Annotated in this window: 85 protein-coding genes and 2 pseudogenes (1 of these 87 cut by a window edge); 43 read left to right on the plus strand and 44 right to left on the minus strand. The window is 65.9% G+C overall.

The genetic code is table 11. The features are described 5' to 3' along the window. A protein-coding gene (locus AC24R4_RS10020; protein ID WP_487522881.1) for a cation:proton antiporter domain-containing protein crosses the window boundary here: on the plus strand, positions 1–1506 show its 3' portion. 222 nt of this gene lie to the left of the window's left edge; the window shows 1506 of its 1728 coding nt (coding positions 223–1728); its start codon lies off the left edge, out of view; the stop codon is at positions 1504–1506. Between the two features lie 19 nt (positions 1507–1525). Here AC24R4_RS10020 and AC24R4_RS10025 read toward each other — a convergent pair whose 3' ends face one another. Continuing rightward, positions 1526–2545, minus strand: a complete 1020-nt coding sequence (locus AC24R4_RS10025) for a hypothetical protein (protein ID WP_487522882.1) — start codon at positions 2543–2545, stop codon at positions 1526–1528. A gap of 98 nt (positions 2546–2643) precedes the next feature. Beyond that, the gene (gene pdxR / locus AC24R4_RS10030; RefSeq protein WP_487522883.1) at positions 2644–4167 is read right to left on the minus strand and encodes a MocR-like pyridoxine biosynthesis transcription factor PdxR; all 1524 of its coding nucleotides are present in this window, start codon (positions 4165–4167) and stop codon (positions 2644–2646) included. 140 nt (positions 4168–4307) lie between these two features. Here pdxR and AC24R4_RS10035 point away from each other — a divergent pair, with 140 nt between their 5' ends. The 13 genes from AC24R4_RS10035 to AC24R4_RS10095 all read left to right on the plus strand — a co-directional run bounded on the left by AC24R4_RS10035 (position 4308) and on the right by AC24R4_RS10095 (position 17983). Then, positions 4308–5573 carry a 4-aminobutyrate--2-oxoglutarate transaminase gene (locus tag AC24R4_RS10035; RefSeq protein ID WP_487522884.1) on the plus strand — a complete coding sequence of 422 codons (1266 nt, stop codon included), beginning with the start codon at positions 4308–4310 and terminating at the stop codon, positions 5571–5573. Positions 5574–5874: 301 nt separating this feature from the next. After that, positions 5875–6852, plus strand: a complete 978-nt coding sequence (locus tag AC24R4_RS10040) for a Bug family tripartite tricarboxylate transporter substrate binding protein (RefSeq protein WP_487522885.1) — start codon at positions 5875–5877, stop codon at positions 6850–6852. Between the two features lie 71 nt (positions 6853–6923). Continuing rightward, entirely contained in the window at positions 6924–8513 is a 1590-nt protein-coding gene (locus AC24R4_RS10045) for a gamma-glutamyltransferase family protein (protein WP_487522886.1), read from the plus strand. A gap of 200 nt (positions 8514–8713) precedes the next feature. Further along, positions 8714–10153: an FAD-dependent tricarballylate dehydrogenase TcuA gene (gene tcuA, locus AC24R4_RS10050; protein ID WP_400395728.1), complete on the plus strand. Its 1440-nt coding sequence runs from the start codon at positions 8714–8716 to the stop codon at positions 10151–10153. After that, positions 10140–11312: a tricarballylate utilization 4Fe-4S protein TcuB gene (tcuB, locus tag AC24R4_RS10055; RefSeq protein ID WP_400395730.1), complete on the plus strand. Its 1173-nt coding sequence runs from the start codon at positions 10140–10142 to the stop codon at positions 11310–11312. The genes tcuA and tcuB overlap by 14 nt, the downstream gene beginning before the upstream one ends. A 47-nt stretch (positions 11313–11359) precedes the next feature. Continuing rightward, the gene (locus AC24R4_RS10060; protein WP_400395732.1) at positions 11360–12148 is read left to right on the plus strand and encodes a class II aldolase/adducin family protein; all 789 of its coding nucleotides are present in this window, start codon (positions 11360–11362) and stop codon (positions 12146–12148) included. A gap of 200 nt (positions 12149–12348) precedes the next feature. Then, positions 12349–13347, plus strand: a complete 999-nt coding sequence (locus AC24R4_RS10065) for a Bug family tripartite tricarboxylate transporter substrate binding protein (protein ID WP_487522887.1) — start codon at positions 12349–12351, stop codon at positions 13345–13347. A gap of 8 nt (positions 13348–13355) precedes the next feature. Then, the gene (locus tag AC24R4_RS10070; RefSeq protein ID WP_487522888.1) at positions 13356–14360 is read left to right on the plus strand and encodes a D-2-hydroxyacid dehydrogenase; all 1005 of its coding nucleotides are present in this window, start codon (positions 13356–13358) and stop codon (positions 14358–14360) included. 102 nt (positions 14361–14462) lie between these two features. Continuing rightward, a complete protein-coding gene (locus AC24R4_RS10075; protein WP_487522889.1) occupies positions 14463–14912 on the plus strand; it encodes a response regulator in 450 nt (149 codons plus the stop codon). Positions 14913–15050: 138 nt separating this feature from the next. Next, entirely contained in the window at positions 15051–15659 is a 609-nt protein-coding gene (locus tag AC24R4_RS10080; protein WP_487522890.1) for a PAAR domain-containing protein, read from the plus strand. 1 nt (position 15660) lies between these two features. Next, positions 15661–16539, plus strand: a complete 879-nt coding sequence (locus AC24R4_RS10085; protein ID WP_487522891.1) for a glycine zipper family protein — start codon at positions 15661–15663, stop codon at positions 16537–16539. Then, on the plus strand, positions 16536–17258 hold the full coding sequence (locus tag AC24R4_RS10090) for a hypothetical protein (protein ID WP_487522892.1): 723 nt from the start codon (positions 16536–16538) through the stop codon (positions 17256–17258). Before AC24R4_RS10085 ends, AC24R4_RS10090 begins: the two co-directional genes overlap by 4 nt. 14 nt (positions 17259–17272) lie before the next feature. Further along, positions 17273–17983 carry a hypothetical protein gene (locus AC24R4_RS10095; protein ID WP_487522893.1) on the plus strand — a complete coding sequence of 237 codons (711 nt, stop codon included), beginning with the start codon at positions 17273–17275 and terminating at the stop codon, positions 17981–17983. Between the two features lie 76 nt (positions 17984–18059). Here AC24R4_RS10095 and lpdA read toward each other — a convergent pair whose 3' ends face one another. The 6 genes and pseudogenes from lpdA to AC24R4_RS10125 form a co-directional block, all read right to left on the minus strand. After that, on the minus strand, positions 18060–19475 hold the full coding sequence (lpdA, locus tag AC24R4_RS10100; protein WP_400396258.1) for a dihydrolipoyl dehydrogenase: 1416 nt from the start codon (positions 19473–19475) through the stop codon (positions 18060–18062). Positions 19476–19667: 192 nt separating this feature from the next. Next, a pseudogene (locus tag AC24R4_RS10105) lies at positions 19668–19883 on the minus strand (biotin/lipoyl-containing protein); the annotation flags it as partial. Positions 19884–20060: 177 nt separating this feature from the next. Continuing rightward, the gene (locus AC24R4_RS10110) at positions 20061–20789 is read right to left on the minus strand and encodes an SDR family NAD(P)-dependent oxidoreductase (protein WP_487522894.1); all 729 of its coding nucleotides are present in this window, start codon (positions 20787–20789) and stop codon (positions 20061–20063) included. Between the two features lie 286 nt (positions 20790–21075). Continuing rightward, on the minus strand, positions 21076–22248 hold the full coding sequence (locus tag AC24R4_RS10115) for a YbfB/YjiJ family MFS transporter (RefSeq protein WP_487522895.1): 1173 nt from the start codon (positions 22246–22248) through the stop codon (positions 21076–21078). Between the two features lie 148 nt (positions 22249–22396). Beyond that, positions 22397–23308 carry a substrate binding domain-containing protein gene (locus AC24R4_RS10120; protein WP_487522896.1) on the minus strand — a complete coding sequence of 304 codons (912 nt, stop codon included), beginning with the start codon at positions 23306–23308 and terminating at the stop codon, positions 22397–22399. 146 nt (positions 23309–23454) lie between these two features. After that, a complete protein-coding gene (locus tag AC24R4_RS10125; protein WP_487522897.1) occupies positions 23455–24063 on the minus strand; it encodes a Fur family transcriptional regulator in 609 nt (202 codons plus the stop codon). Between the two features lie 207 nt (positions 24064–24270). Between AC24R4_RS10125 and AC24R4_RS10130 the strand changes: the two genes are divergently transcribed. The 5 genes from AC24R4_RS10130 (at position 24271) to AC24R4_RS10150 (ending at position 30314) form a co-directional block, all read left to right on the plus strand. After that, the gene (locus AC24R4_RS10130; RefSeq protein WP_400397660.1) at positions 24271–25008 is read left to right on the plus strand and encodes a response regulator; all 738 of its coding nucleotides are present in this window, start codon (positions 24271–24273) and stop codon (positions 25006–25008) included. Then, on the plus strand, positions 25005–26384 hold the full coding sequence (locus AC24R4_RS10135) for an ATP-binding protein (protein ID WP_487522898.1): 1380 nt from the start codon (positions 25005–25007) through the stop codon (positions 26382–26384). The genes AC24R4_RS10130 and AC24R4_RS10135 overlap by 4 nt, the downstream gene beginning before the upstream one ends. Positions 26385–26620: 236 nt before the next feature. Further along, the gene (locus tag AC24R4_RS10140; RefSeq protein ID WP_400395579.1) at positions 26621–28870 is read left to right on the plus strand and encodes a TonB-dependent receptor; all 2250 of its coding nucleotides are present in this window, start codon (positions 26621–26623) and stop codon (positions 28868–28870) included. An 84-nt stretch (positions 28871–28954) separates the two neighbouring features. After that, positions 28955–29641: a Fe2+-dependent dioxygenase gene (locus AC24R4_RS10145; protein WP_400395577.1), complete on the plus strand. Its 687-nt coding sequence runs from the start codon at positions 28955–28957 to the stop codon at positions 29639–29641. A 193-nt stretch (positions 29642–29834) separates the two neighbouring features. Continuing rightward, on the plus strand, positions 29835–30314 hold the full coding sequence (locus AC24R4_RS10150; protein WP_487522899.1) for a RidA family protein: 480 nt from the start codon (positions 29835–29837) through the stop codon (positions 30312–30314). Between the two features lie 106 nt (positions 30315–30420). On the opposite strand, the gene AC24R4_RS10155 is transcribed toward AC24R4_RS10150, so the two are convergent. Continuing rightward, the gene (locus AC24R4_RS10155) at positions 30421–31053 is read right to left on the minus strand and encodes a LysE family translocator (RefSeq protein WP_487522900.1); all 633 of its coding nucleotides are present in this window, start codon (positions 31051–31053) and stop codon (positions 30421–30423) included. 117 nt (positions 31054–31170) lie between these two features. On the opposite strand from AC24R4_RS10155, the gene AC24R4_RS10160 reads away from it, so the two are divergent. Next, positions 31171–32022 (plus strand): LysR substrate-binding domain-containing protein, encoded by an 852-nt coding sequence (locus AC24R4_RS10160; protein WP_487522901.1) that lies wholly within the window; start codon positions 31171–31173, stop codon positions 32020–32022. A gap of 31 nt (positions 32023–32053) precedes the next feature. On the opposite strand, the gene AC24R4_RS10165 is transcribed toward AC24R4_RS10160, so the two are convergent. From AC24R4_RS10165 to AC24R4_RS10180, 4 genes are all read right to left on the minus strand, one after another. After that, entirely contained in the window at positions 32054–32821 is a 768-nt protein-coding gene (locus AC24R4_RS10165; RefSeq protein ID WP_487522902.1) for an SDR family oxidoreductase, read from the minus strand. Positions 32822–32896: 75 nt separating this feature from the next. Further along, complete coding sequence (locus AC24R4_RS10170; protein ID WP_487523006.1) at positions 32897–34435, minus strand: DHA2 family efflux MFS transporter permease subunit; 1539 nt, start codon at positions 34433–34435, stop codon at positions 32897–32899. Between the two features lie 98 nt (positions 34436–34533). After that, entirely contained in the window at positions 34534–35688 is a 1155-nt protein-coding gene (locus AC24R4_RS10175; protein WP_487522903.1) for an HlyD family secretion protein, read from the minus strand. Beyond that, positions 35685–36257 (minus strand): winged helix-turn-helix transcriptional regulator, encoded by a 573-nt coding sequence (locus AC24R4_RS10180; protein ID WP_487522904.1) that lies wholly within the window; start codon positions 36255–36257, stop codon positions 35685–35687. Before AC24R4_RS10180 ends, AC24R4_RS10175 begins: the two co-directional genes overlap by 4 nt. A 110-nt stretch (positions 36258–36367) precedes the next feature. Here AC24R4_RS10180 and AC24R4_RS10185 point away from each other — a divergent pair, with 110 nt between their 5' ends. Next, entirely contained in the window at positions 36368–37843 is a 1476-nt protein-coding gene (locus tag AC24R4_RS10185; protein ID WP_487522905.1) for an efflux transporter outer membrane subunit, read from the plus strand. 61 nt (positions 37844–37904) lie between these two features. Here AC24R4_RS10185 and AC24R4_RS10190 read toward each other — a convergent pair whose 3' ends face one another. From AC24R4_RS10190 to AC24R4_RS10255, 14 genes and pseudogenes are all read right to left on the minus strand, one after another. Beyond that, entirely contained in the window at positions 37905–39719 is a 1815-nt protein-coding gene (locus AC24R4_RS10190; RefSeq protein WP_487522906.1) for a thiamine pyrophosphate-requiring protein, read from the minus strand. Between the two features lie 154 nt (positions 39720–39873). After that, entirely contained in the window at positions 39874–40188 is a 315-nt protein-coding gene (locus AC24R4_RS10195) for a cytochrome C oxidase subunit IV family protein (RefSeq protein WP_487522907.1), read from the minus strand. Next, positions 40185–40814 carry a cytochrome c oxidase subunit 3 family protein gene (locus AC24R4_RS10200; protein WP_487523007.1) on the minus strand — a complete coding sequence of 210 codons (630 nt, stop codon included), beginning with the start codon at positions 40812–40814 and terminating at the stop codon, positions 40185–40187. The genes AC24R4_RS10195 and AC24R4_RS10200 overlap by 4 nt, the downstream gene beginning before the upstream one ends. Continuing rightward, positions 40811–41569, minus strand: coding sequence for a cytochrome c oxidase subunit I (locus tag AC24R4_RS10205; protein WP_487523008.1), 759 nt, complete (start codon positions 41567–41569; stop codon positions 40811–40813). Before AC24R4_RS10205 ends, AC24R4_RS10200 begins: the two co-directional genes overlap by 4 nt. 37 nt (positions 41570–41606) lie before the next feature. Then, positions 41607–42458: pseudogene (locus AC24R4_RS10210) on the minus strand (cytochrome c oxidase subunit I); the annotation flags it as partial. Next, a complete protein-coding gene (gene coxB, locus AC24R4_RS10215; RefSeq protein ID WP_487522908.1) occupies positions 42439–43401 on the minus strand; it encodes a cytochrome c oxidase subunit II in 963 nt (320 codons plus the stop codon). The gene coxB and the pseudogene AC24R4_RS10210, both read right to left, overlap by 20 nt. Next, positions 43398–44183, minus strand: a complete 786-nt coding sequence (locus tag AC24R4_RS10220) for an SCO family protein (RefSeq protein WP_487522909.1) — start codon at positions 44181–44183, stop codon at positions 43398–43400. The genes coxB and AC24R4_RS10220 overlap by 4 nt, the downstream gene beginning before the upstream one ends. Next, positions 44180–44530: a hypothetical protein gene (locus AC24R4_RS10225; RefSeq protein ID WP_487522910.1), complete on the minus strand. Its 351-nt coding sequence runs from the start codon at positions 44528–44530 to the stop codon at positions 44180–44182. The genes AC24R4_RS10220 and AC24R4_RS10225 overlap by 4 nt, the downstream gene beginning before the upstream one ends. Then, positions 44527–45435: a hypothetical protein gene (locus AC24R4_RS10230; protein ID WP_487522911.1), complete on the minus strand. Its 909-nt coding sequence runs from the start codon at positions 45433–45435 to the stop codon at positions 44527–44529. The genes AC24R4_RS10225 and AC24R4_RS10230 overlap by 4 nt, the downstream gene beginning before the upstream one ends. Next, positions 45432–46043 carry a c-type cytochrome gene (locus tag AC24R4_RS10235; RefSeq protein ID WP_487522912.1) on the minus strand — a complete coding sequence of 204 codons (612 nt, stop codon included), beginning with the start codon at positions 46041–46043 and terminating at the stop codon, positions 45432–45434. The genes AC24R4_RS10230 and AC24R4_RS10235 overlap by 4 nt, the downstream gene beginning before the upstream one ends. Beyond that, entirely contained in the window at positions 46040–46579 is a 540-nt protein-coding gene (locus AC24R4_RS10240; RefSeq protein ID WP_487522913.1) for a DUF3341 domain-containing protein, read from the minus strand. The genes AC24R4_RS10235 and AC24R4_RS10240 overlap by 4 nt, the downstream gene beginning before the upstream one ends. Continuing rightward, positions 46576–47961 (minus strand): NrfD/PsrC family molybdoenzyme membrane anchor subunit, encoded by a 1386-nt coding sequence (gene nrfD / locus AC24R4_RS10245; RefSeq protein ID WP_487522914.1) that lies wholly within the window; start codon positions 47959–47961, stop codon positions 46576–46578. Before nrfD ends, AC24R4_RS10240 begins: the two co-directional genes overlap by 4 nt. A 2-nt stretch (positions 47962–47963) precedes the next feature. Beyond that, the gene (locus tag AC24R4_RS10250; RefSeq protein WP_487522915.1) at positions 47964–50840 is read right to left on the minus strand and encodes a 4Fe-4S dicluster domain-containing protein; all 2877 of its coding nucleotides are present in this window, start codon (positions 50838–50840) and stop codon (positions 47964–47966) included. Beyond that, positions 50837–51487: a cytochrome c3 family protein gene (locus AC24R4_RS10255; RefSeq protein ID WP_487522916.1), complete on the minus strand. Its 651-nt coding sequence runs from the start codon at positions 51485–51487 to the stop codon at positions 50837–50839. The genes AC24R4_RS10250 and AC24R4_RS10255 overlap by 4 nt, the downstream gene beginning before the upstream one ends. 259 nt (positions 51488–51746) lie before the next feature. Here AC24R4_RS10255 and AC24R4_RS10260 point away from each other — a divergent pair, with 259 nt between their 5' ends. Together AC24R4_RS10260 and AC24R4_RS10265 are read left to right on the plus strand one after the other, a co-directional pair. Beyond that, positions 51747–52226 (plus strand): VOC family protein, encoded by a 480-nt coding sequence (locus tag AC24R4_RS10260; protein ID WP_487522917.1) that lies wholly within the window; start codon positions 51747–51749, stop codon positions 52224–52226. Between the two features lie 51 nt (positions 52227–52277). After that, positions 52278–52847, plus strand: coding sequence for a cysteine hydrolase family protein (locus AC24R4_RS10265; RefSeq protein ID WP_487522918.1), 570 nt, complete (start codon positions 52278–52280; stop codon positions 52845–52847). 5 nt (positions 52848–52852) lie between these two features. Here AC24R4_RS10265 and AC24R4_RS10270 read toward each other — a convergent pair whose 3' ends face one another. The 3 genes from AC24R4_RS10270 to AC24R4_RS10280 all read right to left on the minus strand — a co-directional run bounded on the left by AC24R4_RS10270 (position 52853) and on the right by AC24R4_RS10280 (position 57089). Next, positions 52853–53572: a hypothetical protein gene (locus AC24R4_RS10270; protein WP_487522919.1), complete on the minus strand. Its 720-nt coding sequence runs from the start codon at positions 53570–53572 to the stop codon at positions 52853–52855. Between the two features lie 2 nt (positions 53573–53574). Next, entirely contained in the window at positions 53575–56049 is a 2475-nt protein-coding gene (locus tag AC24R4_RS10275; RefSeq protein ID WP_487522920.1) for a TonB-dependent siderophore receptor, read from the minus strand. A 134-nt stretch (positions 56050–56183) separates the two neighbouring features. Then, positions 56184–57089, minus strand: coding sequence for a LysR substrate-binding domain-containing protein (locus AC24R4_RS10280; RefSeq protein ID WP_487522921.1), 906 nt, complete (start codon positions 57087–57089; stop codon positions 56184–56186). Between the two features lie 152 nt (positions 57090–57241). Between AC24R4_RS10280 and AC24R4_RS10285 the strand changes: the two genes are divergently transcribed. From AC24R4_RS10285 to AC24R4_RS10310, 6 genes are all read left to right on the plus strand, one after another. Next, positions 57242–58084, plus strand: coding sequence for an EamA family transporter (locus AC24R4_RS10285; RefSeq protein WP_400396877.1), 843 nt, complete (start codon positions 57242–57244; stop codon positions 58082–58084). Positions 58085–58105: 21 nt separating this feature from the next. After that, entirely contained in the window at positions 58106–58549 is a 444-nt protein-coding gene (locus AC24R4_RS10290) for a GFA family protein (RefSeq protein ID WP_400396874.1), read from the plus strand. Between the two features lie 268 nt (positions 58550–58817). Then, positions 58818–59774, plus strand: coding sequence for a Dyp-type peroxidase (locus tag AC24R4_RS10295; RefSeq protein ID WP_487522922.1), 957 nt, complete (start codon positions 58818–58820; stop codon positions 59772–59774). Between the two features lie 226 nt (positions 59775–60000). Continuing rightward, the gene (locus tag AC24R4_RS10300; protein WP_487522923.1) at positions 60001–61386 is read left to right on the plus strand and encodes a carbohydrate porin; all 1386 of its coding nucleotides are present in this window, start codon (positions 60001–60003) and stop codon (positions 61384–61386) included. A gap of 107 nt (positions 61387–61493) precedes the next feature. Further along, positions 61494–61724: a hypothetical protein gene (locus AC24R4_RS10305; RefSeq protein WP_487522924.1), complete on the plus strand. Its 231-nt coding sequence runs from the start codon at positions 61494–61496 to the stop codon at positions 61722–61724. After that, the gene (locus tag AC24R4_RS10310; RefSeq protein ID WP_487522925.1) at positions 61721–61855 is read left to right on the plus strand and encodes a hypothetical protein; all 135 of its coding nucleotides are present in this window, start codon (positions 61721–61723) and stop codon (positions 61853–61855) included. The genes AC24R4_RS10305 and AC24R4_RS10310 overlap by 4 nt, the downstream gene beginning before the upstream one ends. Positions 61856–62258: 403 nt before the next feature. Here AC24R4_RS10310 and AC24R4_RS10315 read toward each other — a convergent pair whose 3' ends face one another. Further along, positions 62259–62483, minus strand: a complete 225-nt coding sequence (locus AC24R4_RS10315) for a hypothetical protein (protein ID WP_487522926.1) — start codon at positions 62481–62483, stop codon at positions 62259–62261. Positions 62484–62684: 201 nt separating this feature from the next. Here AC24R4_RS10315 and AC24R4_RS10320 point away from each other — a divergent pair, with 201 nt between their 5' ends. The 3 genes from AC24R4_RS10320 to AC24R4_RS10330 all read left to right on the plus strand — a co-directional run bounded on the left by AC24R4_RS10320 (position 62685) and on the right by AC24R4_RS10330 (position 66859). Further along, positions 62685–65108 (plus strand): glucose/quinate/shikimate family membrane-bound PQQ-dependent dehydrogenase, encoded by a 2424-nt coding sequence (locus AC24R4_RS10320; RefSeq protein WP_487522927.1) that lies wholly within the window; start codon positions 62685–62687, stop codon positions 65106–65108. 69 nt (positions 65109–65177) lie between these two features. Beyond that, on the plus strand, positions 65178–66470 hold the full coding sequence (locus AC24R4_RS10325; protein ID WP_487522928.1) for a carbohydrate porin: 1293 nt from the start codon (positions 65178–65180) through the stop codon (positions 66468–66470). A gap of 203 nt (positions 66471–66673) precedes the next feature. Next, positions 66674–66859 (plus strand): hypothetical protein, encoded by a 186-nt coding sequence (locus AC24R4_RS10330; protein ID WP_153948563.1) that lies wholly within the window; start codon positions 66674–66676, stop codon positions 66857–66859. Between the two features lie 204 nt (positions 66860–67063). On the opposite strand, the gene AC24R4_RS10335 is transcribed toward AC24R4_RS10330, so the two are convergent. Together AC24R4_RS10335 and AC24R4_RS10340 are read right to left on the minus strand one after the other, a co-directional pair. Then, the gene (locus AC24R4_RS10335) at positions 67064–68728 is read right to left on the minus strand and encodes an ABC-F family ATP-binding cassette domain-containing protein (RefSeq protein ID WP_487523009.1); all 1665 of its coding nucleotides are present in this window, start codon (positions 68726–68728) and stop codon (positions 67064–67066) included. A 112-nt stretch (positions 68729–68840) separates the two neighbouring features. Then, positions 68841–69185, minus strand: a complete 345-nt coding sequence (locus AC24R4_RS10340) for a hypothetical protein (protein WP_487522929.1) — start codon at positions 69183–69185, stop codon at positions 68841–68843. 297 nt (positions 69186–69482) lie between these two features. On the opposite strand from AC24R4_RS10340, the gene AC24R4_RS10345 reads away from it, so the two are divergent. The 4 genes from AC24R4_RS10345 (at position 69483) to AC24R4_RS10360 (ending at position 71154) form a co-directional block, all read left to right on the plus strand. Beyond that, positions 69483–69923 (plus strand): Hsp20/alpha crystallin family protein, encoded by a 441-nt coding sequence (locus tag AC24R4_RS10345; protein ID WP_487522930.1) that lies wholly within the window; start codon positions 69483–69485, stop codon positions 69921–69923. Positions 69924–69939: 16 nt separating this feature from the next. Continuing rightward, entirely contained in the window at positions 69940–70347 is a 408-nt protein-coding gene (locus AC24R4_RS10350; RefSeq protein WP_487522931.1) for an Hsp20/alpha crystallin family protein, read from the plus strand. 130 nt (positions 70348–70477) lie between these two features. Beyond that, the gene (locus AC24R4_RS10355; protein ID WP_487522932.1) at positions 70478–70861 is read left to right on the plus strand and encodes a hypothetical protein; all 384 of its coding nucleotides are present in this window, start codon (positions 70478–70480) and stop codon (positions 70859–70861) included. Positions 70862–70968: 107 nt separating this feature from the next. Then, positions 70969–71154 carry a hypothetical protein gene (locus AC24R4_RS10360; RefSeq protein WP_153948557.1) on the plus strand — a complete coding sequence of 62 codons (186 nt, stop codon included), beginning with the start codon at positions 70969–70971 and terminating at the stop codon, positions 71152–71154. Between the two features lie 117 nt (positions 71155–71271). Here AC24R4_RS10360 and AC24R4_RS10365 read toward each other — a convergent pair whose 3' ends face one another. The 3 genes from AC24R4_RS10365 to AC24R4_RS10375 form a co-directional block, all read right to left on the minus strand. Further along, positions 71272–71649: a DUF427 domain-containing protein gene (locus AC24R4_RS10365; RefSeq protein ID WP_400396369.1), complete on the minus strand. Its 378-nt coding sequence runs from the start codon at positions 71647–71649 to the stop codon at positions 71272–71274. A gap of 299 nt (positions 71650–71948) precedes the next feature. Continuing rightward, positions 71949–72638, minus strand: coding sequence for a GntR family transcriptional regulator (locus AC24R4_RS10370; RefSeq protein WP_029051113.1), 690 nt, complete (start codon positions 72636–72638; stop codon positions 71949–71951). A gap of 62 nt (positions 72639–72700) precedes the next feature. Then, positions 72701–73213 carry an Lrp/AsnC family transcriptional regulator gene (locus AC24R4_RS10375; RefSeq protein WP_400396371.1) on the minus strand — a complete coding sequence of 171 codons (513 nt, stop codon included), beginning with the start codon at positions 73211–73213 and terminating at the stop codon, positions 72701–72703. Between the two features lie 171 nt (positions 73214–73384). On the opposite strand from AC24R4_RS10375, the gene AC24R4_RS10380 reads away from it, so the two are divergent. Beyond that, complete coding sequence (locus AC24R4_RS10380) at positions 73385–74401, plus strand: 1-aminocyclopropane-1-carboxylate deaminase (RefSeq protein ID WP_487522933.1); 1017 nt, start codon at positions 73385–73387, stop codon at positions 74399–74401. Positions 74402–74411: 10 nt separating this feature from the next. On the opposite strand, the gene AC24R4_RS10385 is transcribed toward AC24R4_RS10380, so the two are convergent. Continuing rightward, positions 74412–75344 (minus strand): LysR family transcriptional regulator, encoded by a 933-nt coding sequence (locus tag AC24R4_RS10385; protein ID WP_487522934.1) that lies wholly within the window; start codon positions 75342–75344, stop codon positions 74412–74414. Between the two features lie 101 nt (positions 75345–75445). On the opposite strand from AC24R4_RS10385, the gene AC24R4_RS10390 reads away from it, so the two are divergent. Together AC24R4_RS10390 and AC24R4_RS10395 are read left to right on the plus strand one after the other, a co-directional pair. Beyond that, positions 75446–76633: a pyridoxal-phosphate dependent enzyme gene (locus tag AC24R4_RS10390; protein WP_487522935.1), complete on the plus strand. Its 1188-nt coding sequence runs from the start codon at positions 75446–75448 to the stop codon at positions 76631–76633. A 16-nt stretch (positions 76634–76649) separates the two neighbouring features. Beyond that, positions 76650–77624 carry a tripartite tricarboxylate transporter substrate binding protein gene (locus AC24R4_RS10395; RefSeq protein ID WP_487522936.1) on the plus strand — a complete coding sequence of 325 codons (975 nt, stop codon included), beginning with the start codon at positions 76650–76652 and terminating at the stop codon, positions 77622–77624. 9 nt (positions 77625–77633) lie between these two features. Here the strand turns inward: AC24R4_RS10395 and AC24R4_RS10400 are convergent, their stop codons facing one another. From AC24R4_RS10400 to AC24R4_RS10425, 6 genes are all read right to left on the minus strand, one after another. Further along, the gene (locus tag AC24R4_RS10400) at positions 77634–78323 is read right to left on the minus strand and encodes a GntR family transcriptional regulator (protein ID WP_487522937.1); all 690 of its coding nucleotides are present in this window, start codon (positions 78321–78323) and stop codon (positions 77634–77636) included. Between the two features lie 104 nt (positions 78324–78427). Continuing rightward, the gene (locus tag AC24R4_RS10405) at positions 78428–80212 is read right to left on the minus strand and encodes an IlvD/Edd family dehydratase (protein WP_487522938.1); all 1785 of its coding nucleotides are present in this window, start codon (positions 80210–80212) and stop codon (positions 78428–78430) included. Between the two features lie 154 nt (positions 80213–80366). Beyond that, a complete protein-coding gene (locus AC24R4_RS10410) occupies positions 80367–81182 on the minus strand; it encodes a sulfite exporter TauE/SafE family protein (RefSeq protein ID WP_487522939.1) in 816 nt (271 codons plus the stop codon). Positions 81183–82621: 1439 nt separating this feature from the next. After that, positions 82622–82951 carry a hypothetical protein gene (locus tag AC24R4_RS10415; RefSeq protein ID WP_487522940.1) on the minus strand — a complete coding sequence of 110 codons (330 nt, stop codon included), beginning with the start codon at positions 82949–82951 and terminating at the stop codon, positions 82622–82624. Then, a complete protein-coding gene (locus AC24R4_RS10420) occupies positions 82938–83282 on the minus strand; it encodes a helix-turn-helix domain-containing protein (RefSeq protein ID WP_487522941.1) in 345 nt (114 codons plus the stop codon). The genes AC24R4_RS10415 and AC24R4_RS10420 overlap by 14 nt, the downstream gene beginning before the upstream one ends. Positions 83283–83424: 142 nt before the next feature. Continuing rightward, a complete protein-coding gene (locus AC24R4_RS10425; protein WP_487522942.1) occupies positions 83425–83859 on the minus strand; it encodes a hypothetical protein in 435 nt (144 codons plus the stop codon). Positions 83860–84016: 157 nt separating this feature from the next. Between AC24R4_RS10425 and AC24R4_RS10430 the strand changes: the two genes are divergently transcribed. The 4 genes from AC24R4_RS10430 (at position 84017) to AC24R4_RS10445 (ending at position 87170) form a co-directional block, all read left to right on the plus strand. Continuing rightward, positions 84017–84331, plus strand: a complete 315-nt coding sequence (locus AC24R4_RS10430; protein ID WP_487522943.1) for a helix-turn-helix domain-containing protein — start codon at positions 84017–84019, stop codon at positions 84329–84331. A gap of 277 nt (positions 84332–84608) precedes the next feature. After that, entirely contained in the window at positions 84609–85130 is a 522-nt protein-coding gene (locus AC24R4_RS10435) for a hypothetical protein (RefSeq protein ID WP_487522944.1), read from the plus strand. A gap of 158 nt (positions 85131–85288) precedes the next feature. Beyond that, on the plus strand, positions 85289–85867 hold the full coding sequence (locus AC24R4_RS10440; protein WP_487522945.1) for a hypothetical protein: 579 nt from the start codon (positions 85289–85291) through the stop codon (positions 85865–85867). 664 nt (positions 85868–86531) lie between these two features. Beyond that, entirely contained in the window at positions 86532–87170 is a 639-nt protein-coding gene (locus tag AC24R4_RS10445) for a hypothetical protein (RefSeq protein ID WP_487522946.1), read from the plus strand. A 173-nt stretch (positions 87171–87343) separates the two neighbouring features. Here AC24R4_RS10445 and AC24R4_RS10450 read toward each other — a convergent pair. Continuing rightward, on the minus strand, positions 87344–87742 hold a 399-nt coding region (locus tag AC24R4_RS10450; RefSeq protein ID WP_487522947.1), incomplete at its 5' end, for a hypothetical protein.

Below are 87742 nucleotides of genomic sequence, written 5' to 3' on the forward strand. Positions count from 1 at the left end.
CATTTTTCGTTGAGCGACCTGCTGGCCGTCAAGCGGATCGCCATACCGGGCGCCGTGGTTCAGATGGGGATTGCCACGCTGCTGGGCATGGCCATCGGATGGGGCTGGGGCTGGCATTGGGGCACCGGGCTGATCTTCGGGCTGTCGCTGTCGTGCGCCAGTACGGTGGTGCTGCTCAAGGCGCTGGAAAGCCGGGGGGTGCTGGAAACCATGAATGGCCGCATCGCGGTCGGCTGGCTGGTGGTCGAGGATCTGGCAACGGTGCTGGTGCTGGTGTTGCTGCCGCCGCTGGCGGGGCTGCTGGGCGGGACGGTGAACGCCGACGCGCAGGCCTCGCAGTCGATTGGCATGACGGTGTTCCAGACGCTGCTGCAGGTGGTGGCCTTTATCGCGCTGATGCTGATCGCGGGGCGTCGGGTGTTGCCATGGCTGCTGTGGCAGGTGGCCAAGACCGGCTCGCGCGAGCTGTTCACGCTGGCGGTGGTGGCCGTGGCGATCGGCATCGCGTTCGGCGCGGCCGAGATCTTCAGCGTGTCGTTCGCGCTTGGCGCGTTCTTTGCCGGCATGGTGATGCGCGAATCGCAGTTCAGTCACCGCGCGGCCGAAGAATCGCTGCCGCTGCGCGATGCGTTCTCGGTGCTGTTCTTCGTTTCGGTCGGCATGCTGTTCAAGCCCGAGATCCTGGTGGAGCAGCCGCTGCACGTGCTGGCCGTGGTGGCCGTCATCGTGGTGGGCAAGTCGCTGGCCGCGTTCGCGCTGGTGCTGGCGTTCCGCTACCCGCTCAATACGGCGCTGACGGTGTCCGCCAGCCTGGCCCAGATTGGCGAATTCTCGTTCATCCTGGCGGGGCTTGGTGTGACGCTCGGCCTGCTGCCGGAAGAAGGCATGAGCCTGATCCTGGCGGGCGCGCTGATCTCCATCGCCCTGAATCCGCTGCTGTTTGCGGCGCTGGAGCCCGTGCGGCGCTGGATTCTGGCGCGTTCGGCGATGGCCCGCAACCTGGAGCAGCGCGGCGACCCGTATGCCGAACTGCCGGTCACGACCGAACGCAAGTATCTGCAGGGCCAGGTGGTGCTGGTCGGCTATGGCCGCGTGGGTCGCCGGATTGCCAGGGCGATGCAGGAGCGCGGCATCCCGTTCGTGATTGCCGACGAGAACCGCGAGCTGGTGGAGAGCCTGCGCAAGGCCGGCCTTGCGGCGGTGTCGGGCAATGCGGCCGACCCGGCCGTGCTGATCCAGGCGCATATCGCCCATGCAGCCATGCTGGTGGTTGCCGTGCCGGAACCGTTGTACGTACGGCAGATGGTGGAGACCGCCCGCACGCTCAATCCGCATGTCGAGGTGGTGCTGCGCACCCACAGCGAGGACGAGTCGAAGCTGCTGCGCAAGGAAGGGCTGGGCACCGTGTTCTACGGCGAGGAAGAGCTGGCCAAGGGCATGTCCGGCCATGTGCTCGGGCGTTTCGTACCCGAGCGCGTGAATGGCGCCAGCGCCGTGGCCCTGTAGCGGGCAGGCGCCTGTACCCTCAAAGGTAGCGTTCCGCCTCGTCGAGCAGTGCGCGGGGCGACACCATGTCGCCACGTGCGAAGCTGACCAGCGTGAATGCGCGCACCAGCGGCGGATCGCCCGGCACGTGGGCGGTCAGCAGGTCGAGGTCGCTGGCCGGCGTCGTGCTGTCCGGCGCCAGCAGCACATTCGTCGCGCTCAGGCGCAGCGGCCGATGCGCGATGGAAAACCGGGCTGGCGCGTCGGCAAGCGTTTCGTTCAGGCATTCGAGCTGCCGTTCCAGCGTGCCCGGTGTCGCGCTCAGCTGGGAGAGTGCCTGTTCGTTGCTGGCGATCTGTTCGCGCAGCGACGCGGCCTCGGCGGCGCTGACCGGCGCATCGCCGCCCACCACCGACCGCATGCCTGTGCCCTGGCGCTCGAACAGGTGCAGGCGCGCCAGCAGCAAGGTCTGCTCGCGATCGAGTTCGTCGCGCCGCGACTTGCCCGCGGTGAATCGGGCCACTGACTCCAGAGCCAACTGGTCGAACATCCGGCGCACGATCTCGTCGCGCAAGGCCGCGTCCGAATCGGCGATGATCGTGATCCGGTGCTCGCTGAAGCTGATGTTGGTTTGCGGCACGTCGGATCGCATCACATCGCCTTCCAGCGCCACCCCCAGCGTGCGTCGCTCGGTCATGGTCATGCCAAGCACGGCGGTGGCCGTCTGCGTTGCTGGCGATGTGCCGAAAAATTCCCGCAGTTCGGGCGAGCGGCTGAACGTCAGCGCCACATCGTGCGGCGTGCCGAAGAAGGCGTGGATATAGGGATCGATGCCCCATGCATGGTCGCTGGCTTCGCGCGGTGCGGGAACGTCGTGCACCAGCGTGCGTACGTGCATCAGCGCCTGGGCCAGGGCCGGCCGCAACTGCCGCTCATAGTGCGATATCAGCCGCAGGCGGGGATTGAGCCGGGTGACGCGCTCCGCGAGTTCGGCAATCGCGTGCTTGTCGTGTTCGTCCGCGTGCGTGGTTCGCTCGCGCATCCATCCGATCAGACCCATCGTTCCGCTCCCGGCCAGTGTCCGCGTTGTCCAGAGGGCGGAGGGCATCCGCCACGGTCGCTGCTACTGGATTGTAGGCAATCGCCGTGGCGGGCGACTTACTGCCCGGCTTGCGTCGCCGTCAGCCGGTGCCGGGCCGGCAGGCAGCCCAGCAGCACGTCGAACGCCGGGCCGATATGTTCCTCGGGCACGCAGGCGTAGCCGAGCAGCAGGCCCTTCTGGACCGTCTGCCCCAGGTAGTAGCGCGACAACGGACGGACGATGATGCCGCGCTCGCGCGCCGTGGCGGCGATGGCCACGTCGTCGGCGTCGTCGGGCAGCCGCAGTACCAGGTGCAACCCCGCGTTGCTGCCCTGGCGGTTCAGCGCGGCGGGGCCCAGGTGACGCTCGATCAGGTCGGCCAGCATCGCACGGCGCCGGGCGTAGAGCGGGCGCATGCGGCGGATGTGGGCGGCATAGTCGCCAGCCTGCATGAATTCCGCCACCGTGGCCTGCGTCATGAGGTGGCCGGCGCGGTACAGATCGGCGTGCGCGGTCTGGAACGACGCGGCCAGGGCGCGCGGCAATACCAGATAGCCCATGCGCAGCCCCGGATACAAGGTCTTGCTGAAGGTGCCGATGTAGATCACCGGGGCATCTGGCTCCATCCCCTGCAGTGACGGGATGGGCTGCCCCGAGAAGCGGAATTCGCTGTCGTAGTCGTCCTCGACGATCCAGCTGCCGTGCTGGCGCGCGAATTCCAGCAGCGCGCGACGGCGCTTCAGGCTCATGACCGCGCCCATCGGGTACTGGTGGGACGGTGTCACGAAGACAAAGCGGGGCGGGGGCGCGCCGGCCGTCGTATCGGCGTCGGGCAGCGTCAGCCCGTCGTCGTCCACGGGCATTGGCACCATGCCGATGTCGCACACCTGCAGCACGCTGCGAATGCCCCAGTAGCCGGGTTCTTCCACCCACGCCTGGTCGCCGGGCGACCCGAGCAGGCGCACGACGAGATCGATGGCCTGGTGGATGCCCTCGGTAATCAGCACCTGCCCGGCGTCGCAGCGCACCGAGCGCGCCACGCGCAGGTGCGTTGCCACCGCTTCGCGCAAGGCCGGCAATCCGCCGCCGTGGCTGTAGCTGAGCCATTCCGGCTGGGGATTGCGCCACAGCCGCGCCGAAATCTGGGCATAGCGCCGGTGCGGAAACCTGCGCAGATCCGGCACGCCGGGCATGAACGCCCCCCACTGCGTGGGCGATGCCGAGGCGTTGTCGATCAGCCGCCGGCCCCGGGAGGAGAGCCCCGGCATCTCGCGCGGTCCCGCTTCCGGCACCGTGGCGGCCGTGGCGTTCAGGTAGGTCTCGGGCGCCGTATCGGCCACAAACGTGCCGCTGCCCGTGCGGGCCCGCAAATAGCCTTCGGCCAGCAGCTGCTCGTACGCATACATCACCGTGTTGCGCGACAGGCCCAGCTCTGCCGCCAGGTCGCGCTGCGGCGGCAACCGGGTGGCCGGCGCCAGGCTGCCATCGAGGATGGCGCCGCGGATGCACGCATACAGGCCCCGGTTCAGGGGCTTGCCAAAGGCCGCCAGGCCATCGGGCCCCAGGCGCTGGAGCAGCAGGTCACCGCAGATCGATTTCAATTGGCACCATTGAATTTATGAAAATGGCGCTGGATTGTAGGGCCAAATGTGATTGAAATGTGCGGAATCGCTGCGCAGTGCTGGACGGATATCCGGCGCGGCCGCTGCCGGCGCCGACCTGCCCCCTTCGCATTCCGACCATGAAAAACATCGAACTGAATCAACGCCGCAGCCTTGCCACGCCCCGCGGCGTGGGCGTGATGTGCGACTTCTATGCCGAGCGCGCCGAGAATGCGACGCTGTGGGACGTGGAAGGCCGCGCCTATACGGACTTCGCCGCCGGCATTGCCGTGCTGAACACGGGGCACCGGCATCCGCGCGTGATGCAGGCCGTGGCCGCCCAGCTGGAGCGTTTCACCCATACCGCATACCAGGTCGTGCCGTACCAGAGCTACGTGTCGCTGGCCGAACGCATCAACGCGCTGGTGCCGATCGCCGGCCTCAACAAGACCGCGCTGTTCACGACCGGCGCGGAAGCGGTGGAAAACGCGATCAAGATCGCGCGTGCCCATACGGGCCGTCCGGGCGTCATCGCATTCGCTGGCGGCTTCCACGGCCGCACGCTGCTGGGCATGGCGCTGACCGGCAAGGTGGTGCCGTACAAGGTGGGCTTCGGACCGTTCCCCTCGGACATCTATCACGCGCCGTTTCCCGGCGCGCTGAACGGCGTGAGCACGGAACAGGCGCTGCAGGCGCTGGACATGCTGTTCAAGACCGATATCGATCCGCAACGCGTGGCCGCCATCATCGTGGAGCCGGTGCAGGGCGAAGGCGGCTTCCAGCCGGCGCCTGCCGATTTCATGCGAGGCCTGCGCGCCGTCTGCGATCGCCACGGCATCGTGATGATCGCCGACGAGGTACAGACCGGCTTCGGGCGTACCGGCAAGCTGTTTGCCATGTCGCACCACGACGTGCAGCCGGACCTGATCACGATGGCCAAGAGCCTGGCCGGCGGCATGCCGCTGTCGGCCGTATGTGGCCGCGCGCAGATCATGGACGCGCCGCTGCCTGGCGGGCTCGGTGGCACGTATGCGGGCAATCCGCTGGCCGTGGCCGCCGCCCACGCCGTGATCGACACCATCGCCGACGAGCAGCTGTGCGAGCGCGCCGCGCAACTGGGCGCGCAACTGCAGGTCCATCTCGAAGCCTTGCGTGCGCAGTGCCCGGCGATGGCCGAAGTGCGCGGCCTGGGTTCGATGATCGCTGCCGAGTTCGTCGATCCGGCCACCGGCGCGCCCAGCGCGGAGCATGCGAAGCGTGTGCAGACGCGTGCGATGGAAGCGGGCCTGATCCTGCTGACCTGCGGCACCTACGGCAACGTCATCCGCTTCCTGTATCCGCTGACGATTCCGCAGGCGCAGTTCGACGCGGCGCTGGCCGTGCTGGCCAGGGCGCTGGTCGACTGAAGCCACTGGCGCAGGCCACAGGGCGTGGGCCTGCGGCAAGACGCGGCAAGCACCATCCAGAGAGAGCGCCGGGCACACCAATAGTGCCTTGGCACCAGGGAGACAACACCAGCCTGCGGGCGCACCGGCAAGACTGACCAAACCGGTGCGCCAGATACGCAAACTTCATCGATCTGAAGGGGGCGGACGGGGCTCGTGTCAACGACGCGGCGATGCCAGTGGCACGCAAATTGCGGACGGAATGGTGGCATCCGGCGTGTTCGCGCGGATGACCATCGTTCGATTCAATGAGGGTACAGACATGCGTTTCTCTTCTTTCCGAGCATTACTTTCCTTCGGCCTGATCGCCGCGTCGTCGTTGGCGCTGGCGCAAGGCGCGCGCGACTGGCCCACGCAGCCGGTGCGCATCGTGGTGCCGTTCCAGGCCGGCTCGGCCACCGACCTGATCACGCGGCAACTGGGCGCCGGCCTGGCCAGGGAGTACGGCCAGAGCTTCGTGGTGGAAAACCGGCCGGGCGCGGCGGCCATGATCGGCAGCGAAGTCGCGGCGCGTGCGTCGGGCGACGGCTATACGCTGCTGATGTCGGGGCCGGCGTCGATGGTGACCAACCGCTTCCTGTACAAGAAGCTGAGCTACGACCCGGACGCGTTCGAGAAGGTTGCCGTGGTGGCGATCACCCCGAACATCCTGCTGTCGAATCCGTCGCTGCCGTTCAAGACGCTGCCCGAGATGGTCGCCTATGCGAAGGCCAATCCGGGCAAGCTCTCGTACGCATCGTTCGGCACCGGCACGACGTCGCATATTGCCGGTGAAATGCTCAAGGCCGTTGCCGGCATCGACATCGTCCACGTGCCGTACAAGGGGGCGGGCGAGGCGATTCCGGCGCTGTTGTCGGGCCAAGTGTCGATGTACTTCGACACCATCATGACCGGCTTGCCCTACGTGAAGGCGGGCAAGCTGCGCGCGCTGGGCATGTCCACGGCAAAGCGTTCGCCGCAGGCGCCCGAAATCCCGACCATTGCCGAGCAGGGCTACGCAGGCTTCGATATCGCGCCCTGGTATGGCATCGTGGCCCCCAAGGGCACGCCGGCCGATGTGGTGGTCAAGCTCAACACGTCGATCAACAAGCTGCTGGCCACGCCCGACTTCCGCGAAAAGCTGGCCGCGACCGGCGCCGAGCCGCGTGGCGGCAGTGTCAACGACTTCACGGCGATGATCAACGCGGAGATCCCGCGCACGGAGAAGCTCGTGAAGCAGTCCGGCGTCGCCCTGCAGTAACGCTGCCGCAGCAACCGTCGTGGCGCCGCCTGCCGGCGCGCCATGTCCTGACTTTCTTACCTGTTCCGCCCATGTTGCCTTTCGATTGGTCTTTCCCGTATCCGTCCCAGAAGATGCCGCTGCTGGCCGCCAACGCCGTCAGCACCAGCCAGCCGCTGGCCGCGCAGGCTGGCTTGCGCATGCTCTACGAAGGTGGCAACGCCATCGACAGCGCGATTGCCACGGCCATTGCGCTGACCGTGGTGGAGCCTGTCATGAACGGCATCGGCGGCGACATGTTCACGCTGGTCTGGCATGAAGGGCAGCTTTACGGCCTGAATTCCAGCGGCCGCGCGCCGGCGGCCTGGACACCCGATTACTTCGCCGGGCGCGACCGCATGCCGTCGGTCGGCTGGGACACGGTGACGGTGCCGGGCCAGGTGGCGGGCTGGAAGGCGCTGTCGGCGCGCTTCGGCAAGCTGCCGTTCGCGCGGCTGTTCGTGCCGGCCATCGAGTACGCGGAGCAGGGCTTCATGGTGTCGCCGCAGATCGCGCGCCAGTGGGCCGCGCAGGTGCCGGTGCTGCGCGACCAGCCCGGCTTTGCCAAGGCCTTCATGCCCAATGGCCGGGCGCCGCAGGCCGGCGAGCGGTGGCGTTTTCCGGAGCAGGCCGCCACGCTGCGCAAGATCGCCGAGAGCGATGGCGAGAGCTTCTATCGGGGCGAACTGGCCGAGCGCATCGTGGCGTTTGCCCAGCAAACGGGCGGCGCGCTGCGTGCCGGCGATCTGGCCGCGCATCAGCCCGCCTGGGTCCAGCCGATGAAGCAGGACTTCCGTGGCTACACGCTGCACGAGATTCCGCCGAACGGGCAGGGCATTGCCGCGCTGATCGGCCTGGGCATTCTGGATCGCTTCGACCTGGAAGGCATGGGCGTGGACAGCGCCGATTTCTACCACGTCGGCATCGAAGCCATGAAGCTGGCCTTTGCCGACCTGCACCGGCATGTGTCGGACCCGGCGACGATGCAGCACGCGCCGGCGTCGTTCCTGGACCCGGCGTACCTGGCCGAACGCGCAGCGCTGATCGACCTGAAGCGCGCGGGCACGCCGTCGGCGGGCATGCCGAAGATCGGCGGCACCGTGTACCTGACGGCGGCCGACGCGGCGGGCTCGATGGTGTCGTTCATCCAGTCGAACTATCGCGGGTTTGGCTCGGGCGTCGTGGTGCCGGGCACGGGCATTTCTCTGCACAACCGTGGCGAAGGCTTCAACCTGAAGCCGGGCCATGCCAATTGCGTGGCGCCCGGCAAACAGCCGATGCACACGATCATCCCGGGCTTTGTCACCCGCAACGGGGCGCCGGTGATGTCGTTCGGCGTGATGGGCGGGTCGATGCAGGCGCAGGGCCACGTCCAGATGATGGCCCGGCTGGCCGCGTTCGGACAGAACCCCCAGGCGATGAGCGATGCGCCGCGCTTCCGGGTGGAGCACGGGCCGGTCGTCAATGTCGAACACCACCTGCCGGCCGATGTGGTGGCCGTGCTGCGCGAGCGTGGCCACCGGGTGGAGGTGGCGCCGCGCGACAGCCTGGAATTCGGCTCCGCCCAGCTGATCTACAAGGCGGAACATGGCTATATCGCCGCATCGGACTCGCGGCGCGACGGACAGGCGGTGGGATTCTGACCGGCGGGCGATGACCGGGGAGGGGCCCGGCATCGCGGCGGGGGTATCGCGGGACACCCATCACGAATCGTGATACCCCCATGCCGCTCAAGGGCTTAGCAGCGTTTCGCCCTGCGGATAGAGTCGCGGAACAGACTCACGAAGGCATAGATCGCCGTGTCCATCCCCACTCACAATCCCCGCAGGCAGGGCGTCCGCGCATGATCGACGTCCTGGTAATCGGGGGCGGCAACGCCGCCCTCTGCGCCGCACTGATGGCCCGCGAGGCCGGCGCCAGCGTCATGCTGCTGGAAGCCGCGCCACGCGAATGGCGCGGCGGCAATTCATCCCACACGCGCAACCTGCGCTGCATGCACGACGCGCCGCAGGACGTGCTGGTCGACGCCTATCCCGAAGAGGAATACTGGCAGGACCTGCTCAAGGTCACTGGTGGCCTGACTGACGAGACGCTGGCCCGGCTGGCCATCCGTGCGTCGTCGACCTGCCGCGACTGGATGCGCAGCCACGGCGTGCACTTCCAGCCGCCGCTGTCGGGCGCCCTGCACGTGGCGCGCACCAACGCGTTTTTCATGGGCGGCGGCAAGGCGCTGGTCAATGCGTACTACCGCAGCGCCGAACGGCTGGGCGTGCAGATCCGCTACAACGCGCCGGTCGATGCGATCGAACTCGACGGTAGCCGCTTTGTGGCCGCGCGTATCGGCAGCGAGCGTATCGAGGCCCGCGCCTGCGTGCTGGCGGCCGGCGGCTTCGAATCGAACCGCGAATGGCTGCGCGAGGCCTGGGGCCAGAACGAGCGCGGCGAATGGCCCGCGGACAACTTCCTGATACGCGGCACCCGCTTCAACATGGGCGTGTTGCTCAAGCACATGATCGCCCAGGGCGCAGACGCCATCGGCGATCCGTCGCAGTCGCACTGCGTGGCCATCGACGCCCGCGCGCCGCTTTATGACGGCGGCATCTGCACGCGGATCGACTGCGTGTCGCTGGGCGTGGTGCTGAATGCCAATGCCGAGCGCTTCTATGACGAGGGCGAGGACTTCTGGCCCAAGCGTTACGCGATCTGGGGCCGACTGGTGGCGCAACAGCCGCAGCAGATCGGCTACTCGATCATCGACGCCAAGGCCGTGGGGCGCTTCATGCCGCCGGTATTCCCGGGCGTGAAGGCCGATACGCTGCCCGAACTGGCGCGCAAGCTGGGGCTGGACGAAGCCACCTTCATGCGCACCATCAACGACTACAACGCCGCTTGCCGCGTAGGCAAGTTCGACCATACGACGCTGGACGATTGCCACACCGAAGGCGTGACCCCGGCCAAGACGCACTGGGCCCGGCCCATCGACACCGCGCCATTCTTCGGCTATGCGCTGCGTCCCGGCATCACCTTCACCTATCTGGGGCTCAAGGTGAACCAGGAAGCGGCCGTGCATTTTGGCGGCAAGCCCAGCCAGAACCTGTTCGTGGCGGGCGAGATGATGGCCGGCAACGTGCTGGGCAAGGGCTATACGGCCGGCGTAGGCATGGCCATCGGCACGGCATTCGGCCGTATCGCCGGCACCCAGGCCGCCAGGGCGGCGAACACGGCCCGCCACGCAGGCGCGGCAACTCAGGCATCACGGGAAGAGGAACATGCAACATCTTGAAGCGCTGACGCGCGAGGCGGCGGCGCTGGCCAACGGTGCGCTGCCCCTGACCGGCGACGAGGCCGAAGTGGCCCGTACCCTGCAGATCTGCAATGCCTGCCGCTACTGCGAAGGGTTCTGCGCGGTCTTCCCGGCGATGACGCGCCGGCTGGAATTTCCCAAGGCGGATATCCACTACCTGGCCAACCTGTGCCACAACTGCGGCGCCTGCTATCACGCGTGCCAGTACGCGCCGCCGCATGAGTTTGCCGTCAACATTCCGCAGGCGATGGCCAAGGTCCGCGTGCAGACCTATGGCGACTACGCGTTTCCGGCCGCGCTGGGCGGCCTGTACCGGCGCGCCGGCGTGACGATGGCGCTGGCACTGGCCGGCGGCCTGGCGCTGTTCCTGCTGATGGTGCTGGCGATGCGCGGCACGCTCTGGCATGCACCGCTGGCCGGCAACTTCTACGCGATCTTCCCGCACAACCTGCTGGCGGCCATGTTCGGCGTGGTGTTCCTGTTTGCCTGCGGGGCGCTGGGTATCGGCGTGACGCGGTTCTGGCGCAAGGTCACGCCGGGCACGCGCAGCGGCGACGCGCGTGGGGCCGCCACGGGCGGCGCGGTACACGATGCGCTGAAGCTGAAGTACCTGGATGGCGGGCACGGGCAGGGCTGCAACAATGACGACGACGCATTCACGCTGCTGCGCCGCCGCTTCCATCACTTCACGTTCTACGGCTTCATGCTGTGCTTTGCGGCGACTGCCGTGGCCACGCTGTACCACTATCTGCTGGACCTGCACGCGCCGTATCCGGTCACGAGCCTGCCGGTGCTGCTGGGCATCGCTGGCGGCATCGGCCTGCTGGTCGGGCCGGCCGGCCTGCTGTGGCTGAACCTGAAGCGCGACGAGCGCACGATGGACACGAAGCAGAAGCCGATGGACCGTGGCTTCATCGCGCTGCTGTTCCTGACCAGCGCAAGCGGTCTGGCGCTGCTGGCGTTCCGCGACACCGGTGCCATGGCCGCCTTGCTGGCCGTCCACCTGGGCATTGTGATGGCGCTGTTCCTGACCTTGCCCTATGGCAAGTTCGCGCACGGCATCTTCCGCAGCGCGGCGCTGCTCAAGTTCCATATCGAAAGACGCCGGCCCAGCGATCTTGCGCTGGGATCGGACTGAACCGCATCCACTGCATACAGATACCGAAACCACCAAGGAGACACGTCATGACGAAACCCGGTGTGCTGAGCATCCCGTCGATGCGAGGCCAGTGCAGCGAGGCCGAATGGCAGGCACGCGTGGACCTGGCCGCCTGCTACCGGCTGGTGGAGCTGTATGGCATGGCCGACATGATGGCCAACCATATCTCGGTGCGCGTGCCGGACGAGGAAGACGCCTTCCTGATCAACCCGTACGGCATGATGTACGAAGAGATCACGGCGTCATGCCTGATCAAGGTGGATCACGCCGGCAAGATCCTGTCGGCGCCCGACTTCGGCCCGCTGAACTATGGCGTGAACAAGGCCGGCTACGTGATCCACAGCGCCGTGCACCACGCACGCCCCGAGGTGGCCTGCGTGATCCACACGCATAGCTGGGCATCGATGGCCGTGTCGTCGCTGGAATGCGGGCTGCTGCCGATCACCCAGACCGCCATGCGCTTCCTGAAGATCGGCTATCACGACTACCAGGGCGTGGTGCTGGACACCGCCGAGCAGGCATCCCTGATTGCGGACCTGGGCCGTGGCGAGGCGCTGATCCTGCGCAACCATGGCGCGCTGACCGTGGGCAATTCGGTAGGCGAGGCCTTCAACTGGATGCACCGGCTCGAACTGGCCTGCCGCTCGCAGGTGGCGGCCATGTCGTGCAATACGCCACTGCAGCAGGTATCGCCCGAGGTGCTGGAGGAGACCTGGAACAACTATCAGCCCGGCACGCGCCGTCCCTACGGCCTGATGGAATGGCCGGCGCTGCTGCGCAAGCTCGACCGGCTGGACCCGGGTTTCCGGGACTGACGGGCGGACGGCATCGACCCTTCGCTTCAGCCGGGCGCGTTGCGTGCGCTGGCGGTGATGCCGCGCGCCCGCGATGCCACGCTGTCCCCCGCGTGCCGGCGGCGAATCCGGCCCGGCGACAAGACTTCGGCTAACGACACCGAAGCATCCAAGACACACAACGACAACGACAACGACAACGACTGGAACGGAGACATCGCATGCACCGCACAACGCCCCGGAATACCCGCTGGAACAATGCCGCCGCCAGGCTGCTGGGCTGCGCCCTGACAGCCGGCCTGGTGCTGGCCGCCCCGGCCCGCGCCGACGACTATCCCACCAGGCCGGTGCGCGTGGTGGTGGCCTTCACGGCGGGCGGCACTACCGACATGCTGGCACGCGCCGTCAGCCAGCAGCTGGCCCAACGCTTCAAGCAATCGTTCGTGGTGGACAATCGGCCCGGCGCCGGCGGCAACATCGGCACCGAATTCGTGGTGCGGTCGCCCGCCGACGGCTACACGATGCTGGTCAACTCGGTCGGCCCGATCTCGATCAACCAGACGCTGTACAAGAAGCTCAACTACGATCCGCTGACCGATCTGGTGCCGGTTGTGCAGATCGCGGACGTGCCCAATGTGCTGGTGGTGCATCCGTCGCTGCCGGTGAAGTCGTTCGAGGAATTCGTGGCGTACGCCAAGGCGAACCCGGGCAAGCTGAACTACAGCTCCACGGGCGTAGGCACGTCGTCGCACCTGTCGGGTTTCATGCTGACCGAGCGGATCGGCACGCAGGCCACGCATATTCCGTACAAGGGCGCCGATGCGCTGAACGACCTGCTGTCGGGGCGCGTGCAGTTCATGTTCGCGACCATCCCTTCGGTGATGCCCCATATTCAGGCCGGCAAGCTGCGCGCACTGGCGGTGTCGAGCGCCAAACGGTCACGTTCGCTGCCCGACCTGCCCACGGTCGCTGAAAAGGGCTTCCCGGGCTTCGAAGCCGGTTCCTGGTTCGGCTTCTTCGCGCCCAAGGGCACGCCGCAGGACGTGATTGCCAAGGTCAACCAGGCCGTCAACGAGGCGCTGCCGTCGCTGCAGGCGCAGATGGTCCGTGAAGGCGCAGATCCGGTGGGCGGGTCGCCGAAGCAGTTCGGCGACTTTACGCGCAAGGAATACGTCAAGTGGAAGGCCGTGGTGAAAGCCTCCGGCGCCACGGTGGATTGAGCCGCGCCATGTCAGCCGAGACCCTGCGTATCCTGCTGTCCGCTGCTGCCTTGCAGTCGCACCGCGCGGCCATCGACAAGACCATGGCGGCGGCCGGGGTGCCGTGGCAGGCGGTGGTCGTGCCCGAGGTGGACGAACCGCGCGCCGTGGACGCCGACGTGGCCTTTGTGTCGCGCGATGTGACCGGGCTATCGACCAAGCACGAGATCCTGCCCGCCACGCAGCGGTTCTATACGGCGATGCTTGACGCACCGTCGCTGCGCTGGACCCATACGCATTCGGCGGGCGCGGATCGCGCGATCTTTGGACAGCTGCGCCAGCGCGGCGTGACGGTCACCACGTCGTCGGGTGCCAACGCGGGCGTCGTGGCCCAGACGGCGCTGGCCGGCCTGCTGGCGCTGGCGCGCCATCTGCCGCAACTCATTGACGCGCAACGGGCGTCGCGCTGGGCGCCGCTGATCGGCAGCGGGCTGCCACGGGACCTGCAGGGCCAGCGCGCCACTATCGTTGGGTGGGGCCCGATCGGGCAGCAGATCGGCGCGGTGCTGCGCGTGCTGGGCCTGGCGGTGACGGTGGTCAGACAGCGTGCCGCGGCGATGGAGGCCGGATTCCGGGCGGTCACGTTCGAGCAGTTCGACGCCGTCCTGCCGGATACCGACTGGCTGATCCTGGCTTGTCCGTTGACCGATCGCACGCGGGGGCTGGTCGATCGCGCCGCCTTGCAGCGGTTGCCGGCCGGGGCGCGGCTGGTGAACGTGGCGCGCGGTGAGGTGGTCGACGAACTGGCACTGATCGATGCCTTGCGCGCCGAAAGACTGGGCGGCGCGTACCTGGACGTGTTCGCCCATGAGCCGCTGGCGGCGTCATCGCCAATCTGGTCGCTGCCCAACGTCATTGCCACGCCGCACAGCGCGGGCTTTTCGGATGGCAATGCCGCGCGCGTGGTCGATATCTTCCTGGACAATCTGCGACGGTGGTCTTGGGAAGAGACCCTGATAAACCGGGTGGAGTGATCAATTTCAGACGCTTCTGCATGGTATTGCGGAAATTTCAGCAACCTGCGCGGCGGCAAACGCGTTGACAATAGGTCATCGCATTTTCGACCCGCCACGACCGTGCCCAATACCGCGACTCCTGCATCGACTGCCGCACGCCCGGCAGCCCGTCAGACGTTGCCACGCATCGTCGTCGCCGAAGACAATCCCGTATGCCTGCTGGTGCTTGTCGGGCAGTTGCGAGCCATTGGCGGATGCGAGGTCGTGGCCTGCGAGGACGGCCATGATGCCTTGGCTGCGCTGCAGCGCGGCGCGGACTTGCTGTTGACCGATGTCGGCCTGCCGGGCATGAGTGGCCTTGGACTGGCGCGGGCGATTCGTCGTGCCGAGCGGGCGGGCGACCGTCGCCTGCCGATCATCGCGGTGACGGCGACAGCCGACAGCAAGACGCGCCGCGAGTGCCGTGCCGCGGGCATCGACATGGTGCTGGCCAAGCCCGTCAGCCGCGAGATGTTGACGTACCTGCTAGGCCGCCATGTCTGCCGCGATGTCAGCCGACAGTCGGCCTGACCGGCACACGCCGCCGGCAGAGCTCAGCCCTTCCATGCCGCCGCGCCTTGCATCGAAGCGCGTAGTTCAAGGATTCGACGATTTACCGACATATCCCGTGCTGAACAGAATGGCCGCTCACTTCCATGAGGGGCCAGCATGCCAGATATCCGATACGCACTGAAGAACGGCGACAAGACAACTACCGGCGGGATGCTCTGTGCATCGGGGGCCGGGATGATGACGCATCACGGCCAGCCTGTTGGGGTCGAAGGCGACATCGCGACATGTCCGGCTTGCAAGGGCACGGGCAAGGTCTTCAACGATTGCCGACCCAATTTCGACCTGATGGGCAGGCAACTGCTTGTCAGCGGCGCGCGGGTCTATTGCGGCTGCGCGAAGCCACCGCTTGTCATTCCATCGCAATCGGATTTCACGCTTGAGGTCAGTACGGGCAGTGCACCGGCAGCTGGCGTCGCCCAGCCTGCTGGCGCTGCAGCAAGCCTTGCCGAGACCCTTGCCGAGAACGCCGGAAGTGAATCGAATCCTCCGCCGGCCGCCCATGACGAGCAGATCCGCTGCATCGACGAGGATGGCGCCCCCATGCCCGGCGTGCCGTACTTCATATCCGACCCGCAAGGCAATTCCTGGCAAGGCGTCACCGACGAGGCCGGCTTTTGCCCCAGGATCGCGACAGACGGGCCGCAGACACTGTCCGTCTTTTTTGGCCCGCTGGCGCTAGAGCACTGGAAGTGGGAGCGGCGCTGACATGACCACGTACAACGTAGCGACCAACGCGCGAGAGGGGTCCCGGGTCGAGCTCGAAGCCCCGTTGATGCCGGCGCGAGCGTTTTTCTATGCGGTGGTGGAAGAGGTCGGCGAGAACGGCTTCCTGGTCAGGAAGGTTTATGAGGTGCTGGATGAGACGACCTTGAGGCAAGCCAAGTTGCCCCTGGATGTCCTGGAAGATGAAATGTTTCCCGAACTCAAGGGCATCAACTATCGGGCACCAGACTCGAACATTTCTATTGCGGGGCATGTCAAGGGCAACAAGTTTTCCCAGTACATGTCCGCGACCGATTTTTTCCCAAGTGGTTCGCCCCGACTCGACGGAAGGGTCACGTACGTCGATATTGAAAAGGCGCTTCGTGCGGGCGCAAGAATCGTTTCGCAGGACGCCATTCAACGGGATCTGGACCGCCACCTCCTGAAGTATCCGCACACGAGGACAAAGACGCTGGAGGCGAAGGATTGGGCGAGGATAGACCGTGAAGTTCTGCTCAACGGCAAGCCAGTTCCGGCCAGCGCGATATTCAATCCGCAGACGCTTCCTCAGGCGCGGGGCTACGTACGGGTGGGGCGGGTGATTCAGGTCGTCGGGATATTCTTCACCGCCTATGACCTGAAGGTTGCCGCGTCGGAATCGGTAAAACTGCAATCGATCAAGCCAATCTCGCAGGAAGTGCTGAGACAGGCAGGGGGATGGGCCGGCGCCGTGGCCGGCGCAAAGCTCGGTGCCTCAGTGGGCGTGACCTGCGGGGTGGTGACCGGGCCAGGGGTGATCGTTACCGGCCTGGTGGGAGGTGTACTCTTCGGAGCGATGGGATATTTCGGGGCCGACCACTTGGCCCAAAGGGCGTTCGAATGACCCGCAATCAGAAGATACTGAAGCGGGTCCTCGAAATACTCCGCGAACTCTTGCCCATGCATCCCGAAAAGCGGGCGCAACGGGAGCTCCGGCGCGACGTGGAGCGAACGTTGCAGCGCGCCTATCGTTCGGTCTGCGGTATTTCCCTGGAAGAAGCGCAGGCCATGTTCAGCCGTCCACTGGACGACGAGGCCTTCCAGTCGCTGGGCGCCTATCCGCTGTTCCTGGATTTGACGGACAGGTCAATGGAAGCTGTTAGCACGGGCGTGCATCTGCTGCCTGAGAAGGTGCCGGCATTGCGTGAAGTCGTAACGCAAGGTTATGACCTGATTGGGAAAAACACATACGCAGGGCGTACGGATGCCGGGGACCGCTTGATCTTTCATACCTATGAGCAATTCAATGGGATCTGTGCGGGGATATCGACCAACGACGTGGAGGTGTGCCGACGCGTGATTGCGATGGGCCTTCAGCCGCCGGAGCCCTGGGTCGCCTTTCCCGAATTGGCGGAAACGGCCTTCGGGTTTTTGCAAGGCAATATCGAGTACTGGTGGTACGTGTACTGGGAGCCTTACTGGGAGTCGCTCGACAAGGACAAACAGGAGGCGTTCCTGGCGGGCGCCACGGACGCCTGGCAAGCGTGTTTCTGGCGCCATGTGGGTGAAGGCAGGGAGATCTTCGAAGAAATGGCCCGCGAGCGCGCACGGGAGTTCGACTGATGTCGGCGTTTCGAATGAGCGAGATCCGCAGGATCATAGGGAAGGTCCTTGAAACGCTCGCCGATCACAGACCCATGCGACCCGAGACGCGGGCCCGACGCGAGATGAAAAAATCCTTGCAGCGTGCCTATCGTGCGATATGCGGCATTTCCCTGGAAGAAGCGCAGGCCATGTTCAGCCGTCCACTGGACGACGAGGCCTTTCAGTCGCTGGGCGCCTATCCGCTGTTTCTGGATTTGCGGGACAGGTCAATGGAGGCCGTCAGCACTGGCGTGCATCTGCTGCCTGAGAAGGCGCCGGCATTGCGTGAAGTCGTAACGCAAGGTTATGAACTGATTGGGAAAAACACATACGCAGGGCGCACGGATGCCGGGAACCGCCTGATCTTTCATAGCTATGAGGAGTTCAACGGCATTTGCGCGGAAATCTCCACGAACGACGTGGAGGTGTGCCGACGCGTGATTGCGATGGGCCTTCAGCCGCCGGAGCCCTGGGTGGCCTTTCCCGAATTGGCGGAAACGGCCTTCGGGTTTTTGCAGGGCAATATCGAGTACTGGTGGTACGTGTACTGGGAGCCTTACTGGGAGTCGCTCGACAAGGACAAGCAGGAGGCGTTCCTGGCGGGCGCCACGGACGCCTGGCAAGCGTGCTTTTGGCGCCAAGTGGGCGAAGGCAGGGAGATCTTCGAAGAAATGGCCCGCGAGCGCGCGCGGCAGTTCGACTGATGTCGGCGTTCGCCGATTGCTGCTTCCGCACACTGGACGGCGTGCGGAAGCAGGTGTTTCCCCGGTCAGACACCGCTCACATGTTCAACGCCCGCTTCTGCACGGCCAGCGCGGCTTCGCGCATGACCTCGGACAGCGACGGGTGCGGGTGGCAGATCATGCCGATGTCTTCGGAGGCGGCCTTGAACTCCATGGCGACCACGCCTTCGGCGATCAGGTCCGACGCATTGGCCGAGATGATGTGGACGCCCAGCAGTTCATCGGTCTTCGCGTCGGCGATCATCTTGATGAAGCCCTCCGGGCGGCCGATGCCCATGGCGCGGCCGTTGGCCTGCATCGGGAACTGGCCGGTGCGGTATTCGCGGCCTTCGGCCTTCAGTTGCGCCTCGGTCTTGCCCACCCAGGCAATTTCTGGCTCGGTGTAGATTACCCACGGAATGCAGTTGTAGTCGATGTGCGGCTTCTGGCCGTCGATGACTTCAGCCACCATCACGCCTTCGTCCTCGGCCTTGTGCGCCAGCATCGGGCCACGCACCACGTCGCCAATGGCATAGATGCCGGCCACCGAGGTGCGGCAGTTGTCATCGACCGGGATGAAGCCGCGTGGGTCGGCGGACAGGCCCACGGCGTCCAGGCCCAGGTTGTCGGTGTTCGGCACGCGGCCGATCGACACGATCAGGCGATCGGCCTCAAGTTTCTGCTCGGCGCCGGACTGGTCCTTGTAGGCGATGGTCACGCCCTTGGCCTTGGCTTTCACCTCGCCGATGTTGACGCCCAGATGGATGGTCAGCCCCTGCTTCTTGAACACCTTCGCCGCTTCCCTGGCAATGGCCTCGTCGACGGCGCCCAGGAAGGCGGGCAAGGCTTCGAGAATGGTCACTTCGGCTCCCAGGCGACGCCATACCGAGCCCAGTTCCAGCCCGATCACGCCCGCGCCGATCACGGCCAGCTTCTTCGGCACGGAATCAAAGGACAGGGCGCCTTCGTTGTCGGACACGATCTTGTTATCGACGGGCACGCCGGGCAGGTGGCGGGCCTTCGAGCCCGTGGCGATGATGACATTGCGGGCCGTGTAGGGCTTGGTCTCGCCGCCGTCGCTGGCTTCCACGGTGACCACGCCATCGGCCGCGCGGCCCTTGAACTTGCCGTGGCCCTTGATCCAGGTGACCTTGTTCTTGCGAAACAGGAATTCCACGCCGCCGGTGAACTTGTCGACGATCGCGGCCTTGCGGCGGATCATCTGTGGCAGGTCCAGCGACACGCCCTTGATCTGCACGCCGTGGTCGGCCATGCCGTGCTGCGCGTGTTCGAAGTGTTCGGACGACGCCAGCAGCGCCTTGCTGGGGATGCAACCCACGTTCAGGCAGGTGCCGCCCAGGCGTGGCTTGCCCGCATCGTCCTTCCATTCCTCGATGCAGGCCACGGTCTTGCCCAGTTGCGCGGCCCGGATGGCGGCGATATAGCCGCCCGGGCCCGATCCGATCACGATCACGTCGAAGTCGGCCTTGGCCGAAGGGCTGGCGCCGCCGCCTGTCGCCGCTGCCGCCGCGGAGGCGGGCGCCGCAGCGGCCGGCGCGGAGGGAGGTGCCGCGGCGGGGGCGGGCGCAGGGGCCGGTGCCGGCGCCGGCGTGGCGGCCGGGGCGGCTGCGGTGGCCTTGGCATCGGTGTCCACCACGGCGATCACTTCGTCTGCGTGAACAGTGGCGCCGTCCGGCTTGACGATCTGCGTCAGGACGCCGTTGTCCGGACAAGGCACTTCCAGCGTGACCTTGTCGGTTTCCAGTTCCACGAGGATCTCGTCGCGCTGGACGGCTTCGCCGGGCTTCTTCTTCCACTGGAGCAGCGTGGCTTCCGAGACGGATTCGGACAGCTGGGGCACCTTCACTTCAATCGTGGCCATGGTTTTCCCTTCGGGTTCTCGTGTGGCGAAAGCTTCCAGTCTAGGAGAGCACGCCGTCAGTCATGAGATACGCGAATCAGGGTTTACCCTTGTAATAATGCGAACGGCCCGCCGAGGGGCGGGCCGGTGCCGCGAATGGCCGCGAATGCCGCGATCGGGCGGCAGCGCGGCTACGGCTTAGTGACCGGCGCTCTGGCCGCCGTCAACGTGCAGGATCTCGCCGGTGATGAACGGCGCGGATTCCAGGAACAGCACGGCTTCGGCGATATCGCGCATTTCGCCCATATGGCCCATCGGGTGCAACGCGCCAAGGGCTTCATGGGTTTCCGGTGCGTGCATCGGCGACTTGATGATGCCGGGCGATACCGCGTTCACGCGGATGCCGCGGCGCGCGTATTCCACGGCCAGGGACTTGGTGGCGGCGTTGATGCCGCCCTTGGTCAGCGATGCCAGCGCCGACGGCACGCCCTGGATGGCATGGTCGACGAGGCTGGTGGTGATGCTCACCACGTGGCCGCTGCCCTGCTTTTCCATCTGCGCGATGGCCAGTTGCGTGATGTAGAAGAAGCCGGCCAGGTTCACGCCGGTCTTGGTGATGTAGTCTTCGGCCGTATAGCTGGTGAACGGCTTGGCAATGAAGATGCCGGCGTTGTTGACCAGCGCATCGACGCGGCCGAACGTCTCGATGGCCTGCGAGACCACCCGGCGGGCGGTGTCGGGATCGGCGATGTCGCCCGGCACGGCCAGGATGTTGGCGTCATCGGGTTGCTGGATGCTGCGCGCCGTGGCCACGACGCGGTAGCCGCGCTGGCGGTAGGCCTTGACCAGCTCGGCGCCGATACCTTGCGAAGCGCCCGTGACGATGGCGACCTTTTGCGTGGCGGGGGTGGTTTGCGTGGTGCTCATGATTTGCCTCATTGTTTGGGTTGACCTTGGCATCGCTGCCAATCGAATCGACGTGGTCGATGGCTGGAAATGTAGGTGAGGCAAGCCCGCGATTGAACGACACCGGCACACAAACAGTTATGCGCGGCGGTAACAAGTAGGGAACGGAGACCATCGCGATCCCGACACGCAACGCGAGCGGCACCGGAAGTGGCGCATAGCCGTGGAACGCGGCGCGCCCGAACTGGCCCGGACGGTGCTGCCGCATTGCCACGGCGCCGCCTCGGCGTAAGCAAGGGGGCTTCGATCAAAGCACGCAGAGCGCGGCGGCGATCACCAGTGCCGTGGCGGCCAGCCCCAGCGGTTCCCCGAAATTGGTACCGCCGTGCATCAGTGCCGAGGACACCAGCGGGCCAACGATCTGGCCCACGCCATACGCTGCCGTCATCACGGCAAACAGGTTGAACCTGACCTTGTGGGCCAGACGGCGGGCGGCAGGCGCCGCGATGGTAACCGTCCCCATGAAGGTGCCGCCGACCAGTACCGCACTGGCCAGGTAGGCCAGCGCCGTATGGCTCAGCGCGGGCAGCACCACGCCAACGGCCTGCACGCCAAGATTCCATTGCATGGCGCGGCGGGTGCCCAGCCGCGCATGCACGGCATGCCAGAGGAAACAGGACGGCGCCGCGCCCAGGCCGAAGACGGCCCACACGTGGATGGGATCGATCGGCCCCAGCGCGTCGCGCACGAACAGTGGCAGATAGGTGGCGGTGATGATGTAGCCAAAGCCGGCCAGGCCATAGCTGGCGATCAGCGGCGCCGGCCCGAGGGTGCCCTGTGGTGCGGCGGTGGCAGACGGGGCATCGTTGGTGCGGGCCCGCAGCCCCAGCGCCCGCCATGCCAGCCCGCTCAGTATCAATGCGCCGATGGCCAGCCCCAGCCATAGCGCCAGGCTGTGCCACCGTGCCAGATTGCCCATGGCGATCAGTTCGGCGGAAACCACGATGCCGATCCCTACGCCGGAAAACATCAGCGGCGCGCCATCGTGTCGGCCGCGCACATGCAACAGCCACGATGCGGCACTGACCAGCGCCACTGCGCTCAGCACGCCCGCGACAAGGCGAACGACGATCAGCAGCGGATCGGGCAGGGGCAAGGCCAGCGCCGCCAGCGACACGACCGTCCCGGCCAGCGCCACACGCGACCAGAAGCCGGCCTGGGCATGTGCGATACGCGCGGCCAGCAGGGCACCCAGCAGGTAGCCGGCGTAATTGGCCGATGCGGCCAGCGACCCCGTCGCCACGCTCATCGTGCCGTCTCGAACCATGAGCGGATACATGCCGGTGAACGCAAAGCGGCCGAAGCCCATCGCCACGGCCAGCGCCAGAGCGGCCGCAATGGCTTCGTACAGCGATTTCCCCGCGCCGGCTTCGCGTCGGGTTTGTGGCGAGGCATGGTTGGCGGTCGTGGTGTTCGGCATGATCGGAAGACGCCATCCAGTTATTCTCTAAACGAGATGGATGACTATATAAAAATCTTGATTAAGGAATGATAAGGCCAGTCGAACCCCTGGCTTGTTCCGCCATGTATCAAGTGATATTCCGATCGCGCAAAAAAAGAAGCCGGCCCTATGCGGCGAACTTGTCGACGAGGAAGTCGACCAATGTGCGCACCCGTTGGGAAACATGGCGCGCGTGCGGATACAGCAGCACGAAGGGGCGCGTGCTGCCCCCATATTCCTGCAGCACCTGGACCAGCGAGCCTTCACGCAGGTCCTGCTCGACGACAAAGCGATAGGTCTGGAACAGGCCCGCGCCGGCCCGGGCCAGCGTGGCGCCGCCCAGTGCGTCCTCGGATGTGGCTATGGCGCCGGTGGTCACCACGTCGATATCCTCGCCGTCCTGGCGGAACGTCCAAGGGATGCGTCGACCGCTGCTGGGCCGTTCGAACTGAATGCATTCGTGCGCCAGCAGATCGTCGAGCGTTTTCGGGGTGCCGTGGCGTTTCAGGTAGGCGGGGGTGCCCACCACCACCATTTCCGCATCTTCCAGTTTGCGCGCGATCAGCGTGGAGTCGTCGGGCGCACGGCCGCGCACGGACAGGTCATACGTATCATCGGCAAAGTCCACATTGCGGTTGCTGATATGGACGTCGATGTCGACCTCGGGATAGCGTTCGCGGAATTCGGGCAGCACCGGCAGCACCCGATAGTGCGCGTACGGGGTGGGCAGGCTGATACGCAGCCGGCCGGCGGGCGTGGCGTGCTGGCCGCTGATCTGCCGCTCGGCATCCACCAGCTGGGCCAGCGCCTGGCGGGTTTCCTCAAAGTAGGTGCGGCCTTCGTCCGTCAGCCGGATCTGGCGCGTGGTGCGCACGAACAGCCGGACACCGAGCCGCTCTTCCAGCCTCGACACACTGCGGCTGACCGCCGCCGGGGTCACGCCCGCCGCCACGGCCGCCGCCGTAAAACTGCTGAGTTCGGCCGCCAGGCAGAACAGTTCGATGCTGCCCAGTTGTAGATCGTCGAATTGGCGCTTCATGGTCCGGTGCGGCGTCGAAGGTGGCAGTACGCAATGATGAGCCACCTGCGGGCGATCGACATCACGGCGGCAGCTTCAATTGCCCGCAGTGTATGCGATGCCACTCATCCGTGCGGCGGCCACCATGGTGCGGCCACGGCGGGCCGTCAGCATGGCGCCGCGCTAGTCGGCGGGGAGGGCGCCCGGGAACGTGGCTGGCAATCGGCGCAAAGCCCCGGCAGGGCGAGATCGGCCTTGGCGGGTATCAGCCCGTGTGCCAGAAAGTGCTGGCGTACGGTCTGCTCCAGGGCGGCGTCGAACACTTCGGTCATGCTGGCGCAGTGGGTGCAATACAAGTGGCGGTGAACCGGCTGGTCGGCCAGTTCGTAAAACGTCACCGACCGGTTTTTCTTGTCCGAAACCACCACGCGCGCCAGCGGCCCCAGATCGGCCAGGTCGTAAATGGCCTTCTTGAACGAGGAAATGGACTGGCCGTTATTGCGCCTGAGCATCGCCGCGCAAAGCTGTTCGGGATTCAAATGGCGCTGTGGCGATGCCAGCAGGATTTCCATCAGCGCAACGCGCGCGGCATTGGGCGTGAGACGGTGGGTCTCAAGCAGCTGAATCGACAATGGATGCTTTTCGCCAGGCATTTCCGGAATATCAGGGCGCTCGGTTTCCGCTGGCCGGCTGCATGGGGGTGCCGGCAGGGTGGCCAAGCTGGCTAGCCGCGGCCCCAAGCGCATGACAATGCCAAACCGGTCGGCGCGGGACATTCGCCCCATTGGAACCGGACGTGGGTCCCGGTCCCGGACCGGCTTGCCAGTGGGGCGTTTGGCGGCGGCAGAACGACGGGCAGCCTAGCCGACGTTCGTTAGCCGGACATTAATTCGCGGTCGGAAGCGGGCGTGCCGGGTGCCACACGGGCCAGGTTCGGTAGAATGTCGATAATGATTCTTATTTAAAGAAAGACCGAGTTGGACATGGACATACGCCCCCGGATACTGGTCGTCGACGACCACAAGAACATTCGTGATCCGTTGGCAACCTATATGCGTCGTTTCGACTTCGACGTCGAGGCTGTCGGGGACGGCAAGGCCATGCGCCAGCGGCTGGACGCGCGCCGTTTCAACCTGATCGTGCTGGACATCATGCTGCCCGGCGAAAATGGCCTGTCGCTGTGCCGCTATGTATCCGAACACGTAGGCACGCCGGTGATCCTGCTGACGGCGGTTACCGAACAGGCGGACCGCATCGCCGGGCTGGAAATCGGCGCCGACGACTATGTCGTCAAGCCGTTCGATCCGCGCGAACTGGTCGCACGCATCCGCAGCGTGCTGCGGCGCAACCGGGCCCCGATGCCCGCCACCGTGCCCGAGCCGTCGGTCCAGCCCGATTGCCGCTTCATCTTCAGCGGCTGGACGTTCGATACCGCCACGCGCGAACTGCGCAATCCCGGTGACGAAGTGGTGCCGCTGAGCACCGCCGAATTCCATCTGTTGCGGGCGTTCGTGGAAAACGCCAATCGCGTGCTGAGTCGCAGCCAGTTGCTGGACCTGACCCAGCGATCCGAAACCGTGGCGTTCGATCGCAGTGTCGACAGCCAGGTGAGCCGCCTGCGCAAGAAGCTGGAACCGGATCCACGCCGCCCCGGCATGCTCAAGACCGTGCGGGGCGATGGCTATCTGCTGGCCACACGCGTCACGCTCGAACACCGATGAAGCTGTTTCCGCGAAACCTGTCGGGCCAGCTGGTGGCCCTGTGGCTGCTGGCCATGCTGGCGGCGCATGTGATCGCCGTGCTGGTGCTGTCCTGGTGGCGGGCGGACAACGTCACCATCCACCCGCTTTCCGTCCGCACCATCGAGACCCGTGTGCTCTCCGCTTACCGGGTGGCGGCGCGCGCGGATGACCCCGGCACATGGCTGGACGACATCAGCCTGCCCGATTCCACGTTCGAATTGGGGACGCGGCCCGTGGCTTCCGCGGACACCATGAACGGGCAGGAGCAGGCATTGGCGCAGCGCCTGCACCGCCTGCTTGGTGTGCCCGAAGGCGCCCCCCTGCATGTGCGGCTGCGCCAGGTGGAACCCGTGCCCGGCGCTGCCGCCGAAGACCGCGGCAACTGGCTCGAAAAGGCGTTTCGCGGTACGCAGGCCACGGCGCTCGATGTCGATGTCAGGCTGCCGCAGGGCCAGTGGCTGCACAGCCGGCATTGGCCGACGATGCTGCCGGCCCACTGGTCGCGGGTGCTGAGCTTCTCGCTGGTGGTCGGCATGCTGCCGACGGCGCTGATCGCGCTGCTGTTCGGCCGACGCATCATGGGGCCGCTGCGGCGGCTCACCGAAGCCTCGAAGCGGGTCAGCCGTGGGGAGCAGGTGATCCTGCCCCCGCCCGACGGGCTCAGCGGCGTGCGGGAGATCACGAAGGCGTTCAACGACATGCAGCAAAGCCTGGTGCGCTTCGTCAACGGGCGCACGCAGATGATTGCCGCCATCGGGCATGACCTGCGCACGCCGCTGACGTCATTGCGCATCCGCGCCGAGCTGATCGACGACGACGAACTGCGCGACGCCATGGTGCAGACCATCGACGAAATGGGGGTCATGGTCGAAGAAACGCTGCGCTTCGCACGCGACGAGGCGCTGCACGAGCCCACGCAGGACGTGCAGATCTGCGATCTGGTACGCGAAGTGGTGGACAACCAGACCCTCCAGGGCCGCAGCGTCAGCTGGTCCAGCCAGGTGGAGGCGGGCATGTTCTACCGCTGCCGGCCGGTGCATCTGAAGCGCGCGCTGGGCAACATCATCGACAACGCCGCGCGCCACGGCAATGTCTGCGTGAGGGTCCTGGCCGATACCGTGGGCAAGTCCCTGCGCATCGAGATCGAGGACGACGGGCCCGGCATCGACCCCGACCAGCTCGAACGCGTCTTCGAACCGTTCACCCGCCTGGATTCGGCACGCAGCATGGACAGCGGCGGCGTGGGCCTGGGGCTGGCGATTGCCCGCTCGTGCATCCGCGCGCATGGCGGCGATATCTCGCTGCAGAACCGGCAGGAAGGCGGCCTCCGGGCATCGATCGAACTGCCCAACTAGCCAACTAGCTGGCGCGGCGGTAGACGCGACGACAGCTGGCTGTGACGCGATTGCCACAATTCGCCACAATCGAGCAAACCTGCACAACATCAAATAGCAATCATTCTCTTTTGACGTGATTGCCATGCCTGCCGTCCGGCAGGGACGTTGTGCAACCTCTTTGACGGGGAGTGTTGAAGGTCCAGCCAGGCACGGCAGCACGTCGGGTCCGAAACGCAATCGTGCTGGAGTCTTCCGTGCAACAAAAGAAAATCTCGAATGCCATCCGCCTGCTGGTCTCAGGCGCTTCCGCGGGCCTGGCCATGGTCCCGTTCGCCGTCCACGCCCAGACGGCGGACAGCACCGCCCCGGCGGGCGGCGGCAACGTGCTGCCGCAGGTGACGGTCACCGGCCGGGGCATCGGCAACGCCAACGACGCGCCAACCGGCATCTCGCGCCTGCCCGAGACGGTCAAGGAAACGCCGAAGACCATCAACGTGGTGCCGCAGGAAGTCATCGAGCAGCAGCACGCCACGTCGCTGGAACAGATCCTCAAGAACGTGCCCGGCATCACGATTTCCACGGGCGAGGGCAACGGTGGCCAGAACGGCGACCAGTTCCGCATCCGGGGTTTGTCGGCCAAGGGCGATATCTACGTGGACGGCCTGCGCGACTTTGGCGCGTACAAGCGCGATGCGTTCAACACCGAGAGCGTCGAAGTCATCAAGGGGCCGTCGGGAGAGAGCTTCGGCGTTGGCAACGTGGGTGGGCTGATCAACCAGACCACCAGGAAGGCCAACCTGCACACCCGTACCAGCATCGACCAGGGCATCGCGTCGGATGCCACGTACCGCACCACGCTGGACAGCAACTTCAAGCTCAACGACACGTCGGCATTGCGCATCAACGGCATGTTCCAGAATGGCCGCGTGGCGGACCGCGACCACGTCGATGACGACCGCCGCGGCGTGGCCATCGACTTCGGCACCGGCCTGGGCACCCGTACCGAATGGCACCTGAACTACGCTTACCTGCACCGCAGCGGCGCACCCGACTACGGCGTGTCGGTGGCGCAGGGCGCCGATGGCTTCTACCGGCCGTTGACCGAATACGGCGTGCCGGGTGTGTCGTCGTCCACGTCGTACGTCCGCAATACCGACCGCGACACCACCGACGCCCACATCGTGTCGTCGAACTTCATGACCCGGCTCGACAACGGCATCACGATCAGCAACGACACGCGGTTCAGCTTCTACGAGCGCGATTTCTCGTCCACCAATCCGGCGGCGCTAACTTACGCCAACCTGCAGACGCTGCTGTCGGGCCGCAACCTGGCGCTGCCGTACGCGGCGGGCGGTGGCGTGACATACCTGCAGCGCGGCTGGGGCGTGCAGAACGTGCTCAGTGCCAAGGGCGAGTTCCAGACCGGCAGCCTCCGCCACAAGGCGATGGTGGGGCTGGATACGATCTACCAGCGCGACCACCGCGACCAGGGCACCTGGACCGGGCGCATGAACAACCAGACCGTGGTCAACCCGGTGTTCTACAACAGCCCGAATGCCACGGTGGCCTATAACGCCACGCGCGACGCCAATGCCACCGATATCGGCGTGTTCATGAGCGACCGCGTGTACCTGAACGACCAGATCTCGCTGCTGGGCAGCCTGCGCTGGGACTACTTCCGCAGTGAGTATTCGACCAGCGCCTCGTCGATGGGCGGCTCGGCGGACGCGAAGAAGCTGAGCCCGGCCATCAGCGCCATCTGGGAGCCGACCAGGGACTTCATGTTCTACACATCGTTCTCGCGCACCTACCGGCCAGTGGGCACCGACATCGCCGTGGCCGTCGGCGGCGTGGCGTCCGAGGTGCCGCAGAATGGCTTCAGCAACGAGCCCGAGCGCGCCGATACCATCGAAGTGGGCGCCAAGCTCGACTTCCTGGACAAGCGCCTGGGCGTGACCGGCGCGCTGTTCCAGACCAAAAAGACCAACGCCTACACGGTGGACCCGACCACCGGCGACATCACGAACGGTTTCTCCGATTCCGGCGAAGGCCGTCGCATCCGTGGCCTGGAGCTGGGGCTGAGCGGCCGCATCGTCGGCGGCTGGACCGCCAACGTGGCCTATGCCTATCTCGATGGCGAGGTCACGTCGGCCACCACCGCATCCATCGTGGGCAATACGGCGCCCGGTGTCTCGCGCCACAACGTCACGCTGTGGACGGCCTATGACATTCCGCACACGCTGCTGCCGGTGCCGGGGCAGCTGACCATCGGCGGCGGCCTGCAATACGCCACGGGCTACTGGGCCGATTCGGCGAATACCACGAAGATGCCGGACAACTTCGCGCTGGACGCCATGATCGCGTACAAGCAGGGCAAGTACCGCATCTCCCTGAACGGCTACAACCTGACGAACCACCTGAACTATCAGTCGTCGTTCGGTGCGGTGCGCGCCGTACCCACGTCGCGCCGCACGTTCCTGCTCAACGTCGGCATGACGTTCTGACCCTGCGGTCGTGCGCGCCGCGAAGCCGCTACCATGGCGGTTTCGCGGCCGATCCCGCCGATCCCGCTGATCCCATTGCATCCCATGCTCGTCCAGATTCCCGATGTCCTGACACCCGAAGAGATCCGCTACTGCCGGCGGCGCCTGGAAGGCGCGGCCTGGGTGGACGGGCGCGTCACGGCCGGCGATCTGGCCGCCCGCGCCAAGCACAACCTGCAGGTGCCGGTGGACAGCCCCGAGGCGCGCGAACTCGGCGAGCTGATACTGTCCGCCCTGGGCCGCAGCCCGACGTACCACTCGGCGGCGCTGCCGCTGCGGGTGTTGCCGCCGATGTTCAATCGCTACGACAGCGCCATGACGTTCGGCACGCATGTCGACAACGCCATCCGCACGGTGCCCGGCACCGGCGGCATGCGTATTCGCGCCGATGTGTCGAGCACACTGTTCCTGTCGGACCCCGACGCGTACGACGGTGGCGAACTGGTCATCAAGGACCTGTACGGTTCGCACACCGTCAAGCTGCCCGCGGGACATCTGGTGGTCTATCCGGCCTCGTCGCTGCATTCGGTGACGCCGGTCACGCGCGGAGCCCGCTGGGCCTCGTTCTTCTGGGCCCAGTCCATGGTCAAGGACGACGGCCAGCGCAGCATGCTCCACGAGCTGGACCTGGCGATCATCGACATCCGCCAGCGGCTCGGCGACGACCAGGATGCCGTGCTGGCGCTGGTGAACCACTACCACAACCTGCTCCGGCGCTGGGCCGAACTCTGACCGGGACCGGCCGACAGGCTCCCGGACACCGCACCCCGTCCCGCCCCGGGCTGGACGGCGCACTTGTTCCCCGATGTATCAATTCCTGTTCTGCCGGGTCCGTTTATCGGCACATGGCGGACGCCTATAGTGGGTGCCACGCGAACGGCGCACCGCGCCGATGCAGCAGGAACTCAAGGAAAAAGGAGCCACCATGTCCGTCGAAACAAGACTGGCCGCGCGCGGCCTGACGCTGCCGCCACCCCCGCAGCCGCTGGGCAGCTATACCGCCGTCAGCCGCGCGGGCGATCTGCTGTTCATCTCCGGCCAGTTGCCGCTGCATGACGGCAAGGTCGTCTGGCAGGGGCAGGTCGGCCGTGACCTGACCGTGGCCGAGGGCAAGCAGGCCGCCCAGTTGGCGGCGCTGAACGTGCTGGCGCAGATCCACGCCCATGTGGGCGGTTTCGAGCGCCTTGACCATATCGTGCGGGTCGAAGGGTTCGTGACCAGCGCCCCGGGCATGCTGGACCAGCCCGCGGTGGTGGACGGCGCCTCGGACCTGTTCGCCGATGTGCTCGGCGACAAGGCCGGCCACGCCCGCGCGGTCTATGCCCAGACCCAGCAGCCGGCCAACGCCGCGGTGATCCTGGTGGTCATCGCACAGGTCAAGCCCGACCGGGCCGGCGACGCTTGATTGCCGCATCCGTTCTGATAGGGGGCCCGCCTGTGCGGGGGGTAAGTCGTCGATGTGGGCATGGAAGCCCTATCTGCTGGCCGGCCTGCGCGGCAGCATGGCCGCTTCAAAGCGTCCAGTGCCAGACATCGAGCGCCATCCTGGCGCCGAGCACGCTCAGGGTGCCCCCTGCCACCCAGCGTTGCGCCAGCAGCCAATGCGGGCGGCCAGTCATTAGCGCCGCCGCCCGGCCCGACGACACGGCGACCAGCGCGTTGACGCCGACAAACGCCACGGTCAGTGCCAGTCCAAGCACCAGCGTCTGGCCCAGCACGCCGCCAGCGGGGTAGTCGATGAACTGCGGCAGGATCGACAGGAAGACCAGCGCCAGCTTCGGGTTGAGCAGGCTCGTCATGGCGCCCATCGCAAACAGCCGGCGCGGCGGTTCGCTGGCGACCGCCTGGACCTGCAGCGGCGAGCGCCCGCCCGGACGCAGCATCTGCCAGGCCATGGTCAGCAGGTAGACGGCCCCCGCCAGGCCCAGCATCCGCGCCGCGCCGGGGATCGCGAGGAACAGCGCGCTGATACCGAACGCGGCGCCGAGCATATAGGTCAGATATCCCAGCATCACGCCCGCCAGCGAAATCAGTCCGGCGCGGGTGCCCTGCGAGACCGAACGCGCCATCACGTACACCATGTTGGGCCCCGGCGTGACCGCCAGCAGGCCGCCCACGGCCAGGAATTCGTACATCGTTCTCATCGGCGTTCATCCGCGGCGTTCATCCGCGACATTGGTCGCAATGGCCGCAGTATCGAATTCGGCGATCAATAAGTAAAACGGGATATATTGATCGCATTGTTCAGATTAACTGATGCGATGAAAAAGCTCGATCTAGACGTGTTGGAGATGGTGGTGGCCGTGGCCGAAGCGGGCTCGTTCGCGCGCGCGGCCGAAACGCTGCACCGCTCGCCCTCGGCGGTCAGCATGCAGATCAAGACCATCGAGGACGTGCTGGGCAGACCGCTGTTCGTGCGGACCACCCGCAACGTGGCGCTGACTGACGACGGCAGGACCTTGGTCGACTATGGCCGACGCATGCTGGCGATGCGCGAGGAGGCCTGGGCCGCCGTGGTACGGCCCGAGATCCGCGGCCGGGTCACGATCGGCGTGCCGGACGACTATGCGTCGTCGCTGCTGCCCACGGTGTTGCGCAAGTTTGCGGCTGCGCATCCGCGCGTGGAAATCCGTGTCATCGGGATGGCCAGCAATGCGCTGGTGCCGCTGCTCAAGGACAATACGCTCGACCTGGCATGCCTGACGAAGACGCGCGGCGTCAGCGGCGAGGCAATCCGGCAGGAGCCGATGGCGTGGGTGGCGGCGCGTGGCGGCAAGCCCATTTGGAAGGAACGGCCGCTGCCGATTGCGGTGTTCGCCCCGGGCAGCGCGGCCCGCGCGCATGCCATCGCCGCCCTGCAGCAGGCCAGTATCCGCTACCGCACGTCGTACGAGAGCCCGAGCCTGCTGGGCCTGATCAGCATGGTCGAGGCCGGCCTGGCCGTGGCGCCGCTGGCGCGCTGCAGCATCCCGGCCCATCTGGCCGTGCTCGGCGAAGCCGATGGCCTGCCGCCGTTGCCGGCGCTGGACGTGGTGCTGGCCCGCAGCGCCGCGTCGAACCGGCCGCCCTGCGACTTCCTGGCCGAACAGATGCTGGCCGACCTGCGCACCTGAGCGCGCCGCCGGTTGCCCAGGCGGCCGCTGCCTACCACCGCTCCATGTAGGGCCGCAGATCGAGCTCGAATGTCCATGCGTCGCGCGGCTGGGTGTGCAGGTACCAGTAGTTTTCGGCGATATGGTCGGGGTTCAGGATGCCGTCCTGGTCCTTGAGCGCGTAGCGTTCCGGGAACGTATCGCGGATAAAGGCGGTGTCGATCGCCCCATCGACCACCACATGGGCCACGTGGATGTTGCGCGGGCCCAGTTCGCGGGCCATGCTCTGGGCCAGCGCGCGCAGCGCGTGCTTGGCGCCGGCGAAGGCCGCAAAGTTGGCGGCCCCGCGCAATGCCGCCGTGGCGCCGGTGAACAGGATGGTTCCGCGTCCGCGCGCCACCATCCGGCGCGCGGCGGCCTGCCCGTTCAGGAAGCCGCTGAAGCACGCCATTTCCCAGATCTTGAAGTACTTGCGCGGCGTTTCTTCCAGAATGCTGCTGGGGACATTGGCGCCGATATTGAACACCAGTACCTCGATGGGGCCGTGCTCGGATTCGATCTGCTCGAACAGCTGCGCCACGTCGTCTTCCTTGCGGGCGTCGCTGCTGTAGCCGAACGCCTGGCCGCCGTCGGCGCGGATGCCATCGACCAGCGGCTGCAGCTTGTCGGCCGTGCGGCGGGTCACGCAGGCGATATAGCCTTCGCGCGCAAAGCGGCGGGCGATGGCACCGCCGGTGGCGTCGCCCGCGCCAATCACCAGGGCAACCTTCGGATGGGACTGGGCGGGCTCGGTTGCTGTTGCAGCGGCTGTAGTGGTCATGCTGTCTCCTGTTGTCTCCTGTTGTGCTCGCTAGTGTAGTGGTTGTCGTGCTACCGCGCCGGGCACGCCATGGTGTCAGTGGGCATCGGCGGACGGCGCCTTGGGCGGCATCACCTTGCGCATCAGCGGTACCAGCGGTATCGCCACCACAAAGCACGCCAGGATCACCATGAAGGCATCGGCATACGTCAGCGTATGGGCCTCGCGCATGGTCAGCGCCCAGAGTTGCCGGATGGCGGCGGCGTTGCCGTCGCTCACCTCGTTGCTCAGCGTGGCCAGGCGCGCCGTGGACTGGCCCAGGAACTCGGTCATGGCGTCGTTGCGGATGTTGAGATGCTCGGCCAGCCGCAGGAAGTGCAGATTGGTGCGGTCGTTCAGGATCGTCGCGCAGGCGGCAATGCCAATGGCACCGCCCAGGTTGCGCATCAGGTTGAACAGGCCCGACGCCAGCTTGAGCCGCGCGGGCGGCAGGGCACCCAGCGTCAGCGTTACCGTGGGTGCCACGGCAAACTGCTGGCCCATGCCGCGCATGGCCTGCGGCAGCAAGAGCTCGGCACTGCCCCAGTCATGCGTGATCGGTGCGAAGCTCCACATCGACAGCGCGAACAGTGCCAGGCCGAACATCAGCAGCCAGCGCAGGTCCACGCGGTTTGCCAGGAACGCGTAGAGCGGGATCGACATCACCTGGAACAGCCCCGTGGAGAAGATCGCCAGGCCGGTCTGCAGCGCGCTGTAGCCGCGCACCTGGCCCAGGAACAGCGGTGTCAGGTAGATCGTGGCGAAGATGCCGATCCCCGTGACGAACGAGAAGAAGCAGCCCAGCGCGAAGTTGGGGTCTTTCAGCGCGCGCAGGTCCACCACGGGATTGGCGAAGGTCAGCGACCGCCACAGGAAGCCGATGCCGGCGATGCCGGAGATCCAGGCCGTGGTCAGGATGGTAGGGTCGCCAAACCAGTCCCAGCGCGGCCCTTCCTCGAGCGTGTATTCCAGGCAGCCCAGGAACAGCGCCAGCATCACGATGCCGGGGTAGTCCGCGCCCTTGAGCAGCGACCAGTCGGGATGATCGATCCTGACCAGCAGCGGCACCACCACCGTGACGAAGATGCCGGGCACCAGGTTGATGAAGAACAGCCAGTGCCACGAATAGTGGTCGGTGACCCAGCCGCCTACCGTCGGCCCCAGCGTGGGCGCCAGCGACGCCAGCCCGCCGATGATGGCGGCGGCCGCCACACGCTGGCGCCCGGTGAAGAACGCAAACGCCGTGGTGAAGACCATCGGGATCATCGAGCCGCCCAGGAAGCCCTGCGCGGCGCGGAAGGCGATCATGCTCTGGATGTTCCAGGCGATGCCGCACAGCAGGCTGGTCAGCGTGAAGCCGGCGGCCGACGCGGCGAACAGCCAGCGCGTGGACATGACGCGCGACAACCATCCGGACAGCGGAATGACGATGATCTCGGCGATCAGGTAGGCGGTCTGCACCCAGACGGTCTCGTCGGTGCCCGCCGACAAGCCGCCGCCAATGTCGCGCAGCGACGCCGAAACGATCTGGATGTCGAGCAGCGCGATGAACATGCCCACGCACATGGTGCCGAAGGCCAGCACGCGGGTGGCCATCGGCAGGTCGGCCGGCGATGGCAGCGCGGGGGGCACGGCATGCCCAGAGGCGGCGGGTGCGCTGGCTGGCGCCGCCGGGCTGGTGGAAACGGCTGTATTCATGACTTGCTCGGTGTCGGGTCCTGGTGCTGATCCTGGGCTTGTGCCGCTGCCGGCGCCCGCTCCGCATGGGTATCGATCTCGGCCACCACCGACAGGCCGGGGCGCAGCAGGCCAAGTCGCGCGTCGGCATCGTCCAGCACGATGCGCACCGGCACGCGCTGCACGATCTTGGTGAAGTTGCCGGTGGCGTTTTCAGGCGGCAGTACGCTGAACTGGGCGCCCGTGGCGGGTGCCAGGCTTTCCACGCGGCCATGGAATACCTTGCCGGGCATCACGTCGGCCACGATGGTGGCGCGCATGCCGGGCTTCATGTGCGCCAGCTGTCCCTCCTTGAAATTGGCATCGATCCACAGGCCCCGCGCGGGCACGATCGACAGCAACTGCCCGCCGCTTTGCGCATAGGCGCCCACGCGCGCACGGCGATTCCCTACCGTGCCGTCCACCGGCGCGCGCAGTTCGGTGTAGCCCAGGTTCAGGCGCGCCAGATCGCGTTCGGCAATGGCCTGCGCCAGCGCCGCCTCGGCCTGTTGCCGTTGCGTGGCGATGACGTCGAGTTGCCGGCGGGCCGCCTCCACGCTGGCCTTTGCCTTCTGGCCGTTGGCGACCGACTGCTTGAAATCGGCATCGGCCTTCTGGGAACTCTGGATCGATACGGCGGACTTGGCTACCAGGCTTGCGTAGCGCGCCTGATCGTCGCGGGCGCGCACGGTTTCGGCGTCGGTGGCGGCCACGTTGGCGCGGGCTTCTGCGATGACGGCGTCCTGCAGCCGGGCACGGGCGTCCAGATTGGCGATCAGGGCCTGCTCCGATGCCACGGCACCTTCGGCCTTGGCCACAGCAGCCCGGTAGTCGCGATTGTCGATGCGCGCCAGCAGGTCGCCGGCGCGCACGGCCTGGTTGTCGGTCACCAGCACGTCGGTCAAATACCCGGGCACCTTGGCCGCGATCAGCGTCACGTCGCCGCCCACGTAGGCATCGTCGGTCTCCTGCACGAAGCGGGCGTCGGTCCACCAGTGATAGCCGTAGCCGGCGGCCACCAGCGCGATCAGCGCGCCGCCGGTGCGGATCAGCAAGGCCTTTCTGCCAGCCCGGGCCTTGGTGGGGATGGCGTCGGCGGCCGCGCGGTCGGCGCTTGTGGTGCTGCTGGTCATGAAAGGCTCCGTACTGAAAGCGCGCCTGCGACAGGCGCGAGAGTGGGGGTGTCGATGGGATCGGCCAGCGTGGCCTCGGCCTGTGCCGTGGCCGAACGTTCCAGGCGCGCCCGCAGGGCCGGGCTGGCCGCCGGGCCGGGGGCAATGTAGTGATCGGTTTCGGTGATGCGCTGGCCGGTGTCGGCGTCGACCAGTGCAAGGCGCACCGGGCGCCCGGTCTGGCGCTCCACCAATTGCACGGTGTCGGCCTGGTCCGCGAAGTGACGCGTGCCCCAGTCCATCAGCATCAGCAGCACAGGCCGGAAGTCGCGGCCGCGCGCGGTCAGCACGTAGTCGTCACGGGGCGGATGCGCGCTGTAGGGCCGGCGTGCCAGCAGGCCTTCGTCAACCAGCTTGGTCAGGCGCCGCGTCAGCATGTTGGGCGCGATGCCCAGGCGCTTCTGGAAATCGTCGAAACGGGTGGCGCCGTAGAACGCCTCGCGCAGGATCAGGACCGACCACGTGTCGCCCACCCGCTCCACGGCGCGGGCCGTGGGGCAGGCCGATTCCTTGTGTGACTTTCTCTGCATCGTGGTCACCTCCCGAAAAAACATGTTGCTATCAATATGAAAGTTAGTCTAGGCTAGTAACTAGCATCGTGCAAGTTAATTTGCATGGCAGCCACGGAAAGGAATGCGACATGAACAAACAGGCACAGGACGGGCGGGTTCGATGGACTGCACCGCTGGGGGCGCCGCTGGCGGCATCGGTGGCGGCGATCTTCGCGTTGGCCGGCTGCGCGGCGGTCGGGCCCGACTATCGCGCCCCGGCGGTGGATACCCCGGCGACGTATCGGCACGCGGCCGATGTGGCACCCGTCAACGACGCGCGTCAGCCGGTGTCGCTGGACACCTGGTGGAACGGTTTCAATGACCCGGTGCTGACCACCATCGTCCAGCGCGTGCTGGACCAGAACCTGGACATGGCGGCGTCCGTGGCGCGCGTGGAGCAGGCCCGCGCGGCCGCCAGCTTTGCCGGGGCCGAACTGCTGCCGCAGGGCAGCGCCTATGGCGATGTCGCCAAACAGCGCCAGTCAGTGGAAAGCCCGCTGGGCAAGATCGGCAGCAAGTCCCCGGGCTACACGCGCGGGCAGACGCTGTATTCGGTGGGGGCGGCGGCCACATGGGAAATCGATCTGGCCGGCGGACTGCGGCGCGGCGCCGAGGCGGCCAACGCCGAACTGCAGGCCGCCGAAGCGAACCACCTGGGTGTGCGCATCCTGGTGGCGGCCGAGGCCGCCGACGCCTACTTCCGCGTGCGCGCCGCGCAGAGCCGCATCGCCATTGCCGAGCAGCAGGTCGCCACCAACCAGCGCCTGCTGGACCTGGTGCGGCTGCGGCTGGCCGATGGCATCGGCGCGGAGCGCGAGCAGGCGCAGGCCGAGGCGCAGCTGGCGCAGACGCGCGTCACCATCCCGCCGCTGCGTATCGAACTGGAAACGCAGCTGAACCGGCTCGATGTGCTGATGGGCGCGCAGCCGGGCACGTATGCGGCGGAACTGCGCGATGCCCAGAGCGCGCTGACGGTGCCGCAGGTGGCGCTGGCGCAGGGACCGGCCAATCTGCTGCAGCGCCGCCCCGACGTGATCGCTGCCGAGCGCCGGCTGGCGGCATCGAATGCGCGCATCGGCGTGGCCACGGCCGAGTACTACCCGAAGGTGTCGCTGTCGGCGCTGCTCGGGTTCGAAAGCCTGTCGGCCAGCAAGCTGTTCACGGCGCAGGCGTTCCAGCCCGCCGCCACGGCGGGGCTGCGCTGGCGCCTGTTCGATTTCGGGCGTGTCGATGCCGAAGTGGCCGGCGCAAGGGGCGCCTATGCCGAGGCGCTGGCCAACTATCGCCAGGCGATGCTGCAGGCTACGGCCGATGTCGAGAACGCCCTGGTGTCGCTGACCCAGCTTGACGCCCAGCGGCTGGAACTGGACAAGGAAGTGGCCGCCCATGAGCGCGCCCGCAATGCGTCCGAGGATGCCTACAAGGGCGGCGCGGTCAGCCTGTTCGAGGTGCTGGACGAAGACCGCCAGTTGCTGGCCGCCCGCGACCAGCAGGCCAGGGTGCGGGCCGATAACGCGCGCGCGGCCGTGTCGGCGTTCCGGGCGCTGGGCGGCGGGTGGTCCTGAATCGACGAGGGAATCACGTCTGAGCGGCATGGCGCCGCGGTCGGACCCGCGGCGTCCGGCGTCACGACGCGCCGTCCTTGTCGGTGCGGCGCTTCGACGGTGCGGTCAGCGACGCCCACACCTGCCGGAACGTGGCGCGCAACGTGCCGCCGGCATCGGTATCGCCGTGCAGCATGGCCGAGATGTAGGCGCGCGCCTGTTTGGCGGAGATATGCGGCGGCAGCGGCGGGACGTCCGGGTCGGTCACCATTTCGAGCACGGTCGGCACGTTCGCGGCCAGTGCCTGGTCCAGCGCGGGGCCGATCGCGTCGGGCTTGTCCACCCGGATGCCTTGCAGGCCCAGCATCTGCGCAAAGGCCGCGTAGCCGAAAACGGGCAAGTCCTGCGACACGGCGAATTTTGGATCGCCTTCCATCACGCGCTGTTCCCAGGTCACCTGGTTCAGGTCGCCATTGTTCAGCACGATGATGGTCAGCGAGCCGCCGGTCCACCGCTTCCAGTCCCGCGAGACCGTAATGAGCGCGCTGATGCCGTTCATCTGCATGGCGCCATCGCCCACCATGGCAATCACCGCGCGGTCCGGATGCGCGTAGCGCGCCGCGATGGCGTATGGCACGGCCGGGCCCATGGTGGCCAGCCCGCCGCTCAGCGATGCCATCATGCCGCGCCGGATCTTCAGGTCGCGGGCATACCAGTTGGCCGCCGATCCGGAGTCGCAGGTCAGGATGCAGTTGTCGGGCAATCGCCGGGACAGCTCCATGAACACGCGTTGCGGATTGATCGGATTGGCTTCGGCCGCGGCACGCTGTTCCAGCACCTGCCACCACTCGGCCACGTTCTTCTCGACTTCCTGCTGCCATGCGAGTGGCTTCTGCTCCAGCATCGGCAGCAGCGCGCGCAGCGTGGCGGCGCTGTCGCCTTCGAGGCAGATTTCCATCGGATAGCGCAGGTTCAGCATGCGCCCATCGATATCGATCTGCACGCCGCGCGCCTTGCCCTCGGCTGGCAGGAATTCCGAATAAGGAAACGCGGAGCCCACCATCAGCAACGTATCGCAGCCGTTCATCAGTTCCCAGCTGGGCTTGGTGCCCAGCAGGCCGATGGCGCCGGTGACAAAGGGCAGGTCGTCCGGCACGGCGGCCTTGCCCAGCAGTGCCTTGGCCACACCGGCGCCCAGCCGGCGCGCCACGTCGATGACTTCATCGGTCGCGTGCAAGGCGCCCGCGCCCACCAGCATCGCCACCTTGCTGCCCGCGTTCAGCACGTCCGCCGCGCGGCGCAGATCCGCCTCTTGCGGGGCCTGGGCCCGCGCCGTGTAGCCGATGCCCGTGTGTACCGTGCCGTGTTCGCGCGGCGGCTCCGGTACGGCAGGCAGATTCTGTACATCATTGGGAATGATGATGCAGGTCACGGTGCGGCGTTCGACGGCGATGCGCACGGCGCGATCCACCAGGTGCCGCATCTGCGCCGGGTCCACGGCCATGGCCACGAAGTCGCGCGCCACGTCCTTCATCAGCGTGGTCAGATCCACTTCCTGCTGGTAGTCGCCGCCCAGCGCGGCGCGCTTTTGCTGGCCCACGATGGCTACCACCGGCTGGTGGTCCATCCGCGCGTCATACAGGCCATTGAGCAGGTGAATTGCGCCAGGCCCCGACGTCGCCAGGCACACGCCGGGCTCGCCGGTGAACTTGGCATGGGCGCAGGCCATGAACGCGGCCAGCTCCTCATGGCGCGCCTGGATGAACTCGGGGTCGTTGTCCGCGCGGCCAAAGGCGCCCATCAGCCCGTTGATACCGTCTCCGGGATAGCCGAACACCCGCCGGACGCCCCATTCCCGCAGGCGCTTGAGTACAAAGTCAGAAGCCGTCATCGACATCGCTAGCTCCATCCATGTTGCATCGCCATGCATCAGGCGTGCCGATGGCCCCCGGCCCCCGGGCGCGCGCCGCGAAAGGCCAGCGCGGCGGCCGCTGTCGCGTAGAAAATGCGCGCGCCGGTAAGGATTGCACGCCGCCCCGGGCGCAGCGCAGCTAACGCCCGGCTGGCGCTGGCGGCGTCTGCCACGCGGCAGGCAGGTGCGGACGGCTGGCGTAGTCGCCGTACGTCAGGACGAACAGTATCGTCAGGATCGCCAGCGGCAGCACTGCCGCGAGCCGCAGCACCGTCGCCGCGCGTGCCAGGTGCATGAAGGTGCAGGCAATCAGCAGGGCCTTGAGGGCCGCGATAGCGAGGTTGATGGATGCGTTCCAGGGGCCCAGGGCAAGAAAGGCGGTGCCCACGGTGATGGCCAGCAGCAGCACCAGCAGCAGCCATACGCCGAGCAGGCGCCGGGTTCCGGCCGTCATGTCGCGCTCCTGCCCGGCAGGTAGAGGATGGGAAACAGGAACAGCCAGATCACGTCGACAAAGTGCCAGTACAGGCCGACGATCTCCAGGCGCCCCAGGTTGGCCGATGCATGGCGCCCGGCGCGAATCGCCATGGCGAAGCCCAGCACCAGCGCGATCCCGACGCAGAGATGCACGGCGTGCAGCCCTGTCATCGCGTAGTAGAGCAGCCGGAACATCTGCCCGGCGTGGCCACCCGTACCGGCTGCGTTGCCGGGGACAAAGCCCGAGGCGATGTCCTTCGCATACTCGACACCCTTGATGACCAGGAAGGTCGCGCCCAGTGCCGCAACGGCCCAGAGCAGGCGCACGGCGCCCCGCCGGTTGCCGGCCTCGGTCGCCGCGACGGCCAGCGCCATGCACAGGCTGCTGGTCATCAGCACGGCGGTGTTGGCCGTGCCCAGCCACAGGTCGGTGTGGCGCGCGGCCAGCGTCAGGCCTGCGGTGTCGGTGAGGCGGACGAAGTGGTACCCGACGAACAGCGGGCCGAAGAACATCAGCTCGGTGCCGAGGAAGATCCAGATGCCCAGGCGCGCGGCAATGCGCTGCTGGCCGCCGCTGTCGAACGGGAACGGGGGCGTGCTCATTGCGGCGACTCCTGCCCCGTGACGGGATCGTAGGCATAGGCGTCGCGCCTGACCCGTGGCGGCCGGGCAAAGTTGTGCGTGGGCGGCGGTGAGGGGGTCTGCCACTCCAGGCCCGTGGCATGCCACGGATTCGCGGGCGCGCGACCGGCCCGGAACAGCGAATGCACCAGGTACACCAACGGCATCAGGTAACCAATGGCCAGGATCGATCCGCCCGCCGACGACAGGATGTTCAGGACCTGGAATTCCGGCGGATAGGCGTGATAGCGGCGCGGCATGCCTTCGAAGCCCAGCAGGAACTGCGGGAAGAACGTCAGGTTGAAGCCCACGAAGATCACCACGGCCGCGATGCGGGCCCACGTTTCGGGGTAGAGGCGGCCGGTGATCTTGGGCCACCAGAAATGCACCCCGCCCAGATAGGCCATGACCGCGCCGCCCACCATGATGTAGTGGAAGTGGGCGATGACGAAGTAGGTGTCGGTCAGGTGCACGTCGAGCGCCAGCGCGGCCAGCACGAGCCCGGTGAGGCCGCCGATGGTGAACAGCCCGACAAAGCCCAGTGCGTACAGCATCGGTGCCGTCAGGCGGATGCGGCCCTTGTAGAGCGTGGCGGTCCAGTTGAACACCTTGATGGCCGACGGCACGGCCACCAGAAAGCTCAGCAGCGAAAACGTCACGCTGGCCCGGTACGACTGCCCGCTGACGAACATGTGGTGGCCCCAGACCAGAAAGCCCAGGCTGGGCGATGCCGACAATGGCCCACGCCATGGCGCGATAGCCGAAGACGGGACGGCGCGCAAAGCACGGGATGATCTCGCTGGCCACGCCCATCGCCGGCAGGATCATGATGTACACGGCCGGGTGCGAATAGAACCAGAACAGGTGCTGGAACAGCAGCGGATCGCCGCCCAGGGCCGGGTCGAAGATGCCGATATGCACCAGGCGTTCCAGTGCCACCAGGCACAGCGTCATGGCCAGAACCGGCGTGGCCAGCACGAGGATCAGGCTGGTGCCGTAGCTGGCCCAGACGAACAGCGGCAGGCGCATCCAGGTCATGCCGGGCGCGCGCAGCGTGTGCGTGGTGACGATGATGTTCAGGCCGGTGAGGATCGACGAGAAGCCGGTGACGAACACCCCGGCCAGCGTCAGCACCACGTGGCTGTTGGAGAACATCGTCGAGAAGGGCGTGTAGAACGTCCAGCCCGTATCGACGCCGCCCGCGACCATCGCGCCCAGCGTCAGCGTGCCGCCGGCCACGTACAGGTACCAGCTGGCCAGGTTCAGCCTGGGAAACGCCATGTCGCGCGCGCCGATCATCAGCGGCACCAGGAAGTTGCCCAGCACCGATGGAATCGACGGGATCAGGAACAGCCAGACCATGATCACGCCGTGCGCGGTGAACAGCCGGTTGTAGGTGTCGGCGGCCATCAGGTCGCCCTGTGGCGTGGCCAGTTCCAGCCGGATCAGCGTGGCCGCCGCGCCACCGACGAAGAAAAACAGCGTGATCGCCACCATGTACAGCCACGCGATGCGCTTGTGGTCGGTCGATCCGAGCCAGGAACCGAGCGTGGTGCCTTCGCTCAGGTAGCTGGGCTCGCTGGTGACGTTGGCAAGGTTGGGGTGTTCAGCGGTCTCGGGTGGCATGGGGGGCTCCCGTCGTGGTGCCGGTGGCGTGCAGATAGGCGATGATTGCCAGGATGTCTTCCTCGTCCACCTGACCCTGGTAGGTCGGCATGATCGGCGCATAGCCGGCCACGACGTCCTTGCGCGGGTCCAGCATCGCATCACGGACGTAGGCGGCGTCGGCGGTGACGGTGCGGCCGTCCTGCAGCGTCACTGTCCGGCCGATCAGCCCGTCCAGCGGCGGCGCGCGAACCGTGCTGCCCGCGTCGTGGCAGGCGGCACACCCGAGCCGCTGGAACAGTGCGCGGCCGCGGGCGGCGGTGGTCTCGGGGCTGGTGCCGGCGTCCAGCCATTGGGCAAACGCGGCAGGCGGCATCACGACGATGCGGCCCTGCATGGCGGCGTGGTCGGTGCCGCAGTACTCGGCGCAGAACAGCCGGTATTCCCCGGCCCGGGTGGCCGTGAAGCGCAGCGTCGTGTAGCGGCCGGGCACCACGTCCTGCTTGATGCGGAACGCCGGGACGTAGAAGCTGTGGATCACGTCCTGCGAGGTCATCGTCAGTGCCACGGCCTGGCCCAGCGGCACGTGCAGCTCGTTGATCTCGCGCTTGCCGTTGGCGTGTTCGAGCTTCCACATCCATTGCCGCGCCACCACGGTAACGGGCACCGCACCGGCGGTTTCGCGGGCCAGCAGCGTGTAGTCAAACGCGCCCCAGGCGAAGATGCCCAGGAAGATCAGCAGTGGCGTGACCGCCCAGGCAATCTCCAGCGACGTGCTGGACAGCGGCGGCTGGTGGCGGTCGGCCTGGCGGCGCTCGCGATAGCGGATCACGAACCCTGCCATTACGCACAGCACGGCCAGCGCCACCGCGCAGAGCAGCGCGGTGAGCGACAGCATCAGGGTGTCGTAGCGACTGGCCGCCAGCGAGGCGCTGTCCGGCAGCAGCTGGAAGGCGCCGGTCATGATGGACGCCTCCGCCGCCGGCCCGCCCGCCAAAACCAGCCGATGCCCAGCGCGGCGAAAGCAGACAGGAAAAAGATCCGGATGCCATCGAGGATCGTCATCGTGTAACGGCCGGTCTGCGGATCGAAATGAACGCAGCGCATCAGCAGCTGCTGTGCCGGCGAGCCGACCCGGCCAGCCGCCGCTTGCTCGATCGCGGTGCGTAACGCCGCCGCATCGAACCTCACGCCGCTGAAGGCCCGGGCGATCCGGCCATCGGGCGTCAACACGACCAGGCCGGCCGGATGGGCGATCTGGTCTGCATCGGGCAATGGGGACGCCCGCATGCCGATGGCCCGCATCAGGGCGGCCACGGTGCCGGCATCGCCTGTCAGCATGTGCAGATCGCCGCCTGTGGCGGCCAGCAAGGCGGCATAGTGCGGTTTCTTTGCGGCCGCCACCGCCACGGTTTCGCGGCTGTCGATGCTGACGGCGGCCACGCGCCAGGCATCGCGCGGCAGGTGCGCCTGGGCCAGGGATTCCAGCACGCCGTCCATCACGGTGCTGCACAGGTTGGGGCAGCGGTAGTAGCCGGGCACCAGCACCAGCGGCCGGTCGCCCGACAGGTCCTGCAGCGTCACGGCGTGCCCATCGTCGTCGCGGAAGATCATGTCGGCAGGCAACTGCCGGCCGGGGATGGGTGCGAACGCCATGTCGGGCGGTGCCGGCAGGGCCAGCGGGGCCGCTTGCGCGGTCAGCGCCAGCCATGCGACCAGCGCGACGGCAGTATCGCGGGCGGTCATGGCGCGGGCTCCTTGTGGTCGTCGGCCATCAGCGCCATGGCGCGTGCCACAGGGATGCGGGCAATGCCAGAACGCTTGTCCACCCACGCCCAGCCGTTGAGCACGGCCAGTTTCTCGGCCTCGTAACGCGCTCGTTCGGACTGAGGCGCGCTGTCCGACAGCGGCAGTGCGGCCGGTGCAGAGGCGGGGGCCGCCGGTGCCGCCACGCCCAGAGACCCGGACGCGTTGAGCCGGCGTCCATAGTGCCAGCCGATGGTGGTGGCCAGCGCGACGACCACCACAAGCGCGGCCGCGCCGAGCGCCACGGCGCGCAGACTGACGTTGCGGGCCTGGCGCGCGCGGCTCATGTGTGGCCTCCCGTGGAAGGCAGCACCAGCCAGCAGGCTTCCACCGCATGCATGACAAGCACGATGGCGGCCACCGTCGCCAGCATCGGCGGCGAGCGTTTCACGCGCCGCGACAGCAGGGCGAGCATCGGCAGCGCGAAGTGGCCCAGGGCCAGCCCCCACGCCAACAGCGGCCAGACGCCAGTCCGGCGCACCAGATACCAGCCAATTTCGTGCGGCAGGTCTTCGGACCAGATGATCAGGTACTGGGTAAAGGCCAGATAGGCCCAGGTGATGACGGCGGTCATCAGCAGGTTGCCGAGGTCCAGCAGCACCGGCGGCGGGGCGCCGCGCCGCGCGGCCAGCCATGTGCCGAGCGCCAGGCCGGCGCACGCCTGGCCCGTGGCCAGCAGCAGGCCGAACACGCTGGAGTACCAGAGTGGCATCAGCGACATGATCCAGTCGACCGCCGCCACGCTGACCGTGAGCCCGTAGACGATCAGCGCGGCCGCCGCAAACCGGGGCGAGCGCGCGTGGCGCCCGGACTGGCTCATCGTGGCAAGGACGACCCAGACGGCCAGCACTGCCACGCCGCGCACGACAAAGCCGGTTCGGCTCAGCCATAGCGACTTGAATGCGGCACTGTGCGCGGGTATGTCGGGCGCCCAGCGTTGCGCGCCGCGTGCGGCATCGGCGGCCCAGGGGTAGAGCGCACCGGCGCCGGCCAGGATCGGCACGAACAGCAGCGCCAGCAGCCAGGTATGGCGGGCCATGCCCAGCAACGGCGCGCGCAGTGGTTCGCCCCACGCGCCGCCGGTCAGGTTGTGGATCCAGACAATGGCCAGGCCACCCATCACCACGCCGATACCGCACCACCAGGCGGTCAGGTACAGGGCCAGCAGCGAGGCGACGGCGTGCGTGCTCATGGCTGGCCTCCGCCCGGCGCGCTGGCGTCGAGCTGCCGCAGGTCGTCCGCCGTCAGGCGCGCGGCGGGGGCATGCTGGCCAAGCTGCAGGGCGCGCAGATAGGCCACGACGGCCCAGCGGTCTGGCGGCGGCAACTGCGCGGCATAGGCGGCCATCTGCCCGCTGCCGTGGCTGATCACGTCGTACAGCAGCATATCGGGCGCGGCGCGCAACGCGTCGGTGTGGAACGACGGCGGACGTGGAAAACCGCGCCGCACCACCATGCCGTCGCCGTCGCCAGTGGGGCTGTGGCAGGGCATGCAGTAGATCGCGTAGCGGGACTGACCGCGTTGAAGCTGCTGCAGCGTCAGGGGCGGGCGCGATGCGCTGGCGGCCTCGTCGTGGCTTCGGCCGCTGGAGGTGGCGGCGAACGGGCCGCCAGGCGCGGGCACCGTATTGTCGGGCAGTTGGCGGGCGGAGGTACCGTCGCCGAATCGGTCGCTGCGCGCATACGGCTTGTACTTCGGCTGGTCGTACATGTCCTGGCGTGCGCGCTCGCACCCGGCCGGCAACGCCAGCGTGCAGGACGCGCACAGCAGCCAGAGACAGCGCAGCAGCACGGCGGTCATGCCGGCACCTCCGTCACATCGGTCACATCGGTCACCCGGAGCGCGTGGGTGGCGGCCAGCATGCGTCGGGCGGCGTCGGCGTGCTCGGCGCCGGACCGCACGCACAGGAAGAACCGATGCCGCGTCGCCTGCTCGAAATCGGCGGCATCGAACAGCGGGTGCCGCAGGCGCGGCAGACGGTTGGCGATCAGCATGCCGAACACCGTGGCCAGTGCCGCGCCCAGGATCGTGAGGGAAAACGTCACCGGCACGAACATCTGCCAGCTTCCGGCGGGCCGCCCGCCGACGTTGATGGGATAGTCGATCACCGCCGCGTACCACTGCAGCAGGAAGCCGCCCGTGCCGCCAGCCAGCCCGCCCAGGAGGGCCAGCAGCGGCATGCGGTCAGTGGCCATGCCGATGGCGTCGGCCAGGCCTTCCACGGGGTACGGCGTGAACGCTTCGAGATCGGTAAATCCGGCGGCGCGGGCATGGCGGGCCGCGGCCAGCAAGGTGTCGCCGGTGCGGTATTCGGCCAGTACGCCATAGGGGCTCATGGCTGCCCCTTCGCGCTGGCGTGCACGAGTTCGCGCATCTCGGCGATGGAAATCACCGGCAGGCAGCGGATAAACACCAGGAACAGCCACGCGAACATGGCGATGGAGCCGGCCAGCATGATCCAGTCCCACACGGTGGGGTAGAACATGCCCCACGACGAGGGCAGGAAGTCCCGATGCAGGCTCGATACGACGATCAGGAACCGCTCCATCCACATGCCCGTATTGATGACCAGGCTCAGCGCGAACAGCGCCAGCGGGCTGTGCCGCACGCGCCGCCACCACAGGCACTGCGGCGCCAGCACATTGCAGGCCATCATGGCCCAGTACACGCCGGCGTAGGGGCCGCCCCAGCGATTGCGCACCAGGAAGATCTCGTAGGGATCGCCGCTGTAGAAGGCGGTGAAGATCTCGGTGGCGTACCCATAGGCGACGATCACGCTCATCGTCAGCATGATCTTTGCCGCGTTGGCCAGGTGACGGCCGGTGATGAAGTCCTGCAGGCCGTAGGCGTGCCGCAGCGGAATGGCGATGGTCAGCACCATGGCGAAGCCCGAGAACAGCGCGCCGGCCACGAAGTACGGCGGAAAGATGGTGGAGTGGTAGCCCGGGGTGTTGCCGATCGCGAAGTCGAGCGACACGATGGAATGCACGGCGATCACCAGTGGCGTAGCCAGCCCCGCCAGCAGCTTGTAGGCGCTTTCGTAGCGCGCCCAGTGCCGCGCGTCGCCACGCCAGCCCAGCGACAGCAGCCCATAGGTCTGCGCCACCCGGCGGCGCCCGCGCAGGCACGCGCGGTCGCGCAGCGTGGCCAGGTCCGGGATCAGCCCGACATACCAGAACAGCAGCGACACGATCAGGTAGGTGCCGATGGCGAACAGATCCCACACCAGCGGGCTGCGCCATTGCGGCCAGACGTTCATCACGTTGGGGTAGGGCATCAGCCAGTAGAAGAACCACGGACGCCCCAGGTGCAGGATCGGGAACAGGCCGGCGATGGCAGCGGCAAACAGGGTCATGGCTTCGGCAAACCGGTTCACCGACGTGCGCCATTGCTGCCTGAGCAGCAGCAGGAACGCCGAGATGAAGGTGCCGGCATGCCCGATCCCGATCCACCAGACGAAGTTGCCGATGGCGAAGCCCCACGCCACCGGTATATCGACGCCCCAGATGCCCACGCCCCGGGCGAACAGCCAGGCCGTGCCGCCCATGAAGACGAGCATGCCGGCAAATGTCAGCAGGAAGGCGCCCAGCCAGGGCCCTTGCACCGGCCGTTCCAGTACCAGCCCGGCGATCTTGTCGGACACGCTGGCGTAGCCCCAGCCCTGCCGCAGCACGCCGATGTCCTTGGAAACGGGGCGCGTATCCGATGGGTCGGCCATGGCTAGGCAAGGTCCTCGTCGGGGTTGGTGACCAGCGCGGCATAGCTGGTGCGGGGCCGCGTGTTCAGTTCGGCCAGCAGGTCGAAGTTGCGCGGTGCCTGCTTGAGCTGGCTCACCTGGCTCCGCGGATCGTCGAGATTGCCGAACGCGATGGCCTGCGTCGGGCAGCTGGCCTGGCAGGCGGTCACCACATCGCCATCGCGCAGCGGCCGGCCGAGCTTTTCCGCCTCGATCCGGGCGCGCGTGATGCGCTGCAGGCAGTACGTGCATTTTTCCATCACACCCCGGCTACGCACGGTCACGTCGGGGTTGTAGGCCGGCGGCGGCCGGTCGTCGCCCTGGTTGCTGTACTGCAGGAAGTTGAAACGCCGCACCTTGTACGGGCAGTTGTTGGAGCAAAAGCGCGTGCCGACGCAGCGGTTGTAGACCTGCACGTTGAGGCCGGCGCTGTCGTGGACCGTGGCGCCCACCGGACACACCAGCTCGCACGGCGCGTCCTCGCAATGCATGCACGGCACGGGCTGGAACACGGTGCGTACCGGGTGGCCTTCGGTGTCATGCCCGTCGTCGTAGCGATCGACGCGTATCCAGTGCATCACGCGCCCGCGCGCCACCTCGGCCTTGCCCACCACGGGAATATTGTTCTCGGCCTGGCAGGCGATGGTGCACGCATTGCAGCCGATGCAGGCGTTCAGGTCGACCGTCATGCCCCAGCGTTCGTTGGGGTAGGGCCAGCGCGGGTAGAGCGATGGGGCGGCCTGCGGTGCATGGCGCTGCGCGAAATGCGGATCGCGGCGGTACGCGGCGGCCGTGGCGGCTGGGGCCACCTCGCGGCCCGCCATCGAAGTCTGCGTCTGCACCACCGCGAACGCATGGGTAGCGCCGGTCGCCTCGACGGCGATGGCGTGCGGCCCGGCGGACGTGCGCAGCGCATAGGCGTCGAAGCCCACGCCGTTGCCAACGCGCCCGGCATGGCGCCGCCCATAGCCGAGCGGCAGCGTGACGACCCCTTCGGCCTGATGCGTCATGACCCATACCGGCGCCTCGACGGCCTGGCCCCGGCCGTCCTCGCGGCGTATCCGCACGATGTCCCCGGTAGCCAGACGGTGCGACCGGGCCGTCAGCGGGCCGATTAGCGCCGCGTTGTCCCAGGTATGCCGCGTCAGCGCGCGCGGCAGTTCCTGCAGCCAGGCATTGTTGGCCAGTTCGCCGGCATCGGTGGCGGGGTCGGGCGTGAAGCGTGCGACCAGCGGCGGCGCGGGGAATGGCGGGGGCGCGATGTGGCGGTGCAAGTCTGGCTGCACGGCGGGTGCGGCCGTCTCTGGGATCACGCCGGTGCGCAGGGCAAGCTGCCAGAAGTCATCGAAGCCGGACGGCTGGCGCGCCTGCCAGTGCGCGCGCACCAGCGCGTGACCGGATGCCGGCAGGTCGTCGGTGGCGGCGGACAGCAGTTCATGGGCCGAGCGGCCGCCATTGAGCGGCGCAATCAGCGGCTGCACGATCGATGCGGTGCCGTCCCACGCATGGGCGTCGCTCCACCGCTCCAGATCGTGCGCCATCGGGAGATGCCAGGTGGTCAGGCGTGCCGTTTCGTCGCGGTACAGCCCCAGGTGGGCCGACCACGGCACGTGGGCCAGCGCGGCACGGAAGTCCACGTCGCAAGGCGCGTCATACGCCGGGTTGGCGTCGATGACCAGCAGCGCCGATACCTGCCCGGCCTGCATGGCCTGGGTCAGTGCCGCGAGCGAATGGCGGTCGCCCAGGGGGCGTCTCGGCGATCGGGCAACCGTGCGTACCGCCTTGCCGAGATTGCCCAGCCGGGCGTTGATGCGCCAGATCAGCGCCTGCGTGGGCGGCGCGAGGTTGTCGCCCGGAACCAGCAACGACTGACCCGGCGGGGTTTCGGTCAGACGCCGGGCCAGCACATCGAGCCAGCGGCGCGCCATGGCGTTGTCGGGAACGGGTGTGTCCGCCGCCGCTTCGGGCATGCCCAGCCTGCGCGCAAGCGACCACGCCAGGCGTTCGATGTCATGCGGTGGCAGTGCCAGGCGGTGGTCGGCGATTTCACCGGTCAGCGTGGGCGACGATTCGATCGCATAGAGGCGGCGCGCCAGCGCGGGTGCCACGCCGCGGCGGTCGGCCATCAGGTCGTGCGCGTGCCGTACGGCGCCGGGCCCATGGCCAAGCAGATCGCCATCGAAGGTCACCACGAGCCGGGCTGGCGTGATATCGACGACAGGGTCCACCGCATCGCCAAAGGCCAGGTCGATGGCCGGGATGCCGTCCTGGACCGGATCGTGGGCGTGCCAGACGGCCTTCGGATACCGTTCCAGCCAGCGCCCGATCTGTGCCGCCAGCGTAGGCGAGCCGACATTGCCGGTCAGCAGGCGCAGCCCCTCGCCATCGCGGTCCCGCCACTGCGTGCGCTGGATGGCCAGGGCTGCGTCGAAAGCCTGCCAGGTCGACATGGCGGCGCCGCGACAGGGCGTCTGGCTGCGGTCGGGGTCCCATAGCTGGAGCACGGCGGCCTGGTCGAATGGATGCGTGGCGCCCAGGCTGGCAGGGTGGCGCGGATTGCCCTCGATCTTGGTCGGGCGGCCCATGTTGCTTTCGACCAGGACGCCGGTGCCATAGCCATGGCGTGTCAGCGCGGTGGCGTAGAACAGCGGCCGGCCCGGCACCATGCCCTCGGGCATGTGGACGTAGGGGACGATGGTCTCCTTCGGCGGCCCGCTGCAGGCGCTCCCGGCCAGCGCGGCCGAGGCGGCCATCACGCGCAGGAAGTCGCGCCGGGCGCGGCTGTCGGGGGCGTCGGTGGGCGCGGACGCGTCGGCGGCTTCGCCCGCGGGAACGATCGGAATCACGGGCCGGTGCGTCATCGATGACAGGTGGAACAATCGGTGAGGCGTCGCGTGTCCTGCAGGTGATACATCTTCTGCAGCAGGGCCATTTCGTCCGGCGCCAGCGGGGGGCGCTCGCGCATCGCAAAGATGTCGGTTGGCGCGTGCAGGTGGCGGGCAGGGTCGCGGTGGCATGCCAGGCACCACTGCATGTCGAGCGGTGCCACCCGGCGCGTCAGCGGCATCTGGTCCACCCGCCCGTGGCACGCCTGGCAGGCCACACCCTTGGCAACGTGGATGCTGTGGTCGAAATACACGAAATCGGGCAGGTCATGCACGCGTGTCCACGCCAGCGGGCGGTTGTCGCGCAGGCTGGCATGCAGCGGCGCCAGCATCGGCGCGTCGCGAAACAGCACGCTGTGACAGGTCAGGCATACGCTGGTGGCCGGCATGCCGGCAAAAGCCGACGTCTCCACGGACGCATGGCAATAGCGGCAGTCGATCCCATCGTCCGAGACGTGATGCTTGTGGCTGAACGGTATGGGTTGCGCAACGGGATCCTGCATCTCGATCTGTGGGGCCATGGACCAGCGGGCCACCCCTAGGGCGACGGCGACAAGAACCAGCACGCCAAGGGCAAGCAGCTTGAGAACAAGGACTTCCGCGCGGGTGAAGGCCTGCGCCATGACGCGATTTTCTTTCTGGCGAAACATCTCGTCGCTGCAATTGCGATGCCAGGGGCCAGGCTTGTAGGCGCCGCAGGGCTGGCGGGGAGCTGCAGGCCGCGTGTGTAGCGCTTACACGGGCGCGCTGCAATTGCCCGGCCGGGGACAGCCGGACGCCCCTACGAATTCTCGTAGGATTTGTGGACAGCACGTTTGGGCCAGACTATCCGGGAAGGCGGGGGTAAGATACCGGCGCCGGACATCCATCAGGAGACACAGCATGAGCAGCAAGAACACGATCTGTTTGTGGTTCGAGCGGGACGCGCTGGACGCGGCCACCTTCTATGCCCAGCACATCCCCGACAGCAAGGTCGGCGCGGTGATGCGGGCGCCCGGCGACTATCCCGACGGCAAGCTTGGGGACGTGCTGACCGTGGAGTTCACGGTGGCCGGCATTCCTTGCGTCGGGCTGAACGGCGGCCCGCACTTCAAGCACAGCGAAGCGTTCTCTTTCCAGATCGCCACCGACGACCAGGCCGAAACCGACCGCCTGTGGAGCGCGATTGTCGACAACGGCGGGAAGGAAAGCGAATGCGGCTGGTGCAAGGACCGCTGGGGGATTTCGTGGCAGATCACGCCGCGTGTGCTGCTGGCCGGGATCTCCGACCCCGACCGCGCGGCGGCCAAGCGCGTGTTCGACGCCATGATGACGATGCGCAAGATCGACATTGCCGCCATCGAGGCGGCCCGGCGTGGCTGATTGCCGCCGGTGACGAATAGGTCTCAAAACAAACTGGAACCCGGAGCGAGCATGCCAATGCCGACCTGTGTGCCAGCGCAGACGGCGCTGGTGGTCATGCATTATCAGACGGACATCCTGAACCTGTTTCCGGACGTCGCGCCCACCTTGCTGGCCAACACGCGGCGGCTTTGCGACGCGGCCCGGGCGCGGGGCGTCAGCGTCTATTTTGCGAAGATCCACTTCGCGCCCGGTTATCCGGAGATCAGCCCACTGAACCGGAACGGGCAGGGCATCCGGCAACTGGGCCTGTTCGTCGAGGACCGGATATCGCCGGAGCTGGGCCGCCAGCCCGACGAACCCGTCATCGTCGCGCATCGGGCCAGCGTGTTCTTCGGCACCGACCTGCAGGTGCGGCTGTCGGCCCAGGGTATCGATACGCTGGTCATGGTGGGGATTGCCTCGACCGGCGTGATGCTGTCGTCCGTTGCGTACGCCAGCGACGCGGACTACCGGCTGCTGACGGTCAAGGATTGCTGCTACGACCCGGACCCGGTCGTCCACGATCACCTGTTCGCCACGGCGTTCGCGTCGCGCACCGCCGTGCTGTCGCTGGAGGAAGCCTTGTCCTGGCTTGGGTGATCGCGCTACCGGCGCCCGGGCTCTGCCGCCCAGTCGACGACGGCATCGAACAGGCGCAGCCCTTCGGCCGACAGGTTGGGGAACGTCTCGTTGTCCAGGAAGAACATGGCGCGCCGCGCCGGGGCAATGGCCTCGTAATCCATCGTCGCGCCTGTCTCGTAGGTGAAGACGGCAGCCTTGTCGGGCTGGCCATAGAGCGTGGCGATGGTGCTGGCGCCCAGGCCCGGCTTGCCCCAGCTCATGGCGGCCTGCTTCCGGTACACGTTGACCACGCCCGCCGGCAGCCCGGCGGCGGCCGGATGCGGCGCGTTGACGAGCCAGACATAGCGTTCGCGCGGTGCTTCGCCAAAGTCGGTGTCGTGCCGCTTGCCGGTCATGGCCAGGTCGTCGAGATAGTCGTTCTCCCACGTCACCAGCGGCGTGCGCAGTTGCCGCCATCCGGTTTGCATCGACTTGGCCGAGACCGTGGACGACAGGATCACGCAATCGGCATTGGCAACCGCGTCGGGCGCCACACCCTGATCATGGATCGTGACGCGATAGCCGCGCGATTCGAGATGGGTCTTCACCATCCGGTCTGTCGCGGCGCTGGGGCTCGATACCTGCGTCACGAGCGCGATGGTGCGATCGGCGGCGGAAGCGGGTGCTGCCCAGAGGGCCCAGGCCGTGCCGAACGCGGCGAGCGCCGAGCGTACCCATCGGCTTGTTTTCGGCGATGCATGCATGGTCAGAACTCGAGGGTGGTGATCAGGGAAACCTGGCGGGCGTCGCCCACGGCCACAAAGTAGCGGTTGGCGCTGGACGGGTAGTACACGCGGTTGAACAGGTTCTTCGCGTTCAGCTGGAAGCGCACCTTCTGGCCGCTGATGCGTGTCTCGTAGGTGGCAAACGCGTCGAACAGCGTGTAGGCCGGCAGCGAAAAGCTGTTGGCCGAATCGCCGGGCCGGTTGCCCACGTAGTGGACCATGCCGCCCAGCCGCAGGCGGTCGCCGCCGAAGATCTGCCCGAAGTCGTAGACGGCGGATAGCGATGCGGTGTGCTGGGCCACGTTCCAGAGCCGGTTGCCGGCGTACAGCGGGTCTTCGGTGGTCTTGGCGTCGATATAGGCGTAGCTGGCGATGACGTTCCAGCGGGCGCCGATCTGCCCCGAGACGTCCAGCTCGGCGCCGCGCGAGCGGGCCTTGCCCGACGTGCGCCAGTCCGTCAGCTTGGTGACGTCGTTGTACTGGGATACCAGTACGTTTTTCTTGTCGATGTTGAACAGCGCGAACGTGCCGGTCAGGCCGCCAGCCAGGTCCACCTTGGTGCCCAGTTCCCACGATTTCGCCTCTTCGGGCGCCACCGAGGAGTCGATGACCACGCCCGAACTCAGCGGCGCGATGGTCGAGGTCGGCTTGAGCGATTCCGTATAGCTCGCATAGAGCGATACCGCCGGCGTGGCCTTGTAGACGATGCCGGCGCGCGGCAGCCACTTGTTGCCCGAGATGTCGGTATTGGCCGTGAAGGGGCGGCCGCGCCCCGCCATCTGGCTCCACGTCATGAAGCGCACGCCGCCGACCAGGATCCACTTGTCGGTCAGGTACAGGCTGTCCTGCAGGAAGACCGACGTGTTGTGCAGCGAATCGGTCTGGTCGCTGTCGCTGGCCGAGACCGTGGTGGACGGGCTTTCCAGGCCGTAGACCGGATTCAGGTAGCTGAACGTGTATCGCGTGGCCTGGCGCAGCAGGTCCTTGCGATAGATGAGCCGGTACTCATGGTCCATGCCCAGCTGCAGGTTATGGCGCATGCCGCCGAGCCGGAAGTTGCCGTCGACGTAGGCAATGCCGTAGCTGTCCGTGCTCAACGCACCATGCGTGGCGTCGTTGTTGCGGCTCAGCGTGCCGTTGGGGGTGTTCACGCCGGTCACGCGCAACTGGCCTGCATCGTACGTCTCGCGGTTGTAGCTGTAGCCGAAGTGACCTTTCCAGTCGGCATTGAACTGGTGGTCCACCGATAGCTGCGCCAGGTGCGATTCGCCGCCCATCTCGTTGAACGACTCGTCGAGCCGCCGGCGGCTCGGAATGGGCAACGGTTCGTTGGTGCGCGGGTCCAGCGCCGTGCCGCGATCGAACGGATACAGGAATTTTCGGTACTCGTACGACAGCACGGCCTGCGTGTCCTTGCCGTACCAGGCCACCGATGGCGCGATCAGCGTTTCGCGGTGGACCCCGAAATTGCGCCAGTACTGCTCGTCGGTGTAGTCCGCCACGAGCCGGTAGGCCAGCGGCGTGTCGCCAACGGCGCCGGTGGTGTCGAGGGTGCCTCCTGCGCCGTTCTTGCCGTGCCCGTACGTGGAGCCGCGCAACGAAATCTCCGTATGACGCTGGCGTTCCGGCACCTTGCTGACGATGTTGATGACGCCGCCCGGGTCCATGATGCCGTACAGCAGCGACGCCGGCCCCTTGACCACCTCCACGCTTTCGGCGGCCGCGTTGAAACCGCGACCCTGCACCAGCGGCATGCCGTTATGCATGACCGAGCCGTCGCGGTTGCCGCCAAAGCCGCGCTTCATGATGGTGTCCTGCGTGCCGGCGAGCGTGTTGCCCTGTGTGATGCCGCTGACGTTGCCCAGGGCATCGTCCAGATTGCGGGGCCGCTGGTCCCGCAGCACCTGGGCCGGGACGATGTTGACGACCTGCGGCGTGTCCTGGAGCGGCAGGTCGGACCGCAGCGTGGACGGGCTGGGCTGCGGACGATAGCTGTCGGCCGGGCCCGTGGCGCTGACGGTCACCTTGGGCAGGGTAGTCCCGGCCGCGTCGTACGCGGCCGCGGACACCGATTCCCGCCGTACAAGAAGATAGCTCCCGTTATCCCGGGTCACCCCCAGGCCGGTGCCTTCCAGGAGGTGGTCCAGTCCGGCCTGCACCGTGTACGGGCCGCGCAGGCCGCTGGTGGTCAGGTTGGCCGTCTGCTCGGGCGTGAACGCCAGCAGGATGCCGGCCTCGCGTCCGAAGCGGTTCAGCGCGGCCTGCAAGGGGCCGGCAGGGATGTCGTAGGCGTGGACGGCGGCCGCTTGCGCGGGAACGCTCTGCGCAGTGGCGGGGGCCGCAACGATCAGTCCTGCCGCATGAAGGGCTGCGGCAAGCAGGGTACGCGGAATCAGTGTCGAGGGACGCAGGGCGTGGCGAAAAGCGGGACGAAAGGCGTGGCGGTCAGAAGGCATACGGAGAACGGACTGCGGAGCATCAGCAAGGAAGGTCTTACTTGCTATGTCACGCGAGAATCCGGAACAGACCACCTTTTCGCAAATTTCCCCAAAAAAATCGGAGACGGGGCCCGAAACGGGGCGGCGGCGGGCTAGCGGGCGGGGCCTTGAGGTGCCATGCCCTCGCGCTCCAGCCATGCGCAGAATTGCCCGACCAGTTCATCGCCAGACTTGTGATCCGGCACGTAGGTGCAATAGCTGCGGGATGGCAGGCGCGGCGTGGCGAACGGCTCGACCAGCCGCCCGGTGGCCAGATCGTCGGCCACCAGCGCGATTGGCCCAATTGCGATGCCGATGCCGTCGATGGCGGCCTGCAAGGTCAGATAGAAGTGGTCGAAGTGCAGGGTGGCGGCCGGGATCAGCGTCGGCATCTGCGCGCTGGCCAGCCAGTCTGGCCAGAGACGGGGCAGGCTCGAGGTGTGCAGCAACGTGTGTTGCCGCAAGTCGCCTGGCGACTGGAGCGGCAGGCGCTGCAGCAGCGCCCGGCTGCAGACCGGCGCCCGTTCCTCGTGCAGGAAAGAGCGGGTCGCAAAGCCGTAGAACGTGTCCGGACCGCCCCGGATGATCACGTCATACCCGTCGCCAAGGCTTTCCAGCGGCATGTTGGACGTCTCCACGCTGACCTCCACGTCGGGATGCGCCGCGCGAAACGCTGCCAGCCTGGGTACCAGCCAGCGCAAGGTGAAGGTGGCGGAGGCGTTCACGGACAAGGTCCGGGCGACTGTCTCGGTCACGCCATATCGGGCCGTGGCCAGCGAAAGCTGCTCGAACAGGGGGCCGACCTTGTCCAGATAGGCCTTGGCCGCGGGCGTCAGTGCCACCCGGCGGTGATGCCGTTCGAACAACGGGGCGCCAAGCCATTCTTCGAGCAGGCGCACCTGCTGGCTGACCGCGCCGTGCGTCACATGCAGTTCGGCGGCGGCGTCCTTGATGCTGCCGAGCCGGCCAGTGGCCTCGAAGGCCCGCAAGGCATTGAGCGGAGGCAAGACGCGTTTCATTGAAGGGAGATTTTCTAACGTGACAGGCCAATTTATCTCGATTGTCCCGCGCTTACAAGATAGATATCCTGCTTCTCGATGGTTTCCCCCTCCTGTTGACGTGTTCTGACGTGTTCTGACGTGTTCCCTGCTCACTTTCATTCGGCAACCCCATGTTCAGTCTGACGGGCGGCGTCGTGCTATTGGCCGCCCTGCTTCACGCAAGCTGGAACGCGATGCTGCATGGCAATCGGGACCGCTTCCTGTCCATGACATGGATGAGCATCGCCATCGCGGCGGTGGCCACGGTCATCGTCCTTGCCAGCCCCTTGCCGGCCCCCGCCGCGTGGCCGTACGTGGTGGCATCGGGGCTGGTGCATATCGTCTACAACATGAGCCTGGTGCGGTCGTACCGCCGCAACGACCTCGCGCTGGCCTATCCGGTTGCGCGCGGTTCCTCGCCGCTGCTGGTGACGCTCGGGGCGGCATGGTTCGCGCAGGAGGCCATCGCGCCGCTGCACGCGCTGGGGGTGGCGATGATATCGGGCGGCATCATCGCCATCGCGTTGCAGGGGCGCCGTGTGTCGCGCGCGGGTGCGCTGGCTGCGCTGGCGACCGGTGCGACGATCGCGCTCTATACGGTGATCGACGGCATCGGCGTCAGGCTTTCGGGCGGCCAGGCACTTTCCTACACCGCGTGGATGTTCCTGTTCTACTGGCTGATGCCGGTGCTGTTCGTTGCGATGCGTGGCGCCGGGGCGCTCTGGACGCCGGTCCGCGCCGACCCGCTGTCGGTCGGCGTATCGCTGGCGGGCGGGCTGGTGTCGCTAGCCGCGTATGGGATCGTGATCTGGGTGCTGCAGTCGGGTGCGATGGGCGCGGTGTCGGCGTTGCGAGAAACCAGCGTGGTGTTCGCGGTGCTGATCGGACGGGTGTTCCTGGGCGAAACCGTCAGCCGGGCACGCTGGCTTGCCTGCCTGGTCGTCACGGCCGGCACGATTTGCCTGGGACGTTGAACAAGCGGAGAGATTGGCAATATGACGAGCGACATGAATCAGGATCGGTGGACGGGTCAATGCCACTGCGGCGCGGTGCGCTTCGAGGCGACACTGAGCAACGGCCTTGGCGCGGTGCGCCGCTGCAACTGTTCCTACTGCCGGATGCGAGGCGCCGTCGTGGTCGCGGCGGAAGTCGGTGGCATCAGGTTTCTGCGCGGCGAGGCGCTACTGAGCAGCTACCGCTTCAACACCGGAACGGCCCGGCATTTCTTCTGTTCGCGCTGCGGCATCCATACGCATCTGCAGCGGCGTTCGAACCCGAATCTGTACGGCGTCAACGTGGCTTGCCTGGACGGCGTCAGCCCGTTTGATTTTGCGGAGGTGCCGGTCATGGATGGCGTCAATCATCCGAACGATACCGGCGGCCCGGCGCGGCAGGCCGGCACGCTGCGGTACGTGCCGGCTGACGCGCCGATGGGCTGAAGAACCAGCCTTGTTCCCAGCCGCTGCACCAGCCGTTGGCGGCCACTTCCTTGTCGCCGAACGGCGCGCGGCCGCCAGAGGCGCTGCCGTTGTCGCCTCGGGGCTGCCGACGTGCGGCCATGGCGATATTGTGCGCAGGGCGGGCGGCGCCTATCATCGCGGGGCCGGCGTCCCGTTTTGCCGCGCCATGGGATTTGTCACATGGGCGGCGATGTGGCGAGCCATCGGACCACTCATTGGGCCACCACCGTCAAGCGACTGGAAGAACATGGATAACACCCCCATTCCGCAGGCTGTCTACAGCCCCATCACCCGCAGCGCGATCTTTATCGTCGCCACCATTTCCGACGGCGACGCGCACGCCGACACGGTCAGGTCGATCTGCGGCGATATCGCCGCGCTGGTGCGCTCGGTGGGCAAGCGTGTGCCGGCGGGCAACCTGTCCTGCGTTTGCGGCTTTGCATCGGATGCCTGGAGCCGGCTTTTCGGCAATCCCCGCCCGGCATCGCTGCATCCGTTTCGCGAGTTCGAGGCCGGCAACCGCCGCGCCCCGGCGACGCCGGGTGATCTGCTCCTGCATATCCGCGCCGACCAGATGGACCTGTGCTTCGAACTGGCCATGCAGCTGATGCGGCGCCTGGGCGACGCGGTGACCGTGGTCGACGAGGTGCAGGGATTCCGGTACTTCGACATGCGCAGCATGGTGGGCTTTGTCGATGGCACGGAGAACCCCGAGGGCGACGACAAGGCCCGTTTCACGATCATCGGCGACGAAGACGCGGCGTTCGCGGGCGGCAGCTATGTGCTGGTACAGAAGTACCTGCACAACATGGATGCCTGGAACGACCTGACGGTGGAGGCCCAGGAGCGCATCATCGGCCGGACCAAGCTCGACGACATCGCGCTTGACGAGGCGGTCAAGCCATCTTGCTCGCACAGCACGCTGACGACGCTCGAGGAAAACGGCGAGGAGATCAAGATCCTGCGCGACAACATGCCGTTCGGCCAGCCCGGCAAGGGCGAATTTGGCACGTACTTCATTGGCTACGCCCGCTCGCCGGCACCGATCGAGCAGATGCTCGAGAACATGGTCGTCGGCAAGCCGCCGGGCAACTATGACCGGCTGCTCGATTTCAGCCAGGCGGTGACGGGCGGCCTGTTCTTCGTGCCGTCTGCCGAGCTGCTGGAGTCGCTGTCGGAGCGCGAGCCCGGCACGGCAGGCTGACCGGCCGGCATCAGGCCGAAAAAACGCCCGCCTGGGGAAGCGGCCGCAATCGGAGGGAGGAGGGGCCTCGGATCGAGGCCAGCCCATCGTCAGCAAATGGCGCCCGCCGATGCATTGGCCATGTCAGCCAAATCCGCAACCTGATCTGATGCCTGTCTGACATCGGGGCGCCGGGCGCAATGCTAGATTGTCTTCAGATCAATGGAGGCGCGAGGACATTGCGGCCATGTTCACTGACGGTCATCGCGCAGCGCACTGGGCGCTTCTCCTGGCTTGCCTCGTATTTGGCGCGCCCGCCGCAGCAGCCACCGAGGACCCCACGGCCAGTCTGGAGGAAGTGGCGCCGACCAGCGGCAGCGAGGTGTCGAAACCCGAGGAGACGATAGCGGTACATGCGCAGTCGACGTACGTCTGGCAGTACAAGCCATCGTTCCCGGCCGCCTACACAGGCACCAAGAGCCTGCTGCCGTCGGCGGAACACGGCTATTCATGGTCGGCAACGCTGAGCGTCGGTTTGCGCCTGTGGCATGGTGCCGCGGTCTTTCTGGACCCAGAACTGATCCAGGGTGTCGCATTTTCCGATTCGCAGGGGCTGGGCGGCCTGGCCAACGCGGAACTGGCCAAGGCCGCCGTCGCCAATCCCACGATCTACCGCGCTCGCCTTTTCGTCAGGCAGGAGATCGCCATCGGTAGCGAGACGGAATCGGCGGAATCGGGATTTCATCAGCTTGCCGGCTCACGGGCCAAGCGCCGCGTTGTCATTACGGCTGGCAATCTGTCGGTGCTGGATGTCTTCAACAGCCTCGAGTACGCCCACGATCCGCGTAGCGAGTACCTCAATACGGCTTTTGCCTCGCACGCCTCGTTCGACTATCCCGCCGATGCGCGGGGCTATACCTGGGGCGCGGCGGTCGAGTACATCGATGGCGACTGGGCGGTGCGCATCGGCCGGTTCCTGCAACCTTTGGAGCCAAACGGGCTGCAACTGGACACCCGGATCTTCGAGCACTACGGCGACATGCTGGAAGTGGAGCGCGCCTATACCCTGCTGGGTAACGCTGGGAAAGCACGCCTGCTGCTGTGGCGCAATCACGCGCATATGGGGGCGTTTTCTGACGCCATCGATCTGGCGTCCCGCAGCGGCGGCCCGCCCGATGTGGCGCAGGTCCGGCGCGAGCACGCGAAGGTGGGGGCAGGCGTGAGCCTGGAGCAGAAGGTTGGCGAATCGCTGGGGCTATATGCCAGGGCCGATTGGGCCGATGACAAGACCGAAAGCTATGCATTTACCGAAGTGGGGCGTAGCGCTTCGGCCGGGGCGATCCTGAAGGGCGGTAGTTGGCATCGGGGCATGGACAGCCTGGGGGTCGCGGTAGCTGTCAACGGACTGTCGAAGCAGCATCAGGAATACCTGGCAAGGGGCGGGCTGGGCGGCTTTCTGGGCGACGGCGCGTTGCGCTATGGCCCCGAGCAGATTTGCGAGGTGTTCTACAGCCTGGCCGTGCAGCGGCATCTCTTCATCAGCCCGGACTTCCAGTACATCCGGCACCCGGGCTACAACCGCGATCGTGGGCCCGCACGTTTTTATGGTGTGCGCGTGCATGCACAATTTTGATGCCGAGGTGTCCGGATAGGACAATATCCGGACAATCCGTTATCGATTTCCATACCTCCGGGCGTCGATTAATGTAGAAATTACGATTCCGGGTAAGGGGCAATGGTATGGGACGCGAAGACTTGGGCGACCTGGCGGCGGTCGAGCGATATCTGAAGGACCTCAGCAAGGATGTGGCAAGCCAGACAAGGTTGGTCCGCTGGCTGACCCGGGACGGGCGGGATGCCACGATCGAGGCACAGGTGCTGACGAATATGAGAGGCGCCCTCGATGCATTGGAATGGCGCGCGGCTCAGTTGCGCCGCGAAAAAGCCGGTGCTTCGGCGGTTGATAAATGAAGCCGGTCATCCATCACTTCCATTCAGATCCGCCGCGCCACGGCATGAAATACTATGTGGTCTTCGCCGCGTGCGTATTGGCGGTGGGCGCGGTCTACGCGGCGGTGTCTCTGCTGGTGCGCGCCCTGTAGACGTCGTACCGCCACCTTGCGGCGCAAGACCCGCCCGACTGCGGCGGCCTGCCTGCGGCTGTCTGCGGCTGCCTGCGACTGCCTGCATTAACCATCCGCTTCCACCCCCGGTTCGCCCTCAGCGTTTCGCGACACGCTGAGCCGCGCGCGGCCGGCACGGCAGAAGTTTCGTCGGCATTGAAAAATCGCACTACGCAAGTTACTGAGGCAGGCGCGCCCCCAGCAAAAAAAGAACCGCGCCAACCTTACGGCGCGGCCTGAGCGAGTTGCCGGCGGATGCCGGACGACATCAATGTAGTACGTGGCCGCTTGCGCCGTTGCGTCAGGAATCGACGGGTTTCGTACAGCGCCATCCCGGAAGGGTTGCCAGTCAGAGGCCCGCGGCCGATGAAGGGCGGCCCACCTACTCCTTTTTTGCAGACGCTGCGCCATCGAACGTCCTGTCAACGCGCGCTTTCGCGCTTTTGATCGCCGCATCCATCGCCGTTCGCTTGCTGCCGTGAAAAGGTCCGTGATCGCTATAGGCTGCCTTGTGGTCGATGGTGTACGTCCAGCACCATTTGCCAAACACGTGTTCTTCGGCTTTGACCACGATATGGTGGCCGCGATAGAAGAGACTTTCCTCCATGGTTGCTCCTGGCAGGCAGGGGAATGAAGTGGCAAGGGCCGCATCTGCCTGCCGTCGAAGCAGCAACGAACATGCCGGGGTGCCCCGGCGTCAGCGGCGCGCTGTTCCGTGTCGAGATTGCGCGATGTTGGAACAGTCGAAGAGGCCGACCTATCCTGAAGGATCGATTAGATTACCCAGATCAACCGCTTGGAGGAGGGAATGGCACGTCCTGGATCGCTTGGCCTCGTCGGCGTTGTCAGCTTGCTGTTCACGGCGCTCACAGGGTTATATCTGCTGGGAGGCGGCGTATGGCTGGTCTCGCTCGGCGGTTCAGCCTACTACGTCGTGGCCGGCATCGTCCTGCTTGGGGTGGCCTGGGCCCTCCACCTGCGCAGCCCGGTGGCGCTGGTGCTCTATGCGTTGTTGCTGATCGGCACCGCGATCTGGTCCGTCTGGGAATCGGGAACCGATTTCTGGGCGCTCGCGCCGCGCGCCGGCGTGCTGGTCGTGTTCGGCGTGTGGCTGCTTCTGCTTGTCGGCTGGCGCCTGCCGGGCAGGCCAAGGCTTGGGGTTGGCCTGCTCGCCGGCGCGCTGGTGATATGGGCCGGCGTGCTGGTCTACGCGGCTTTCAACGATCCACAGACGGTCCGCGGGGCCTTCGGCACGGCAGCGGTGACGCCGGCCAGCGATCGCGAGGGGATTGCCGGCACCGACTGGCCGGCCTATGGCCGTACGCAGGAAGGCACGCGGTATTCGCCGCTCCAGCAGATCACGCCGCAGAATGCCAAGGACCTGAAGGTGGCCTGGACATTCCGTACGGGTGATCTGAAAGGGCCGAAAGATCCGGTGGAAATCACCAACGAAGTGACGCCGATCAAGATCGGCAACCTGCTCTATCTCTGCTCGCCCCACCAGCAACTTTTTGCGCTGGACCCCGCGACTGGCGCGCTCAAGTGGAAGTTCGATCCCAGGCTGCAGCCCGATCCGTCATTCCAGCACGTGACCTGCCGGGGCGTATCGTATGTCGATCTGTCGGCGAGCCCTCCGGTGTCCGGGCCGGTTGCGACAGCCAGCGACGCCACGGCCGCCGCGCCAGCCGGTGCCGCAACGCCGTCCACCGACGCCTGCACCCGGCGGATCATCCTGCCCGTCAACAATGGCCACCTCTATGCGCTCGATGCGCTGACGGGTGAACGTTGCGCCGGCTTTGCGGATCAGGGCGATCTCGATCTCCAGCATGCGATGCCGGTCACCACGCCGGGCATGTACGAGCCCACTTCGCCACCGGTCGTCACCAGCAAGGTGATTGTCGTGGCCGGCGCGGTGGAGGACAACTTCTCGACGCGCGAGCCGTCGGGCGTCATCCGTGGGTACGACGTGCGTACGGGCGAACTGCTGTGGGCGTTCGACCCCGGCGCGCCGGACCCGAACAAGATTCCGGGGCCCGGCGCGCACTACACCTGGAATTCGCCGAATTCCTGGGCCCCAGCCGCCTATGACGCGAAGCTCGACATCGTGTATTTGCCCATGGGCGTCAAGACGCCGGATATCTGGGGCGGCGACCGTTCGCCGGACATGGAGCGTTATGCATCGGGCCTGCTCGCGCTGCATGCGTCCACCGGCAAGCTTGCCTGGTTCTATCAGACGGTTCACCACGACCTCTGGGACATGGATCTGCCTTCGCAGCCTACGCTTGCCGACATCACGGACAAGGACGGCAAGACGGTGCCTGTCGTGTATGCGCCCGCGAAGACGGGGAACCTGTTCGTGCTGGATCGCCGCACCGGGGCGCTGGTGGTGCCCGCACCCGAAAGGCCCGTGCCGCAGGGCGCCGCGCCAGGGGATCGCGTCTCGCCGACGCAACCGTTCTCCGCGCTGACGTTTCGGCCGCAGAAACTGCTGACCGACGCGGATATGTGGGGCGCCACGATGTACGACCAGCTCGTCTGCCGGGTGATGTTCCACCAGCTACGCTACGAAGGCACCTTTACGCCGCCTTCGCTGCAGGGCACGCTGGTCTTCCCCGGCAACCTTGGCATGTTCGAATGGGGCGGCATCGCGGTGGACACCGATCGTCAGATTGCTATCGCCAACCCGATCGCGCTGCCGTTCGTCTCGCGTCTGATCCCGCGCGGCCCGGGGAATCCGGTCGAGCCGGTGCAAGGCGCAAGGGGCAGCGGCACGGAGGTAGGCATTCAGTCGCAATACGGTGTCCCTTACGGCGTGACGCTGAATCCGTTCCTGTCCCCGTTCGGCCTGCCGTGCAAACAGCCGGCGTGGGGCTATATCGCGGCAATCGATCTGAAGACCAATGCCATCGTGTGGAAGCACCGTATCGGTACGGTGCGTGACAGCGCGCCCGTCCCGCTGCCTTTCAAGATGGGCATGCCGATGCTGGGCGGCCCGATTGTCACGGCGGGTGGCGTGGTGTTTATCGGGGCCACTGCGGACAACTACCTGCGCGCCTTCGATGTCAACACGGGCGGGCAGCTCTGGCAGGCGCGGCTGCCCGCCGGCGGTCAGGCAACACCGATGACCTATGCGGTCAACGGCAAGCAGTACGTGGTGATTGCTGCCGGCGGCCACGGTTCATTCGGCACAAAGCTGGGCGACTACGTCATTGCCTATGCGCTACCGCAGTAGCGCTACAGGGCTGACAACGGGGGCACCGAACCCATGCGGAAGAACGGCAATCCATGCAGCCGGCTCGTCATGCGCCTGGTGCTGCTTTCATGGGCCGGACTCGGTCTGGCGCCGTGCGGCGTGCAGGCGTACGACGTAAGCAACAGTCCCTATCTGCTCGGGGATTGGAACGGGCAGCGCACGCGTTTGGCCGAGCAGGGCGTGACGTTCGGCGTGAATTACGTCAGCGAGCTGGCGCGCAACCTGAGCGGTGGCACCGAGGACCTGACCCGGTATGCCGATCAATGGGCGTTCAGCACGACGCTGGATATGCAGAAGGTGGCCGGGTGGCGGGGTGCGACCTTTCAGTTCACGATGACCGATCGCAATGGCCGAAATCTGGGGGCGGACGCCGGTATCGGCAACAACATGCTTGTCCAGGAAGTCTACGGGCGCGGCCAGACCTGGCATCTGACGCAACTATGGGTGAATCAGAAGCTGCTGGACGACCGCCTCGAAATCAAGCTGGGACGGTTGACGGTTGGCGAGGACTTTGCCAGCTTTTCCTGTGACTTCCAGAACCTTACCTTCTGTGGCGCACAGCCTGGCAATCTGGTTGGCAGCTACTGGGTCAACTGGCCGACCAGCCAGTGGGCCAGCCGCATCAAGTACCGGACTTCGCAGGAGACTTACGCCCAGGTGGGCATCTATCAGGTCAATCCCAAGTATGTCGACGACAGCTACGCGCGTCACAACGGATGGAAACCGAACAATCCCAGTGGCACCACCGGGGCGCTGTTGCCGCTGGAAGTGGGCTGGCTACCGGCCTTTGCGGGGCGCCCCGGCTCTTACAAGCTCGGGGCCTGGTACAACACGTCCGATGGCAACGACCTGTACTACGACATCAACCATAACCCGCGTGGCGTGACCGGCCTCGATCCGCTCCAGCGCAGCGGGCAGTTTGGGGTCTATATCAATATCCAGCAACAAGTCACGGGGACCCAGGGCGGCCGCGGCGCGACGGTGTTCCTGAACGTCTCCCAGGCGGATCGCAACACTGCCCAGCTGGACCACCAGATCGCGCTTGGCGTCCAGTACGCAGGGCCATTCGAGAGTCGGCTGCGGGATTCCGTGGGCCTGGCCTTCGGTGCCACGCACAACAACGATCGGTTTGCCAGCTATGTGGCGCAGAACAATGCGCGGACCGGGAGCAACACCGTGGCAGGCAGCGGATATGAGTATGTGACCGAGCTGTATTACGCGTGGTCTCCGGTGTCATCGGTGCTGTTGCGTCCCAACGTGCAGTACGTCCTGCATCCGGGCGGGACGTCCCACCACGGCAACGCCTTCCTGATCGGGTTGAAGTCGAGCGTCACGTTCTGAGGCTATCCCGCCACTTTCTCAAGGTAAAGCGGCTAACGCGGCATTTTCGCCGAAAATGGACGCATGATCGGCGGAATTGAGGCCTTTCGCGCACATGTTGCGCGCTGGCACTACGTACGATTACCTAATGCTGCATTGCGACAATCGGTCTGCTACAATGCGGGAAAACCCCATCAGGGTAATCCCCTAGCAGGAAGAACGCCATGAACATCCAATCCGACATCAAGCTGACCGATCAACTGGAACGCGACCTTATCGAACGCGAACTGGGTACCCAGAGCCTGGGCTTTGCCAACGATGTGAAGCGCGTGATTGCCGCCGTGCAGAACGTTTTCACCCGCCTGCAGGCGGAAGCGCGCAAGGCCAAGGTCGTCTACGCGAACGGCTGATCGGTACCGGCCGGTACCGGCCGATCGTGAAGCGCGGCGCGCGAGGCGCCGCAAGAATATAAAAACCGGCCCGCCGCACACCTGATCGAGGTGCGCGGCGGGCCGGTTTTTGTTTGTGCGTTAGGAATACGCCAGGGCCCAAACCGCATGCAAAGTCCGCCTTTGAGGGGCGGGCGCTCCATTGGCCCGCTTCCGGCGATGCCGCTACGCTGCCGCAGCTTCCTCACGCATGCGACGGGCTTCGTCGCGCAAAAACTGCTGGTAATCGTCCAGATCGCCGTCGAACGGTTCGACGCCGCCCTTGGTGACCAGCCAGAACTCGTCACAAACGGCACGCAGCAGCGCGCGGTCGTGGCTGACCAGCATCACGGTGCCTTCGAATTCGTTGAGGGCCATGCCGAGCGCTTCGCGTGTGGACAAGTCGAGATGGTTGGTCGGCTCGTCGAGCAGCAGCAGGTTGGGGCGCTGCCACACGATCATGCACAACACGAGCCGCGCCTTTTCGCCGCCGCTCATCGTGCTGACCGCCTGATGGACCATGTCGCCGCTGAAGTTGAAGGTGCCAAGGAAAGTACGAAGCGATTGCTCGGTTCCACTCTGGCCGGGGGCGCGCATGTGAGCCGGCGTGTCCTTGGCCAGGCGGATCATGTGTTCCATCGGCGTGTCCAGCGGCCGCAGCACGTCGAGTTCCTGCTGTGCGAAGTAGCCGATATTCAGGCCTTTGCCTTCGCTGATCTCACCGGCGATCGGCGCCAGCGCATGCGCCACCGTCTTCACCAGCGTGGATTTGCCCTGGCCGTTGGCACCGAGAATACCGATGCGCTGCCCGGCCAGTACGGAACGGTTGATGCCTCGCACGATGACCGTGGGCGGGGTGCCCGGTAGCGCGCCGGTGGGCGGCGGGTAGCCAAAGCTCGTGTCCAGCATCGACAGCAGCGGATTCGGAACGTTGAGCGGCTCCTTGAATTCGAAGCTGAACTCGGCGTCGGCCAGCACCGGGGCGATCTTCTCCATGCGTTCGAGCGCCTTGACACGGCTCTGCGCCTGCTTTGCCTTCGAGGCCTTGGCCTTGAAACGGTCGATGAATTTCTGCAGGTGCGCGATCTTGTCTGCCTGCCTGGCCATCGCGGCCTGCTGCAATACGAGCTGTTCGGCTCGCATGTCTTCAAACTTGCTGTAGTTGCCGCCGTAGCGCACAAGCTGGGCGTTGTCGACGTGCACCGTCACTTGCGTCACCGCGTCGAGAAACTCGCGGTCGTGGCTGATCACCACCAGGGTCCCCTGATAGCGTTTGAGCCAGGCTTCCAGCCAGACCAACGCGTCGAGGTCGAGGTGATTCGTCGGTTCGTCGAGCAGCAGCAGGTCGGACGGGCACATCAGCGCGCGCGCCAGTTGCAGTCGCATGCGCCAGCCGCCCGAGAAGCTGTTGACCGGCTGGCTAAGCTGGGCGGCACTGAAGCCAAGGCCCAGGATCAGCGCCTGGGCACGCGCCGGGGCATCGTGTGCGCCCGCGTCGTGCAGGGCCATGTAGGCGTGCGCCATCCGCATGCCGTCGTCGCTGGCCTCGGCGGCGGCCACTTCGGTCTGTGCCGCCAGCAGCACGGTGTCACCCTCTACGACGAAGTCGGTCGCGCTTTGCTCGGTCTCCGGCATCTCCTGCGCGACCTGCCCCATCTTCCATGCCGCGGGAATCGAGAACTCGCCGCTGTCTTCGTGCAGCGTGCCGTTGAGCAGGCCGAAGAACGATGACTTGCCGGCGCCATTGCGGCCCACAAGGCCGATCTTTTCACCAGGGTTGAAGGTGACCGATGCGCGGTCAAGGACGACATTGACGCCACGGCGCAGCGTGACATTACGGACGGAAATCATAGCGAGCCACTTCGGAGAGGACTGGCATGATAGCCGACCGGGCGTGCAGGGTTGGCGCATTTCTGGCCGCGCCTCGATGCCTGAATCACCTGCGAAGTCGGCTGCCATTGGCCTAACTACGATGTTTTCTGTGTAGTTCGTCGTTCGCGCGTAGCAAATCCGTAGCACTGTTGTCGGCGTCCCGGGCGATCTCCTCCGTGAAGTCCGCCGAAGGGGGCACCTCGAACGCATCCACCACGCCATGCAGGTCCAGCGCACAGAAGCCTTTCTGGAGAATCTCCGCCAGTACCACATGCGTGGGAATCCCGGGAAGCGGCGTATCGATCGTGAGTTCGGTGGTGGCGTGCGTATAGGGCGCGCCCAACCAGTGGCGCACTGGCGGAGCGCAGTCGATCAGGTCCTTGTCGCGCGGCAGGATCAGTGCGCGATGACCGCGGCGTAGCAGAACGATGTCCATGGCGGCGGAAGTCGAACGCGGGGAAGGGCTGCGATTTCATCGTAGCAATGCCGCGGGCACGCGCCAATAACGGCGCGTACGGGCCACGCGCCAGAGGCGATATCGTGCCCTGAAAGATATGCAATAAGTGATGTATGCGGCTCTTGAAATTGGCATTAGCCGTTGCTATTTTTATTTCCGCTCAGGCAGTCGCGATGTCGCGCTGCGTGTTTCTGTTTGTTTGCCGGGGTGTCGGCGAGTGAATGGGAGCGCGTGATGCCCCTCATTCCTCGCTGCGCTCTACAGGAGGACACGACCATGACTGACGCATTCTTCGGAACCGACCTATTCAGTGACTTCGATCGCCTGCAAAGGCAGATGGCGAGCCTGCTCAGCGGGTTTCCTTCCAGCATCCGCGCCGGGCGCTCCGGCGCCTTTCCTGCCATAAACATCGGGGCAACCGACGACTCGATAGAGATCGTGGCTTTCGCTCCGGGGCTCAAGCAGGACGATATCGAGGTCACCATCGACCGTGGTCTGTTGACGATCAGCGGCGAACGGCGACCGCTCTGGCAGGACGACATGCCGGAGTCACGGCATTACGCGCAGGAACGCTTCGTCGGCGCCTTCAGAAGGGTGATTGAACTGCCCGAGGGCGCGGATCCTGAAAAGGTCCAGGCACGCTATGCCAATGGTTGTCTTTCAGTGAGCGTGGGCAAGCGCCAGGCGTCCAGGCCGCGTGCAATCACCGTTCAGTAATTTGAGGGAGACTGCCATGAACGCCAACACCCAACTCGCCCAACGCAACGATGGCACTGTGGCCCAACGCCCGGAAGAGAAGGGCGCGCGGCAAGTCACCCTGGTCCCCGCAGTGGACATCGTGGAAGACGTCAACGGTGTGACGCTGTGGGCTGACCTGCCCGGCGTGAGCCGCGAAAACCTGCAGGTCAGTGTCAACGACGGTACGCTGCATATCGAAGGACAGGCGATTGTGCCGACGCCGCCGACGCTTCGCGTGCAACACGCGGAAATTCGCCAGCCGCATTTTGCGAGGTCGTTCTCGCTGAGTCCGGATCTGGATGCCGGTCAGATCGGCGCCCAGTTGCAGGACGGCGTGCTGAAACTGACGATCCCTCGACGTGAGGAAGCGAGACCGCGGCGTATTGCCATCAACCTCGGTTAGGCATTTGCCATCATCGGGAGCATTCGACGTTCGGGGCGCCTCCGGGCGCCCCCATTTTCGCAGGACCCCTTCGCCGGCTTTACGAAGGCTGGATCGATGGCTTAACGACTACAAGCCCACCCTTTTTGTCATGGAATTCGATACCGACTGGCTCACAATGGGCCCTCATCGCGTACGGCTACGCTGCGTCCGGGGGTTTCCCACCGAGAAGATGCGCAGTCTTGCAGAGCTGGCTCGCATTGCGATCGAGCACAATATGAGCGCCGCGGCGCGGTTGCTTGAAGTCGTTGCGGACCGCTCCAATGCGTATTCGATCAGCATTGGCACGACGTTCCCCAAGGACAAGGATATGGTGCCCGACCTCGAGTTGGCGCTGGCCACCATCTTCGGCCTTAAGGCGGATCAGATCCGGTTGGAGGTCACGGTCGTCAGTCAGGCCGAAGTCGACCTTCATTTTGGCGTGTACGAACGCATGCTGGCGGAGCGGATCGGGATCGTCCCCCTCATACAGTGATGTAGCGCCTGGGTACTACGCACAATTACCTAATGCTGCATTGCGACAATCCTTCTGCTACAATTAGGGAAAACCCCAAAAGGGTTATCCCTGAAAGGAAGGACGCCATGAACACCCAATCCGACATCAAGCTGACCGATCAACTGGAACGTGAACTGATCGACCGTGAACTGGGCACGCAGCGCCTGGGCTTCGTCAACGATGCGAAGCGCGCAGTTGCCGCTATCCAGAACATCTTTACCCGCCTGCAGGCGGAAGCGCGCAAGGCCAAGGTGGTCTACGCGAACGGCTGATCGAAGCCAGCAGATAGAGAAGGGCGGCGCATCCGGCGCCGCATGCCTTGAAAAACCGGCCCGCCGTGCACCCCTCAAGGTGCGCGGCGGGCCGGTTTTTCATTTGTGCTTCGCCAATCAGCGCCGGAAGTCGATGCTGTCGACCCGATCGGGGTAGAACGCGACATAGCCGGCGATCTGGGCCACGGCGTCGTGCGGATGTTCGTACGTCCAGACCGCGTTGTTGCCGCGGGTTCCGGCTGCGTCGATGCTGAAGTAGGCGGCGTCGCCCTTGTACGGGCAATGGCTGGCGTGCGTGGTCCGGGTCAGCTGCGACATGTCGACATCGTCGCGCGGGATGTACTGCACGGCGGGGTACGACGCTTCCTGCAAGTTCAGGGCGCGCGTGGTATCGGCGATCACGCGCCCGCCGGCCGTGACGACCACGCGGGCGCGCTGTGGCGTGATGGTGATGGGGTGGTCCGGGCCGGGGATCTTGACGGGCTTGTCAGTCATGACGACTCCTTGCCGTGAGGGCGACGGCGGAAAAAGATGAGGCGCGGCAACGGTGCCGCGCCCGCGCCGGCCTGCCGTACGCCTGAGAGTCGTACGGGCCCGCGCCAATCATGAAAAAACCGCCACGGAGGTGACGTAAGGCTGGAAGGGAGAGAGAGCCTGCAGCCTTGAGGCACACGATAACGCGACCCATCGTTGCAAAAAAGCGCAACGGCGGAACACACTTTTCGGGGTTTTAAAACAATGGCCCCGTCTGAGCGGGGCCATGATGGTCGGTTGGCAAGTCGGGCGAGGTCCGCTCAGCTTCCCGATTGTTCCTCGATCCACAGCGACAGCCGGACCTTGTAGGCCTGCTGGATATGGCGGCGGGTAATCATTTCGGCCTGTTCGGGGTTGCGGGCTTCCAGCGCCTCGACCAGCGCCATGTGTTCCTCGTACGACCCGCGCGCGCGGCCCGGCACGGCCAGCGTGGACCGGCCCAGCAGCGCCATCGACTCGTGCAGCGACCGCAGCGTCTTGAGCAGGTAGCGGTTGTGCGCGCAGCGGTGCAGGGTTTCGTGGAACAGGCGGTTGTTCATCGCCAGCTTGTCGGGGTCCGCCGCAAACGACAGGTCGCGTTCGACAATATCGCGCAGCAGCGAAATCTCCACGTCGGTCGCATGGCGCGCCGCCAGGGCGGCTGCGGTCGATTCCAGTACCTCGCGCATCACATACAGCTCGCTGACCATGCTCGCATCGAGCCGGGTCACCATCATGCCGCGGTTCGGCTCGTTGACGACCAGCCCTTCGGATTCCAGACGGGACAGCGCCTCGCGCACCGGCGTGCGCGACAGGCCCAGCGTTTCGGCCAGCTCGACTTCACGCAGACGGGTGCCCGGTAGCAGTTGGCCAGCCTGGATGGCGGCACGCAGTTGTTGATAGGCCCGCTCGGAACGCGGCAACGAAGCACTCTGGTCGCCGTCGGCGCCAGCCAGGTCCGTAGGAAGCATGAAAACGTGATGTGGGTAAACAAGACATGAGAGTCTACCCGAGATCGCCGCCGGCACTTTTGTCAAAAGGGGAACTGTGTGGTCGACAGCACCTGTTTGAGCACCATGAACGAGCGGATTTGCCTGACGCCGGGCAGGTAGAGCAACTGCTCGGCGTGCAGCCGGTTGAAGCTTTCGCTATCCCGGGTGCGCACCAGCATGAAGTAGTCGAATTCGCCGGTGACCACATGGCATTCCATGCAGCCCGACACCTTCTGTGCGGCCGACTCAAACTGCGCGAACGATTCGGGCGTGGATCGATCCAGTACCACCCCGATCATCACCAGCATGCCCGCGTCGAGCGCCTTGGGGTCCAGCAGCGCCACGATGCCCCGGATCAGGCCCATCTCCTTGAGCCGCTCCACGCGGCGCAGGCAGGCCGGCGGGCTGAGGTTCACCTTGGCCGCCAACGCCACGTTGGAGATCGACGCATCGTGCTGTAGCGCGCGGAGGATGGCCTTGTCGGCGCGGTCCAGCGTGCCGACGTGCGCCGTGGCGGGCTGTGCCGCCGGCGCGGCCGGCGCTGCGGCTGGCACGGATGGGGCGCGAAATTTTGTGTCTTTCACGGGTAATTTTCCGGAATAAACGTAAAGATATGCGGCTGCAGATCAATAAATAGTGTTCGCAAGCCTCGTTCTTTGCAAGCACGTTTCGCGGCTTTTTTTCTAGGATGGAGTCCATCGCCATCCACCCCCGGAGCAGCCGCCATGAACCTGAAGCGTTTCCCCCGCCACCCCCTGACGTTCGGTCCCACCCCCATCCAGCCCATGCAGCGCCTGTCCGAGCATCTGGGCGGCAAGGTGGCGCTCTACGCCAAGCGCGAAGACTGCAACAGTGGTCTTGCCTTCGGCGGCAACAAGACCCGCAAGCTCGAATACCTGATTCCTGATGCACTTGCGCAAGGCTGTGACACGCTGGTGTCGATCGGCGGCATCCAGTCCAACCAGACCCGCCAGGTAGCCGCCGTGGCTGCCCACCTGGGGCTGAAGTGCGTGCTGGTGCAGGAAAACTGGGTCAACTATGCCGATGCCGTCTACGACCGCGTGGGCAATATCCAGATGTCGCGCATGATGGGTGCCGACGTGCGGCTGGTGGCCGACGGCTTCGACATCGGCATCCGCAAGAGCTGGGAAGAGGCGATGGAAAGCGTGCGCCAGGCCGGCGGCAAGCCGTATCCGATTCCCGCCGGCTGTTCGGAGCATCCGCTTGGCGGTCTCGGGTTTGTCGGGTTTGCCGAGGAAGTGCGCGCGCAGGAGGCCGAACTGGGCTTCCGGTTCGACTACATCGTGGTGTGCTCGGTCACGGGCAGTACGCAGGCCGGCATGGTGGTGGGCTTTGCGGCCGATGGCCGGGCAGACCGCGTGATCGGCATCGACGCATCGGCCAAGCCGGCGCAGACCCGCGCGCAGATCCTGCGCATCGCCAGACATACGGCGGGGCTGGTCGAACTCGATCGCGACATTGCCGATGCCGATGTGGTGCTCGACACGCGCTACGGCGGACCGGAATACGGCCTGCCGTCGGAAGGCACGCTCGAGGCCATCCGCACCTGCGCGCGGTATGAGGGCGTGATGACCGATCCCGTCTACGAAGGCAAGTCGATGCACGGCATGATCGACATGGTGCGGCGGGGCGAATTCCCGGCCGGTTCGCGCGTGCTCTACGCCCATCTGGGCGGCGCGCCGGCATTGAGCGCGTATAGCTTCCTGTTCCGCAACGGCTGAGCGGCGCGCCTCAGCGCAGCAGGTCTTCCACGCGCTGGCGGCACAGCCGCACAAACTGTTGGGCCGCCGTGGATTGCCCCTGGCCGGGGTGAAACGCCAGGACGGCCCGGAAGCGCACCGCGCCGGCAAACGGCACGCTGCGCAGCCCCAGCGCCGTGTAGGTGCGCGCCACCAGCGGGTTGGTGATGGCCAGCCCGACGCCGGCCAGCACCAGCGCGCATTGCGTATGGCTGTATGGCGTGGTGGCGACGAACCGTGCCATGTGGCCGTGCTCGGCAAAGGCGGATTGCAGTTGCCGCTGGGCCGGGTCGGCCGCATCCAGCCCGATCAGCGGGGCATCGGCCAGGTCTGCCACCCCGATGCGGCCGCGCCCGGCAAACGGATGCGTCGCGGGCACGATGCAGACCGCCGGAATGGCGTAGAACTCCGAGGCGGTCAGTCCGCTGGTGTCCACTTCATCGCCCATGAAGGCCAGGTCGAGCTCGCGCTGCAGCAGCCGTTCGCGCAGGCCGCGCGAGCTGTCCACCTCCAGCCGGCAATGGCTGCGCGGATAGCTGTGGGTGAAGTTGGCCACCGCCAGCGGCATCACGCTGGCGGCCATCGCGTGCAGGGCGCCCACGCGCAACACGGTGTCCTCGTGCGAGCGCAGCAGGTCGATCTTGCGCTGCACGGCGTCCAGGCCCACGTAGACGCGCTCGACTTCGTCCATCAGCGCGGCCGCCTCGGCGGTCGGGACCATGCGTCCCTTGCTGCGGTCGAACAGCCTGAGCCGCGCCGATTTTTCCAGTTGCAGCACGATCTGGGTCACCGCTGGCTGGCTGATATGCAGCGCCTCGGCGGCCCGGCGCGCCGAACCCAGTCGCATGACCATGCGGAACACCTCGATCTGCCGCGCGCTGACGGTCGGCCCGGCGTCCCCGGCATCCCCGGCTATCTTGTCCATCCTCATCCTATAAGTTTGGCTTATCAAAAACGCCGGATGGCTTGCGTCGCGGGGGCGCGTCTGCCCGTAGACTCGCCATCATGCCATTCCAGTCCGTCGCCATGTCCCACATCCATCCGCCCGGCGTTGTGCCGACCGTCAATCCCGCATTGCATGCCTTGCGATGCGTGACCTGCGCCGAGGTCTACCCGGTCTCCGACCTGCCGGAAGGCTGCCCGGCCTGCGCCGCCCACGGCCGGCCAAGCAGCCTCGAAGCGGTCTACGCGGGTGGCGACGGCACCCCGGCGCTCGATTTTGCACCAAAAAGCCAGGGTTATCGCTGGGGGCACTGGATGCCGTATCTGGACGGCGTGACGCTGGGCGAGGGCGCCACACCCTGCCTGCCCGTTCCGTCGCTGGCCGCGCTGGCCGGCGTGGCGGCGATGTGGATCAAGAACGAGGGCGCCAACCCGACCGGTTCGCACAAGGACCGCATGTCGGCCCAGGCGGTGAGCCGGGCGCTGGCGTCCGGCGCGCGCGATGTGGTGCTGGCGTCCAGCGGCAACGCGGCGGTATCCGCCGCGGCCTATTGCGCCGCCGCCGGGCTGGCGTGCGAGGTGGCCACCTATCGCGACCTGCCGGCCGTGTTCGACGTGGCCCTGCGCCACTACGGCGCGCGCCGCGTGATTTGCGAGACCGGGCATGCGCGCTGGGAACACGTGCGGCGCCGCGTTCGTGACGAAGGCGCCTTCGCGCTGACGAACTACAGCCTGCCGGCCGTCGGCAGTCCCGTGTTTGGCGTGGAAGGCTACCGGGCCGTCGCGCTCGAATGGGTTCACCAGGGTTGCCTGCCCGACCACGTGATGGTGCCCACCGCCCGCGGCGACCTGCTGTGGGGCCTCTATAGCGCGCTGCGCGACCTCGTGCGGATGGGACACCTGGGCCGCGTGCCAAAGCTGTGGGCCGTGGAGCCGTTCCCTCGCCTGGCCCGCGTGCTGGCCGGGGCGTCGCAGCAGGCCGATTTTGCGGGCGCAACGCGGCAGTTTTCCACGGCCGGGTCCACCGTCACCGCCCAGCAGGTGCATGCGGTGACGCGATCGGGCGGCGGCGCGGTGGTCGTGGACGACGACGCCGCACGCGCGGGCACCGGCCAGCTGGCCGCCGCCGGATTCTGGGTCGAACTTTGCGCCGGGGCGGGGCTGGCTGCCGCCCGGATGCTGCGCGCCGATGGCCGTATCGCGCCATCGGAAACCGTTCTGCTCATGCTGACCGCGCGCGGCGACCGCGACCCGGCACAAATCACAAACTAGCGCCTCGGAGGAACCCATGACATTGCGTTACCTGACCGCCATCTTTTCCGTCGGCCTGGCGGCGGCCCAAGTGCCCGTGGCGCATGCCGCCGGCTATCCCGACAAGCCGGTCCGCCTGATCGTGCCCTGGGCGGCCGGCGGCAGCACCGATGCGCTGGCGCGCGCCGTGGCGCAACGGATGAGCGAATCGATGGGCCAGCCGGTGGTGGTCGAAAACCGCGCGGGCGCATCGGGCCGCATCGGCGCCGAGGCGGTGGCCAAGGCCGCGCCCGACGGCTACACGCTCGGGGTGATCGAGCTGGCCCATACCGTGGCGCCATCGGTGTTTCGCCAGATGTCCTACGATGTGCTGCGCGATTTCGCGCCGGTCTCGCTGCTGGGCGAATCGCCGCTGGTGCTGTTTGCGGACAGTACGCGCTACCGGCCCGGCGACATCCAGCGATTCCTGTCCGATGCCCGCCAGTCCGGCAAGCCGATCCAACTGGCCACCAGCGGCAGCGGCACGATCAGCCATCTGGCGGCCAAAATGCTGGAGGCACAGGCGGCCATTCCCGTCGATGCCGTGCCGTATCGCGGATCGGCCCCGGCGCTCACCGATGTCTCGGCCCAACTGGTTTCTGGCCATTTTGCGACGCTGGCGAGCGGCAGCAGTCTGCTTGGCGGCGGCAAGATCACGGCACTGATGGTGACAGGGCCATCGCGGCTCGCCGCGCTGCCGAATGTGCCGACATCGACCGAGGCGAAACTGCCGGGCATGCAGGTGGGTCAGTGGTGGGCGTTGGTGGCGCCGGCGCGCACGCCGACGGCGGTGGTGGTACGGCTGAACGACGCAGTGCGGGCGGCGCTGGCCAATCCGCAGACCAGGGCGCGTCTGGATAGCCAGGGCATCGACCTCAAGGCATCCACGCCGGCGCAACTGGGCGACCGGCTGCGCGGCGAGGTGGACCGCTGGGGGCAACTGGTGAAACAGGCGGGAATCCAGCCGGAATAGGCCAGGGAATCAATTCCGGTACTGCTGCGCGTGCAGGTAGGCATCGCGCGACGGCAGCAGGTGGCTGGCGCACAGCGCCACCAGCCCATCGATATCGCCGGCCTTGAGGGCCTCGATCATCCGCCAGTGTTCCAGGCGGGCGCGTTCGCGGTATTCGGGCGAGACCAGCGAGGCAAAGCGGATGGGATGGGTCTGCCGCGCGAATTCGGCAATGGCCTTTTGCAGCGTCTGGTTGCTGCACAGGCTGAACAGTTCGCGGTGGAACGCCACGTTGACGCGAAACACCGTGCGTGCGTCGCCGGCTGCCACGGCGGTGTCGTGCTGCTGCTGGATGGCGATCAGCGTGTCCAGGTGCGCCGGCACGCGCTCCATGTCGATGCGCCGGGCGGCTTCGGTCTCCAGCATGCCGCGCACGTCGTACAGTTCGGTCACTTCCTGCGCCGAGAAAGCGCGCACCACCGCGCCGATGTTCTTGCGGCGCTCCACGAGCCCCAGGCGGTCCAGCGCGGCCAGTGCATCCCTGACCACGTGCCGCTTGGCCGCGAAGCGCGCCATCAGATCGTCCTCGACCAGGCGCTCGCGGGGATGCAGCCGGCCAAAGACGATGTCTTCCTCGAGCGTGGCAACCATCGCCTCCAGCGGGTCCTGGGCGATGGAGGCGGCGTCGGCGGCGGGGCTGGGCGTGCTGGAACCGGGCATCAGGGGCATCGCACCGGGGCTGGGCCGCGGCGCTTGGTGGCGAGTTGGAACAAAGCCGGCATTCTGACCGATTTTCCTGTCCATGGCGCCTGTCCCGCCGCAGGTCAGGCGCGGTGGCCCGGCACCTTGCCGCGGGTCTCGGCCGCGCGCAGGAAGTCGAAGTCCACCCCCTGGTCCGCCTGGTTGACCGCGGTGAGAAACAGCTTGCGATAGCCACGGTCGGCGGTGGGTTCCACCACCGGCGTTTCCTGCGCGCGGCGCGCCAGTTCGTCGTCGCCGACATGCAGTGTCAGGTCGCGTCGCGCCACCGACAGGCTGATGCGGTCGCCATTGCGCACGTAGGCCAGCGGCCCGCCAATCGCCGATTCGGGCGTCACGTGCAGCACGATGGTGCCGAATGCCGTGCCGCTCATGCGGCCATCCGAAATACGCACGATGTCCTTCACGCCGGCGCGGGCCAGCTTGCGCGGAATCGGGATATAGCCCGCCTCGGGCATGCCCGGCGCGCCTTTGGGGCCGATGTTCTTGAGCACCAGGATGTCGTCGGCCGTCACGTCCAGGTCGTCGCTGTCGATGCGGTTGGCCAGGTCGGCGGCGTTCTCGAACACCACGGCGCGTCCCTCGTGCTCCATCAGCTTCGGGTGTGCGGCCGACTGCTTGATGATGGCGCCGCCCGGGGCCAGGTTGCCGCGCAGCACGGCAATGCCCCCCTGCGGGTAGATCGGGTTGTCGCGCGTGCGCACCACGTCCTGCCTGAAGCCGGGGCCGGCACGCTCGATTTCCTCGCCCAGCGTGCGGCCGGTGACGGTCAGCGCGTCCAGGTGCAGCAGCGGCTTCAGCTCGCGCAGCAGCGTGGCCATGCCGCCCGCGTGGTGGAAGTCTTCCATGTAGTGGTCGCCGGACGGCTTGAGGTCCAGCAGCACGGGCGTGTCGCGCCCCATGCGGTCCAGTTCGGCCAGGTCGATGTCATAGCCCATGCGGCCCGCGATGGCGGCCAGGTGAACGATGCCGTTCGTCGAACCGCCAATCGCCAGCAGCACGCGCATGGCGTTCTCGAAGGCAGCCGGCGTCAGGATCTTGTCGATGGTCAGGCGCTCGCGCGCAATGCGCACGGCCTCCGTGCCGGTCTGCTCGGCCACGCGGATGCGGTCGGCGGTCACGGCCGGCGGCGAGGCGCCACCGGGCACGGTCATGCCCAGCGCCTCGGCCATACAGGCCATGGTGCTGGCCGTGCCCATCACGGAGCAGGTGCCCACGCTGGCCACCAGCTGGTTGTTGACGTCGGCAATCTCCTCGGCGTCGATCTCTTCCGCGCGGAACTTGCCCCAGTAGCGGCGGCAGTCGGTGCAGGCGCCCACGCGCTCGCTGCGGCGCGATCCGGTCAGCATCGAACCCGTGATGAGCTGGATGGCCGGGATGCCGGCCGACGCCGCGCCCATCAACTGCGCGGGCACGGTCTTGTCGCAGCCGCCAATCAGGACCACAGCATCCATCGGCTGCGCGCGGATCATTTCCTCGGTGTCCATCGACATGAGGTTGCGCAGGTACATGCTGGTGGGCGCCGAAAAGCTCTCGTGGATCGAGATCGTCGGAAAGTCCATCGGCAGGCCGCCGGCCAGCATGATGCCGCGCTTGACAGCTTCGATCAGCTGCGGCGCGTTGCCGTGGCAGGGGTTGTACGCACTGCCCGTGTTGACGATGCCGATGACGGGGCGGTCCAGCGCGCCGTCGGTATAGCCCGCGCCCTTGATGAACGCCTTGCGCAGGAACAGCGAGAAGCCTCGGTCTCCGTAGTTCGTCAGGCCCTGGGAGATGCCGGCGGCGGCGTCGGCCGGTGCAATGTCGTGGCGCGGGGCGGCGCCTTTCGGGTTCTGGCCGTCGTGGGACATGGTCGGATACGGTGTGCCGGGGCGCGACGCCCCTCGATGATGTGGGGCCTAAGGATAGTCGAGCCGTGCCCGACTGTCGTCGGTGTTATCACCTAGATTATTAATAATCTGATCCGCTGGAGCGAGGTGGCGCCAGACCGGGGATGCCGCGCGGCTAGACCGCCAGCATGACCCCCAGCACCACGGCCAGCAGCGCGAGATAGGTCATGGCGTGCACACGGTCGGGGATGCGTCCGATCCAGCGCGCCGCCAGCCGGATGCCTGCCCAGGAACCGGTCGCCAGCACGGCGAAGGCCAGAAGGTCCACATAGCCGGCGTGGCCCGGGCCCAGCGTCGCGCCCTGCCGCCAGGCCAGGGCCACGTAGGTGGCGGTGGCGGCCAGTGCCATCGGCAAGGACAGCGGATTGGCCATGGCCGTGGCCTGCGTCATGGTGGCGCCGCGCCGGCGCATCAGCGGTACGGTCATGACGCTGCCGCCGACGCCCAGGAACGCGGCGATGGTGCCAATGCCCAGGCCGACCGCCGCCGTGGTGGCCGCGCGCATCGGCGCCGATGCCGGGGGGCGCGCATGCATGAAGCCGGGGCGCAGCGCACTGTCGAGGATGGTCAGGGCCAGGTAGGCGATAAAGGCCCAGCGCACCCAGTCGCCGCTGAGCCAGCTGGCGGCGGCCGCGCCCGCGACAGCGCCCGCCGCGATATAGCCGCCCATCGCACGGGCCTGCGGCCAGTCCACATTGCCGGCGCGATGGTGGCGCCAGGTGGCCAGCGAGGCGCCGAAGATCATGACGCACGACGAGGTGGCCACGGCGATCTGCATGGCCGACTGCGCCACGGGGCTGCCGGCGTCGTGCGTCATCGTGAGCAGCGTGTACAGCAGCGGCACCACCACAAAGCCGCCGCCAAAGCCAAACAGCACGGTTGTGACACCGGCCAGAGCGCCACAGACCCCCAGCATCGCGTACATGGACATCGTCGAAGATTGAATTTCGTGCAGGCATGAAGCGATACGATAGGGCCCGGCTGCTTGGCTGACTTGCGAAGGTTGGTCAATAATCGTCGAAATTCTGCCAACCGCGCGACGCCGGGACGTCGCTGCCATGTTGTCCAGCAGGAATAGAATTCTGCAAAACCGCCGAAAGAATCTTGCAAATGCGGCAAAAATCGCCCGGAGACCCGCGCCGGGCATAGGGTTTGCAAAATTCTCGTCGCTTTCACGGGCAGTTCAAATTGCCCTGACTAGGTCGAGAAAAATCCCGAATAACGCGCCGTCTGGAGCGTCGCTAACTCCGGCAACAATTGCGCGTTTGTGCCTCGCTTCCAGGATGTCTCAAGTATAGGAAACAAGGTCGAAATTAGACCGGTATGTGCGCCTTTCAGAACCCACCGACCCTGTATCTGTCTAGCCGCCCCTGAAGCCATTTTGGGCATGGACCTAGGCCTGACCAGAACCTGCCAGACACTGGGTCTATATACAACGTCGGGCGCTTAGATTGCGCGGGAGTGCACTTTACAACACAATTCGGCGGAGGAGGTTTCGGAGGTGCAGGGGTCTGAAGGTCTGCTATCGACAGAGAGTGCTCGTCCATCAGTCCGAGGATTGTCTGAAGGACCGAGCTTCGTTCTTGGTCACGACGCTTAATCTCCCGATTCACTGAACGCAACTGTGCAAGCACTGCTTTCGATGTGCGAATCTGGCCGGTCGCGGGTTTCGAAGCAGTCATTGCCTCTCCCAATCCGAGTGTTCGGATGCGTAATAAGCCTGAAATGACTTCATCGGGAAGTATCCGACCCCTGGAAAATGCCAAGAGGTGAGCACACTATAGGACGAAAATGGCTCGAGCAGAACCGACGGCCGAGCGTCAGCAGACGCTCGGCACAGCGGTCGCGGATGGAAGGAGGGAGTTAAGGAGTCTGTTTCAGGTTTCGCAGTATGAGAGCAAGGATTGACGGGTTTGCCTGCGAAAGCATCCGGGTATCTGCGGAATAGCCGTACCGTTGATGCAACGCGAGAGCGATTGCACACGACCTCGAATAGCCTCCTTCGCAATGCACTACAACGGTCAGGACTCCACTTGGCAGTGCCTTAACGAACTCCCGGATTGACGTCGCGTGTTCCGACCCAAAAGCGTCCGGCAGTTTCTCCTTCGCGCGAGCCGAGAGGTCAGTACTCATAAAATCGACGTCCGCAAAGCTCAACCGCAGAACTTGCTTGAATCCATCCAGATTGGCCGGCGGTCTCCCTGGCGCAGTCACTGAGATGACCGCCACTGATTCCAATCGCGGCAACTTCTCAGCGACATTCCTCGACACCGCCAAAACCTGCCTCGTCCCATCCCTTGGCGGCTTGTAAAGCTTGTCGATGGCATCTTTCAACTGTAGCGGCACGCGTCATCCTCCCTGGTAGCTCGCTCAGCCCTGCAACAGAGCAGCCAGTCTCCCGATAAGCCAATCCAGCTCATCTTCCGAACACCATCCCTTCTGCGACACAGATATTTGCACCCTGCGAAGCGTCTGCTCCCTCGACTGCTCGGGATGTGCCACCTCATCCTTCTGCGCAACACGCAACAGCTGCCGCGCCAAGTCCTCACAGATATCCCAACGCTCCCAGCGCTCTTCGTCGGTCTGACCGGCGACATATCGCCCGCCAATCTCCCGAACCGCGATTTTCGGCTGAACGCCTGTCACCACCGGAGGAACGGTGATGCGCGGGAAGTCCTCTGGCACGTCACTGAGGTTCATGTTTGGTCTCCTGCTTCTTGGGGCGTGGCTTGCTCGCACGTTGGCGAAGCTCTGCATCCCTGGTCATCATCAATGGATTGATTGTCGCGGCGGGTCCAATCGTGCTGAACCATTCCTGCCGGCCAAGCGCGCGAACAACGCAGACGAGCGTGTGCAATGACGAGCCGTTACCCAGCTCGAGATTCCGCAATGCGCGTGTGCTGACGCCGGCGCGCTCCGCCAGGACGGCTTGCTCCAGGTTGCGGTTGATGCGTAGTCGCCGGAGGGCGGACCCAATCTCGAACTCGAGTTCTTCCGGCGTGTACGAACGAGTCGGGTCTATGTGCCCCATGTCATTACCTCGGGGCGCACATATGTCGCTGCAACTACAGGTGCATTTCTGCCGCTACGAGCCTGTTCCAACTCACTACAGGCAACTTCTTGCCGGCTGAACCGTGAGGGGAGGGTGGCTCGTTTCGGCATGTTCGTCCGCGCTATTCAGGCTTTGTGGCGTGGTACTTCGCCATGGCTCTGAGCGCAGCTACGAAGTAAGTCTTCCCCGTGGCGGTGACATCATCGATTGCGCAAGTCACTTCGTCGCGGGTGACAGTAAAGCTTGCGCCGTGCGTCTGGGCGTATTCGAGGACGGCCAAGCGGCTCGTCGAGTCGCAAGGCGTCAGCTGTACGTGGGCGTTGTTCATCGAGTAGACCCGGAGACTGCCTCTGCTGGGGTCGTACGCGGCGAAGGCCTTTGCGGGGTCGCCGATGATTTCGAGCCCATCTGTTGTGCAGAGCTGGTACATCAGCTCCAGCTCGGTCATGTTGTCGATGGTTTTGCCGAAGCTGTACCGGGTATGGGTTGTCGCCGCTCCCTCAGGCCACTCTTCTAGCAGCGCGGCCAAGCCTTTACGTATGTGTTCCATTTCCATCTCAGGTCTCCGCAGACCAGGGTGTCGTTTCGCCTCGGCGCCGGCGCAAAACGGTTCGTCGCGAAACTCCGCAATAGTGCGATTTTAGGATATGCAAATTTAACACTATACGGGTTTTTGTCGCAAGCTACTGGGTTCACTACCCGTCACGCCGGCAATGAGAACTTCCATTCCTGAGGAGGAGTACGCCCTTTTGCTCAACGCTCTTCGGGCGGAACGTGAGGCCAGAGAGGTGACGCAAGTCGAGCTCGCGGTCCGGATGGGAGTTGATCAGAACTTCATTAGCAAGTGCGAGCGGGGAGGGCGCCGACTCGATGTGCTGGAATTCCGGAAGTGGTGTATGGCGTTGGGCACGACGATTGTCGACGTCTTAGCTCGCGTCGAAGTGCAACTTTCTGAGTTCGAGGCTGCACTGGAAACTACACGGACGGTCCAGAAGAAGCTCGCCCGCAAGGCCAAGTCGACCAAGTAGGCGGCGTCTTTCCTCCGCGCGACCATCGCCCGGCCCCTTTGTTCGCTAATCGCACCGATTTCGCGGACGTCGTCGAAAGAATTGCGTCGACAAATCTCGCTCGCTAGCAGCCTAATTTCCTTCCAGCTTCTCCCGCGCTGAGCATTTCCCGTCCTCCCGGCCCACTTCGGTGTCCGTTATCTACTCCATTTCGCACTATACCCACCGCAGCCCAATCGGCGCTGCGTGAGCGCTTCGCCTGGAGCGCTCACGATCTGAGTTTTATGCAGGAGTGGAAATGTACGTTTATAAGGTATTGCGAGGCCTGAAGTTGCTAGAGGAAAAGCCGGACCCGTTCACCTACGACGTCGACCCGGTGACGGCCACGGACAGGTCCAACGTCGAGCTTGTCACGAGCCTTGATACTGACACGGGCACGCACCCGAATCTTCGGCCGGAGTACCTGTGCGATGCGCTGTACACGTACGAGCAGTGCTTCGAATACAAGCTCACCTACGGCGATTTTCTCGAATGGGATGCCGCGCTTGCCCGCCTCGTTGGCTATGACCAGAAGAACGAAGACAACAATGCTCCGGGCGGCCCGTTCTACGAGATTCTCCATCGAAGCTTTGGGTGCTCTCCGGTCGGTCCTGCTGTAGCGAAGAAGCTGATTGCGGATTTCGACGCTTGGGAGGCCCGCGCACGGGAGTTCGAGGACGAGCCACTCTTCTACTTGTCATTCTGGTGGGCCCGCTGCGCATTTGGGCACGTCCTGCATGACGGACTGCTGTATCGCGACGTCGACTGGCGAATCCCGTAAGCGCTACCAACACCTCTCGAGCGCAGCCAGTTGCTGCGCTCATCTCCCTCACCGGCACGTCAAATCATGACGTCGCTACGAACCTACACTCATATACAGGCGTCGCGCCTGTGCGAGCCAGCACGTCGCTTGGTTTGCGATCCAACAACGCGAAACGAATGAACGATTTTGATAACGGTGTGAATGCCGTAGGGCAATTTGACCTTTTCGCGCGATTCTGGCGCAAGCCGGAGATGCTGGAAGGGCTGCTTCTCTACGCTGGTGCATTGACATGCCCTGTAGCCGCCTCGGACTTGGCCAACCTGCCGCAGGATTTCTCGCCGGCGACCATCTCCTTCGAAAGCATGGAGCTCGGTGCGCACCCGATCATTGTGATTAGATTGTCCGTTGGCGACCTAGAGATTCGCTGGCTTGCCGATGCGAAGTGCTCAGACATCTGGGACTTCATCTATATGTGGAGACACAATAAGGTTTTGCCCATCGTGCTTGGCGTTGAGCAAAGCAGCGAATGGGTCTATCGATTCTATTTTCCTGAGATGCCTGACATTGCGCTGACGCCTGGCGAATTCGTGGAAACACGAAAAGTCTGGGGTGAGACCGAGCCGTGGGGAACCATGGTGGAGTATGTCAAGAGTCATCCGAATGCGTACCCACTGCTGTCTAGCCGCGTGCCTCCGTTGCCACGGCCAGACGACTTCAAGGGGCTCAAAGTCGTACTCTCGCCTGCGGGGTTCTGAGTTGGCGCATTAGCGAGTGGCTCGAAGTGAGGCGAGGGCTGTGGTCCTCGCCCGCTGGCTAGCCTTGCTTCAGGCGGCACGAATGCGTTGATGGGCGTGCCTATACTGGGCATGCAACAGCCCTCGACCATTTATCTCGATGCTCACGACCTTGCGTCCATTTTCAAGGTCAGTCCGGCCACCATCCTCCGACGTGTCCGGAGCCAGTCCCATTCCTTGCCAGCGCCCGCGCATCTCGGCCCGCGCTTTCCGCTTCGGTGGAGGCGAGCCGACGTCGATGCATGGCTGACTGAGCAAAGCGTTTCTTGAAGCCGGACGACTCAGAGGGGTGCTTCACCGAGAAACTTCACAAGTTAGAGTTTTTCCTCTAATCCGGAAATCTCTGCTCGTTCCAAACCAGTTTTTTCGCTTGGCGACGAGGCGCCTCAAGAAGAGCGCATCGGGCCTCTTTCCCCCACGAAATTCACGCCTTAAGATGCGGCCATCGCAGCAGAAAACACTCTGCATCCGGGTGATTCCGGGTCATGTCAGATGCAGGAGTTTTGGCGCTATACGGATTGCAGATCGCAGATATCCACGACGGTGCAGGACACCTCGAGGACCTCATCTGCCGCGTTCAACTTGAGCGCGCAATCCTTGTCATAACTTCAGTAGGACATCAGATATGAAGGCTAATTTCACCAAGGCAACCAAGACAAATCGAGTATCGATTGGCAGCCTGTACCAACTTGAGTTGTTGCGCGAGGAGTTCGCTGGCGCGGGCCAACTGGAAGGGAACCTTCCCGTACTTTCTTGCCTTGTCCCCCAGGAACACGTGCGCCTGTTCGGTGCGGGAAACATGGAGACCTGCGTCGGCTATGGACGCTTCGAACTGGATGACGGCCATCAACTCCAAACCATCCAGATTCAGATTGGTCGTGCAATGTTCGCTTGGACAGCCGACATGGACGACGAAGTTGTGTGGGGTGCTATCGACGTCTGGCGGTCGGTAGGCCAGCTTCCATTGATGCTTCGTCTAGAGAAGGGAAATATTTGGCAAACGCTGTGCGCGGTACTGAGGGCGCCAACCGGTGCTCTCGGAAACGACATTTACCGGGGCGAAGCCGATTCACGGTCTACGTCTGAGAGGGTCTCCCAGTTGTTTGAGCTTGTCTCGAGCGGACGGATGGATGGCCAAGCGAAGCCTCTCATCCCTGGTGTGCCGTTGCGACATGTCTTCGTGAACGCTCTGCTAACGAACCAAAAGCAACTTGTCGATGTGTCTGCGCTGGTGCCTCCGGGCAAGAGGGCATACGGTTTGTAACTCCAGACGGCGCGGCCATTTCGGCCGCGCTTTTTTGCTCTACGGACGCGTGTTCCGCTCAGGCTGCGGGGAATGTTTACCCGCGGCGAAGCTGCATTGCCAGACTCCGCCGACACGGGCCTCATCCTGGTTGCCCTAGGCACCTCGGTGGCTTGCAAGCGAGCAGAGCCGCGCTACCGCCGACCGCCCAGGAAAGCAAGCCAATCCGACGCATAAGCGCATTGCATTGGCTCCGGGTCGTCTTTGATAACTGGACATCCCGAAAACTCAATGCGCTTGCGGAAGAATGTCGCTGCCGGCTCAGGGATCTCCGAAAGACGGACGTACTTGGTGTCTCCCGATTGGTGAATGGGAACACTCACAGCCTCAGGTCGTTGGGGCAACTCTTCGGCTCCTGTTAGTCCTACGGCCAGCGCACGCGCAACCAGGTCGAAGACCGACGCCGCGTAGCGGGGATAGGCATGCAGTGTGCGCTTCTCCCCGTCGCCAAACGGCGGCTCGCTCAATTGCACGACGTAGTCGGACACGGCGCTACGCTCAAGCCTCCCTATGTAGGCAATGGCAATCTTCTT

It is taken from the genome of Cupriavidus sp. CER-90 (assembly GCF_057652055.1).

What these genes read in the sequence shown, in the direction of transcription:
- AC24R4_RS10025 (WP_487522882.1), bottom strand. Translation starts at nt 2,545, where the DNA reads ATGGGTCTGATCGGATGGATGCGCGAGCGAACCACGCACGCGGACGAA.
- AC24R4_RS10035 (WP_487522884.1), top strand. Translation starts at nt 4,308, where the DNA reads ATGAAAAACATCGAACTGAATCAACGCCGCAGCCTTGCCACGCCCCGC.
- AC24R4_RS10040 (WP_487522885.1), top strand. Translation starts at nt 5,875, where the DNA reads ATGCGTTTCTCTTCTTTCCGAGCATTACTTTCCTTCGGCCTGATCGCC.
- AC24R4_RS10045 (WP_487522886.1), top strand. Translation starts at nt 6,924, where the DNA reads ATGTTGCCTTTCGATTGGTCTTTCCCGTATCCGTCCCAGAAGATGCCG.
- tcuA (WP_400395728.1), top strand. Translation starts at nt 8,714, where the DNA reads ATGATCGACGTCCTGGTAATCGGGGGCGGCAACGCCGCCCTCTGCGCC.
- tcuB (WP_400395730.1), top strand. Translation starts at nt 10,140, where the DNA reads ATGCAACATCTTGAAGCGCTGACGCGCGAGGCGGCGGCGCTGGCCAAC.
- AC24R4_RS10060 (WP_400395732.1), top strand. Translation starts at nt 11,360, where the DNA reads ATGACGAAACCCGGTGTGCTGAGCATCCCGTCGATGCGAGGCCAGTGC.
- AC24R4_RS10065 (WP_487522887.1), top strand. Translation starts at nt 12,349, where the DNA reads ATGCACCGCACAACGCCCCGGAATACCCGCTGGAACAATGCCGCCGCC.
- AC24R4_RS10070 (WP_487522888.1), top strand. Translation starts at nt 13,356, where the DNA reads ATGTCAGCCGAGACCCTGCGTATCCTGCTGTCCGCTGCTGCCTTGCAG.
- AC24R4_RS10080 (WP_487522890.1), top strand. Translation starts at nt 15,051, where the DNA reads ATGCCAGATATCCGATACGCACTGAAGAACGGCGACAAGACAACTACC.
- AC24R4_RS10085 (WP_487522891.1), top strand. Translation starts at nt 15,661, where the DNA reads ATGACCACGTACAACGTAGCGACCAACGCGCGAGAGGGGTCCCGGGTC.
- AC24R4_RS10090 (WP_487522892.1), top strand. Translation starts at nt 16,536, where the DNA reads ATGACCCGCAATCAGAAGATACTGAAGCGGGTCCTCGAAATACTCCGC.
- AC24R4_RS10095 (WP_487522893.1), top strand. Translation starts at nt 17,273, where the DNA reads ATGAGCGAGATCCGCAGGATCATAGGGAAGGTCCTTGAAACGCTCGCC.
- AC24R4_RS10110 (WP_487522894.1), bottom strand. Translation starts at nt 20,789, where the DNA reads ATGAGCACCACGCAAACCACCCCCGCCACGCAAAAGGTCGCCATCGTC.
- AC24R4_RS10115 (WP_487522895.1), bottom strand. Translation starts at nt 22,248, where the DNA reads ATGCCGAACACCACGACCGCCAACCATGCCTCGCCACAAACCCGACGC.
- AC24R4_RS10120 (WP_487522896.1), bottom strand. Translation starts at nt 23,308, where the DNA reads ATGAAGCGCCAATTCGACGATCTACAACTGGGCAGCATCGAACTGTTC.
- AC24R4_RS10125 (WP_487522897.1), bottom strand. Translation starts at nt 24,063, where the DNA reads ATGTCCCGCGCCGACCGGTTTGGCATTGTCATGCGCTTGGGGCCGCGG.
- AC24R4_RS10130 (WP_400397660.1), top strand. Translation starts at nt 24,271, where the DNA reads ATGGACATACGCCCCCGGATACTGGTCGTCGACGACCACAAGAACATT.
- AC24R4_RS10135 (WP_487522898.1), top strand. Translation starts at nt 25,005, where the DNA reads ATGAAGCTGTTTCCGCGAAACCTGTCGGGCCAGCTGGTGGCCCTGTGG.
- AC24R4_RS10145 (WP_400395577.1), top strand. Translation starts at nt 28,955, where the DNA reads ATGCTCGTCCAGATTCCCGATGTCCTGACACCCGAAGAGATCCGCTAC.
- AC24R4_RS10150 (WP_487522899.1), top strand. Translation starts at nt 29,835, where the DNA reads ATGTCCGTCGAAACAAGACTGGCCGCGCGCGGCCTGACGCTGCCGCCA.
- AC24R4_RS10155 (WP_487522900.1), bottom strand. Translation starts at nt 31,053, where the DNA reads ATGAGAACGATGTACGAATTCCTGGCCGTGGGCGGCCTGCTGGCGGTC.
- AC24R4_RS10160 (WP_487522901.1), top strand. Translation starts at nt 31,171, where the DNA reads ATGAAAAAGCTCGATCTAGACGTGTTGGAGATGGTGGTGGCCGTGGCC.
- AC24R4_RS10165 (WP_487522902.1), bottom strand. Translation starts at nt 32,821, where the DNA reads ATGACCACTACAGCCGCTGCAACAGCAACCGAGCCCGCCCAGTCCCAT.
- AC24R4_RS10170 (WP_487523006.1), bottom strand. Translation starts at nt 34,435, where the DNA reads ATGGCCACCCGCGTGCTGGCCTTCGGCACCATGTGCGTGGGCATGTTC.
- AC24R4_RS10175 (WP_487522903.1), bottom strand. Translation starts at nt 35,688, where the DNA reads ATGACCAGCAGCACCACAAGCGCCGACCGCGCGGCCGCCGACGCCATC.
- AC24R4_RS10180 (WP_487522904.1), bottom strand. Translation starts at nt 36,257, where the DNA reads ATGCAGAGAAAGTCACACAAGGAATCGGCCTGCCCCACGGCCCGCGCC.
- AC24R4_RS10185 (WP_487522905.1), top strand. Translation starts at nt 36,368, where the DNA reads ATGAACAAACAGGCACAGGACGGGCGGGTTCGATGGACTGCACCGCTG.
- AC24R4_RS10190 (WP_487522906.1), bottom strand. Translation starts at nt 39,719, where the DNA reads ATGTCGATGACGGCTTCTGACTTTGTACTCAAGCGCCTGCGGGAATGG.
- AC24R4_RS10195 (WP_487522907.1), bottom strand. Translation starts at nt 40,188, where the DNA reads ATGACGGCCGGAACCCGGCGCCTGCTCGGCGTATGGCTGCTGCTGGTG.
- AC24R4_RS10200 (WP_487523007.1), bottom strand. Translation starts at nt 40,814, where the DNA reads ATGAGCACGCCCCCGTTCCCGTTCGACAGCGGCGGCCAGCAGCGCATT.
- coxB (WP_487522908.1), bottom strand. Translation starts at nt 43,401, where the DNA reads ATGACCGGCGCCTTCCAGCTGCTGCCGGACAGCGCCTCGCTGGCGGCC.
- AC24R4_RS10220 (WP_487522909.1), bottom strand. Translation starts at nt 44,183, where the DNA reads ATGACCGCCCGCGATACTGCCGTCGCGCTGGTCGCATGGCTGGCGCTG.
- AC24R4_RS10225 (WP_487522910.1), bottom strand. Translation starts at nt 44,530, where the DNA reads ATGAGCCGCGCGCGCCAGGCCCGCAACGTCAGTCTGCGCGCCGTGGCG.
- AC24R4_RS10230 (WP_487522911.1), bottom strand. Translation starts at nt 45,435, where the DNA reads ATGAGCACGCACGCCGTCGCCTCGCTGCTGGCCCTGTACCTGACCGCC.
- AC24R4_RS10235 (WP_487522912.1), bottom strand. Translation starts at nt 46,043, where the DNA reads ATGACCGCCGTGCTGCTGCGCTGTCTCTGGCTGCTGTGCGCGTCCTGC.
- AC24R4_RS10240 (WP_487522913.1), bottom strand. Translation starts at nt 46,579, where the DNA reads ATGAGCCCCTATGGCGTACTGGCCGAATACCGCACCGGCGACACCTTG.
- nrfD (WP_487522914.1), bottom strand. Translation starts at nt 47,961, where the DNA reads ATGGCCGACCCATCGGATACGCGCCCCGTTTCCAAGGACATCGGCGTG.
- AC24R4_RS10250 (WP_487522915.1), bottom strand. Translation starts at nt 50,840, where the DNA reads ATGACGCACCGGCCCGTGATTCCGATCGTTCCCGCGGGCGAAGCCGCC.
- AC24R4_RS10255 (WP_487522916.1), bottom strand. Translation starts at nt 51,487, where the DNA reads ATGGCGCAGGCCTTCACCCGCGCGGAAGTCCTTGTTCTCAAGCTGCTT.
- AC24R4_RS10260 (WP_487522917.1), top strand. Translation starts at nt 51,747, where the DNA reads ATGAGCAGCAAGAACACGATCTGTTTGTGGTTCGAGCGGGACGCGCTG.
- AC24R4_RS10265 (WP_487522918.1), top strand. Translation starts at nt 52,278, where the DNA reads ATGCCAATGCCGACCTGTGTGCCAGCGCAGACGGCGCTGGTGGTCATG.
- AC24R4_RS10270 (WP_487522919.1), bottom strand. Translation starts at nt 53,572, where the DNA reads ATGCATGCATCGCCGAAAACAAGCCGATGGGTACGCTCGGCGCTCGCC.
- AC24R4_RS10275 (WP_487522920.1), bottom strand. Translation starts at nt 56,049, where the DNA reads ATGCCTTCTGACCGCCACGCCTTTCGTCCCGCTTTTCGCCACGCCCTG.
- AC24R4_RS10280 (WP_487522921.1), bottom strand. Translation starts at nt 57,089, where the DNA reads ATGAAACGCGTCTTGCCTCCGCTCAATGCCTTGCGGGCCTTCGAGGCC.
- AC24R4_RS10285 (WP_400396877.1), top strand. Translation starts at nt 57,242, where the DNA reads ATGTTCAGTCTGACGGGCGGCGTCGTGCTATTGGCCGCCCTGCTTCAC.
- AC24R4_RS10290 (WP_400396874.1), top strand. Translation starts at nt 58,106, where the DNA reads ATGACGAGCGACATGAATCAGGATCGGTGGACGGGTCAATGCCACTGC.
- AC24R4_RS10295 (WP_487522922.1), top strand. Translation starts at nt 58,818, where the DNA reads ATGGATAACACCCCCATTCCGCAGGCTGTCTACAGCCCCATCACCCGC.
- AC24R4_RS10300 (WP_487522923.1), top strand. Translation starts at nt 60,001, where the DNA reads ATGTTCACTGACGGTCATCGCGCAGCGCACTGGGCGCTTCTCCTGGCT.
- AC24R4_RS10305 (WP_487522924.1), top strand. Translation starts at nt 61,494, where the DNA reads ATGGGACGCGAAGACTTGGGCGACCTGGCGGCGGTCGAGCGATATCTG.
- AC24R4_RS10310 (WP_487522925.1), top strand. Translation starts at nt 61,721, where the DNA reads ATGAAGCCGGTCATCCATCACTTCCATTCAGATCCGCCGCGCCACGGC.
- AC24R4_RS10315 (WP_487522926.1), bottom strand. Translation starts at nt 62,483, where the DNA reads ATGGAGGAAAGTCTCTTCTATCGCGGCCACCATATCGTGGTCAAAGCC.
- AC24R4_RS10320 (WP_487522927.1), top strand. Translation starts at nt 62,685, where the DNA reads ATGGCACGTCCTGGATCGCTTGGCCTCGTCGGCGTTGTCAGCTTGCTG.
- AC24R4_RS10325 (WP_487522928.1), top strand. Translation starts at nt 65,178, where the DNA reads ATGCGCCTGGTGCTGCTTTCATGGGCCGGACTCGGTCTGGCGCCGTGC.
- AC24R4_RS10330 (WP_153948563.1), top strand. Translation starts at nt 66,674, where the DNA reads ATGAACATCCAATCCGACATCAAGCTGACCGATCAACTGGAACGCGAC.
- AC24R4_RS10335 (WP_487523009.1), bottom strand. Translation starts at nt 68,728, where the DNA reads ATGATTTCCGTCCGTAATGTCACGCTGCGCCGTGGCGTCAATGTCGTC.
- AC24R4_RS10340 (WP_487522929.1), bottom strand. Translation starts at nt 69,185, where the DNA reads ATGGACATCGTTCTGCTACGCCGCGGTCATCGCGCACTGATCCTGCCG.
- AC24R4_RS10345 (WP_487522930.1), top strand. Translation starts at nt 69,483, where the DNA reads ATGACTGACGCATTCTTCGGAACCGACCTATTCAGTGACTTCGATCGC.
- AC24R4_RS10350 (WP_487522931.1), top strand. Translation starts at nt 69,940, where the DNA reads ATGAACGCCAACACCCAACTCGCCCAACGCAACGATGGCACTGTGGCC.
- AC24R4_RS10355 (WP_487522932.1), top strand. Translation starts at nt 70,478, where the DNA reads ATGGAATTCGATACCGACTGGCTCACAATGGGCCCTCATCGCGTACGG.
- AC24R4_RS10360 (WP_153948557.1), top strand. Translation starts at nt 70,969, where the DNA reads ATGAACACCCAATCCGACATCAAGCTGACCGATCAACTGGAACGTGAA.
- AC24R4_RS10365 (WP_400396369.1), bottom strand. Translation starts at nt 71,649, where the DNA reads ATGACTGACAAGCCCGTCAAGATCCCCGGCCCGGACCACCCCATCACC.
- AC24R4_RS10370 (WP_029051113.1), bottom strand. Translation starts at nt 72,638, where the DNA reads ATGCTTCCTACGGACCTGGCTGGCGCCGACGGCGACCAGAGTGCTTCG.
- AC24R4_RS10380 (WP_487522933.1), top strand. Translation starts at nt 73,385, where the DNA reads ATGAACCTGAAGCGTTTCCCCCGCCACCCCCTGACGTTCGGTCCCACC.
- AC24R4_RS10385 (WP_487522934.1), bottom strand. Translation starts at nt 75,344, where the DNA reads ATGGACAAGATAGCCGGGGATGCCGGGGACGCCGGGCCGACCGTCAGC.
- AC24R4_RS10390 (WP_487522935.1), top strand. Translation starts at nt 75,446, where the DNA reads ATGTCCCACATCCATCCGCCCGGCGTTGTGCCGACCGTCAATCCCGCA.
- AC24R4_RS10395 (WP_487522936.1), top strand. Translation starts at nt 76,650, where the DNA reads ATGACATTGCGTTACCTGACCGCCATCTTTTCCGTCGGCCTGGCGGCG.
- AC24R4_RS10400 (WP_487522937.1), bottom strand. Translation starts at nt 78,323, where the DNA reads ATGCCCGGTTCCAGCACGCCCAGCCCCGCCGCCGACGCCGCCTCCATC.
- AC24R4_RS10405 (WP_487522938.1), bottom strand. Translation starts at nt 80,212, where the DNA reads ATGTCCCACGACGGCCAGAACCCGAAAGGCGCCGCCCCGCGCCACGAC.
- AC24R4_RS10410 (WP_487522939.1), bottom strand. Translation starts at nt 81,182, where the DNA reads ATGTCCATGTACGCGATGCTGGGGGTCTGTGGCGCTCTGGCCGGTGTC.
- AC24R4_RS10415 (WP_487522940.1), bottom strand. Translation starts at nt 82,951, where the DNA reads ATGAACCTCAGTGACGTGCCAGAGGACTTCCCGCGCATCACCGTTCCT.
- AC24R4_RS10420 (WP_487522941.1), bottom strand. Translation starts at nt 83,282, where the DNA reads ATGGGGCACATAGACCCGACTCGTTCGTACACGCCGGAAGAACTCGAG.
- AC24R4_RS10425 (WP_487522942.1), bottom strand. Translation starts at nt 83,859, where the DNA reads ATGGAAATGGAACACATACGTAAAGGCTTGGCCGCGCTGCTAGAAGAG.
- AC24R4_RS10430 (WP_487522943.1), top strand. Translation starts at nt 84,017, where the DNA reads ATGAGAACTTCCATTCCTGAGGAGGAGTACGCCCTTTTGCTCAACGCT.
- AC24R4_RS10435 (WP_487522944.1), top strand. Translation starts at nt 84,609, where the DNA reads ATGTACGTTTATAAGGTATTGCGAGGCCTGAAGTTGCTAGAGGAAAAG.
- AC24R4_RS10440 (WP_487522945.1), top strand. Translation starts at nt 85,289, where the DNA reads ATGAACGATTTTGATAACGGTGTGAATGCCGTAGGGCAATTTGACCTT.
- AC24R4_RS10445 (WP_487522946.1), top strand. Translation starts at nt 86,532, where the DNA reads ATGAAGGCTAATTTCACCAAGGCAACCAAGACAAATCGAGTATCGATT.